This window comes from Domibacillus sp. A3M-37 (assembly GCF_024213455.1).
Classification (GTDB): domain Bacteria; phylum Bacillota; class Bacilli; order Bacillales; family Domibacillaceae; genus Domibacillus; species Domibacillus tundrae.
Genome location: NZ_JANAVL010000003.1, coordinates 171,826 through 287,168, shown reverse-complemented (window position 1 = coordinate 287,168; position 115,343 = coordinate 171,826). Strand labels below are relative to the sequence as shown.

Genomic DNA, 115,343 nt, shown 5'->3' with positions numbered 1-115,343 from the left:
AGAGTGCTAATAAAACTTATTTAACCATTTTTGAGGAGGGTTTCACTTGTTAAAACCACTAGGTGACCGCGTAGTAATTGAACTGGTAGAATCTGAAGAAAAAACAGCCAGCGGAATTGTACTTCCTGATTCTGCAAAAGAAAAACCACAGGAAGGCAAAGTTGTGGCAGTTGGAACAGGACGTGTTCTTGACAGCGGTGAGCGTGTAGCACTAGAAGTTGCTGAAGGCGATCGCATCATCTTCTCAAAATACGCAGGAACAGAAGTGAAATACGAAGGCGTAGATTACTTGCTGCTCCGTGAAAACGACATTTTAGCTATTATCGGCTAAGACCCACACGATGTGGGTTAAAAAGGTGCTGCCGCAGGACGCGGCGTAGTTAGCCTTTGATCCCCTATACATGAAACGAAACGACTAATAGAATCATTAATTTAAAGGAGGCACTTTTAAAATGGCTAAAGATATTAAATTCAGTGAAGACGCACGCCGCGCAATGCTTGCTGGTGTAGACAAGCTTGCAGATGCCGTAAAAGTAACGCTTGGACCAAAAGGACGCAACGTCGTATTGGAGAAAAAATTCGGTTCGCCGCTTATTACAAATGACGGTGTGACAATTGCGAAAGAAATCGAGCTTGAAGACGCATTTGAAAACATGGGTGCAAAGCTTGTAGCAGAAGTAGCAAGCAAAACAAACGATGTAGCCGGTGACGGTACAACAACTGCAACGGTTTTGGCGCAGGCGATGATTCGTGAAGGTCTTAAAAACGTAACAGCAGGTGCAAACCCTGTCGGCATCCGTAAAGGTATGGATAAAGCAGTTGCAGCAGCTGTTACAGAGCTAAAAGCTATTTCAAAACAAATCGAAGGCAAAGAATCGATTGCACAAGTTGCGGCGATTTCATCTGCTGACGAAGAAGTTGGCCAATTGATCGCAGAAGCAATGGAGCGCGTTGGTAACGATGGCGTTATTACAATCGAAGAATCAAAAGGCTTCACAACAGAGCTTGACGTTGTAGAAGGTATGCAATTTGATCGCGGCTACGCATCTCCATACATGATCTCAGATTCTGACAAAATGGAAGCGGTCCTTGAAAATCCGTATATTTTGATTACGGATAAAAAGATTACAAGCATCCAGGAAATCCTGCCAGTGCTTGAGCAGGTTGTTCAGCAAAGCAAACCGCTTTTATTGATCTCTGAAGATGTAGAAGGCGAAGCGCTTGCAACACTTGTTGTAAACAAATTACGCGGCACATTCAACGCAGTAGCTGTTAAAGCACCTGGCTTCGGTGACCGCCGTAAAGCAATGCTTGAAGATATCGCAGTCTTAACAGGCGGCGAAGTGATCACAGAAGAGCTTGGTCTTGAACTGAAAACAACAGATATCACACAGCTTGGCCGCGCTTCTAAAGTCGTTGTGACAAAAGAAAACACAACGATCGTTGAGGGCGCTGGCGATTCACAAAACATCGGCGGCCGCGTCAGCCAAATCCGCGCGCAGCTTGAAGAAACAACATCTGAATTCGACCGTGAAAAACTGCAGGAACGCCTTGCAAAACTAGCGGGTGGCGTAGCGGTAATCAAAGTCGGCGCAGCAACAGAAACAGAACTAAAAGAACGCAAACTACGCATTGAAGATGCCTTGAACGCAACACGCGCAGCGGTTGAAGAAGGTATCGTATCCGGTGGTGGTACAGCGCTCGTGAACGTATACAACAAAGTAGCCGCAGTAGAAGGCGAAGGCGACGTCGCAACAGGCGTGAAAATTGTCCTTCGTGCCCTTGAAGAGCCAGTCCGTCAAATCGCGTACAACGCAGGTCTTGAAGGCTCGGTAATCATCGACCGTCTGAAACGCGAAGAAATCGGCATCGGTTTCAACGCAGCAACAAGCGAATGGGTCAACATGATCGATACAGGTATCGTCGACCCAACGAAAGTAACACGCTACGCTCTTCAAAACGCAGCATCTGTCGCAGCACTGTTCTTAACAACAGAAGCTGTTGTAGCAGACAAGCCAGAACCAGCTGGAGCTGGCGGAATGGGCATGCCGGATATGGGCGGCATGGGTGGAATGGGCGGCATGATGTAATATCATCCCCCGAAAAAGCGTCAAACCTTGATTTATAAGGGTTTGACGCTTTTTTATTTTCTTTAAATTTAAAAAAACTCATAGTTAGAAAATGAATTGCTTCTTATTCTTCTTAAAATTGATCCCCCGATTGAAATTCATGTAGAAAACAGCCTTGATGTACATTGTAGCCGGTGATGAGCATAAAAAGAGCAAAAACATAAAAGCACAGCTTATATTGCGATTGTTGCTTACCTGATTTTGCTGGTATTGCAGCCACTATTGGGATGGCTGGATGGATTGATTTAATAACGACAAAAAAGCGCTCTTTGATTTCAGAGAGTGCTTTCTTTATAAGAACAGGAGTTGAGATTGTGAGGAAATCCAGTGAGATATCATCCTTTTTTAATGATATCATGTTGAAATTTCAAAATTTTATTCAACAGTACGTCCAGCATGTAAAGTAAGAAGAATGAACTAACCGTTCCTTTCTTCTTATTGATTATCATTTATCCTATTGCAGGATTTTTAGTGTAAAAAAGCAGTCAGGCAAGGACCTGCCTGCTAAATTGAGGTGGACATTTTAAAAGTGCCATTTTGTAATGCCGAAATCATTATGCGCCATTTAAGAATCGCTTATGCAAATAAAATGAAAAAGTTGAGCTAAAACATGTAGTAGAGAGGGGATTAACAGAGTCATTTATGAATAAAAACCCTAGTACCAATTGGAACGCTAGATGACAATTCTAGAACATCATGATTAAACATCCTAATACATCCATGTGAGACATTCTTGCCAATTGAAGCTGGGTTATTTGTTCCGTGTATCCCATAATGAGGTTTTGACAATCCCATCCAAAGAACGCCAAATGGTCCGCCCGGATTAAGCTGTTTATTGATAATTGTGTATGTTCCAGAAGGTGTGGGGGACAAGATTTTACCAACTGCAATCGGATACGTTTTTATGAGTCTGTTTCCATTAAAAAGTTTTAATTGATGTTGTGATGTTGATACGTCAATCAACATCGCCATAAAAACCACCTCCATTTTAAAAAATCACCTGAAGAGGCGCTCGGGCGGAATATGAAATAGACCCGAGCGAAGTGGAAAAATCAATAAAATGAGTGAAGCAGCTAAATGTTTACTGTCTTTTAGAGATTTCTTTCGTTAAATAATCAATTTGTTTTTTCATTGCTGCTAACTGCTTTTGGAGTGGTTCGGAATTGGATTGATCTTGAGAGTCGCTGTTTGTTACGGCAACTAGAGCCGTTAGCGCGGAGAGTGCTGCGATAGCATCAGCAAAGGTTACAAGTCCTGAAGCAACAACATCGAGTTTAGATGCATTTACTGCAGAAGACAGCGAAGAATCTTCCTGTTGAACAACCCTTAGATGGCGTTTGCTCAATGCACTCCCTCCTGAAATGTAATGGGTACGATCTCCTTATAATATTATGTGGAAAATGCTGCGTTGTGATAAAGAAAAGGATTTTTAGAGATTTACAGTTAATACGTTAAACCTAGGCTGTTAATATACCTGAAGTTTAATTAAGAGGATGTCCCAGTTAGTTATTCGCGGCGAACTTTCTTTAAATACGACACAATGATTTTAATTTTTTATTCAATAGTCCGTCCAAATTGCTAACTATCACAAAAAGGACGTTCAAAAACTGAATAAGGGGTGACAGCCTTGCAGTTTTCAGAGGGAGATTGGGTCATTGTCGATGTTAGAGGCGGACCAGCTTCAAGGGATTTTCGCTCCGTCGGAAATTGCTTGAACAGACGATCGGGCAGGGAGTAACGGTAATAGAATATAAACAGGGGGAGTGGGGGGAGGAAGCGGTGATCTTAGGTTTACACGAACAGTAATGGGAATTTGCAAGATAGAATAGTAAAGGTTTGAGGGGGAATTTTGGAAAAAAAGTAACTATTCCAGCCGAGAATAGTTACTTCGAAAATTTCTGAATAAGAGCAATGGAGGTATCCGGCTAAATTCATCATATGAAGCAACGATTGAGAAAATGACATTTGGTTCGCTGAATAGTGAACTTTCGCATATTATTTATGTCTTACTTTTTTTAGATAAGACAGGATCGTTGTTTTTAAAGAAGCTTAGGAACTGATGGCTGCATAACCATAAAACCATCCCATAACTAAGCCGGCAACTAAATGATCTATGTGGCTTATAAATATTGAAATTAATAAGCCGATTACCAGCACTATTGTTGGAATGAATGGTTTAGGAGGTTTAAAAAAGATTTTTATCAGCTGTGTTAGTACTAAGACAGCAGGAACCGCAATGACAGAGTTTACAGGAAAATCTATGAATTTACCGCCTTTTTATCCCTAATAAGGTTTGTGTTTTGCTTATTCAAAAAAGAGGTGACAGCCTTGGAGATCGGAGCGTGGAAGAAAGTCAAAATCGGGGACGTTACAGTCATCGGATATGTCAGTCACATCGGTTATTCCGGCATTCAAATTGAAATAGTGAGAGTCGCCAGAATCAAAAACGGCGAAGTGAAATGGACAAAGCCAACAAGGCTGCTATTTGAGAAGCATCGTCTTGAACCCCTTGGCAGATTGTTGGATGAAAAGCAGGATAAAACAGCGCTTATTGATCTGGCGCTTCTTACGAAGGACAAAGAGTGGTTTGAGGAACTTACAGGAAAGAGAATGGGAGAGAGACAATGAGATGGCTTATCGATCAGTAGTGGTTGAGCAGCAATGGACACAAGAAGAAGTCAAAGCCTAATGTGCGAAAAAATTCGAATCTAAACTTCCAGCCTATTTGCGGAAAACGAAACAGAAAGATCAGTCAAAACGAACAGTCAATTCAAATGGGAATCTCAGCAAAGCACAGTATATCCTTTATGCGAGTTGATCGCTCAATCGTGTTACAGGCTCTAGGAATAAATTATAGTATATCAAAATAATAGGAGGTGGTAGAGTTGCTAGGAGCTGAAAACTTGATTAGAAGAATCGATTATAGCCTGCCTGAAAAAAATACTTGAATTTTTGGGGCTTAGGTTTCCATGTGGAGTGAATTGGATTGATCATACAGTGGGAATTTATGCGGGTTTTGATTATCCGAATGTAACGCCTGAAAAGCAGGCAGTAATTTACGAGTGTGCGTATCTCGCTGGAGTGGCCGCTACGACTCCTTTAGCTTTAAGGTTGCAACACCTCGACTGCATATATATAAACACTTTCACGATTACTTTCTACTCTAACGCCTATTTCTTTTTTTATTAATTCCTCCGGTGCTTTACCTATACTGGAATTTATTTCTACAATTTCATATCGATCTGGTCCAACAGGCATATACAAACTTCCCACTCGTTTTGATGTTTGATACGTCACTCCAAATCTCATTTTCAACATCTCCAGTCCTTTTCTTTTGAATAAACTTATCATCTCCTTTCTCTTAATTTTTAGATAAAAAAAGATGTTTTATTTTTTTCGGTAAGTCATTCAAAAATTAATTTATTTTGACTTTGTGCTTATTCATCCTTTTAATGATACCGGGATGAATGAGAGGTTGAATTCAATTGATTTTACTTCTAAGTTATTTCTCCCAGCCATGCGCATAAATTAAATCATCTTTTTAAAATTGGCATCTGTTCTTTTATACGCCTTAGACAATAAAGACTTAAAATAATCTTATTTTTTGAAAAGGAAATGTCTTTCGAAGAAGAATGTTTAAGCATAAAAGAGGTAATGAAATGACGGGGAACGTTCGATGTCGAATCTGTAATGAACTCATTAAGAAAAACGATATTATTGCAATCACCAAGATTTATAATATTGCTCATATTACATGTAATCCGACTGATTTAGGAGAGGGGATTGAAAAAGAAGGGGTTTTTCAAGTGCTAATGGATCAATACAAATTATCCAAGTGATTTTTTCTAAACACGTTTTTTCTTCCAATCGTCATCATGAGCATAGTAACTCAAAGAAAGATCACTTCATTTTTAGAATTGCCAGGTTTCAAATAACCAGCACTATGCATCGTATGATTTCTTTCATTACTTAATGAAGATTGCTTAACTTTTCCAAAAAAGTTACCAACAATAGAGGAAAGTAGTTTTTTCTTTTACTAAATTATATTTTTCGCAGCAAGCTTAGTCTACAATCTATTGCGCCCATATTCATGAATAGCATATAAAACAGTATCAGCCTGCTAGAGAGTGATCGCAAGGTTGTTAACAAAAAATTTATTCATGCGATTGGGATGTTCATACAGTCCATGTTGTCCATTCATGAATATCTTAATTATTAAGAAGAAAGGAGGTTAAAAGATGAAAAGTGGATGGAGACACTTTGATGCAGACGGAAACGAGAGATCTAATAATAGTCGTTCTGAATCGGATTCCCGCTCTGATGCAAATGTTGACTTTGAGAATGAGGTCGATTTCAGAAGCGATGTGGATACTGACAACGAAAATGAAGTGACTAACTTAGATCGCAATACAAATATTGCACGACTCGTTAATAGTGGAAACACTAGACTGAATATCAATGTTGATTCTGATTCGGATGCACGGGTTCGTTCACGTGCAGATGCAGACCAAGATCAGAATCAAGAACAGGAACAAGAACAAGATTAAAACAGTCAGTAGAAGGCACAGAACAAGATGACTTAGGGCAGTCTTTATATAGAAAACGAGAGGAGGGTAAATATGTCTGAAATGAGAAGAAAATCAAATATGAGAAGAAACAACCAATCTGCTGGCCGTAATCGATCTAATTCTCGTTCAAATGCAGAAGTTGATTTTGAGAACGATGTAGATGTAAGAAGTGATGTAGATGTCGATAATGAGAATGATGTTAGAAACGTAGACCGCAACACGAATATTGCGAAAATTATGAACAGCGGGAATTCTAGAGTGGATGTAGATGTCGATTCTGATTCAAATACACGAGTTCGTTCTGAAGCAGACGCCGACCAAGAACAAGATCAGGAACAAGATCAAGAACAAGAAAGTAACAACAGAAGACGTAGGTAACGTTCTTCAAGAGTAGCTGCGTAAGAAAAGGAACTTTTAAGATATTTATATGGTGGGATATCACAATATCCCACCTTTTATTTGAAAGGGGGTTACATAATGGCCTCAAGACGATCATCAATTTCTAACTCCGATAAGTTTTCCTCCCGTGAGGATCTTCGGAACCGATTATCCATTGGAGATAGCGGAAACTCTGATGTAGATGTGAATGTCATTGTTAAAGTGGATACAATACCTATTGCTTTCGCTATGCTATGTTCGATGTGGGCATCTAAGCAAATGTCAGATGAAGACTTTGAACTGGCAGTCCGAAAGTTAGAAAAAATAACTGGACAGCAAGTTAATAGAAGTTTCTTTAGCGAGAACGATATAACTAACGCAAAGATCTTCGAAAAGGAACAGAGGAGGAGATAAAGATCTTTTTGAACGGGGTTGACTCATGATTTTCTATGGATGCAGCATACCCGATCAGCAAAAATGGGAAGGGAACTAAACTTCGTCAGTTGTTTATTAGCAACTGTTCTTTTTTTAGTTGATCGGCTTCATGTTCTCGAGAACTGTCATTCAAGATATAAATAATGATAGAATGCTTTTCAGCCTCTACTCGTAGATTAGCAGAACTTATTTAACATAATTCAAGTATTAGTGCTGCCACCTTATTTATGGGAATGGGAAGGAGATTCGTTAATCGTCATTATTCCCCGAAAAGTACAAAAGAAAAAGTAAGGGGAATAAAGGAATATGATGTCTTTGAAGTCCATGTGCATGTAGAACCAAATTAAATTGTTTACGACACTTAATCTAATCCATTTAGGGAAAGTATTTTTATTAAAAGGAGAAGATTAATTTCTTTAAAGGTATGGGCAAAAATGTAAAAAAATAATTTTTTTATGCTTTATTTGGCTTGTAAAATGAATTAATAAAGGCAGAGAAGCCCCAAAAATTTTTTTGAAGATTTCAGTTAGCATCAGTGCCTGATGCTTATTTTTCACAGTGATTTTTATCTATTTTTTTAAACTAGTAGTTAATATTCAAACACTGAAGTACGATTTATGTACCTTTCCGATTTTCCATATGTATATAATGACTGTCACCGACAGTCATTTTTTTATTTAAATCGCTTTATAATCTGTGTTAATTTGCTTTTTTAAGACTGGCCTCAAACATATCAATGATATGCAAGAACCTTTCGGCTTCACGGAAAACATGATCGGCCAGCAGAGGATGAATATTGCTTTTAATTTTACATTCCTCGATTAAATCCCGGGCTGTTTTCTTGAAATTTCGTAAAGAGACTACGGAAACCCGATTCTCATCCAGGAATTGGTTTAAGATTGGTCTTGTTTCGGATTGTGGACTCATCGAATCTAAATCAATCGCCTGGTAAAGCAGTTGGTCAAAATCATAACTAAACTCTCGTGCCTGCTCAACTAATTTTCTTTCGGAAGGATCAAGTAAATGCCCAATAAACTTGGCATGATCAGCCATAATTTTAAGGAAAAATACATTTTCCTTAATAATCGCTTCAGGTAAAGGTTTTAATTTACCTTCGTTTAATTCTTTTAAGCGCTTAGCAAAATAGGCAGCTTCACGACTTGTATGATCCACTAATAGTGCGTAGTTGTTTGACCTGATTTTACAACGTAAAATCAATCCCAGTACCTTACGTTTAAATGCCCAAATGGACGCAGCGGCTTGATAAACTTGACTGTTAAATTTTTTAATTAGTTGGGGATCTGTATGAATCGTGTATGTGCTCAATTGTTGTTCAATCTGTTCAAATACTCTAATAAATTGTTTTGCTTCCTCGATCAGTTCTTTGTCCTCATACGTAAACCCGAGACTTAAAAATAAAGCATGCTCTTTCATGATTCTGGACCAAAACCGTATTTCGTCTAAAGATCTGCTTACGAAAAGAGCATCCATCACTTATCCCCCTTAAATAATAAATGAAATTTACTTTAAGGTTATTCAGTGACCACATTAAACATGCGCTGGCTTACATTATGCATGTGTTCGTCAAGAAAGCTAAATAAGAATGACCAGAGGAGTGTATAAATCTTTATAGAGCAAATCCAAGGGAAATAGGACAAAAGAACCATTCAGTAAACTTTGCCTCAATTTTTTTTCCCTTTTTCCTTTACACCACATTAGGAGAAATCGAATAAGATGATGGAGAAGCGAAAAACGTAAGGGGAGGCTTTTACTTTGAAGGATTTTCACCCTGAAGAACAGTTCTCGTCATTAAGTGACAGTGATCATGTAGATGATGCAATGGAAGTACAAATGCCATATTCTTATCCAAGACCAAGACAGCCATATTATCCATATCCGCCGTATTATCAGCCATATCCACCATACTATTACCCATATCCGCCGTATTATCGGCCATATCCACGTTACCCCCATTATCCTGGGCGCGGAGGATATCCTCACGGAGGGCAGTCAGGCAGATACTGATGATGGCGCAATTATAGTGAAATACACCCCTTAGTGAAAGGCTGTCGGTCGGACTATCCGACAGCTTTTTCGGAGTTTCAAACGCTAGTGTTGCCGCTATATTTGTGGGAATGGGGATGAGAGCCGTTAACAGTCGTTATTCCCTGAAAGGTATGATAATGTCTGCCATCAGGTAGGGGGATAGCAGGACCAGTCACCCCACGGATTTCGTGTTCGTGTCCATCATCAAAGGAAGTAACCGTAAAGTATCGATGAGTATGGGGTACTCCCGTAGGAGCAGGTTCCGTTGTGCCAGCATAGTGATGATGGTGTCCGGCATTAAAAGAAGTCACTCCTGAAAAATGATGGATATGGACGGGCCGGCCATTCCATGTCGTAATATACAAGTGGTGAGAATGGTCAGAATTTGAATCGTCTAAATCAATAATGAATCCAGTTATCGGTATTTCCATATGCATTTTCACCACCTTTCCTATCGCTTCTTACACGTTATGAAAGTGAAGCCTATAAATTCCTGGATTTTAAAAAGGGATGAGGGAGGTGCAGATAATTTCTCTTACTAATATGCGGTAAAAAGGGATACTCCATAAACAGCAGCATATAGAGCATAGTCGAATCGCATTGTACATCACGGCAAGAAGTCTTAAAGAAAGCAATCCTGATTTCAGTATGGCTCTGGTTATAGAAAGGGCTCTCCGTATTTTTCGGCAGCTCTCTTTGCCTGTCATAACGATCAATTTCTTAGTGTGAAAAGTAAAATTTATTTTGCTATTAACTTATTTCTCATAGCTGCTAGACATAAATTAATAAACCTCTGTTTTCCTAGTAAATAACTTAAAAAATTCATTTTTTTGAAAGGAATATCTCCTTTGAGAAAGAATCTTTAAGTTATGAAAGACTAATTAACGGGAGAGTTTTTGGTGTCGCATCTGCAATAAAATTATTAATGAAGAAAATAGACATTTTTCCGCATTTAAGGGGGCTAATCATGATAACCATTACAGATGAAGACAGAAAAATCGTTCACGACTATATCATAAACAATCTAACAATACGAAGCCTGCAGAGTGAAAGAAAAGAGGCTGAAAAATCGAATATAAAAATGAAAAAAGTCTATTCATCAGCTAATCAGTATCAGGAGATTCAAGCCCTAAAACAGTTGAAAGAATTGAGAAAAGAAATGAACCGGCGAGGGTTAAGAATCGTTGGGGAACACATGATAGATCACGATATTATTGAATTCCGTTATTTATGCCAAGGTGTTCCCGCACATATATGCATACAAGAGAAGGAACTTCAAAAGCTTATCAAAGAAAAGCAATTCGAATTGCTGCGCTGAGCAACCTGTATAAAATTATTCAACAAGGAAAAATAAACCTTCAGAAAACCAACAAGCATCTTGATCCTGTACAGAATCAAGATGCTTTTTATTTAAGAAACTACCTATCTTACGGATCCTGCCGCCGTTACATAACTGATCTCACCCTTCTTCCAGGCAATGAACCCAATCCTGGAATCGGTTTTTAACTTTGATGAAATAGCAGAGAGCTTAATCGTTTCATCTTGTAGATAAATGTACGCCATACGTTCATTGACAGCTAAAGCAAGCTGCTTGTCAAATAATTCATCCGGTTGCCAAAACGTGTATTCATCCAATAACATATTTACATCGATCAGCGCCTTGCTGCGGTCATTTATAACAGCAGATTGCCCGCTGTCACCATGTACAATCCAGACGGCCTTTTGAATCGCTTCCTCCCATGAAGGATAGGTGTTCAAGATCATCTGTAGCTGCTTATCCATTTCTTCAATTCCTTTACGCTCCTTTGGCCCATTTTTATGAAGCTGGTGGTCCATATCGGGGAAGTAGGCCAGTGTAAAGGGCGGTAATTGATCCTTTTGAATAAAGTACTTCAATTCATTTGCCGCAAATTGATTGTTTAATCCGATTGCTTTCCACATACGATTAGACCAATCATTTTCATGGTTGAATTGTGACAAGCTTCCCAAGGATAGAAGCGTCGGACTTTGTAGGCGTAATTAAAAAATACCAGCATAGACCAGCGATCATGAATATGAAAAGAATAACGGATATAACAATTTTGCGTATCATGACTTCACCCTTCTCTTTATATTGTGATTAGTATGGATAAAAAGAGAAAGGTGAATACTTAACTAAAAAAATAAAAAAGCTTATAGAACGGCCTTGATACAGGCCATATCTATAAGCTAAGCTGCTTTAATTTGATTTATTATTGCTCGGATTGGTTATACTTTGTTTCATATTGTTCGGTTTTTGGTTGGATGACTGCTGTTGGGAACCTTGGTTATTCATTATCCCTTGGAGGGGCTGTGCCATGTTTTGCGCGGCCTGCCCATTCATCATTCCCTGCACAGCCTGTGGAATTTGTTGGGCTGCAGATCCACTCATGAAACTCCGAATGGTTTGCAGGAACGGCTGGAAGGTTCCATTGCGCATTCCTCTTGCGAGTCCCAAAATAGCCGCCGCCGTTGTTACCCAAGTAAATAATGAAGAAAGCATCCCATTACGATTATTCATGAAAATAACTCCCCTTCCTTTTATTTGATTTCGGTAACACTGTTTTGAAAAGACTGACCAAACGTTTTTAGTATGTTGACACAGAAGGCTGGTTATTCGGGGTATTATTTTCCATGCTCTAATTTATTATCCCGTTGTTTTTTATTTCTGTAATTGCTGGAAGCCTGCTTCATTAAACTAATACGAGGATTTATGTGAGAAATTAACATCTGTATGATAATAAGGCGTTTTGAATAAGTTAACAGGAAGGATAATGTTATTACAGAAGAGATGACGGTGCTTTCCGCCCTCGCTCTTTGGCCGTTCTTAGAACATGGTTCTTTTATTTAATGAGCATCAGGAAATACTCTTCGAACCATATCGCTAAATTCATCAACTAAGCCTCCGACTGGATCGCCTTCCCGAATCCGTTGACCATAGTCCTTCATTTGGTCTACAAAATCCGGATTGGCGGATACATATACCGTTTGAATAGCTGAATCTGAAGACTTTACTTGTTCGGCAATCTTGTTCTCTACATCCTCTGTTACTTCTTCATTTTTCCCATCACTCATAACGACAGCTACATATGCCGTTTGGTCTGCAACAATTACGTTTGCACTGTCTATTTCGTCTAATTTAGCTACGCGATCGGCAGCTTCTTCAGCAGCTTCAAACCGTGTTTGATCGTTATTATCCAGGTCAGTATCGTTTGTGTCATTATTCTCTTCATGGACGACATTTTCTGCTCCATTATTGTTATCCTTGTTCGTTGCTTCTTCATCTTGATTATTATTACATCCCATTAACGAGAAAATGGCCAGGGAAGCTGCCGCTAATATGCTTATTTTTTTCACTGTTATTCCTCCTCAAAGTAATGACCATTTTTAAATTAACCAATGAAAAGTTTTTTATCCATAGGAAGCTGGATAGTGAAAAAAGCAGCACCCGCTAAGAGTCCAGGTGCCATTTTGGATGGAGTAACATAGGTGTTTCCTTTTTGCTGCAAAAATATAGACATGAAACAGCTTTACATGGATCAAAAAGAGTAAAGATGTGTATGGAGCCTTTTTCACAATCTGGATAAATTTAAAAAACATAAAAAAGGTCCATTCTCGTCATCCTAAAACCGTTCTAAAAAAAACACAAGGAGGAATAAGCGATGACCGTTATCAGTGACGTAAAACAAACAATGGCTGGACTCAAAACCGTTCAGGCGAGTTTCGAAACATTTGCGCTTGGCACCGAAAATCAACAGGCAAAAACACTTTATCAGGATGCTGCTCAAAAAACACAGACGATTATTGATAATTTCTCTCCGCGCATCGAGCAAATCTTGCAAGAAGAACCTCAATATAAACAACAATAATCACCAAAAAAGGCTGGCTAAGGTAACCAGCCTTTTTTGTCTGTTGTTAATGCTATCTAATAATGACCCATTGCTGACGTCCTTGCCTGTCCAGCGATTGACGGATATAATGTCCTCGATAAAGCTGGGAAAGGAAAAGGACGTCTTCCATTATGTATAATCATGGCTGTGATTATACGGAAGACGTCCCCCAAAAAACCTATGATTATCATATCAAAATATAGGCTGGTGGAAAAGTAAAACGGATGATTGAGCACAGCACCTCGGCTGAAGAAGGGTATGGCTGTGAAACCTGCTGGGATACCCGGATCTTGAAAGAGGTCCTGGAAGGAACATTCTCGATTAAGATGACCCGGATGGGCATTGGCAAGATGCTGAAACGCTGGGGCTTCAGCTATACACGCCCGACGTATACATGGAAACGGGCAGACCCCAGGAAACAGGAAGCCTTTCAAAAAGAGCTCAACATGATAAAAAAAACGCCACAGACGAGTTAGTCTTTCTATATGAAGACGAAAGCCATATCCGGGATTACCAGGCTTTGCACTCAATATGGAGTCTTAAAGGCAGACAAAAACAGATCCCCACTTACGGCCACCACGCGTCTGTCAGCTTGTTTGGCTGTGTGAACGTCCAAAATGGCGAGTTCTTCTGCATGGAGAAAGAGCCGTGCAGTGCGCAGACGTTTCTGGCGTTTCTCCGTTATATTCTAGGGATGCATAAAGACCGGCATATCGTCATGATCCCAGGCAATGCCCGGATTCATCATGCCAGGCTCTTAAAACCCTTTTTAGAGGAGAACAAACACTGCCTCACGCTGCTTTTTCTGCCTCCATATTCTCTGCAGCTTAACGCCGTTGAGCGTATGTGGGACTGGCTGAAAGGAAGTGTCATCGTCAACCGGTTCCATGCCACCCAGAAAGATATCCGTGCATCCGTCCGTTCGTTCATGGAATAGTTGGACACTTGCCCGGAGAACGTCCTCCAGCGAATTGGTTCGTTAGCTATGTTGAAAGATTGAGTTGTAATTATATTATAAATTCTATCAGACGCCACAGTTTGTATATATAGGAAGCCTTCAGTTTCTGTCTAGATAAACCTAGAAAATTCAATGAAAAACTATAGTATTTAGTAAACATAACTTAATTATGGAAGAAAATTCACTTTTTTTTAAATAATTTTAATAAATATATTGATTATAACCGTTATTTTTGATATATTCTAAATATAAATTTAGTAAACATAACTAAATTTAAAGTAAAGGTGGATAGGAAATGGCAACTATTAAAGAGATTGCATTGAAAGCAAACGTATCAACAGCAACGGTTTCTCGTATTTTAAGCAACGATCAAACGCTTTCTGTTACAGAAGATACAAGAAAACGGGTGTTTGAAGTGGCTGCAGAGCTAGATTATAAGCCGCCGAGGAAAAAAAACTCAAAATCAACAAATGGGCTAAACTCATCGGAATACACAATCGGCGTTATTTTAACTACTTCTGAAGAAGACGAATTTAACGACCCTTATTTTCAACAAATCCGACTCGGCATTGAAATGACATGTCAGCAATTTGGTTTAAAGATCGGCACTTTGCTGAGAGTAGAGAGAGATCAAATTTTTTCAGGTTTGAACGGTCTTGATGGACTTATCGTTGTTGGCGCAATCGATACAGAAGAGGTAGTCAGCCAGTATTATGAAAATAAAAACATTGTGTTTGTGGACAACTTTCCGGCAAACAAAAAGTACGATCTTGTGCGCAGTGACCTTAAAGGAGCAACTATTGAAGTGATTCACACACTTCTTGAATCAGGTCATCAGATGATTGGCTATATGGGCGGAAGTCATTCTATCAAATCCATTACCGGTGAAGCTGTTACAGAGGTAGATGAGATCCGCAAAGCAACATTTCAACAAGTGATGCAGGAAAAAGGTCTTTACAATCCGCAATACGTTTTAAAAGATCATTGGAATCCAAACGGAGGCTACCAATTGATGAAGGGGTTAATAGAAAAAGGAAACATGCCGGATGCCATGATTATTGGGAGTGACCCGATGGCTATCGGAGCGCTCCGTGCGCTAAATGAGGCAGGTATTCAGGTGCCTGAGGATCTTTCAGTGATTAGCTTTGATGACATTGAGAGCGCTGCCTTTTTAAATCCGCCGCTCTCTACTGTAAAAATTCATCCGGATGAACTGGGAAAAGCCGCTGTAAAGCTGCTTGCGGACCGTTTGATAACTAAACGAACTGTGCCAGTGGAAATGACACTGGGGACGGAACTTATTCTACGGAAAAGCAGCCGTAATAAGCAAAGTCAAAATGAAAGCGAGCAGATAAACGGAGATCTGTCAGAAAACTTCTAATCCTTTAAGTATTGTCCAACCATATTAATCATTTACTAATAAACTAACAGGAGAGTGGATCAGATGAAGAAAAAAACAGCTTTATTCATGACAGGAATTCTCGCTTTCTCAGGACTTGCGGCATGTTCAAATGGAGAAGGTGCTTCAGAAGACGGAAAAGTAGAAATTGAATTCTTTCAATATAAGACAGAAGCAAAAGGAACGTTTGATGAATTAATTACTCAGTTTGAAGAAGAAAACCCTACCATTGATGTTGTGCAATCTAACCCGCCTGATGCGATGACAGTTTTGAAAACAAGAATCGCTAAGCGGGACATGCCCGATGTCATTGGTATGGGTGCAGATGTGACCTTTAAAGAATTAGTTGACGCGAAAGCGGTTGCAGATATGTCAGACAGTCCTGCTCTTGAAGGCATTCAACCAGCTTATGTGCAAATGTTAAAAGATGTATCGGGTGCCAAAGAAGTCTATGGTGTGCCATATGCCGCAAATGCAGTAGGCGTTATTTACAATAAAGCTATTTTTAAAGAGTTGGGTCTTGAAATACCGCAAACGTGGGATGAATTTATTGCGGCAGCGGAAAAAGTAAAAGCTTCTGGAAAAATTCCATTTTACTTTACGTTTAAAGATGCCTGGACTACCCTTCCTTCTTACAATGTACTCGCTGCAAACACACAAGGGGAAGATTTCTTTAAACAGCTGAATGCTGGTGAAACGACGTTTGCTGAAGGACATAAAGAAGCAACAGAAAAATACTTGAAATTACTCGAAAATAGTCATCCAAATCAAGATGGAAAAGCTTATACAGATGGAAATACAGCGTTTGCAAATGGTGAATCAGCGATGTACCTGCAAGGCGTCTGGGCTATTCCTGAAATCAAAAAAGCAAACCCGGATATTGACCTTGGTGTTTTCCCGTTCCCTGTAACTAACACGCCGGGTGAATCAAAAGTGGTGTCAGGCGTTGATTTGCTTCTTGCAACGGCAGCAACAACGGAACATCCCGAAGAAGCCCAAAAATTTATTGAGTTTTTAACTTCTGATGAAGTAGCGAAAGAGTACATTGCCCAGCAAAATGCGTTTTCTGCTAAAGAAGGCATTGTACAGGAAGATCCGACGGTAGAAGGATTAAAAGAAAGCTTCGAAAAAGGAGCAGTGGTTGATTTTCCAGACCATTACATCCCATCAGCAGTAGGACTAGACAGACAGCTTCAAGTATTTGTAAAAGATCAAGATCCAGCAGCATACTTGAAAACATTAGATGCTGAATGGGCAAAGGTTGCAGACCGCAAATAATTATGGCCGGATAGGGGCCGGCAAGAAACCGGTTCCTATTTTCTAACAAAAGGAGATGACCTAAATGGCCCAGAAGCCTCTTTCACTTAGCCAGTCTGCTATTCCAGCTACTGCAAAGAAAAAACGATTTAATAAAAAGGACATTCCTTTTTACTTAATGACTCTTCCTGCCGTTCTTCTATTCGCTTTGTTCCACACATTCCCAGCTCTTCAAGGTGTTTATTATTCTTTCACAAACTGGGACGGCATTAGCTTTGTTTATGATTTTGTCGGATTTAAAAATTACATTAATTTGTTTAAAGACGGAAATATTTTAAACTCTTATCTATTTACATTTAAATTTGCGGTTCTCTCAACCATTCTGGTTAATGTGTTGAGTCTCGTGATTGCGCTAGGATTAAATTCGAAAATTAGAGGAAAGAACTTTTTCCGTGGCATTTACTTTTTGCCAAACGTTCTAGGTGTATTAATTGTCGGCTATATCTTTAATTACATTTTCGCTAACGTTATTCCGAAAATGGGGGAAACGTTAAATATCGGATTTTTATCAGTCAATATCTTGGGAAGTGAAAGTACAGCATGGATTGGAATTGTCATTGTGGCAGTCTGGCAGGCTTGTGCGTTTAATGTCATTTTATATTTGGCGGGGCTCCAAACCGTGCCAGCTGAATTGTATGAAGCGTCAAGCCTCGATGGTGCAAACAAATGGCAGGAATTCTGGAAAATTACGTTCCCGATGATTGCCCCGTTTTTCACGATTAATATGGTTCTGGCAATGAAAAGCTTTTTAATGGTATTTGACCAAGTGCTTGCTCTGACAGGAGGCGGCCCGGGACGCGCCACTGAATCGATTTCAGTTTTAATTTACAAAGGCGGTTTTGGTGGAGAATTCGCTTATCAGTCCGCAAACTCGGTCATGTACTTTATTGTTATTCTCGTTATTTCAGTTTTACAAATTAAAGTGCTGCAAAAAAGGGAGATGGATATGTAATGGCAAAGAAAACAAACTGGACAATTACATCACTGATTGCCATAGGGTCATTATTTATTTTGTTTCCTCTTTATATAGCAGTTTCCATTGCCTTAAAAACACCGCAGGAACTGGCGAAATCGCCTTTTTCACTGCCGACAGGCTTTCACTTTGAAAACTTTGCCAAAGCAATTGAAGCCACCAACTTTTTTAGCGCCTTTACCAACAGTGCGCTCATTACAGTTGTAACGGTTGTCTTTACGATTCTGACAAATTCACTGGTTGCTTATGCCATTGCCCGCAATATGCACCGCCGCGTATTCAAAGTAATGTATTATTATTTTGTTTCCGCTCTTTTTATTCCATTTCCAATTATTATGTTGCCGCTTGTTAAACAAGTATCGCTGTTTGGAATGGATAATCCAGGTGGTCTGATCTTTTTATACATTGTATACGGGGCGGCGCTGAATATCTTTATTTATGTTGGGTACATTCGTTCTATTCCGCTTGAGCTTGAAGAAGCAGCGATTATGGATGGATGCAGCACGTGGGGTGTATTTTGGAAAGTTATTTTCCCGCTGCTTTCGCCGATCAATGCCACAATCGGCATTTTAACATGCTTGTGGGCGTGGAATGATTTCCTTCTTCCGCTTATTATCTTAAGTGATCCAGCTGATTCTACGCTTCCGCTGGCACAGTACATTTTCCAATCGGAATTTGGCGCGGATTACAACTTGGCTTTTGCTTCTTATTTGTTGGCGTTGTCTCCAATGGTCATTGTGTATATTTTTGCTCAAAAATGGGTTATTGGTGGCGTTGTTCGAGGCGCAATCAAATAAAAAGTGTGATAGCTGCGGGACAAGCGTATACCTGCAGCTTTTTTACTCGATCAAATTAAACAGAGGTGAAAAACATGACAAACAACACATTAAAAAACGAAAAAAAAATGAGTATTCACTATATCGAATCAACTAAAACGTTTCACTTGCAGGCAGGTAACACAAGTTATGTGATGCAAGTAGTCAACGACGGTTTTTTAGCACACTTGTACTGGGGACGAAAAGTAAGTGACTATCGTTTTGCCAATTATCTGCAGTATGCCGACCGCGGATTTTCCGGAAATCCATATCCGTCAGAAGACCGGACCTTCTCGCTCGACACACTGCCGCAGGAATTTCCGGTATACGGCACAACGGATTACCGGGCACCGATTGTACAGGTGCAGTTAGAAAACGGCACGACAATTACCGATTTCCGCTATGATTCTCACCAAATTGTGAACGGAAAGCCGTCACTCGAAGGACTCCCGGCTACATATGTAGAGTCAGATGAAGAAGCAGCTACGTTAGAAATCACTTTAAAAGATAAACTGTCAGGCATGAAAGCGATTCTTTCATATACGGTCTTTGAAGGCCGCAACGTAATGACGCGATCAGTCCGGTATATTAATGAGGGTACTGAATCGCTTCGCTTGCTGCGTGCCATGAGTGCAAGCCTTGATTTCCGTGATGATGATTTTGACTTTCTGCAGCTGAGCGGCGCCCATGTCCGGGAGCGCCATATTGAACGGCAGCCGCTTCGCTCCGGCACGCAGTCGGTGGAAAGCCGCCGTGGCGCGAGCAGCCATCAGCTCCATCCGTTTATCGCGCTGCTCCGCAAAAATGCCGATGAGCAGCATGGGGACGTATACGGCTTCAGTTTTGTGTACAGTGGCAACTTTTTAGCACAGGCAGAAGTGGATCCGTTCGATAATACGCGTGTGACAATGGGCATCAATCCGTTTGATTTTGCATGGAAGCTTGAAGCAGGAGAATCATTCCAGGCACCGGAAGTCGTCATGGTGTATTCGCATGAAGGGATTGGCGGAATGTCGAGAGCGTATCATGACCTATACCGGACCCGACTGGCCCGCGGCGAATTCCGTGACAAGGAACGGCCTATTCTCATTAATAACTGGGAAGCCACGTACTTTAATTTCGATGCGGAGAAAATCGAAGCAATCGCTAAGGCGGGGAGCGAACTCGGCATTGAATTGTTTGTTTTGGATGACGGCTGGTTCGGCCAGCGGGATGATGATAAAACATCGCTCGGCGACTGGTTTGTAAATAAACAAAAGCTGCCGAACGGGCTGGAGGATTTAGCAGACCGGGTCCGGAAGATGGAGATGGAATTCGGCCTTTGGTTTGAGCCGGAAATGATTTCGGTGGACAGTGCGCTGTACCGCCAGCATCCAGACTGGTGCCTGCACGTACCGGGCGCGTCCCGGTCGGAAAGCCGCAACCAGCTGATTCTAGATTTTTCGCGTGAAGATGTGTGCGAGTATATTATCAAATCGGTCTCAGCTATTTTAGCCAGTGCACCGATTACATATGTGAAATGGGATATGAACCGCCACATGACGGAAATCGGGTCGGCACTGTTGCCAGCGGACCGTCAGCGTGAAACCGCTCACCGCTATATACTGGGATTATATAACGTGATGGAAAAAATCACTACGTCTTTTCCGCATATTCTATTTGAAAGCTGCTCGGGTGGCGGAGGACGTTTTGATCCGGGCATGCTGTATTACATGCCGCAAACATGGACAAGCGATAATACCGATGCGGTGTCCCGCTTGAAAATTCAGTACGGAACAAGCTTAATTTATCCAATCAGTTCAATGGGTGCCCATGTATCTGCTGTTCCAAATCATCAGGTAAACCGGACGACTTCATTAAAAATGAGAGGAGACGTAGCGGCATCGGGCAACCTGGGCTATGAACTGGATTTAACGAAGCTGAGCGCAGAAGAAAAAGAAGAAGTAAAGCAGCAAGTGAATGATTATAAGCAAATTCGTTCACTCGTACAGTTTGGCGACTTTTACCGCCTGCTCAGCCCGTTTGAAGGCAATGAAACGGCTTGGCTGTTTGTCAATAAAGAAAAAACGGAAGCCGTTGTCTCTTATTTCCGCGTACTTGATGCGCCAAATGCACCATTCAGGTCCTTTACTATGGAAGGTCTTGATCCGAACAAAAAATATCATATTCAAGAAACTGACGAGGTCGTTGGAGGAGATGAATTGATGTATGCAGGTATAGCGATTCCTGCAAACTTAAGTGGAGACTTCCAAAGTCTTGTCTGGCATTTAAGGGAGGCAAAGTAAATGAATGAAGTAAGAGACAAAAACAATGAGTTATTCCAGAAGGATATCGAAAAAGCAGCAAACAGCCCGTACCGACTCGGATATCATATTATGGCGCCGGCACGCTGGATCAATGACCCGAACGGGCTGATCCAGTGGAATGGGGAATATCATGTGTTTTATCAGCATCATCCGTTTGATGTAAAGCCGGGTTCAATCCACTGGGGCCATATGAAAAGTAAAGACCTTGTTCATTGGGAGCATTTGCCGATTGCGATTGCACCAGATGAAGAATACGACAAAAGCGGCTGCTTTTCCGGCAGTGCAGTGGACAATAATGGCGTGCTGACGCTTGTATACACTGGCCATGTGGACGAAGACGGTGTTATTACCGAAACGCAGTGTATTGCGGAAAGCAAAGATGGCATTCATTTCACGAAGCATCCGCAGAACCCGGTCATTGCCCATCCTCCGGAAGGCGCGTCCCATGATTTTCGTGACCCGAAAGTATGGCAGCATAACGACAAGTGGTATATGGTGATTGGCAGTCAGAAAAACAAGCTTGGCAACGTTCATTTGTACGAGTCAGACAATTTGCTTTCCTGGACAGACCGCGGTGCTATTGTGAAAAGTGACGGAAAGCTCGGTTTTATGCTCGAATGCCCCGATTTTTTTGAACTAGAAGGAAGACACGTGCTGGTCTTCTCACCGCAGGGTGTGGCAGCAGAAGGAGATCGTTATCAAAACTTATATCAAACAGGTACGTTGATTGGCGCATTTGATTACGAAACAGCTGAGTTTAAGCACGGTGAATTTACAGAGCTTGACGCGGGGTTTGATTTTTACGCCGCTCAGACATTTAAAGACGATAATGGACGCCGTATCCTCTTTGGCTGGATGAATATGTGGGAAGCAGATATGCCTGAGCGGGTGCATGGCTGGGCGGGTGCGCTGACAGTTCCGCGCGAATTAACATTTAATGAAGCCGGCAAGCTACTGATGAAGCCGATGGAAGAATTGAAATTGCTTCGCGGCGAAAAATCCGCTTTCGGACCGAAAATGGTATCAGAAACTGAAAAACTAGACGTCGCGGGAGACCGCCTGGAATTGATCGCTGAGTTTACAAAGGGAACAGCCGCTTCATTTGGCTTGAATGTCCGCTGCTCAGCTGATAGCGAAGAAAAAACAGTCATTCGCTTTGATACAGCAGAAGAAAAAATCATCGTAGACCGCAATCAGTCAGGCACAGGAGAAGGCGGCATCCGTAAAGCTAAAGCGGACAGCGGCGGTATGATTACATTGCATATCTTTATTGACCGCTCATCAATTGAACTGTTTGTAAATAACGGCGAAACTGTGATGACAAGCCGCATTTATCCGAAATCGAGTAGCAATGGCATTGAATTGTTTGCGAACGGCGGAGAAGCAAAATTGCTTTCTTTGCAGGCATGGACACTTAAGGATGTTTGGCACAACCAGTAAGGAGATTTTGTCCAAAGCCGCGTTTTTATTTCAAAAAAAGGGGATGACCATGATACAAAAACAAATTGTTATTGGATTAATTCCAGGTCTTGAGTCAAGGATCGCTTCTTAGTTTGTTAAAAAAGCTTCCTCATTCGGCAATGAAATTTTTTGATCAAAAAGGTAGATGGTGCACGCCCAATTTCATTGGCGATCGCTCGAATCGAATAACCCAGCCCACCCAGTCCTAGCATGGTTTTTTTAAAAGGAATCATAACATCTAAAAAGACTGTTTCTTTAAGAAAATAAGGGAAATTATTAGATTAAAGTAGTGGAATCTGTGTACATGAGCGAATGTGATTTTAGGGAAGTGAAAAAATGAAGAACAAAGCAAAGTTTAATGTCGGTCATTGGGTACAGGGCGAAACATGGGATAAACAGAGAATTTGCGGTTACGTTATAAATATAGAAAACCCTGAAGACATTGCAAAAGTATATATTGTTGACTCTATTAATAAAGAACTGCCAGGGCGTATGATTCGTGTTCTGTCCAAATCACTCCAAAAAGTGCCGGAGCAGGCACCTGCTAAAGCAGCACTTGAACAGCTGATTGACATAGCCCTTTTAACAAAAGACGAAGAATGGTTTAAGCAGCTGTCAAAGCAACTTTGTGAAATGGGAGTATAGTATTTCTAAATGTATCTATTTTTGTTTTGTGAAAAAAATGGTTTTAAAAGAGACGCTTTTTGATGAAATTAACCCACATTCCTTTATTTGAGCACGCAAGGTATCGATTTGAAAAACTGAATAGTGGTTGAAAAAACACTGAATTAATTGTAAGGTCAAGCATATCACGCTCCGCTTACTGTGTTTGTATATTGAGGGGCTTCCATTGCTTAGTTTCGAAATCACCAATCTATATCCCTATAAATTTCCGAAAGAAACTGCCCCTCAATTGTGCCCTTTTCGAAAGGCTCTGTTAAAGGCCATTGTTGATATTTGATGCCTATCCGAGTTGTTGTTATAATCCCTATAAAAACAAGTGTTCGGGTGGGTGAGCAAAGCGTTTAGTAACTTGTTAAAGCATATCGGCAAGCAAATTGTCACATACAGATAAAGAACGCCTGATGTTGTGCTGGAAAGGTTAAAAGCTTACTCAAAGAGTAAGCTTAACTATAAACATTATCACATGTTCCAGGTGCTGGTTCATAATAACAATGATTTTTATATTGACCAGCAAAAGGTTGACCGTACCATGTTGGAGGGCATGGAGCATATGGATTAAAATACCAAAGAGCATATTTCGCTGGGTGATTTCTCCAATAATCCAAATTCTGTTTGGCTAATCTTCTTTCGGCTTCTCTTGACTTCTGATAAAACAAAGTCCCTTTTTGAACAGCTTCAAAGGAATAATTACTTCCTTGTATTTGATAAATAACCTGGGGAATTGTTCTTAAATTTTCAAAGTCTGAACAATCTGCTTTAAGACGATTCACAATGACATTTCCAACGTATAACATTCCCTGTTTTCCTTCGCCTTCAGCTTCTGCTCTCATCATCCTTGCCATTAAGTCAACGTCCGAACTTCGGTAACCTACTCTTGGCATTTTTTCACCCCCAAAATATAGTATGAAAAAAAGCCTGCATTGGTCTAGACTTTTTTCAAATAAAATCACCTTTCATCTTACGTCTCCAAATATAGTTAGGATGACCTTCTTTTTTATGAAATGATATAATATTCCCTTACATAAATAAAAAATTGTGAAGTAGTCTATACCTTCCTATAAACTAATGAAACGTGATTATACCAACGAAAGTACCACGCTATGCTCTTCAAAACGCAGCATCTGTCGCAGCTCTGTTCTTAACAACAGAAGCTGTTGTAGCAGACAAGCCAGAACCAGCTGGTGCAGGCATGATGTAATACATCCCCCGAAAAAGCGTCAAACCTTGATTTATCAGGGTTTGGCGCTTTTTTAATTTCTTCCTAATCAAAAAAACTCATAGCAAGAAAATATATTGTTTTTCGACCCTTCTAAATCTAAACCGCCGTATGGGAAATTATGAAGCAAACAATAAATTTATTGAGGTGCAAGATGGTACACAAAACCTTCTCTATTGCGGATAAAGCAGGAATTCATGCCCATCTTGCTTCAATGCTTGTACCAACCGCTTCAAAATTTAATTCTGAAATTTCATCTCCTTACTTATTCTCAAGGTAGATAAAGGAGGTGCTCCTTATGAAAGTGCTATTTGCCATTGATTCGTTTAAAGGAAGTATTTCTTCTTTAGAAGGCAGCAAGACCATTTCTCAAGGCATAAAGATGGTAAAAAAAAAACTACTGCCGTTTCCTCCTGGCGGATAACTGCATACATTGATATGAAGTGAATATCAAGAAAGGGAGTGGTATAGATGAGTGATTCACCTAAAAGTCCAAAAGTACTTTCCGACAAAGTCATTGATTTGCTTGTAAGTAATACCTTTCAAAAAAACGGGGTCAATATAGAGAAAGCCAAACAAAAGTTATCAGACGAACAGAAACAAGTGTTTAAAGAATTAGTAGAAGATCTGGCTAAGCAAGTGGACTCGTTTGTTAAACAGCCGTCCTCCAAACAAAAGGATTCAAAATAAATATTTTGTTTTCTAAAATCGCCTGTTTATAGGCGGTTTTTTATTTTTTTTTGAAACAGTTACATACGCCGTTACCTAAAGACTGATGACCTCATACGGTATTGTATAACATGAAAAAGGAGGTTTATTAGGACTATGTCAAAATATCAGGACGAGAACGAGTCCACTGAGAAGAAGTGCAACTGTAAGAAGTGTCAGAACAAAAATCGGCAGGGTGCACAAGATGACGAGAATATGCGCGATGATGCAGAGGTTTTGCAGGATGGGAATCAGAATTCCTTCATCGACCAAGAATCCGATGAACTAGTATGGATTAAAGATTCATGCAATATTGAAGTTCATTCAACAGACACGCAAGCAGCCGTTTCTCTTCAAGTGGGCTTGCAGCTAGCCATTGCTTTAGTGATCAGCATCACTGTTGGCGATTCAGATGAAGGCCAAACTGTAGCGCAAGAACTTCTCCAACAACTTGATGTTGAGCAAGTGAACAAACAGAAAATTATTATTGAAAATTCAAAAGACGTCACTATCACAACGACTGACACAGACTTGGCTGTCAACATTCAGGCACTCCTAGAAGTGCTGCTTGCATTAGTGGCTACATTAGACGTTTTGTAATCAAAAGCCCTTTTTTTATTAAAAAATCGAGAGAGGTGAATAACATGAGTGAGAAAAAGTGGAGAGCATTGGATCATTGGGATAACAACAGTAATGAAAACGATGCAGACGTTATGCAGGAAGCGGATCAGTCAGCTGCTACTGAACAGAAGTCCTTCGAATGGATCATCGTTAAAGATTCTGAAGATGTGGAGGTCCAAACAACAGATACGCAAGCAGCGTTATCCTTGCAATTAGGAATCCAGGCAGCCATCGCCGTCGTCATCAGCATCACTATTGGTGATACGGATCAAAGCGAAGCCGTGCTTCAGGAACTCAAGCAATTCATGAAGACGAACCAACAAAATACTCAAAAAACGGTCATTGAAGGGTCAAAGCATGTAAAAGTTACAACAACTGACACAGACTTGGCCGTAAATATCCAAGCATTACTTCAAATCCTCGTGGCCATTGTGGCCAAACTAGATGTTTTGTAATAGTTAGACGAGTTCAGAAAGAGAGGATATAGGTCAGTACATGGTCGAATAGTTAAGCAAGATAAACAAGAGAGCCATGGAGGCTGCTTAGAATCCTTGCACTTTCATATATTCACGTATTTTGTTAGATGCTTGTCCGAAATATTTGCAATTTTTTGTGTGCCATATTCTCTGGCCAAAAATCTGCAAAATCTATTTATTCCATCAAAATATCGTTCGTACATTTTAAAGCTGCCCTGCCAGCTATGGCGGGCATTTTTCTATTTCTGCTAATTTCCATTTAAAATGAAAGTAGAAATCTTGATTTAAAGCCGTTTTTTAAACGCATTTCTTCCTGTTTTATAGGCAGCATGATGTAATATTTCATCCATCAAAAAAAGCGTTAAACCTTGATATAAAAAGGGTTTAACGCTCTTTTATTTTTTGGCTGCGAAAGAGGCAACTTTCATATAGGCGCTACATAAAAGTTTGTACGTTCAAGCCTTGTGAATAAGCCGTTATTTCTTACGCCAGACGAAATCAAAAGTCAGTATATTTCTAGGGAGAATAGCATTATATAACCAACTGATCACTCTCGTGGAGATCCATTGACAGATGATGGCTTGAACAACAATTTCCCACGCTATCACATACGCTGTTATGCAAAAAATAACACCATTGATCCAAAACAATGGTTTGCCGGGACTGACTTTCTTATATTTGGAAATGATTAAGGCGATGACCCCGACCCCTCCGTTTGAAACTCCCTGCCTGAGGAGAACAGCAACGCCCGTGCCAAAGAAGACAGAACCGAATAGCAGATCAATCCATACATTTGCAAGAGGCGTGTCCACATAAACGGTAAAGATGTTGACAGAAATTGAAGTGAATGTAATGCCGAGAAGAGTACCGAGCGCACTGATGCCCCCTAAATAATGGACGGCAAATAACAGCATGGAAGAGTTAACCATCCACAATGCAATACTCAGCGGAATATGAAACCAATAATTCAGCAGCACGGAGAAGCCGGCTCCCCCGCCGGAAGGAATAAAATGTGGAAATAAAAATACACCCATTGCGAATCCCTGCATAACCGCTCCCACAATAACCAGGAAGTACTTTCTGAATAAAAAAAGGAAGGCTGGTGCGGCATATAAACTGCCATTGATTTTCACAAGAAATCATCCTCAATTAAATATGGAATGGCCTGCTAATCCCGCTCTTCTAGTGTATGCTTCCCTGTATAAAAAGAATACATAAGGAAATCATACATTTAATTAGCGAAAAAAGGTCAAGTGATGATTGGGGTGCAGATGTGGAAAAAGATGCAGCAAAAGTAAGCAGATGGTGTGTTATAAGTATGGCCTCTATTCCCCTCGTAATGACGCTCGGAAATTCCATGCTTATACCGGTATTGCCTATATTGGAAAGAAAGGTTGGGATTTCTTCCTTTCAATCGAGCATGATCATTACCAGCTATTCCGTTGCAGCTATTTTTCTTATCCCTATAGCGGGGTATTTATCAGACCGGCTCGGCCGGAAAAAAGTCATTTTGCCGAGTTTGGTCCTTGCATTAATTGGGGGACTGATTGCCGGGTTTGCTTCGTGGAAAATGGAAGATCCGTACACGTGGATTATTATCGGCAGGATTCTGCAGGGAATTGGGGCCTCAGGGGCAATGCCGATCATACTGCCTTTAGTGGGCGATCTGTATAAGGATGACGCTGAAAAAACAAGCTCGTGTTTAGGAACCATCGAAACGTCAAATACGTTTGGAAAAGTATTAAGTCCCATCCTAGGTTCAGTATTTGCCGCTTTTTTATGGTTTCTGCCGTTTTTCGCTATTTCTATTTTCAGCTTAATTTCTATAGCATTAGTTTTTTTCTTTATTAAAGCACCGAAAGAAAAAGAGAAGCCAAAAAAGTTCAAGGAATTTTTAAACAATACGAAAAAGACACTCAAAAAAGAAGGGAAATGGCTTTTTACTGTATTCCTTCTTGGATTTTTTACGATGCTGGTGCTATTTAGCGTTTTGTTTTTTTTATCTGATAACCTGGAAAAAGTGCAGGATATTAAAGGGATAAAGAAAGGGTTCGTGTTAGCCATTCCGCTTTTTATACTTTGTATCGTTGCTTTTGTTACGGGCCGCAAAATTAAAGGGAATTTACCGACGATGAGAAAAATCATCATCATTTGTTTAATTCTTTTATCGATCAGTGTTGTTTTTGTCGGCTTTGTCAGTAAGCAGCTTATTCTCCTCTTAATTGTTACCAGTATCCTGGGAGTGGCCATGGGTGCGTTAATGCCCGTACTTGATGCCATTATTACAGAAAATATCAAAAAAGAGGAAAGAGGCACGATCACTTCTTTTTACAGCGCGGCCCGATTTGCCGGAGTGGCAGCAGGTCCGCCGATTATGTCTCTTATCATGAAAGATTATCTCAATATTGGTTATATTACGGCAGGTGTACTAGGACTGGTCCTTTTATTTATTGTGATCAAGTTTATTAAAGTCGAGGAAATCGAAAATTAATGTACCCGTTTACTAAAAAGGACCGAACAGCTGATTGGGCTGTACAGGTCTTTTTTTAGTTTGGTTTACTTTATTCCCTTCCTTAAACAAAACAGGTCTTGTAAGCCCGATTGGTTTGATTAAACTGATCGATTTTCTAACCTCCATGTAAATGAATGAGAAACTAGGTAAAGTCCTAAATACAGTGTATTCAGCCCAAGGAAAATAGTTCAAATAAACGGGTGTGTGACATACCAGTCAAAATAAAAAATCAAGAACCATCTGAAAAACACGAGAATAAATTAGGTATATGCTGATAAATAGAGATGGGAGGCCGGTTCAAATCCGAGCTTAGCAGTAGAGGCAAGAACATGTAAAGAGGAGAGGAGCAAATGATGGCAGTTAAGATTTATCAGGGCCACTCTCACCATTTGACCCGCGCCGATGTAAATGTTGTTATTGATGTGATACGCGCTTTTACTTTTGCCCACTATGCTTTTATAAGGGGGGCAAAAGAAATTTTGCTTGCAGAGACAATCGATTCAGCCTTCCATTTGAAGGAAAAACATCCTGAATACATGCTGGCCGGTGAAGAGAAGGGGCTGCCTATTACCGGGTTTGACCTTGACAATTCCCCTCAGAGCCTTCTTGAAGCGGATTTGGCAGGGAAGACGCTTGTCCAGAAAACAACGAATGGAGTGAGGGCTGCATTGAATGCTTTAAATGCAAGGCATGTATTTGTAACTGGTTTTTCTAATGCAAGAACAACAGCAGAATACATTAAAAAAACGTATGGGGCGGATCAAAAAATCCAAATCATCGCTTCTCATCCTACTGGAGATGAAGATCTTGCCTGTGCGGAGTATATGAAGGATATCATTGAGGACCGGGAATGCCAGCTTGTGACGTGGCCCGCTCCCAGAATAAAAGGATCAGAAGCGGCCCAAAAATTTTATGATGACAGCAGGCCGGAATTTAAAAGCGGAGATATTGATTTGTGTGTGGAAGAGCTGGAATTGGATTTTTTAATGAAAGTGAATCAGGAAAATGATTTATCAAAAATTGTGGGGGTGGCGGTATGATCTATACGGGGCTCAATCTGCCGGAAAGAACCAGTAAACCGAGGATGGATGGAATTACCGTACTGATTGATAATGGGGTTCCCTTGCGCTTTTTTGAAGATACCATCAACAGTTCAGGCCAATATATAGATTTTGTAAAATTCGGCTGGGGAACATCGGTTGTGACCAAACATTTAGAAAAGAAAATTGCCTGTCTTCATGAAAATGGCGTGAATTTCTTTTTCGGCGGGACGTTATTTGAGAAGTTTATCAGCCAGAATAAAGTGAGTGAATTCGAAAGGTTTATTCGGAAATTCAACTGCAAATATATTGAAATATCAAATGGAACAATGGACATGGCCAACAGTGAGAAAGCCTTATACATTAAAAATTTTTCAAAGGATTTTATTGTTTTTAGTGAAGTTGGCGCAAAGGACAGTATGAAAGCTATGAGCCAGAATGCATCCGAATGGGTTGAATGGATTTTGGAGGATCTGGAGGCTGGCTCCGCAAAGGTCATAACCGAAGCCAGGGAAAGCGGCACCAGCGGGATTTGCCGGGGTAATGGAGAGATGAGGCTGGAAATTATAGATAAAATCATAGAAGCCAGGATCGATTTGAAAAAAATGATTTTTGAAGCACCATCAAAAAAAATGCAGACCACTTTTATTAACATTGCTGGACCGAATGTCAACCTCGCCAATATTTCGTTCGCGGACCCGATTCCGCTGGAAACGTTGAGACTTGGACTCAGATCTGACACGTTTTATTTAAGTGAAGAGTATGCACTAAGTGAAGAGTATACAGTAAGTGAGAAATATGAAGTCAAATAAGGGAGGGGCAATAAAGTTTTCCATCTTGTGACTAAGCATTATTCAACGTTAACCAGTTGGGGTGTGCAGACGGAAAAATTCCGGCTCAGGCTGTTGACAAACGCCCGCTTTCGGCATCACTTGCCATGCGTGAATGCTCATGATCCCCAAACGGTCACTCCGCTTCCCGCCCGGAGGCGTTCCTGGAAAGACAACCGTTTTCAATCAGCCTGCTTTCTTGCTTTGTCCACGCTTTGAGCCGGGAAAATTCCGGCTTTTTTCTTTTCCTCCATTTAATAAGAATCCCTCTTAATATTGAAAGCAGCAGCAGGAAGGAATTTAAAAAAGGCGGAGATTAGCAGCTGTCAGGTATTGTAGGAATTTGATGAACGATTCATGTAGGTTTATCCCTTTTTATCTAGAAATATGTAGAGGAAAGGGGGAGTTGGATGGAAGAGTGGAAACCATTATTGGTGGAACGAGTAAGCAACATTATTACAAGCAAACGAACGACTAACTTTGAAGAAGCTGCGTTGTTGTTTGAGATGCGGTTTAACATGTTAACCCAAGAAATTGTAGAGAAAGATGCTTCTGTAGTTAAGATTGATAGATATGAGGGAAAAGGCGCTTTTTTCTCCATTCTCAATTACCAATTAGATTTACTGAAAACGGATAAGGCTATTGAAGTTAGAATAGGCACTGAAAGCAATTTGGAGCCGATAGCCGAGATAAGATTCGAAAATGGCTTTGCAGTTGTTGAAGTGAATACGGTTAATAAGAAGCATTATCTGAGTGAAAAAAGCATTGATTCTTTATTTAAAAAAGCTTTTTCAGTACTAATTAAGGAATAAAAAGCACCTCATGAAGGTGCTTTTTATTTGGTTTAATGGATATTAAATGATAAATTGGTAAACTTATATTAATAAGGAAAGTACCATAACCTAGATTATCACCAGTTACGAAGAAATCTAAACAACACGAAAAAAAAGCCACAGGGACGCCGCAGCAAAAAGAAATCGCATGAGTTAGGTTGCAATGAGTGATGAGGTGTCCGAGGTGTCTACACCGTCGCATATTAATCGGTACCTGCTGCGGAGGAAATATAAACTATATAAAAAAAGCGGCCCGTCAGTAGCCACTTGAATTAGATATCCGTATTAGAAACGTAAAAGAGCGCAGCTACCCGTTATGGTAGTGACGCTTTCAAAATAATGCCTATTAGGAGAAGTTAAATCAATATATGTGTGGCTTGGCCGCTTTAGTACATCCTAACTCCGAATCGCAACGGTAATGATTTCGTATGCAGGACGCGAATACGCACGATATGGCCGCTGCGATGTGTTGGAAGCAAATATTCTTTATATAACGTAATGTACAGGAGGATTGCGATGCGTGGCGATCCCTAGCGCGGAATTCTAAAAACCTACGATACATCTTCTTTCGTCTACTGTAGGTAACCGCCCAGCTGCTCTTAAGAACATTCGGTTAAATTCGTAAACTCTTCTTAGTTCACACGCTGTAAACACGTTTCTAACTTGTGTCGTTTCAAATCCAGTATGACAGTAACATTGATGACGACGCTGCCAACAACTTGAACCCATATTTCCTCCCTCCCTTTCTTTGAATTACATTATATTATTCAGAAAAAAAGCAAACTGGAAGGACTAACAACATAGTTTAGATAATTGTTTTCTATTAAATAAACCAACTCCCGCGGCAATTCTCCGTAAATAAGCACAATGTAGCCTCCGCGTTGTACTATATTGCACATTTCACCGGCTGCAGGGTCCTGGCGCGGACCGGCTGCGGAAAACTCAGGGGGTTGATTTATTTCCGAACGTTTCCGTTTTATGGCTATTTCCGAGGGGTTAACATTAGGCATGGCGCAAGGGCTATCGTCTATACATAAACGCTGTACCAGTCGCCGATGATGACACCTTACAAACGTTGATGTAGCGTGGATGTATAAGAAATGAATAATGCGTAGTTAGTACGTAGTTAAAGAACGTTGATGTGGCAAGGGTTGAGACGATATGATGTTTACGTAATGTTAAATGTCAGATACAACAAAGGCGGATCAAAAGCCTTAACTGAATACACTAATTTTGTGAAGGAGTTGATCGAGCGTGTCGAAAAAAGCTAAATTTGCGGGACTATTAAATGAAGAAGAAACACCAATTACAAAAAAGAAAGAAGATGTTTTAAATTCAATATCAAGCAATACAGAAATACAGAAAACTGTAAATACACCAGAAAAGAAAAAAGTAACTTATGAATTGAATATAGAGCTTCATAAAAAGCTAAAGTTATTTGCTGCTATGAATGACAAAACGATGACCCAAGTAGTTGAATCGGCAGTAAAAAAGTACATTGAAGATCACAAAATTCAAGAGATATATTATAAATTTGAAATAAAGGAGTACAGGAATATAGGGATAGGGAATTTGTAAATATAATAAAGTGATTTGATTCTGGAGCATTTTGCGGATCAGATTGAGGAAGCTTAAATGAAGACAACTTAAAAATCCCGCTGAAGGAATAATAAATTCAGCGAGGTTTTTGTTTTGGTTACTGCTATTTGTGATATGGCCCTCCTTAACGGTTATATCAGTGTTTATTCTTTTTCAAAACAAAATCGGGCTCTTCACGAGCACTTCTGAAGTGGCATTTCATTTATTCTAGAGACTGTCATACCTGGCAGTTCAAGAGCTAAAGAATTATTCACTGCAAGACATGTGGCTTGCTCTGAAGGGGCTTTGAAATTGATTGCTATTAAGTTACTTAAGAAGTTCAATAAATTAGATATTTAAAGGAAGAACTCATGTTACAACCACAGGAATAGTTATTTTTCCTCCAGCAGTCGATAGAATCGTAACATTCGCTGGAACGCTAATGAGATTTAGTGTCAACACACCGTCAACTGGAATAGGTAATTCGCCTTTTCCCAAGTCTGCTACCGTTAAGATGATTGGATTAATGGAATCGCTTGAGGATGCTTCAATTGTGAGAATTTGAGCGTCGTTATCATAATTTGCAGAAGCTGATATAAAGTCGACTGGGACTGATTCTTTGATGCTTGCAGGGTTATTATCACTAACATTTGTAACTGTCACCGTGCTAGGCGGGTTTTCACTTATATAAGAAACACGAACAAAATAAAGTCCGTTTTCACCTTCCAATCTTGTAGGATTAACCCCCCTTCCAGCTACTTCAATTTCTTGCGGCGTAACATCTGATATAGCAAACACATCCAATAAGCCGCCAGAACTTTCACTCTGCGTGTAAGATGTTCTTACCACATCAACACCCGAAATAGTAGAGAGTTTTCCTAATAAGGCAAAGTCTCTTGTTTCAATACAGTTATTAGGATTAATTCCTCGTGTAGTTGAACGGTCTGGTGATCCAATGCCAATTCCAGGCCCTTCAATTCTAAATATATTTTGAGGTTCACCAAAACGATCAACAAGCAAACTTCCAATAACGGGATGCAGTACATTGGGGTCACCAATATACCCTTCTGGAGCTAGCGGCAGCACACGGGGATCCCATTGTAAAAACGGATGGACACGACTGGTCAACGCAAGTTCAAAATTCCCGCCATTTAATCCACCTATATCTTCTGTAAAATTGATTTCACCAAATCCTTCTCCATCTGGCTCAGCAATGAAAGTATCTACTCCATACGGGTGTGTTACCGTATATTCCTCATTGGGCTGTAATCCTGACACACGAATTCGCACACGTCCGAATACGATTTGTTCCCCTGCCCTAGGTATTCCACTAACAAATGTTGATTCTAATGCTAAAACAAGTCTTGCCCTTTCCCCTGTGCCAGTTTCCATTTCGGCTTCGGTTAAAAAATAAAAGGCTTCACCTGGGTAATTATCTGGAAAAGAAACAGGCTGTCCAGGGTTAGGTAAATCAGCACGGCTAAGGCCGGAAAACGGATCATCTGGATCTATGTTCATTTGTAGACTTAATCCATTCTCATCTTTATACCATACAGGAAATCCATCTAACGCATTAACTGGACCTTTCTTCATATAATTCCTCCTTAAAACAAAATTTATAGAATAATAAAACCTGGAATCGAATAACAAAAAGCTATTTACAACTCTTTCCTACTATTATTAAATGAGAAACGGAAAGAAAAGGTGCTGAAAAAAACGAATATTTTTGGTCGGGGAGTATGGAACAGGTTAGTCGAGAAAGCAGCAAAAACTTCGTTATTAAAAAAGAGTCTATTAAAAAACATTCCCTTTATATGAAGGAAATGTTTATCTGTTACTTATTTATTATAAAGACTATATCTATTTATCACATGGTTCATTCCTATTTATCTTAAATGTCCGATGTATTTGCTCCAGCAAAACCAGCTTCATGAACTGATGTGGAAAGGTTATTTTGGAAAAAGGAAAGGCAAGTCATTTCTTGAAACAACTTTATCTTTGAGGGTAAATGACAATGTGGTCTTTAAACAATTCGATTTATTTGTTATTAAATTTTCCCTCACTTCAGTATAGATTATTTCAAGACCTTGTTAGAAAATATAAAAAAACCATCTTAGATCATCAGACGGTTTTTACAATCAAAATTTTTACTTTCTGGATTTGAGTCAATAATTTGGATACAAAAAAGTTAAGTCTTAAGCTGCTCTTCTAATCTGGTCTTCATAGCCTGAGGTGTTTGATAGATGGTACTGCTGAGGCTGTTTAAACAGTCAGTGAAAACTGAATAGGGACAGCTCCGTTCTTTTGCAAACGGTGTATTTGGCTTGAAGCTGGCTGAAGATATTAAGCGATGATAGAATGGATCGAATGTAAAGGAATGATTTTTCTTTCTTTATTTGCCATGACAATTGTTAATGTTTCCTTGTTAATTTCATGAACGAGACCGTGGATTTCTTTTGTCGAAATCATAATCTTTACTTTTTTATCTAAAAGATGCAATAAAAAAATAGGCATGGTCATCTTGAAAAAAAGTTGCGTTAATTCAGGAGAAGATGCAACGGTTTCTCCGAATTTGAAGGTGATAGATCTTCGCAGGCAGGGATCAATATTCAATAACGCCGGTTCTTTTATGGCTTGGGGATACCGGTTAAAAGATTTTATGGAATGTACCTTTGAAAGGGGGATAATGATGTCTTTTTCTTTTTTCTTTAATAAAACGAAATCACGGCCAACAACGTAAACACGTCCCGAATGTTTTCTAAAAAGAACGCTGCTTTTAAGCATCCTCTTCTTGGAAGGAACTTTTTTGCTGATCTCTGCTTTAGGCCAAACATCTCTCACTCTTTTTACCTTCGTCATGGCCTTTTTCTTTCTAACAGAAATGTTTATGGCCTTTTTTCTATTAGCAAAAGCATTCTCTCTTTTTTTCCTTCTCTTTTTTACTGGCTTTTCTTCTGCTGTCTTTTCCAATGAAGTTTTTTCTTTGTTTAAGTGTGAATCCGCCTTGGCTTCATCATATATGATGACTTCTGCCCATTGGCCGATTAAGCCCTCAAATGATTTTGCCCGTCCTTCTTCTGGACGCTTATTAGATAAAGCAAGATTAAGAAGTAATTCGTTTGCAGCTTCAATCTTAGCCTCCAGTTCCATCTGTTGTTCTTTAGGGAGGCAGGAAGAGGGGGAAGGGTATTTTGGTGTTTGTAAATAATGTGGACAGCCGTTTTCCGGGCTGCAAAAATCATCGGGTGTACCAGCCTCAATATATTCAGGACAACAAAAATCTTTAGCCTTCTTTTTTTTATGCATTTCATCACTTCCATTCCAATCGTGTTATTTTTTTCTTTTACATTTATGATTAAGCAGCTCCTGCTGGATATTACTATTTTATGTGAACAATTTGTGGTTGTGACCTAAAGGAAGCGGTTCGATTTCCACTTATATTTTTAGTGTAAAAGGGCTGTAGCTTATCCACATTTATCGGCCAAACATAAAATGATAACAGGCTTGTAAAAGAAAATTGATGTAGTAAAGATTTTCAAAAGGAAGGGGGGAAGTCAATGAGTACACAGCATTGTCGTTGTGGGGAGTACAAAAAGCATTATTCACATCATAGTCATTGTGATGAGTGCAAAAAAAATCATCCGTATCACAGTCCGTATGGCTGCAAATCTAGTTTTAAAGCTGATGATTTCCGCACGCGCGACCAACGCTTCTTTTCTTTTCAGCATGATCACCATATGGATTTTCATAGTGGATGTCAAAGCTGTTTTAAAGGACGGTTTGAGGATCATTTTGAAAACCGGTCTCTGTGCGATGACCGATTCAGCGTTCGGTTAGGAGGGTTAAAAAGCAGTATGGCTTTTCGGATGCGCCAGCTAATGGATAGCAACGTCAAAATAACGTTAGAAGAAGGGGGCGATTTTCAGGGGGAAATCACCTTTGTTGGAACAGATTTTGTTGAGATTGCTTGTTTAGATAAGAAAAGCAAGAATAAAAGTGATTGGAAGAAGAAGTATTTCCTCATTCAATTTGATAAGATTAAATGGGTGGAAATGATAGGGATACATTAAATGTACTTCATAATAAACTTCATCAAAAAACGATGTTCAGTTTAATGAACATCGTTTTGCCCTTATTTAGTGGGAATTTTAAAACCAGAATCTCCTGATTTTGCCGAATGTCAACTGTCTAAAATGGGCAGATGGGGTTTTATTTTATCATGGACCCGGATAATTCCCCACATTCCCTGCTCGATATCCCAGCGGATATTGCCAGACCGATACAGATAGTCACCTGGATAGTTGAAAAATCCGCCTGCACCGCCGATTAAAAGCAAATCTTCCGTTACGCCCGGAACCATATGGCCGATATAGGAGTCAATCCGGGAATCAATGTCTCTGGGGTCGAACTTCCAGTTATGGCCGTGAAGGTGAAAGGTGTGCGCTCTTCTGCGTTCCGATGGATTGGTAAGGCGGACGATGACAGGATCACCCGGATACGCTTCAAAAACGGGTGTGGCTGGATCTCCAAACACTTTTGAACTAAATAAATCACTTAAAACAGGATGTTTCCGGTAACGGTTAATCAGTCTTTCCGATCGATAATTAAAACCGCGCGAGCCGTTATCATACGTATCTACTACTTCGTATGGATCTAGTTCTGGAATCACACCCGCAAGCGGATCGACAATTAACTGGTCCTGCTTATCTACGAGACGGACACCATCATGCATAATTAGAACAAATTCTCTAAAACCACCATATAACGGGTGTCTGAGAATGACATTTGTGCCGGTTTGGACAGGTTCAAGCGTATGTGGATCATGATAAGTCGTAAAGCGCGGTTCCGTAATAAAGGCCCCGAAAGCCCCAAATGAACGATGGCTCCGTAAATCCGCCATATCCCACATTGCGCACGTTCCTATATTTTCTTGTACATGCCAGCGATACGTGATGGTTTCTCCGGGTCCAACCGTTTGATCGGGATTAAATCCTACCGTGTCACCGCTCGAAGTAGTGACATCATAATCAAGCATGTTGACGTGCAGCGAGATTCTTAGGGACGGCGGGTAAAACACCTGTTCCTTTACCGGCGGATACGGGTGAATACCGTCTGGAAATGGAAACAATTCAAGTTTCAGCCGGCTGGTCAAAGTAACCTCAACCAGATCACCGGAATTTCCTCTCAACACGAGCGGATCTGGATTTTTTTTGCCGCAAAGGATATCATCCACGTCTTCTTCCAGGGCAAAAACGATACCGAATGGATCATGATCGCCAAAGGAATTATAAACAATTGGCGTTTGAAACGCGACAACCCGGTACCTTCTGATCAATGCATTATGTGTCACTTCAGGCGGCAGTGTAGATTGTGGATTGGCGAGCGCCGGCGGATTTCCGGTCGCTTTAGGCAATGGCTTTGTCCGCGGCGGGGGCAGCGGCCGGTCCGGCAGCGGAATTAAATTATTTACTTCTTGATCAAATGCACGGATCAGTCCCCACGTACCATTCCAGACATCTTCTTCCGTCTCAAAGGCCCACAAATAATCTCCTGCCCTCGGAATGTCCATTTCAAGTGTGAACGACTCTGAAATCCCAATATGCTGTTGGGAGCGAACTTGTGAATCATTGCTGGGACGCTCCGCTTTCCACCTTAATCCATGTACATTAAAACTGTGGGATTCTTCATGGGCACCCTGCAACAGCCGGATACGAATCGGATCTCCTTCATACGCCTGCAATATAGGGGTGAAGGGGTCTCCATTCACATAGGAGCTGAAGGAATAGGCCGGATCGCAGTCCTTCCCAAGCCGGAACTGCAGCGGTTCATTTTTGTAGTTGACCGCAAAAATGCCCGGATCATCCAAAGAACCTGGGAATTGTGGCGGCTGAATCGGACAGCGGTCTTTGTCAAACAGAAGAGCGAAATCCTGGACAAATAACGCAAAGTCGCGATAATCCGGAATAATCGGATGGACAACGGTAATTTCTGTTCCATGATCGACTTCCTCACCGGTTCTTGAATCGAAAAATTTAGAAAACCGGGGCTGAACCACACAAGTGCCAAAAATGCCATGCTGCTGGTGGGAAACCGGAAATAAGTGGTCATGAAAGAAAAAGGCTTTTAATTCGGTATCGGCATACCACTCATAACGCATGGTTTCACCGGGCAGGACCGAACTGTCATAATTCCATCCAACATTTGCCCCGTCAGAAACCAGAACATCAAACTTCACGAAATGGACGTGAAAGCCCACCTCATAGGTTCGTGTAACCAGCTGAAAGGCGTCTCCATCGAGCACATGGGGCAGCCGGTTTGTGAAATTTAGTCGAATGCACGAACCGAACGGCGCATGCAAAGCGAGTGGTTCTGGCTCTTTTTTTCCGGACAGCACATCTTCAAGATCTTCATCCATCACATAAATTCTTCCTTTTGGGTCATGCCAGCCCTGTTTGTTGTAAACGATCGGAAGCTCAATAACCGACACGTTCCATTCCAATACAACGGGATTTCCTAAGCAGGAATCGGTAAAAACCGCTCCTGGTCTTGCATTCGGCACAGCCGCATTTCTTTCGAGTTTCGTCATATCCCTGCCGCCGACAATGCCAAGAGGAGGTCTTGGTGCCTTGCAGCCGACTTTACCAGGGATAAAGTTAGGGAATCCCGGTTTTTCTTTGGTCGGCAGCGGCGGGCAGGGACGGCCTGGCAGCGGCTGGAGCGGAGCAATCGGCATGCCGTTTGGATAACATTGACTGCCATCCTGCAGGGTGTCAAAGATGCGATTCATTCCCCACATTCCGGCCTCAAAGTGAGGATAGAGATGGCAATGGATGACCACATCACCGATGGCGCCCTGGAGGCTGCCAAGACCGTATAACGGCTGGACATTGTAGTGCGACTGAGGGCTGATCGACTGGGCATCCACAATTTCTGAATAAACATTACCTGAATCTCTCAGCCATTGGTGGACATGATAGTGAAATACGTGAGTTTCTTTTGAGCCTCCATGAATAAGGCGAATAATCGCGGGGTCGTCCCGGTATCCGCGTAAAATTGGAGTAGCAGGATCGCCGAATACCCATGAGTCATGGTGTACTTCCTCGCCTTCGCTCTCAGGGGCCACTACGCCTTCTTCAATCAGTTTCATACGATTATGCAGCGGTTCGTACCGGTAATTCACACCGTGGAACGATTCGCCTTCCTGATTGGTGACAGGGTTGATCGGGCGGTTGCCGGTTAAATCATCCACTTCCATTTCATCGTTGAAAAACCAGGCATATTCCCGAAATGAAGGGAGGAAAGGGTTATGAATATCCGCAAAAACGCCGCAGTTTAACGGCCCGCCTGTCACGGGGTCAGTCCACCAGGAACCTCTTTTTTCAACGAGCAATGTACCGAAAAGGCCTTGAATGCTGGAGCCTTCTTCTGTACTGGAGACATTGCCAAGGTCAGTGAAAAAACAAATTCCTTCATGTGTCGCATGGACCCGGTAAAGAATAGTTTCCCCGTACTCCACCAAAGAGGTTGGGTTAAAGCCGACATTGGCGCCGTCTGAGGTTAACACATTATAATCAAGATCCTGAAAATGCATGCCTGTCGCAAAGGGAAGCTGATTTTCAAACAGAATCTCAACAGTGTCTCCTTCATTGGCTCTAATCGTCAGCGGCTGCACGAGTTCCACAGGAGTAAAAGGATTTTTGCGGACAAGCTCTTTTACTGTTGATTCATTTTCTTTCAGGACATACATTCTTCCGTCCGGGTTGTGGTCGCCAAAGTTGTTAACGACGATGCGAATCGGAATGGCCACCACATGATAACGCCTTGTCATCCATTTTCCTCCTTATTATGCCATATCGTTTAATTCTGGAATACACGGCTCACCAGGAAACTCGATATAAAACACTTCGATGTTATCAATGTGGATCAGCCAGGTTCGATTTTCTAATGGGGCAAAATGGGTTGTTTCCACCAGGAGCCTTACTTGATCTTCCATTAGCGAGACGATTTCACCGATAAACATAAATGGATAAGAAGGCGTCAGTATAAATGCCCTATGTCCGATCCCTGCCCGAAAATAATCCACAAGTGCCATATCATGATTAACGTTATGGGAGTTGGAATCATAAAATCTGTGGGGCATCTGTTACACTTCCTTTCTTCCTTGTCTTATGCGAGCGGGATTCTGGCGTTGCAATCAAAGCATGGTGTGAACTGGGCGATTTTTTCTAAGGGAATGGACAGCGGTGTTGGAAACTGAAAGAAAGGAGCATTCAAGATTTTAATGGTGACCGGATAAATCGTTAGATGGCTTGCTTCTACTTCGATGATTGGACCGCAAAAAATCGGCCTGAATGTCTGGCCTAACAAATTTAACTGTGCTGTCTGGGTAATAATCAATACGTTTTCTCCAATTAATTTTGTTAACTCTATTAGGAAGACATCCTCAACTTCACTGTCATTATTATCATCACCGTCTTCCTCATTATCACCTTTATCTTGATCATGATCTTTTTTGGCGTTACTATCATCCAGGTTATCCTGAACCTCATTACCATTAGGTTCCACGGTTTTTTCCGGATCCAAGCCATCCTCTATTTTTTCATTTTCTTCAGGAACTGAGGCATCTATTTGTGCTCGCTCATCCTTCGGTTCCCCGCTTAGTGATTGTTTCATCCTATCGCTCCTTTACCAGGAAAATATTGAATGAAATTCCTGTTATAGTTAAAAGAATTTAAAAACAAACTGTCATTTAAAAAACCGCCGAAGAATTTTCCTGCTAAGTATGGGAAGGAGACTAAGGAAACGTATGCTGTGAATGGATTTAATATTCTTAAGTTCAATTGTGTTTTTCTCTTTGAAGAGCGCCAAGTGAAGTTTTTGGTTCTCAACATTTTGGATTTTGCCGAACACAATCTCGTTATCCGTCCGGATTTTCATCCATAGTGATTTCCACGAATGTAAGTTAGTCGATAACGTTTCCTCGTAAAACTGCTGAATTAAGACATCTCGTTTGGCTACTGTTTCACCAAAGTTGGAAAGTAAATTTTGTTTTAAATGATTGTCATAAATAAAATTCTGATGAGTGGTTGAATAAACAGGGACTCCCACTGGAATGTTAGCGGAGTCAATGGCTTGAAAAGGAATCCAAATCCGTTCTTTCAAGTTCGTCAGCATAACAAAATCGCGGCCAACTGCACTCACTTTCCCAACTGTTTGAAAGGTTTCATCACCACTTTTAAAAAAGACCGTGACTTGTTGATTTCGTTTCATTTTAAAAAACTTTTTCAACATTAAGGACTTTCTTTTTTCAGGGGCAGCTTTTGTGATCTGCAATAAATTTGCCTGGTCCTTGTATTCATTAAATAGACGTATTTCTTCTGTGGGAGTGGCCCCAGAAGGAGATGTTATACCGTCGCTTGTTTCGTAGATCACATTTTTACTTCTTTGTTCACGCCTCCTTTTCTCTAGCAATACGGGAATATACTGATCAAGCCTCATGCGGGTTTTCATTGTATTTCCCCCCTCGCGTAAAACTACTCAAAATTATATGTAAATAAGGCTTAATTATTCTTATATAAAGAAGACTGAATCACAGAATTCTCTTAACTTATATCAGTGCAAAAAGCGATGATTGCTCACTTTAATTTAATAAACTTTTTCGGAATTGATTGGATGACTTATACCACCTTCTTCATGAATTTATACGATGTATAACCAAGTAAAGAGCAGCTTGGGGCCTAAAGACAAGGAGGCAAAAAGAACTCATGCGCAGTTGGGTGTGTTACTACTGTAAGTACACGAACGATCCTTATGTGAAAAATTGCAAAAGATGTAATGCACATCACTATTGTGAGGAGGAAAAACAAGTGGATTACGAAAATAAAAAGTATAAGAAAGTTTATACATCGGGTCCTATTGTAATTGTTAACAGAGAAGGAGCCAAGGCTGCACAGGATTTATGGGTATCTGTTACAAACTTCAGCAAGCAGCCCGTTACTGTCAAAATAGAAGTGTTTAACTGGGGTGATCCTGCTGTATCTGCCGGATTAACAACTGTGCCACTTGGAATGTCTGTTCCAATGAAGGCAATGTCTGTACCGGTTATGCCCGCAGAAAACGCTGAAATTCATGGATCTCAAACAAAGCACTTTTTTGCTGACTTATTAGCAACGGGCCCTTTAGCTATCCCTGTATTTTCATATGAAATCCGTGTAACCGTCATCAGTCATGATTCCGAAGACAAAGTCATTTTTAACGCTGCTTTCTACAGCACTGAACTAGAAGAGCAGGAAGAAGAAGATGTTTTAGATCTGGAAGAACCGGTTGAGGAAGAGGAAGAGGAAATGCCGCCTCGTATGGAGGCTTTACTGTTGCTCAGAGACTTTATGCTTCTAGAAGAATCAGACTACTGAATCAAAATATTATGTCAGGACCCCGGGGTTTCCCGGGGTCTTATTTTTGATCATGGAAGAATACTGTAAAAGCAGCTGTATATCCAGAGGAGCAAAAAAACAGTCTCACTTTATCAGCTTGTTCATATGTTAAGGTGGGGTGTTAATATGGAGATGTTTACACTGTCTTGCCTTATCTGCCTGGATATATTCTTATACGTTGGTTTTTTTATTTATTTATCTCGAAAAAGAAAGCTTATTGGGATCCAGCTGGGGATGAATATCAGCCAGGTGATGGGAGGGGTAGCGGCTCTGTTGTCCGGCATCGTTCTTATTTTAGCATTTCCATTTCATTTTACTTTGATTACCATCGTTTCTGCGATGATAGGCGTCTTTACAGGGGCACTCTTTGGCTTGCTCTTTGATTATCAAACATTTATGACGGGTTTAACAAATGGAATGATGGTTGGGCTGATGGCTCCTATGATTGGATCGGTGTTAGATATTCCTGGCCAAATTATTTGGTTAGTCCACGGGTTGTTTTTTACTTGCCTGATTTTGGTTATGATATCCATTCAAAGGTCGTGAAGTGAATGATACTGATCACTCTGTTATTTATTTGGAGTGTAATGGTTTTTTTGAGAACATACCATACTTTTAAGCAAAAACAGGTGATCTTTGATGATCATTTTACAATGACCATTTGTATGATGACAACAATGGCCTCATCATTTGTTTTTGGTCTTTACGTTACATTCCTTCTTCCTGACTTTCAGATGGTGTCTATTTTATTTGGTGTATGGATTGGCTGGAAAATCGGATCTGAATTGAGGAATCCGGCTAAGCTGAACGGTCTATACAATGGAACTATGGGCGGAATTATGGGAACGATGCTTGGTGCTGTCATACAAAATCCGGATTTGTGCAATATTCCCATTGAATCAGAGACAATGATTGCGGGCAATATGTATGGCATTGCTTTTTTTGCTGCCTGTCTATATACCTTGATACTGATTTTCATTCAGTATTCATTTCGAGTGTAGAGAGGAGAAGAGGCAGATGAAACGAGTTGGAATTGTTGCATTGATCGGTGTAGGATGTATCGTTATCTATATGTTTTGGTCCTCTTTTTTGGAATTGCCAAAGCTCGGAACAGTGGAAGAAGCTTCGCTGGAAGAAGTTAGCGGAAAGGAATTTTCCGTGAAAGGCAAGCCAATGCTCGTGACGTTTTTTTACACAAAATGTCCGGATGTTTGTCCGTTTACGATACAGGACTTGAAAAAGCTCCAGCACGTTTTAAAAGAAAAAGGCATAACAGAAAATCAGTATTCGATTCTATCCGTCACACTTGATCCGAAACATGACACGGCGAAAACCATTTTGCAGTATAAAGCAGCATTTGATATAACCTCTTCTAACTGGCTGTTTCTCCGGGGTTCTGAACAAGAAATAAAAAGTTATGCGAAGCAATTTAACATGTTTTATGAAAAAAGTGGGGAGGGAGGTATCACACATTCAACGTCTATGTATGTAGTGGATTCAAGTTACCATATAAGAGCCCGGCATGATATGGCCACTGGCACTGAAAGAGTAGATATCGAAAAAGTAGCGGATCACCTGATTCAACTAACAAAGTAATATATTATCAATACTTAGTTAGGATTGGGAAAAATGAAATTACATCACGAAGTCTTAAAGTGATTGTTAATGATTGTTCTGCAACAAAATTAGTGGAAATTCAAGGCGTTCTTTCTCATGCGATTGATAATAAAACAACGCTTATAAATTTCAGTTACTTGGACAGTCAAATTCACTCAAAAAACCTGACAGATAAAAGCAGACTTTAGCAATTTTCAGGCTGTAGACAAATTCCTTTCATTCCGGGAGACAGGTGTACGTGTTGCTTAAATGGAGCCGAAAAGGCGGCGTTCGCAGAGTTTCGCGCATCAAGGGGCAGGCGCAGAGATCCTCTCCACCGCTCTGCGGTTCCGGCGATCTCCGCTTCCGCTGTCTGCTAGTCCCACAGAAGTCTTCACGCCGCGCCCGCCGCCCATGCGTTTTTGACAAGTGAGTGCAAAAGAAGCAAGTCTCAGTCTTGCAGAAGCAGCTTCCATCCTTTTGCTCATCTGAAACGTAAAAAACAGACTAGCCGGCCCACTCATTGCTGGTCAAAAAACACGTGGTGAAGCCTGCCGGACGGAGACTCCTGCGGGACGTACAGTGAGCCGGGAGATCCCCCTGCAGGCGCCAGACGAGGAAAAGCTCCCGCACTGCCCGTGGAAAGCGCAGTCCGGCCGGCTTTACCTTTCGGCTCCAGGTAAAAAAGCAAGGCGGGTTATCTGGGAGGTTACGCCTTTTTTCGGCAATAGACGTTTTTGCTGAAAAGAGGCTGTTGACTTTGTCTACAAACTGAAACCTTGATATATAAAGGTTTTACTCTTTTTTATTTTTGTTAAATCAACTTTATAATTTTAAAAAACGATTTATTAAGTAGGCCAAAAGGTTAAAAGCCCTTTTTAATGAGGAAAAGCCTATTATGTCCTCTTATTTAGTCTTTTACCTTCCGCACATAGTCCATCAAATAGCAGACAAATACCTCATCACGGACCAGCCATGCGGCATATTGCCGTTTTAAGAAGGTTTCCCCTTCCTGAAAGCTCGTAAAGGTTTCCGGCAGGTTTATATAATTGTGTTCAATTTTCCATTCCTGTTCATGAAGCGGATAAAGAAGAAAGAGTTCTTCCTGCCGGTTTTCATACAAAGCACCAAACGAATTGTTTTTCATATTATACCGATTTCGTTTCGCATCTTCTTTTAACGGCTCAAGGTCAAACGTCTCTGTGACAAATTGACGGAAAGCATCAGCTGTTAATGAACAGCCGGCAGCTTTTGCATGTCCGCCGCCGCCAAAAAAGCCCGCTGTGCGAGAGACATCCACCGAATCGTGTATGGTCCGGAAGCTGATTCGTTTGCTGCCGACATTGACAATGGCAATGTAATCAAGGTGGGAACAGTCTTTACTTAATTCATTCCCGAGCTCAGAATGATACGATTCGGCAAACACGATACCAGCAAACTGATTTTCAATAGGTGCCTGCACAAGCTCCCGCCTTTTCCGACGAATGTACCGCTCTGTTTTGTTTTCTTCCATGCTCAGTATTTTTTCTTCAAACTCATCAAAGAAAAAGTGGCCGCTCGTTTTCAGCCGGGTTATCATTTTTTCTTCAAAATCATCGATGGAAACTAAAAAGAAAAGGGCATTCAATCTTTTCGCATTTTGATTATCATATTTCTCCCATTCCCACGTATCATACTGTCTGACGAGTTCAACGAATTCGGCAATAGCGGCAGAAGGAATTAAATGTTCATGCGTCAGCAAGTACTCGTAGAACAAAGAAGTGGCCGAGGCTAAACGCCCTTCTTTTTCCTCCACCACTACATGTCCCCATCCATAGTTATTCAAATGAAGAGCGGTTTTATGGTGGTCAAGCAGCTGGACTTTTCCGCCCGCTTGATAAAAGTCATTGAGCTTTTGTTCATTTTCTTCGTTAACAGATAAATCAGTAATGAACAGAAAAGTGCTTGGATCACCATTTTCCAAGAACCATTCGACTTCCTGATTTAACCCGGAAATGGAGTTGTAGCGGACACTGACGTCTGAGCCGAAAGCAAGCTTAGCTAAAATCCCGCAGGAAACCCCATCCAGATCATTATGGGACAACAATTTGTACATGTTTTTCACCTCAGAACGTAGTATGGGGCCAAAAGGCGAAAAATATTGAAAAGTGGATCGTCTTTCTTTAGGGTATGCCGCTTTTTATTCTGGGCAAAATAAAAAGAAAAGGGGTGAAGAGATGACATTAATCCGTCTTGGATATGCGGCGATGAGCATGAACGTGAAAAATGGTTCACCTTCTCAAACGATGACGCATGCCCAGTTTTTAAAAATTAAAGATAGAGAAGCGGCGATCCGCAAACTAGAGCGCATTGCTGCATCGAATTTGGCCAATTGTCTGCGTCTGCTTCGGCACAATGCTGCTCACGATATCACGTTCTTCCGGCTGAGTTCGAAAATCATCCCGATGGCCAACCATCCGGATCTTCCCGAATGGAATTACATAAGACCGCTTCAAGAAAGTCTTGGGATGATCCGCTCTTATTTAATGGAGCATTCTAAGATGCGGATTGACTTTCATCCGGACCACTTTGTTGTGTTAAACACCGGCAAAACAGATGTTTTGAAGACGGCTGTCCAGACGCTGAACATGCATAAATTACTATTAAAAGGAATGGGCATTGACCCGGAACACCGGTGTGTGATTCATGTGGGCGGAGGATACAAAGACAAGGAAAAAGCGCTGGAGCAGTTTGTGACGAATTGGGGCAGCATTCCTGTTTCGCTGCAAAGAATGATTATGCTTGAAAACGATGATAAAACCTTCACGATAAACGATACGCTGTATCTTTGTGAAAAGCTTGGCATCCCTGCCGTTTTCGATTATCAACATCATATGGTGAATCACGAGAAAAAGGAGTGGTGGGAAGAGGGGTGGCCACGTGTTGTGAAGACGTGGGAGAGTTCCAAGCTGCCTGTTAAGGTGCATATGTCCAGTCCGAAATCCGAAAAAGAATTCAGAGCACATGCCGACTTTATTGACGTAAACGAATTTCTATCCTTTCTTCATCATGTTAAAGGCAGTGTTCCGCAAATCGATGTAATGATTGAAGCAAAACGAAAAGACGACGCGCTTTTTGCTTTAGCAAGGGCTCTGAAAAAAGCAGGGATTGAGCAGGTGGACGAAGCAAGTTTTTCGGCAGGATGAAGATGAACGAAAGCAGCTTAAATGGTCTATTTAAGCTGCTTCGGCTAAAACTTTAAGCTTTCACCCATTCGGTTTCTAATTCAATTCCAGAGGCTTTCATCATTGTTAAAACAGGGCATCGGGCATCGGTTTTTTCCTTTAATTCAGCGAGCCGCTCCGGCGATTCACTTGTAGAAACGATTGCTTTAAACCATACTTTTTCAAAAAAGACTTGTACCCCTGCTTCTCCCCGCATCCCGAGTGGATCAAGCTGGCCTTTTACATCAATGTTCATGGACTGCAGGTCAAAGTTCATTTCCTGCGCCACCATATTGGCGACAATATTTTCGCATCCTGCCAAAGAAGCCAACAGGGAAGAAAGCGGATCAGGTCCTTCGTTGTTACCGCCGACAACCGGCGGTTCATCAATAATGATTTCGTGCTGTTTTGCTTTTACAGTGGTTTTCATTTTGTCCGTTATGCCGGTAACGTGAAACGTCATTTTATCCTTCAGGTCCATTCATATATCCTCCTGTTTTATAATGACTGCTTTTGTAGCTTGCCGCAGTTTGAAAAAATTAAACGTTATACAGACAGCAAGCAAGGCCGCTTCGTTTAACTTTGTCAAGCCATTCTGTAACAAAGAAATCGCGTGGAGGAAATGATGATTAATTATTTCAGGCCGTCTTCCCAATTCTCTGCAGCAAAGTCACCATTTATTTTTACGGCTGCTTCATATCCCTGACTCGCTGCTCCGATTAAACTCGTAAATGTATTTTTGGCATCGCCAATAATAAACAAACCTTTAAGATTTGTTTGTCCGTGTTCACTCGTTATGTATTCATTTTTATCATTAATTGGAACGCCGAGACGGGCAGGAATCATAGAGCTTTGCCTTTCACCGGTTGATGAGATAAATCCGCCGGTTCGATTGAAAAATTCTCCATTTTGTAAAATGACTTTTTCCAGGTTCCCATTGTTTGACTGCAGTTCAGAAATGGGGGCTTCAATCAGATTAATCTGGTGATGTGCTAGCTGCCGTTTTTCTTCTTCCTCGATGAGGGCAGGACCGTTTGTAAAAACGACTAAATCCTTGCTCCAGTTAAAAATAAGCTTCACAAATGGAAGAAGGGCCGCCCCATTGCTAAATAGGGCGAGTGGCTCATTTTTTCGTTCCCAGCCGTCACAGTATGGGCAATGAAAAACCGTTTTCCCGTACACAGATTGTAATCCGGGAATCACCGGTAAATGATCTTTCATACCAGTGGCAAAAATTATTTTTTTGCTGATCACGGTTTGCCCGTTTCTCGTTTTTATAATAAAAAGATCGTTGTTTCGTTCTACATCGTCAATTACATCTTTTATGATCGTCACATTTTTATACGCTTTGAGTTGTTCTCTGGCAATTTCTCTAATAACAGTTGGACTTATTCCATCTCTTGTCAAAAAGCCATGCGATTTTAACGTTACATCATTTCTTGGCTTGGCTTCATCAATCAATATCACCTTTTTTAAAGACCTTCCTAAAACAAGCGCTGCATTCAATCCGCCTGGTCCACCGCCTGCAATGACAACATCCAATAAATCATTATCCATTATCTTTTGCCCCCCCCCCCCAATTAATGGTGTTATCGTTTCGCACCTTCCCGGAACAGCTAAATGTCAAACATTTAATAAAATAAAAAGTATCAATAGCCTTCATTTTGTTCATGATAATATGAAGGAGGTGAAGGATGATGGCGAAAGATGTTCTTTGTGAAGTGAACAACTGTAAGTATTGGGGGTCAGGTAATAAATGCAGTGCAGATTCCATCTATGTAGTCAGTCATAAAGGTAAACACGCCTCTAATAATGAAGAAACAGATTGTAAAACGTTTGTACCGGAAGTGTGATTTTTTGAAGGGCGGCCATTTTTTGGCTGTCCTTTATTTTTTGTTAGTATTGATAATAATTTCATTTTCATACGCGTTTGCGGAATTATCTTTTAAAAATGAAGGATAAGGAATAGAATGGCTGATGAAAAACCCGTGCTTTTGTTGGTTCATTCACATACAGAAGTGGTATGATACAAGAAAGAGCTAAAATGAAAGGGGACTTCTTGTATTATGCGTGAATTGCAAAAAGTGATTATTGAAGAGCTTCAAGTAAAACCACAAATTGATCCGCAAAAAGAGACTCGCCGGAGTATTGATTTTCTAAAAGACTATCTCCGTCACCATTCATTTTTAAAAGGGTTTGTTCTTGGCATTTCCGGCGGACAGGATTCGTCGCTTGCCGGTCGACTTGCTCAATTGGCGGTAGAAGAGCTTCGGGAAGAAACAGGGAAAGAATATACATTTTATGCGGTACGCCTTCCATATGGTATGCAAAAAGATGAGCACGATGCTCAGGATGCGCTTGATTTTATTCAGCCGGATGAAAGGCTTACAGTGAATATTAAAGAAGCAGTGGACGCCAGTGAAAAAGCGCTAGAAGATATCGGCATTGATATTTCTGATTTCGTCAAAGGGAACGATAAAGCGCGTGAACGGATGAAAGTGCAGTTTGCGATTGCAGCAGCAAAAAGTGCGGTCGTTATCGGCACGGATCATTCAGCTGAAGCAGTTACCGGCTTTTATACAAAATTCGGCGACGGGGCAGCGGATATCGTACCTTTATTCCGATTAAACAAACGGCAGGGACGGTCTATGCTGAAATTGCTCGGCGCGCCGGAGCATTTGTATTTGAAAGTACCGACAGCCGATCTTGAGGATGATAAGCCGCTTATTCCGGATGAGGCTGCACTCGGCGTTACATATGAACAAATTGACGACTACCTTGAAGGCAAAGAAATTCCGGCAGAAGCTGCAGAAAAAATTGAAGGTCATTATGTAAAGTCAAGACATAAAAGGCACCTTCCTATTACTGTTTTTGATGATTTTTGGAAAAAATAACGCTTTCCGGCTTCTGCCGGGAAGCGTTTTTAAATCTGAATTTTCAATAAACAGGGCAACGCCTTGACCGTCTCCTGCGAACCATATAAAATGAGGTCAAAATGTGTGAACACGAACAAAAAATTGATGAGTGTTTCCGATAATACGGAATTGAAGGGAAGAGAGTGGAACCATGACAGGAAAATCAGAATTGCAGCACCAGGAAATGATTCTTGTACTTGACTTTGGAAGCCAGTACAATCAGTTGATTACGCGCCGTATCCGTGAATTTGGCGTATACAGCGAGCTTCATCCGCACACAATTACAGTAGATGAAATTAAAAAAATCAATCCAAAAGGGATTATTTTCTCCGGCGGTCCGAACAGTGTATATGCAGACAATGCATTTAGCTGTGACGAGCGTATTTTTGATTTGAACGTTCCGATTTTTGGGATTTGCTATGGCATGCAGCTTATGACAAAGCATTTTGGCGGAACAGTATCAAAAGCGTCTCACCGTGAGTATGGAAAAGCGGCAATCAACGTTCAAAATGAATCAGCTCTTTTTTCAGACCTTCCAAACGAACAGGTTGTCTGGATGAGCCACAGCGATCTTGTGACAGAAGCGCCGGCTGGTTTTACAGTTGATGCGATCAGCCCATCATGCCCAATTGCTTCGATGAGTAACAAAGAGGAAAACCTATACGCAGTTCAATTCCACCCTGAGGTAAAACATTCTGTTTATGGAAACGACATTCTGAAGAACTTTGTTTTCGGCGTATGTGATTGCACGGGTGACTGGTCAATGGAAAATTACATCGAGGTTGAAGTGGAAAAAATCCGCCAAACAGTTGGGGATAAAAAAGTGCTTTGCGCAATGTCAGGCGGCGTTGATTCATCGGTTGTAGCTGTATTGATCCACAAAGCAATCGGCGACCAATTAACGTGTATTTTCGTTGACCACGGTCTTCTGCGCAAAGGTGAAGCAGAGCAGGTAATGGATACATTTGCGAATGGCTTTAACATTAATATCATTAAAGTAGACGCAAAAGAACGTTTCATGAAAAAATTGGCAGGTGTGTCTGATCCCGAGCAAAAACGGAAAATCATCGGCAACGAGTTTATCTATTTATTTGATGATGAAGCATCGAAACTAAAAGGCATTGAGTTTTTGGCGCAAGGAACACTTTATACTGACATTATTGAAAGCGGTACGGCAACGGCGCAAACGATCAAATCGCATCACAACGTAGGCGGACTGCCGGAAGACATGCAGTTTAAGCTAATTGAGCCGCTTAATACATTATTTAAGGATGAAGTGCGTGCGCTCGGTTCGGAGCTCGGCATTCCAGATCATATTGTTTGGCGCCAGCCGTTCCCGGGACCAGGTCTTGGCATTCGTGTGCTGGGAGCAATTTCAGAGGAAAAATTGGAAATTGTTCGTGAATCCGATGCCATTTTGCGTGAAGAAGTGGCGAATCACGGTCTTGAGCGTGAAATTTGGCAGTACTTCACTGTGCTTCCAGATATTCGCAGTGTAGGTGTTATGGGCGATGCGCGGACGTATGATTACACGATCGGCATTCGTGCCGTTACATCGATTGACGGGATGACATCAGATTGGGCTCGTATTCCATGGGATGTGCTCGAAGTGATTTCAACGCGTATTGTCAATGAAGTGGCACACGTAAACCGAGTCGTGTATGACATTACAAGCAAGCCGCCAGCAACGATCGAATGGGAATAAAGGCGAACGAATAACGAAGAAAAAATAAATTTGTTCGTGTTTTGTATTGACGGATTAATATTATATGAGTAAAATGAAAGAGAACTTTATTACTTTTACATGCATCGTATATCGTCGAGAATAAGGCTTGACAGTATCTACCGGACTGCCGTAAATGGTCCGACTACGAATGAATGGAAAGAGTTGGTCTCTTTCTACATTCTTTTGTTAGTCGTACCCGGAGCAGCCGCTGCTCCGGGTATTTTTCGTTCGAATATAAGATCGAAGGGAGAAAAAAGAATGAAAAAGTTTTTCCGTATGGATGAACTCGAAACGACGTACCGCCGGGAATTTATTGGCGGCTTGACGACGTTTTTATCAATGGCATACATCTTAGTCGTCAATCCGCTGACGCTGTCTTTGCAGTCTGTGCCGGATCTGCCGGATGCTATGCGAATGGATTATGGGGCAGTCTTTACAGCAACAGCATTGGCTGCTGCGATTGGGTCCATTATTATGGGGCTGCTAGCTAAATACCCTATTGGTCTTGCGCCGGGAATGGGCTTAAATGCCTTTTTCGCATACACGGTTATTTTAACGTACGGCATTCCATGGCAAACTGCTTTAACGGGTGTTTTATTTTCAGGTATTATTTTTATTATCCTGACCTTAACTGGATTGCGGGAAACGATTATTAACTCGATTCCAACTGAACTGAAATACGCAGTTGGTGCAGGGATTGGCTTGTTTATTACGTTTGTTGGCTTTCAAAATGCCGGCATTATTGTCAATAATGACGCAGTGCTTGTCGGCCTTGGTGACTTAAGCGCCGGTCCAACGCTGTTAACAATTTTTGGATTAATTATCACTGTTGTTATGATGGCAAGAGGAATCAGCGGAGGCATTTTTTACGGCATGCTGATTACAGCAGTAGCGGGCATGATTTTTGGTCTTGTCGATTTTCCAGAAAAAATCGTTTCCGGTGTTCCCAGCATAGCTCCAACATTTGGTGTAGCACTCGAAAATATTTTCCAAACACCAGGCGAAGTATTTACACTGCAAATGCTTGTCATTGTGTTAACGTTTTTGTTCGTTGACTTTTTCGATACAGCTGGTACGCTAGTGGGTGTTGCGAGCCAGGCGGGCTTAATGAAAGATAATAAGCTGCCGCGTGCAGGAAAAGCGTTATTCGCGGATTCTTGTGCGACAGTAGCCGGTGCGCTTCTTGGTACATCAACAACAACATCATACATTGAATCATCCGCTGGTGTTGCAGCAGGAGCACGTACAGGACTTGCGGCTGTTGTCACAGGTGTTTTGTTCCTATTGTCGTTATTTTTCTTCCCGCTTTTGTCTGTCATCACATCTCATGTGACGGCGCCGGCGATTATTATCGTTGGGGTGCTGATGGTCTCAGCACTTGGCAAAATTGACTGGACGAAGTTTGAAATTGCGGTTCCTGCATTTTTAACGATTATTGCAATGCCGCTTTCATACAGTATTGCGACAGGGATTGCAATGGGCTTTATCTTCTATCCGATCACTATGATCGTGAAAGGCCGGGCAAAAGAAATCCATCCTATAATGTATTTCTTGTTCGTCGTGTTCATTCTCTATTTTATTTTCTTACACTAAACCAGGGCACCTCTCTCACAAACAGAGAGGTGTTTTTTTTATCTGGCCTCGTGCTATACTGTAAAAAAAGAAGAGCAATGGGGATATGCCATGGAGAAATTTTGTGTGAAAAAAGTATTGAATAATAATGTGCTCATCGCAGCCTCAAGTGATGAAACGGAAGTCGTTCTTATCGGGAGAGGAATTGGCTTTGGGCGTCAGCAGGGGGACAGCATTGTTCGCAGTTCTGTTGAAAAATTGTTTGTTTTAACCGATCGGAGCGAACAGGAGCAATATAAAAAATTGCTGCCCCACTTGGATGACGAAACATTGAAAGTGATCATTGCGGCTGTTGAATTAATTCGTGAGCGGGTCGGGGAAACGCTGAACGAGCATATCCACGTAGGCTTAACAGATCACTTGCTGTTTGCGGTGAATCGAATGATGCGTGGAATGGGCATTCGTAATCCATTTTTACTTGAAACGAAAGCGCTCTATCCGTTTGAATATGAAGTAGCGTCAGACGTGACAAAGCTGATTAACAGCAAGCTGACGATCAGCCTGCCTGAAGGGGAGACAGGATTTATTGCGCTGCACATCCATAGTGCAATCGCCAATAAAGATGTCCGGGACTTAAGCCGTCATTCAGAATTAATTGCGACGCTTATTCGAATGATTGAGACTCAGCTTGATGTAGAACTGGATAAGGAGAGTATTGATTACATGCGGCTGGTACGCCACATCAGATATACGATTGAACGGGTTGTCCGCGGAGAGAAAGTGGATGAGCCAGAAAAAATTGCAAACCTATTGAAAACGGAATATCCGGTGTGCTATAATTTGTCATGGAAGCTGATCAAAGTGATGCAGCAGACATTAAGAAATCCTGTGTATGATGCGGAAGCGGTTTATTTAACGATGCACCTGCAGCGGATTCAGACAAAAATGAAATAATTAATTTGTTCTTTACGTGTTACTGATACGATCAGGCATGAGTAAAGGAGATACAGAGAAAATGGGGGTTTCAGGACTTCTGTTTTCTAATGTCTTCTTTTCTCATGCCTTTTTTCGTTTCTGTCTGTCTGATTCATCTTTGAGATGCGCATACTAATAAAATAGAGGAGGAAATACACATGTTTAAAAAGCTTTTCGGCTCGCTTCAAAAAATCGGTAAAGCACTTATGCTGCCGGTTGCGATTTTGCCTGCTGCCGGTCTTTTGCTTGCAATTGGTAACGCACTGCAAAATCCGACACTGACGGATTTAGCACCTTTTTTAACAGCGGACTGGCTCGTTATGGTTGCTTCTGTTATGGAAGAATCCGGATCGATTATTTTTGGCAACCTGCCCATTCTTTTTGCTATTGGGGTAGCAATTGGTCTCGCCGGAGGAGACGGCGTTGCCGGACTCGCGGCACTTGTTGGTTATTTAATTATGAATGCCACAATGGGTACGGCCCTTGGGCTTGAAGCTATTTCAGTTCTTGAAGGCGGAGATCCTGCTTACGCACTTATTCTCGGGATTCCAACGCTTCAAACCGGTGTATTCGGCGGGATTATTATGGGGGCTATTGCTGCCTACATGTACAATAAGTTCTTTAACATTGAATTGCCGTCCTATCTAGGTTTCTTCGCGGGTAAACGGTTTGTTCCAATTGCAACAGCCGCATCGGCGGTTATTCTTGGACTGGTATTGATTTTTGTTTGGCCGCCAATTCAAAACGGCTTAGATGCATTCTCACATTTCCTATTAGGCGGCAATCTTGCAGTTTCGGCATTTATTTTTGGAGTTATTGAACGAAGCTTAATTCCATTTGGTTTGCATCATATTTTCTATTCACCGTTCTGGTTTGAGTTTGGCCAGTACACAAATGCGGCGGGTGAACTTGTCCGCGGTGACCAGGCGATTTTCATGGAGCAAATTAAAGATGGTGTACAAAACTTAACAGCGGGTACGTTTATGACGGGTAAATATCCGTTTATGATGTTCGGTCTTCCGGCAGCGGCGCTTGCAATTTACCATGAAGCGCGTCCGGAGCGCAAAAAAGTTGTTGCGGGAATCATGGGTTCTGCAGCACTAACTTCTTTCTTAACAGGGATTACAGAGCCGCTTGAGTTCTCATTCTTGTTTGTAGCCCCTGTATTATTTGCGGTTCACGCAGTCTTTGCGGGACTTTCGTTTATGACGATGAGTCTTCTTGATGTAAAAATTGGGATGACGTTTTCGGGCGGTTTGATCGACTACACGTTATTTGGTCTTTTAAATCCGCAGACGAATGCATGGATCGTTATTCCGGTTGGTCTTGTGTTTGCGGTTATTTACTACTTCGGTTTCCGTTTTGCGATCCGCAAGTTCAACCTTGCAACGCCAGGACGTGAGCTGGAAGATGATAATGAAGATGCGCCGGCTGTTGTAGCAGGCGAACTTCCATATGAAATTTTAGAAGCGATGGGCGGCAAAGAAAACATTGATAACCTGGATGCGTGTATTACACGTCTTCGTGTATCGGTTAATGACATCGGCAATGTTGATAAAAAACGCTTGAAACAGCTTGGAGCAGCAGGGGTTCTTGAAGTCGGTAATAACATTCAAGCCATCTTTGGTCCGCGCTCAGACAGTCTTCGCCACCAAATGGCGGACATTATGAAAGGCAATTCGCCTCGTCCAGTTGCTGTTAAATCGGACAAGGAAGTACAAAAAGAAGTTGAAAATGCGGCACCAGCTGCAATTCGCAACGATGTGGAAAGCAAGTTTGTCGCACCAATTTCAGGAGAACTTTTGCCAATTACGGAAGTGCCTGATCCTGTTTTCTCTGGCAAAATGATGGGTGACGGTTTTGCGATCAAGCCGAGTGACGGCACAGTAGTATCACCTGTAGATGGTAAAATCATTAACGTCTTCCCAACGAAACATGCGATTGGCATTACAGCAGACAATGGCCATGAAATATTGATTCACTTCGGTATCGATACGGTTAAATTGAAGGGTGAAGGCTTTGAAGCGCTTGTATCAGAAGGCGACAGCATCACAGCAGGCCAGCCGCTTCTGAAAGTGGATTTAGACTATATCGCAAAAAATGCAACATCAACAATTACACCGATTATTTTCACAAACCTTGCAGAAGGCCAGTCTGTGACGGTTGAAAAGCCAGGAACTGTGAAAAATGGGGATAAAAACGTAATTACTATTAAATAAGAAACAACACGCCTCAGCTGATCCTTAAGCTGAGGCTTTTTTAATTCGTGTTGATATGGTAAACTGCCGTCAAAGAGGGGTGAAGAAATATGATGGACAACGCCTTGTTTATGGTCGTTATTATTTTGCTGATCAATATTGTGTACGTATCGTTTTTTACGATCCGCATGATTTTGACGCTAAAAGGTTATCGGTACACGGCAGCATTCGTCAGCACCATTGAAGTAGTCATTTATGTGGTCGGGCTTGGTCTTGTACTTGATAACTTGAATGAAATCCAAAATTTAATTGCCTATGCGGCTGGATATGGCATCGGTGTCGTGGTCGGCATGAAAATCGAAGAAAAGCTGGCACTCGGTTATATTACTGTGAATGTTATTACGAAAGAATACGATAAAGACTTGCCAAAAGCGCTTCGTGATGAAGGGTACGGTGTGACGAACTGGACAGCAAACGGCCTTGAAGGAGAACGAATGGCCATGCAAATTTTAACCCCGCGCAAATATGAGTTAAAGCTGTATGGAAGAATTAAAGATCTGGATCCGAAAGCGTTTATTATCGTCTATGAACCGAAGTCGATTCATGGCGGCTTCTGGGTAAAACAAGTGAGAAAAGGAAAATTAATGCGATGAGCAAAAAGAAGAATTTTCGTGTGGAAGAAAATGAAACGATTGATGACTGCCTGGAGAGGATGAAGCGGAAAGGCTACATGCCCGTCCGGCGCATCGAAAAGCCGCTGTTTGAAGAGCGAAAAGAAAATGGAGAGACAATTCATGTCCCGATTGGCCGCGAAATCGTCTTTGAAGGAAGAATAATGGCTTAAATACGAACATTAAAATATAAGTGATAAATATCGTTCGATTTTTTGTTGACAACCCCTTCTGTGGATTGTTAATATGTAGATGACAATAAAGCACCTCATATAATAGCGGGAATATGGCTCGCAAGTTTCTACCGGCTGCCGTAAACGGCCGACTATGGGGAAAGCATTCGGAATCTCGATCGACTGCGGACGAATCGCTTTCTCCTATTTACCGGAGGAAGCGGTCTGTCCGTTTTTTTATGTCTAGCTCCAGACGCCATCAGCTCGAGGGCTCACAGGATGTGAGTCACAAAGGCGTTGCGGCACGATGCCGCGCTCTTAGCCTTTGCTCTAAGACAAATTGTCTTATGCTTGTCGCTGATAGGCAGGCGTCTGCCACTTTTCTTTTGTAAAAAAATCTCACACTGGAGGATCAAGATGACGATTGAAGTTGGCGTTATTATGGGTAGCACATCAGACTGGGAGACGATGAAACACGCATGCGACGTGCTCGACGAACTTGAAATTCCGTATGAAAAAAAAGTCGTTTCAGCACATCGCACACCGGATTTAATGTTCGAATACGCGGAAACGGCACGCGAGCGCGGCCTTAAAGTCATTATTGCCGGCGCAGGCGGGGCGGCTCACTTGCCAGGCATGACAGCAGCGAAAACAACGCTGCCGGTCATCGGTATACCGGTTCAGTCAAAAGCGTTAAACGGGCTTGATTCTCTCCTGTCCATCGTTCAAATGCCAGGTGGTGTTCCGGTTGCAACAACGGCTATTGGGAAAGCAGGAGCCACCAATGCCGGCCTGCTCGCTGCGCAAATTTTGTCGATTGCAGACACTGAGGTAGCGGAGCGGTTAGACAAGCGCCGAAAAGAAACCGAAAAAACCGTATTGGAAAGCAGTGATCAGCTTGGCTAGAACGATCATTGAACCAGGAAAAACAATTGGCATTATCGGCGGAGGGCAGCTGGGGCGGATGATGGCGTTGGCCGCAAAAGAAGCGGGCTTCCGCATCGCCGTGCTCGAGCCGGCAGAAGGTGCACCTTGCACACAAACAGCTGATATCGTCATTCAAGCCCCTTACAACGACAAAGACGCGCTGAACCGGCTTGCTGAAGTGAGCGACGTGATTACGTACGAATTTGAAAACATTGACTATGAAGGCTTAAAAGAGCTGATGAAAACGGCATATATTCCACAGGGCGCGGAATTGATCCGCATTACACAAAACCGCATTTTTGAAAAAGAAGCGATTGCGGATGCCGGTGTCCCGGTTGCTCCATATCGGGTGATTAAAACAGAAAATGATCTTGAACAGTCCATTGCCGAGCTCGGATTGCCAGCTGTATTAAAAACGGCGACAGGCGGCTACGATGGAAAAGGGCAGTTTGTTTTAAGAGAGACGTCACAAGCTTCGGAAGCAGCTGCATTGCTCGGACATGGTGACTGTGTACTCGAACAATGGATTCCGTTTGAGAAAGAAATTTCTGTTATTATTACACGCAATTCAGAGGGCGAAACAACGTACTTTCCGGCAGCAGAAAACATTCACGTCGACAATATTTTGCATGAATCAATTGTGCCGGCGCGTATCTCAGAACAAACGGAGCGGGCTGCACGTGAAGCAGCTGAAAAAATTGCAGCTGCTTTGTCACTTGTCGGCACACTGGCGGTGGAAATGTTCGTCACGCGTGAAGGCAGCATTTACATTAATGAAGTAGCACCACGGCCGCATAATTCTGGTCATTACACAATTGAAGCATGCGGTATTTCCCAATTTGGCCAGCACATCCGCGCTGTCTGTAACTGGCCGCTTAAAAGCACCTCGCTTCTGAAGCAGGCTGTGATGGTCAACGTGCTTGGTGAACATGTGGAAGGCGTTGTGCAAGCGATTGTGCACAAGCCAGAATGGTCCGTTCATTTATATGGAAAAGACGAAGCAAAAGAAAAGCGCAAAATGGGGCATGTGACCATCTTGACCGACAATCTTGAAGAAACGTTAAATGACATTGAAAACAGTCGTATTTGGACAAAATAATCGAATTATCAATCGGAGGATGACAAACAATGATCGAACGCTATACACGACCTGAAATGGGCAGTATTTGGACAGAAGAAAATAAATTCAAAGCATGGCTTGAAGTGGAAATTTTAGCTTGTGAAGCATGGTCAGAGCTTGGCGACATTCCAAAAGAAGATGTGGAAAAACTACGCGCAAATGCAAGCTTCGATATTGACCGCATTAATGAAATTGAACTGGAAACACGCCATGATGTTGTTGCCTTTACACGTGCTGTATCTGAAACACTTGGTGAAGAACGCAAATGGGTACATTACGGATTAACGTCAACAGATGTTGTTGATACGGCCCTTTCTTATTTATTAAAACAAGCGAACGACATTTTGCGTAAAGACATTGAAAACTTCATTGACATCCTCCGCAATAAAGCGATTGAACATAAACATACAGTCATGATGGGCCGTACACACGGAGTTCATGCGGAGCCGACGACATTCGGATTGAAAATGGCGCTTTGGTACGAAGAAATGAAACGGAACCTGGAGCGTTTTAATGACGCAGCAGACGGCGTTCAATACGGAAAAATTTCCGGCGCAGTCGGCACATATGCAAACATTGATCCATTTGTTGAAAAATATGTGTGTGAAAAGCTTGGCACAAAACCGGCTCCTGTTTCAACACAAACATTGCAGCGTGACCGCCACGCGCACTACATGGCGACATTAGCGCTTGTCGCTGCTTCAATTGAAAAGTTTGCAACAGAAGTACGCGGCCTGCAAAAATCAGAAACACGTGAAGTGGAAGAAGCATTTGCAAAAGGACAAAAAGGATCGTCAGCAATGCCGCACAAACGGAATCCAATCGGATCTGAAAATATGGTTGGCCTTGCACGCGTGATTCGCGGCCATATGGTAACAGCGTATGAAAATGTAGCACTTTGGCACGAGCGCGACATTTCGCACTCATCTGCAGAGCGCGTAATTTTGCCGGATGCAACAATTGCGTTGAATTACATGCTGAACCGTTTCGGCAATATTATCAAAAATTTAACAGTATTCCCGGATAACATGAAACGCAACATGGACCGGACGCTCGGCCTTATTTATTCACAGCGTATTCTTCTTGCATTGATTGATAAAGGCATGGCGCGTGAAGCGGCCTATGATACAGTGCAGCCGCGGGCGATGGAAGCATGGGACAAGCAAGTTCATTTCCGTTCATTAGTAGAAGCGGACGAAACAATCACATCAAAATTGTCGCCGGAAGAAATCGCTGACTGCTTTGATTACAACTACCACATTAAACATGTCGACACGATTTTTGACCGTATTGGATTGAACTAAGAAGAAAAGCGCAAGGCGGCCGTTCAGGCCCGGCAGACGTAAGACGGACCAGCGAAGTGGTGCTCTTTGCCACATAGCAGAGACGGCTTACGACCAAGGGGCTGGCCGCTTGGAGCTGGACAGAGAAAAGCGCAAGGCGGCCGTTCAGGCCCGGCAGACGTAAGACGGACCAGCGAAGTGGCGCTCTTTGCCACACAGCTGTGACGGCTTATGACCGAGGGACTGGCCGCTTGGAGCTGGACAAAGAAAAGCGCAAGGCGGCCGTTTAGACCGCCTGAAGTTGGACAAAAAAAGCCGGAACCCGGGAGGATCACATCATGCAAAAAGGCAAGCAGCTGTACGAAGGAAAAGCGAAACGCATTTATGCGACAGACCAGGAAGACATCGTCTGGATTGAATACAAAAATTCGGCTACCGCATTTAACGGTGAAAAAAAAGCCGAAATTGACGGCAAAGGCCGCTTAAACAATTTAATCACAGGGCTTTTGTTCGAAAAGCTCGCCCAAAAAGGCATTGAGTCTCATTTTGTAGAGCAGCTGTCTGAAAACGAGCAGCTCGTTAAGCATGTAAATATCATCCCGCTTGAAGTCGTTGTCCGCAATGTTGCTGCCGGCAGCATTGCGAAGCGGCTCGGCTTTGAAGAAGGCGTCCGGTTCAATGAGCCAATTGTTGAATTTTATTACAAAGACGACGAGCTTGGCGATCCGCTGCTAACAGATGATCACATTCGTTTGTTAAACGTCGCGGCACCTGAAGAAGTGCAGATTTTGAAAAAGGAAGCATTGCGTGTCAATGAAGTACTTATCCCGTTGTTTGATGAAATGGGCGTTGATCTTGTGGACTTTAAAATTGAATTTGGCCGCCAAAAAGACGGCAGCATCCTGCTTGCCGACGAAATCTCACCAGATACGTGCCGGTTATGGGAAAAAGGCACAAATCGTAAACTTGATAAAGACTTGTTCCGCCGCGATCTTGGCGGGCTGACAGAAGCATATACCGAAATCTACAATCGACTTGGAGGAACTCTATAATGTATAAAGTAAAAGTTTACGTAACACTTCGTGAAAGTGTATTAGACCCGCAAGGAAAAGCTGTGCAGCAATCACTATCAAGCCTTGGCTACCAAGGTGTAGAAGATGTGCGTATCGGCAAATACATGGAGCTTCAATTCGATGATTCTGTGACAGATGTAGAAGGCACAGTAAAAGAAGTATGCGAAAAGCTTTTGTCCAACCCGGTTATTGAAGATTACCGATATGAAATCGAGGAGAGTGCGAACCAGTGAAATTTGCAGTCATCGTATTTCCAGGGTCCAACTGTGATGTGGACATGTACCATGCGGTAAAAGACGAATTAGGGGAACAAGTTGATCTTGTCTGGCACGATGCGGACAATCTTGATCAATATGACGGCATTTTACTTCCAGGCGGCTTTTCATATGGCGACTACTTGCGTTCCGGCGCGATCGCACATATGTCAAACGTTATGGCAGCCGTAAAAAAAGCAGCAGAAGCGGGCAAGCCGGTTCTTGGTGTCTGCAACGGGTTTCAAATTTTGCTTGAGTCAGGTCTTCTTCCAGGCGCTATGCTCCGCAATAAAAACTTGAAATTCATTTGCCGCACAGTTGAACTGTCGATTGAAAACAATGAAACAATGTTCACGTCTTTATATGAAAAAGGCGAGAAAATCAGCATTCCGGTCGCGCACGGTGAAGGTAACTACTACTGTGACGACGCAACGCTTGCGAAATTAAAAGAAAACAATCAAATTGTATTCTCTTATGCGAGTGATGTAAACGGAAGTCTTTCTGACATCGCCGGCATTACAAACGAAAAAGGCAACGTACTCGGCATGATGCCGCATCCGGAGCGGGCTGTAGATGAACTTCTCGGCAGCGCAGACGGACTTAAACTTTTCCAATCAATTGTGAAACACTGGAGGGACTCTCATGTCGTTAACGCTTGAACCAAATCCACAGCAAATTAAAGATGAAAAGCTGTACCGTACGATGGGCTTGACAGACGAAGAATTCGATAAAGCAGCAGAAATTATTGGACGTTTACCAAACTACACGGAAACAGGTCTTTTCTCCGTTATGTGGTCCGAGCACTGCAGCTACAAAAACTCAAAACCAGTCTTAAGCCGCTTCCCGACAAAAGGCGATCACGTCTTGCAGGGGCCAGGCGAAGGTGCCGGCATCGTGGACATCGGCGACAATCAAGCGGTCGTATTTAAAATCGAGAGCCATAATCACCCATCTGCTATTGAGCCTTATCAAGGCGCGGCAACAGGCGTCGGCGGTATTATTCGTGACGTATTTTCTATGGGCGCGCGTCCGGTGGCGATTTTAAACTCGCTTCGTTTCGGTGAATTGGAAACATCCCGTGTGAAATACTTGTTTGAAGAAGTTGTGGCAGGCATCGCCGGTTACGGAAACTGCATCGGCATCCCGACAGTTGGCGGCGAAATCGGCTTTGACCCGTCGTATGACGGCAACCCGCTCGTTAACGCAATGTGTGTCGGTTTAATCGACCATCAAGACATTCAAAAAGGCCAGGCAAAAGGTGTCGGCAACACCGTTATGTACGTAGGGGCAAAAACAGGCCGCGACGGCATTCACGGTGCGACATTTGCATCAGAAGAACTGAGCGAAAGTTCTGAAGAAAAACGCCCGGCGGTTCAAGTAGGCGATCCATTTATGGAAAAATTGCTGCTCGAAGCGTGCCTTGAGTTAATTCATAACGATGCCCTTGTCGGCATTCAAGATATGGGTGCGGCAGGTTTAACAAGTTCATCTGCTGAAATGGCGTCTAAATCTGGTTCAGGTATGGAAATGAATCTGGATTTAATCCCGCAGCGTGAAACAGGTATGACACCGTACGAAATGATGCTGTCTGAATCACAGGAGCGTATGCTCATCGTTGTCGAAAAAGGACGCGAAAAAGAAATCGAAGACTTGTTTTCAAAATACGGTCTTGAAGCAGCATCTGTCGGCGTCGTGACAGATGACAAAATGCTCCGCCTTCTTCATAAAGGAGAAGTGGCTGCAGAAGTGCCAGTTGACGCGCTTGCAGAAGATGCGCCGGTTTACCATAAGCCTTCAGCAGAACCGCAATATTTCCGTGACTTCCAGGCAATGGAGCAAAAAACACCAGAAGTGTCTGATTATAAAGAAACACTTGTAAATCTTTTGAAACAGCCGACTGTGGCAAGCAAAGAGTGGGTATATGATCAATATGATTACCAAGTTCGTACAAACACAGTTGTCGCACCAGGTTCTGATGCAGCGGTTATCCGCCTGCGCGGCACGAACAAAGCACTGGCGATGACGACAGACTGCAACGCACGCTACATTTACTTAGACCCGAAAACAGGCGGTAAAATTGCAGTAGCCGAAGCAGCGCGTAACATCGTTTGCTCGGGTGCACGTCCACTTGCGATTACAGACGGATTAAACTACGGAAGCCCTGAAAATCCGGGTGTATTCTGGCAGCTTGAGCAGTCAGCAGACGGCATCAGTGAAGCGTGCCTTGCACTTCAATCACCGGTTATCGGTGGAAATGTCTCTTTATATAATGAAACAAACGGTACAGCGATTTATCCGACACCAATTATCGGCATGGTCGGTTTAATCGAAGACGTGAACCATATTACAACACAAGCGGCCAAAGCAGCCGGCGACCTCGTTTACGTCATTGGCGATGCAGCTAATGAATTCGGCGGAAGCGAATTGCAAAAAATGATGAATGATGGCAAAATTTCTGGAAAATCACCAGCTATCGATTTATCCGTAGAAAAAACGCGTCAGGATGCTCTTCTTGCAGCGATTCACTCGGGTCTTGTTCAGTCAGCCCACGATATTTCAGAAGGCGGCTTTGCAGTGGCTCTTGTTGAGAAGTTATTTGGGACAAGCTTTGGTGCAAACGTATCGCTTGAAGGCGAAGCTACAGCAGCTTTATTTGCTGAAACACAGTCACGTTTTGTTGTCACAGTAAAAGCAGAATACAAAGAAGCATTTGAAGCAACTGTACAGGATGCAAAACAAATTGGTGAAGTCACTGCTCAGCCAGTCGTATCAATTTTAATTAACGGAGAAGAAGTGGTACAGGCACCGGTCAACGAACTGGAGGATGCCTGGAAAGGAGCTATTCCATGCTTGCTGAACTCAGAGGCTTAAATGAAGAGTGTGGCGTATTCGGTGTCTTTGGCCACGAAAACGCATCACAAATCACCTACTATGGCCTTCAAAGCTTACAACACCGTGGACAAGAAGGTGCCGGCGTCGTCATGAGCGACGGCGAGCGCCTCCGTGGTCATAAAGGCGAAGGACTTGTCACGGAAATTTTCAATCAGGATATCGTCAACGGATTGACAGGATCAGCAGCAATTGGACACGTCCGCTATCAGACAGCAGGAGGCGGCGGCTATCAAAACGTACAGCCGCTTCTTTTCCACTTTCAAACTGGGAGCCTTGCGCTTGCGCATAATGGCAACCTTGTAAATGCAACATCTCTCAAGCGTGAGCTTGAAGCACAGGGAAGTATTTTTCAAACGACATCTGACACGGAAGTGCTGGCGCATTTAATTCGCCGCAGCAGCTACGGATCGATGAAAGACCGTTTGAAAACAGCCCTGTCAATGGTCAAAGGGGCATACGCATTTTTGATCATGACTGAAAATGAAATGCACGTGGCACTTGATCCACAGGGGCTTCGTCCACTTTCAATTGGCAAGCTTGGCAATGCCTATGTGGTCGCGTCAGAAACGTGCGCCTTTGACATTATCGGAGCTGAATTTTTACGCGACGTAGAACCGGGCGAATTGATTACGATTAATGACAGCGGTCTTCATTCAGAGCAATTTGCGGCTGGTGTCAGCGACGCGATGTGCACAATGGAGTATGTTTATTTTTCCCGTCCGGACAGTGACATTCATGGCATTAACGTTCACAGCGCCCGTAAGCGTCTCGGCAAAATGCTCGCAAAAGAAGTGGATTCGGCTGTTTTGGAAGCAGACGTTGTCACAGGTGTACCGGATTCGAGTATTTCTGCTGCGATCGGTTTTGCGGAAGCAACGGGTATTCCGTACGAATTAGGCTTAATTAAAAATCGGTATGTCGGCCGGACCTTTATTCAGCCATCCCAGTCGCTTCGTGAACAAGGGGTGAAGATGAAGCTTTCTCCTGTCCGGGGTGTTATTGAAGGGAAAAAAGTAGTGATGGTGGACGATTCAATCGTTCGCGGCACGACGAGCAGACGAATTGTTACGATGCTAAAAGAAGCCGGAGCGAAGGAAGTCCATGTTGTGATCAGTTCGCCGGCGATTAAGCATCCGTGTTTTTACGGCATTGATACATCTGAAAAAGGTGAATTGATTGCCGCTCACCATACAAATGAAGAATTGCGTGAATTAATTGGTGCTGACTCATTAACGTATTTGAGCGCAGAAGGCACGATCGAAGCCATTAACCACCGCAAAGGCGCCCTCGGCGAATGCGGACAATGCATGGCTTGTTTTACAGGAGAATATCCAACGGAAATATTCCCGGATACACAGCATCCGCATGACAAAGAAATCATGTGCTAACGTTGAGGAGGAACTAAAATGGCAAAGTCGTATGAAGCAGCCGGTGTCAACATCGAAGCGGGATACGAAGCGGTTGAACGAATGAAAAAACATGTAGAACGGACGAAGCGGGCCGGTGTGATGGGAGCGCTTGGCAGCTTCGGAGGCATGTTTGATCTGTCCTCTTTAAATTTAAAAGAACCAGTTCTTGTGTCGGGAACAGACGGCGTCGGCACAAAGCTGAAGCTTGCATTTATGATGGACAAGCATGACACAATTGGCGTTGACTGTGTGGCAATGTGTGTGAATGATGTAGTCGTCCAAGGAGCAGAACCGCTGTTTTTCCTTGATTACATTGCATGCGGAAAAGCGGTGCCGGAAAAAATCGAGCAAATCGTCAAAGGTGTGGCGGACGGCTGCGAGCAGGCAGGCTGCGCCTTAATCGGCGGCGAGACAGCTGAAATGCCAGGCCTCTATGACGAAGAAGAATACGACATGGCCGGTTTCACTGTTGGCGCTGTTGAAAAAAGCGCAGTTGTGACAGGTGATGATGTGAAAGAAGGCGACGTGCTGATCGGTCTTGCGTCAAGCGGCATTCACAGCAACGGCTATTCACTCGTCCGCAAGATTTTCTTTGAAAAGCATAATCTCGCTGTTGATGCACAAGTAGAGGGCCTTTCTGTTCCACTTGGTGAGGCATTAATTGAACCGACGCGTATTTATGTGAAGCCGGTTCTCTCTGCTTTGAAAAAAGCGAAGGTCAATGGCATGGCACACATTACAGGCGGCGGCTTTGTTGAAAATATTCCACGCGCATTGCCAGCAGGACTTGGTGCAACGATTGAAGAAGGGTCGTGGCCTGTTCCGGACATTTTCAATGTACTTGAAACATACGGTGAACTGGATCGTCAGGAAATGTACAACATTTTCAACATGGGCATCGGATTCGTATTGATCGTGCCACAAGAAGAAGAAGCAAATGTAAAAGCAGCACTCCAAGAAGCTGGCGAAAAAGCGTACACAATCGGACGCGTATCGAACGGCGAAGGAGTTACAGTTCAATGACGAAAATTGCCTTGTTTGCATCCGGCAGCGGAAGCAACGTGCAGGCAATTGCTGAGGCGGTGGCAGCAGGACAGGTTCCTGCTGAAATCGCCTTGCTCGTCTGCGATAAACCGGATGCGTACGTGCTGCAGCGGGCAGAAGCATTCGACATCCCGGCATTTTCTTTCCAGCCGAAGCAATATGAATCGAAAGAAGCATTCGAAAGTGAAATTGTGGACCGTTTGCAGGCGGCCGGAGTAGAATTTATTTTTCTAGCCGGCTATATGCGTTTAATAGGTCCAGTTTTATTAAGTGCGTACCGGAACCGGATCGTAAACATTCACCCGTCGCTACTCCCGGCTTTCCCGGGAAAAGATGCAATTGGACAAGCATTTGACGCTGGGGTGAAAATTTCCGGTGTGACCGTTCATTTCGTTGATGAGGGCATGGATACCGGTACGATCATGGACCAGGAATGTGTGCGGATTGAAGAAGGCATGACACGCGAAGGTCTGCAAGAAGCCATACAGCACATTGAGCATAGTCTTTACCCGAACATGATTACAAAACTTTTGAACGGAAACAGGGAGGAACAGAACTGATGACTAAACGCGCATTGATCAGCGTATCAGACAAAAACGGCGTCACGGATTTTGCAAGAGAAATCGCGGCGCTTGGCTACGAAATTGTCTCAACAGGCGGAACGAAAAAAATGCTTTCAGAAGCCGGTGTGCCGGTAAAAGGCGTAACGGATGTAACGGGATTCCCGGAAATTTTGGAAGGCCGCGTTAAAACATTAAACCCGTACATTCATGGCGGCTTGCTTGCAAAGCACGGAGAACCGGATCATCAAAAACAGTTGGACGAGCATAACATTCAGCCGATCGATATCGTTTGTGTAAACCTGTATCCGTTCCAGCAGACGATTGCAAAGCCGGATGTCACTACAGAAGACGCGATTGAAAACATTGATATTGGCGGACCGGCGATGCTTCGGGCGTCAGCGAAAAATCATGAATATGTTACTGTAATCGTCGATGCAGGCGACTACGATCAAGTGCTTTCGGAATTAAAAGGCGATGGCAAAACGACACTTGAAACACGCCGCAAGCTTGCTGCAAAAGTATTCCGTCATACAGCAGCGTATGATGCGATGATCGCCGGCTTTATGACCGATCTTACAGGTGAAGAAAATCCGGAAAAACTAACGGTCACATATGAATTGAAGCAAAGCTTGCGCTACGGTGAGAACCCTCATCAAAAAGCAGCTTTTTACGCACAGCCGCTTGGTTCCACGTTCTCTGTGGCACAGGCTGAGCAGCTTCACGGAAAAGAGCTTTCATACAATAACATTCGCGACACAGATGCAGCCCTTCAAATCGTCAAAGAATTTGAAGAGCCGGCTGCAGTTGCCGTTAAACATATGAATCCTTGCGGTGTGGGTGCAGGAGCAACGATCGAAGAAGCTTATGCACGGGCATATGAAGCGGATCCAACGTCGATTTTTGGCGGCATTGTTGCGTTGAACCGTCCTGTTTCAAAAGAGCTTGCTGAAAAACTGCATGAAATTTTCCTTGAAATCATTGTGGCGCCTTCTTTTGATGAAGAAGCAATTGACGTTCTTTCTAAAAAGAAAAACATTCGTCTATTAACGCTTGATTTTGCTAACGGCAAAAAAGGTGAAAAAGTATTTACATCGGTTGAAGGTGGGCTTCTTTCACAGGATCTTGATGAATTGTCTTTAGCGGATGCTGACGTGAAAGTAGCGACAAAGCGCGAACCAACTGAAGAAGAGTGGACAGCGCTTAAACTTGGCTGGAAAGTGGTAAAACACGTTAAATCAAATGCAATTGTTGTAACAGATGATAAAATGACACTTGGTGTTGGGGCCGGCCAAATGAATCGCGTTGGTGCGGCAAAAATTGCGCTTGAGCAAGCGGGTGAAAAAGCAAAAGGAGCAGCACTTGCATCTGATGCATTCTTCCCGATGGATGATACGGTTGAAGCGGCAGCGAAAGCGGGCATTACAGCGATCATTCAGCCAGGCGGATCGATTAAAGATGAAGATTCGATTAAAAAAGCCGATGAATACGGCATTGCGATGGTCTTAACCGGCATCAGACATTTTAAACATTAAGAGGGGGGCTTATCCATGAACGTACTAGTTGTTGGACGCGGTGGACGCGAACACGCAATTTGCAAAAAAGTGGCGGAAAGCCCGCTCGTTGAAAACGTCTTTTGCGCGCCGGGAAATGCCGGCATCGGCCGCGATGCAAGCATTGTGAACATTGATGAAATGAACTTTGCGGACATTGCCTCTTTTGCGAAAGAGCAAAACGTTGGTCTTGTGATCATCGGTCCTGAAAATCCACTTTCTGCCGGTATCACGGATTATCTGGAGCAAGAAGGCTTAAAAGTATTTGGTCCGAAACAAAACGCAGCTATTTTAGAAGGCAGCAAATCTTTCTCAAAAATGATGATGGAAAAGTACAACATTCCAACAGCCCGCTACCAGTCGTTTGAAGACTATGATGCAGCGAAAGCATACATTGAGCAAGAAGGCGCGCCGATCGTATTGAAAGCGGACGGTCTGGCAGCTGGAAAAGGCGTTACCGTTGCGATGACGCTTGAAGAAGCACTTGCGTCTCTTGATGACATGATGCTCGATAAAAAATTCGGTGATGCATCTGCCCGTGTGGTCGTGGAGCAATATTTGCAGGGAGAAGAATATTCTCTTATGGCATTTGTACATGGTGAAAACGTCTATCCGATGGAAGCGGCGCAGGATCATAAGCGCGCGTTTGACAACGATGAAGGCCCGAACACTGGCGGTATGGGTGCGTATTCACCGGTGCCGCACATTTCGCAGGCGATTAACAACCAATCCGTTGAAGACATTATCCGTCCAATCGCAAAAGGCATGGTTGCGGAAGGACGTTCGTTTACAGGGATCGTTTTCGCTGGTTTAATGCTGACAGAAGAAGGACCAAAAACGATCGAATTTAATGCCCGTTTTGGTGATCCAGAAACGCAGGTTGTCCTGCCACGGTTGGAAAATGATCTCGTTCAAGTGATGCTGGACGTGCTTGACGGCAAAGATCCAGAACTGACATGGAAAGACGAGTCGGTTCTTGGCATCGTTTTGGCAGCAAAAGGCTACCCGGAAGCATATGAAAAAGGCCATGAACTAAAAGGGCTTGATGCGATTGATGCCGGGTCTGTTATTCATGCGGGCACGTATTCAGACACGGATGTGATTCGCGCAAATGGCGGTCGTGTTCTGCTTGTAACAGGAAGCGGATCAAATCCAACAGAAGCGCAGAAGCATGCGTACGAAAAGATGCAGCATGTCGATACGGAACACTTCTTTTTCCGCAGCGATATCGGCAGCCGTGCGATTGCGAAAGCTGGTTTGTAAGAAGGAAGAGGCTGTCTCATCATGAGGCAGCCTCTTTGGTTATAACGGCTCAAGCTGTGCAAGTTACGTTATTTGTTTTGTTTTAATTGGGACATGAATAAATTCCTATTTTTCAAGTTGTCCCGAAAATCAGACTAATGCAAGTTTCTCGCCAAAAGTTCGAACTTTTTTCACAAAATCAACTATTCTTTAGTGCGTTATTAGTACGATATATGTTACGATGAATAAAATTACATAACTTGAAAGCGATATCATTTTGAGAGGAACGATTGTAATGTCTGATATAAAACATAAATGGAAAAATAAACAAATACGCGATCAGATTGCTGTTATTGACCGAAAAAAATCACCCACGCTTGTTTTGAAAAATGCCCGCTATCTTCATTCAGCACTGAAGCGGTGGCTGACAGGGAACATTTGGATATATGAAAACCGCATCGTGTACATTGGCAGTGCAATGCCTCGATCAGCTGATGAAATTTATGATTGCACCGGTAAAACAGTTGTACCCGGGTACATAGAGCCGCACGTCCACCCGTTTATGCTGTATAATCCTAAGACGTTTGCGGAATATGCTGCAAAACGCGGAACAACTACCCTGGTTAATGATAACTTAATGATGTTGCTGGCACTCGAAAAAAAGAAAGCGTTTTCCTTAATAGAAGAATTAAACAAGCAGCCAGTATCGATGTACTGGTGGTGCCGGTACGATGCTCAGACAGAACTGGACAATGAAGATGAGATATTAGGGAACGGCACAATAAATTCTTGGCTGGAAAATGAAAATGTCCTTCAGGGCGGTGAATTAACAAGCTGGCCAAAGCTGTTGGACGGTGACGATATGATACTGTACTGGATGCAGGAAACGAGAGGAATGAAAAAACGGATTGAAGGGCACTTTCCTGGAGCTTCTGAAAGAACATTGGCAAAAATGGTTTTATTCGGGGCGGATGGCGATCATGAGTCTATGACAGGAGAAGATGTTAGAAGACGGCTTATGAATGGAATGATGGTGACGCTCCGACATTCATCAATTCGTCCGGATTTAGAAAAACTTCTGACAGAGATGAAAGAGATGGATCTTGATCAATATGACATGATGATGTTTACAACAGACGGATCATCTCCGGCTTTTTATGTAGATGGCATTATTGATAAAATGATCCAGATAGCCATTAATCATGGCGTTCCGCCGATTGATGCGTATCATATGGCTTCTTATAATGCGGCCCGCTACTATCGTATGGAACATTTGCATGGTATGATCGCACCGGGGCGCATAGCCAGTGTTAATATTTTAACGGATGAATTTCATCCGAATCCGGAAGCTGTCGTCTCTAATGGCATCTGGGTTAAAAAGAATGAAATGGATACGGATCCTTTTCCTGATGTAAATTGGCAGATGTTTGGTCATTCGAAAATGCAATTTAATTGGAATTTGATTGAAGATGATTTACAATTTTCGATGCCATTCGGAATTGAGATGGTGAATAATGTCATTACAAAACCGTGTAAAGTCATAAAAGATGTAGCGGGCGAGCATTTCTACATGGATGACGACCAAAATTATCTTGTGCTTCTTGATTATGAAGGAGAATGGCGTGTTAATACAACGATTAAAGGATTTGCGAACGATATACAAGGGTTTGCGTCTTCGTTTTCCAGCACGGAGGACATTCTTTTGATCGGCTCATCTAAAATAGAAATGCGCCGTGCATTTGAGCGAATGCAGGAACTTGGCGGCGGGATTGTGCTTGCGGAAAATGGGAAAATTATCCACGAAATTCCACTTCCGTTATCGGGAATTATGTCCGATCAGCCCTTCGAGGTTGTTGTCGAACAGGAGTTAAAACTAAGAGAATTGCTGTCGGAGCGCGGTTATCGATACGAGGACCCTATTTATTCTTTGCTGTTTTTAACATCTACCCATTTGCCTTATATCAGGATTACATCGCGAGGGATGTATGACGTCATGAAGAAAACGGTACTCTTTCCGACGATAATGCGTTAAAATAGTAAAGTAAAACTATTTTCGGAGTGTCGATATGAGAAAAAAATGGATGGCAATGGCCACAGCGGCCATTTTGATCAGCGGCTGTGCAAGTGCTGAGCCTGCCAATACAAATGTACAAAGAAACGAAATCAACCCTTTAACTGGTGTGGAGTCATCTGATACAGAACATCGGACCGTGGCAGTTGTCGTCAGCAATCATCCTTTCGCCCGTCCGCAAACGGCTCTTGATGAAGCAGACATGGTCTATGAAGTTTTAACAGAAGGCGGGATTACCCGCTTTTTAGCGCTTTATCAAAGCGAATATCCGGACAAAATTGGACCGGTCCGCAGTGCACGTGATTATTTTATTGATCTTGCAGAAGGGTATAATGCGCTATTTTTAGCTCACGGCTACAGTCCGGAGGCGCAGGAAATTCTTTTGTCTGGCGACATCGATCAGCTAAATGGCATCCAGTATGACGGAGATGTCTTTAAGCGGGACAGCTCACGGAAAGCGCCTCATAACTCGTATGTGGATGTTGAAGAAGCGTTGGATATGGCGGAACAAAAAGGCTACAGCCTGGACACAGCACCATCGCGTCTTTCATTTTTATCAAATAAAGAAAAAATGTCACTGACCGGTGAGCCCGCTGCCGCGGTTTCGATTCGTCCGTCTTCAAATGACTTGTTTGAATCGGCGTATGAGTTTGATGGCGATTCCTATCATCGATCCATTGGCGGCACAGATATAGAGGCGGACAATATTTTTATTATCGAAGCGGACCATCGCGTTGTCGATGCTAAAGGGCGTCTGGATATTGATTTGAAGTCCGGTGGTGACGCATTTCTTATTCAGGACGGCGTGTTGAATTTGGTGAGGTGGCGTAATCAAAACGGTCGAATTATTCCATACACAGAAAATGGTGCAGCATTTGTGCCAGGCAAAACGTGGATTCATGTCGTGCCGGCATCAAGAGGGTTAAACAAAGCAGTTAATGTGGAAATAGACGGTGAAGGGAATGGAAGCTGATTATGCAAATAGATAAATTGCGCGGAAAAGGGCTGGACCAGCTTTTTCAGGCAGTCCTCTCATTAAAAGACATGGAAGAATGCTATCGGTTTTTCGATGATTTATGCACCGTGAATGAAATTCAGTCACTGGCCCAGCGGCTTGAAGTGGCACGTATGCTTCAAGACGGCAAAACGTATCATAAAATTGAAACAGAAACCGGCGCGTCGACCGCCACAATCTCCCGCGTTAAACGATGCTTAAATTACGGAAACGACGGCTACGAATTTGTGCTGAAGCGTGTTCATAATAAAGAAGAATAAGAAAAAAGCAGTCTCTTTAGCAGAGCTGCTTTTTCTTTGTTTTCACAAGCTGCTGTTTACGTTCAGAATGGAATGATCACATGCACGCTGAACGAATGAACCAGGGTCGGTTTCGTGATATAATACGAAGTTGTAATTGAATGATTGGAGGCATCCTGCATGTATGATGTTCGCGAATGGCGGCATGTGTTTAAATTAGATCCGAATAAAGAAATAGATGATGAATTGCTTGAGCGTGTGTGCGAGTCTGGAACAGATGCAATTGTGGTAGGCGGTTCAGACGGTGTGACGCTTGATAATGTGCTGGAATTAATGGTTCGCGTACGGCGGTTTCCGCTTCCGTGTGTGTTGGAAGTCTCTTCTCTTGAGATGGTGACACCGGGTTTTGATTTATATTTTATCCCGGCCGTTCTGAATACAACAGAAGCAGACTGGATTACCGGTCTTCATTTTGAAGCAATGAAAGAATATGGGGAGCTTATGAATCCGGATGAACTGGTTGTGGAAGGGTATTGTATCGCAAACCCTGAATGCAAGGCGGCGAAACTGACCGGTGCTTTGAAAAAACCGGATGCGGAGGATATCTCAGCTTATGCACGATTGGCCGGTCACTTATGGAAGCTGCCAATTTTTTATTTAGAGTACAGCGGCATGTATGGCGACGTAAAAGCTGTCCAAAAAGCAGCGGATATATTATCGGAAACAAAGACGACGTTTTTCTATGGAGGCGGCATTAAAACGGCTGAACAGGCGAAAGAGATGGGGCAGTACGCCAATGTCGTTGTGGTTGGCAATGCCATATATGATTTTCCAGAAGAAGCATTAAAAACCGTTACAGCGGTAAAAAATAGTGTATAATAAAGAACAAATGTTCCGAATGGTGGTGGCAGAATGCAATTTTTAACAGATCGACTATTAAACGGCTTAAATCCGGAGCAGCAGGAAGCCGTCAAGACGACAGAAGGACCGCTTCTCATTATGGCCGGTGCAGGCTCCGGCAAAACGCGTGTCCTGACGCACCGAATTGCGTATTTAATTGTCGAAAAAGAAGTGAACCCGTACAACATTTTGGCGCTCACGTTCACAAATAAAGCGTCACGTGAAATGAAAGATCGGATTGGCGCCCTGCTTGGCGGCGCGTCGGAAGAAATCTGGATGTCGACGTTTCACTCAATGTGTGTGCGTATTTTGCGCCGCGACATTGACCGAATCGGCTACAGCCGCAATTTTACGATTTTAGATACAGCAGATCAATTGTCGGTTTTGAAAAGCATTTTAAAAGACCAAAACATTGACCCGAAAAAATTTGATCCGCGTGCGCTGCTTGGCGCCATCAGCTCATCTAAAAATATCTTAGTTGATGCGGCGGCATTTGCACGTCAGCAAGGCGGCTATACGGATAAGGTGACGTCAGATGTGTACACCGAATATGAGAGGCGCTTAAAGAAAAACAACGCGCTTGATTTTGATGATTTGATTATGCTGACGATCCGCTTGTTTGAACGCGTACCGGAAGTGCTTGAATTTTACCAGCGTAAATTCCAATATATTCATGTGGATGAGTATCAGGATACAAATAAATCACAGTACACACTTGTCAAGCAATTGGCGAGCCGTTTTCAAAATCTGTGTGTTGTCGGGGACAGCGATCAGTCGATTTATCGCTGGCGCGGAGCGGATATCGCTAACATTCTATCGTTTGAAAAAGATTATCCGCATGCAAAAGCAATCTTCCTGGAGCAAAATTACCGTTCCACGAAGCGGATTTTGCAGGCGGCGAATGAAGTCATTGAAAAAAATTCGAACCGCAAGCCGAAAAAGCTTTGGACGGAAAATGCCGATGGGAAAAAAATCGCTTATTTCCGAGCGGACAGTGAACGGACCGAAGCGGAGTTTGTTGCCGGGAAAGTAAAAGAGCTTTCTGCCATAGGAAGAAAACAGTCCGATTTTGCGGTGCTGTACCGTACCAATGCCCAGTCGCGTTTGATTGAGGAAACACTCATGAAATCAAACATTGACTACACAATCGTTGGCGGCATTAAGTTCTATGACCGAAAAGAAATTAAAGATTTGCTCGCGTATTTACGGCTTATTGCTAATCCGGACGATGACATCAGCTTATCGCGGGTCATCAATGTGCCAAAACGAGGTCTTGGCTCCACATCGCTTGATAAAATTGCCCGCTACGCGCAGGAGCACGACATTTCCATGTACCAGGCGCTTGCCGAAGTAGACTTTATCGGCTTGAGCGGAAAAGCAGCTAATGCGGCAGCGGATTTTCGGGATATCATTCATATTTACACGCAGCAGCAGGAATACCTTTCCGTTTCAGAGCTTGTTGAACAAGTGATTGACCGGACCGGATATGTCGATATGCTGGCAGCGGAAAAAACAATTGAATCACAGACGCGGATTGAAAATATTGAAGAGTTTTTGTCCGTTACGAAATCATTTGAAGAGTCAAGTGAAGACAAAACGCTGATCGCGTTTTTAACCGATCTTGCTCTTGTTGCCGATATCGATCAGCTTGGCAAAGAAGAGGAATCGACAGAGTCTGTTGTTCTAATGACACTTCACTCCGCCAAAGGACTTGAATTCCCAGTCGTCTTTTTGATCGGCATGGAAGAAGGAGTCTTTCCGCACAGCCGCTCACTTATGGACGAAGAAGAAATGGAAGAAGAACGCCGTCTCGCCTACGTCGGCATCACACGTGCGGAGAATGAGCTGTATATAACCAATGCGGAAATGCGGACTCTGTATGGGAGAACGAATATGAACCCGGTGTCTCGTTTTATTAGTGAAATTCCCGAAGATTTGCTGGAATCCGAAAATCCGAAGCAGCAGTCAAGAAAACAAATGCCATTTGGCCAGAAAACGCGTCCAGCCGTGACAAGACCGCAAAACAATGCAGCTGCACAGCTGAACTGGCGTGTGGGCGACAAAGCGGTACACAAAAAATGGGGCACAGGAACGGTTGTGGCAGTAAAGGGAAGCGGAGACAGCACCGAACTGGATATTGCGTTTCCGAGCCCGACAGGCATCAAAAGGCTTCTCGCGCAATTTGCACCGATTGAAAAGATTTAAGGATCATTTGGGCCCGAGATCGGTTTGCAATTCTTAGAAAGGAGAGTGTATAAATGGATATAAACATGGCGGAACAGCGTGTCAAAGAATTACATGACACGCTAAATAAATACAGCTACGAATATTATGTAATGGATCAGCCGTCTGTGCCGGACTCAGAATACGACCGGCTGTTAAAAGAGCTGAACGAAATAGAAGAGAAGTTTCCTGGATTGCGGACTCCAGATTCACCGACGCAGCGTGTTGGCGGCGCAGTGCTTGATGCGTTTCAGAAAGTACGCCATGACACTCCGATGCTTAGTCTGGGCAATGCGTTTAATGAAGCTGATTTGCGTGATTTTGACCGGCGGGTGGAACAGCTTGTCGGCCATTCCTCCTATTCATACGTATGTGAGCTGAAGATCGACGGACTCGCGGTGGCGCTTAAATATAAAGACGGGTTATTTGTGCAGGGCGCGACCCGCGGCGATGGAACGACGGGTGAAGACATTACCGCCAATTTAAAAACAATCCATTCGATTCCGCTTCGGCTGAAAAAACCGCTCACGATGGAAGTGCGCGGCGAAGCGTTTATGCCGAAGCAGTCGTTTATTGCGTTGAACGCGATCCGGGATGAAAAAGGTGAAGAACCATTTGCCAATCCGCGTAACGCAGCAGCTGGATCACTTCGTCAGCTTGATCCGCGTATTGCTGCCTCAAGAAATTTGGACATTTTTTTATACGGCATTGCGAATCCAGGTCCGCTCGGCATCGAGGCACATAGTGAAGGACTTAATCTGCTTGATTCACTTGGGTTTAAAACAAATAAAGAACGGCGTGTATGCAAGACAATTGATGACGTTATTTCTTATGTGAAAGAGCAGTCGGACAAACGGACAACGCTGCCGTACGAAATCGATGGCATCGTCATTAAGGTCGACTCGCTTGACCAGCAGGATGAGCTCGGCTTTACGGCGAAAAGTCCACGCTGGGCGACCGCGTTCAAATTTCCGGCGGAGGAAGTCGTAACAAAACTGACTGGCATTACACTGAGTGTCGGACGGACAGGTGTCGTCACACCAACCGCCCTGCTGCAGCCAGTTCGTGTCGCTGGTACAACAGTCGGACGTGCTTCGCTTCACAATGAAGACTTAATTCGCGAAAAAGACATTCGGATCGGTGACATGGTCGTTGTGAAAAAAGCGGGCGATATTATTCCGGAAGTGGTCAGTGTGTTGGTTGACCGCCGCACAGGGGCAGAAGAAGAATTTCATATGCCGGATCATTGCCCGGAATGTGAAAGTGAGCTTGTCCGCTTGGAAGAAGAAGTAGCGCTTCGGTGCATTAATCCGCAATGCCCGGCACAAATACGCGAAGGCATGACGCATTTTGTATCCCGTAACGCAATGAATATTGAAGGGCTCGGAGAAAAAGTCATCGCGCAATTATACCGTGAAAAGCTGATTACAGACGTTGCCGATTTATACACGCTTAGCAAGGAAGAACTGGTGAAGCTCGAACGGATGGGTGAAAAATCGGCTGATAACTTGCTGGCAGCCATTGAAACGTCTAAACAAAATTCGCTTGAACGTCTTTTATTTGGCCTTGGCATTCGCCATGTCGGAGCAAAAGCGGCTAAAACGCTGGCTATGGAGTTTGGCACGATGGATCGCTTAAAAGAAACGTCTGCAGAAGAGCTGACCGCCATTCACGAAATTGGCGGCAAGATGGCGGATGCTGTTGTTCTTTATTTTGACCAGCCTGAAGTAGCGGAATTGATTGGAAAATTAAAAGCATCAGGTGTGAAAATGGCATATGAAGGACCAATTCGAACGATTTTAGCAGAAGGAGAATCACCTTTTGCCGGTAAAATAGTTGTGTTGACAGGGAAGCTCTCCCAGCTGACCCGCACAGAAGCAAAAGACCGGATTGAAGCGCTTGGCGGCAATGTAACAGGCAGTGTCAGCAAAAAAACGGATCTTGTCGTCGCTGGAGAAGAAGCGGGCTCCAAGCTTGAAAAAGCAGAAAAGCTCGGCATCGATATATGGGACGAACAGCGATTAATGGATGAACTTACAAAATAAGAGGTGGCTTTTTTGAAAAAGAAATGGGTTCTGGCGGCAATATCCGCCATGATGCTTGCAAGCGGATGTGCACCGGCACTGCAGAACGATGACGAAGTAATACAGGGAAATGGAGACGAAACAACGGCGGTTATACCAACATATCAAATTTCTGAGAACTTTTATCGGACGATTGTGCCGTTTGAGCCAGGCAAAGCACGTGGCCTCGTCGTCTCTAATTTAAATACGCGCTATGATATTGTAGAATTTGAAACTGGCTTAATGCGGATTGCACAGGAAAACTTTTCGCCGGATAATTTCTTTTTTCAGGAAGGACAAGCGCTTGAAGAAGATGTCGTCCGGTCGTGGCTGCGCAGAAAATATACAGATGCGCAGTTGAAAGAAAATGAATTGAAAGCGGAAGAAAACCTTGGCCTTAATCCGATTGATACAGGAGAAGGATCGGTGGAAGAACGTAACGAGCGGGCACCGATTTATTTGGCGCATATTATGGAGCAGGATTATTTAACGAAAAAAGAAGATAATTCACTGCAGCTTGATGGAATGGTCATCGGGCTCGCTCTCAATTCTGTTCATTATTATCAAAAAGAACAATACGGCGCACAGTATGAATTTACGATTCCTGACGAAAAAATCGAAGAAGAAGGCAAAAAAATAGCTGCACAGGTCGCTTCACGCCTTCGTGCCATGGATAAAACGAAAAATATTCCGATTACGATCGCCTTGTTCCAACAGGCTCCGCAAAATTCAGTGACAGCGGGTAATTTTATCGCGTATACGCATCTTGATGCAGGCGATGCAGACACCTCGGATTGGAAAGCGATAGAAGAGGAATATGTTCTGTTCCCGTCCAATGCCGCAGAAGAAGATCACCGTGAAGACTCAACGTATTTTGCCAACTTCAAACAGGACATTGAAACGTATTTCGATAACTTTAATGGGGTAATCGGCCGTGGATTATACAGTGGAGAAGAGCTGACGAGCTTAAAAATTGATATTCCGATTCAATTTTACGGAAAAGCGGAAGCGATTGGCTTTACACAATATGTGACCGGTCTTGTAATGGAGCACTTCCCAGCATATATCCCCGTACAAGTGAGCATTACGTCTACGAGCGGCCCAGAAGCGCTTATTGTTAAAGAAGCTAATGTGGAAGAACCGTATGTCCATATTTACGAATAACTAAAAACCTGATTTGATAAATTTATCAAATCAGGTTTTTTTATTTGCCGGAACAAAAATTGTTGCACCATAGCAACAATTAGCATACACTAATAAAAAAATGAAGAGGGGGGCGAATATGGACGGTAATGTATTATTCGCGCTTAGCCTGACGTTATTTGCTGGTCTTGCTACGGGTATTGGCAGCGCGCTGGCGTTTTTTACGTCCCGCACGAATACAAGGTTTCTTGCCTGGGCGCTTGGCTTTTCGGCCGGGGTAATGATTTATGTATCGATGATTGAAATTTTTGTGAAAGCAAAAGATGCACTCGTTACAGAACACGGTGATAAAACGGGCTATTGGCTGACAGTTATCGGCTTCTTCGCCGGTATTGTAGTGATTGCGATCATTGATAAATTTATCCCATCAGCTGGGAATCCACATGAAACAAAAACGGTAGAAGAATTTCATAAGGAACCGGAACACGACGAATATGCAAGGCTGAGAAAAATGGGTGTTTTCACTGCGATTGCCATTGCCATTCATAATTTTCCAGAAGGAATCGCAACCTTCGCATCGGCCATTCAAGATCCGAACCTGGGCATTGCGATCGCCGTTGCCGTGGCGATTCATAATATCCCAGAGGGCATTGCTGTTGCTGTACCTCTTTATTTTGCAACAGGGGACCGAAAAAAAGCCTTCAAATGGTCGTTTTTATCTGGCTTATCAGAGCCAGTCGGTGCGATTGTCGCCTGGCTCATTTTGATGCCGTATTTAACAGACACAATGTTTGGCATGATTTTCGCTGGTGTGGCTGGAATTATGGTGTTTATATCGCTTGATGAACTGCTGCCGGCCGCGCAAAAGTATGACCAAACCCATTTAGCCATTTACGGTGTTGTATCTGGAATGGCTGTGATGGCGATCAGCTTGCTGCTTCTTTTATAAAAATAAAAAAGCTGAAAGAGGCCATTCTTCCGGCTTCAGGCTGTCGACAAAGTCGTCAGTCTTTTTTTGAAGGGGCCGATAGGTGAAGCAAAAAGAACTTCGCTTTCCGCGGGCAGTGCGTGAGCCTCCTCGTCGCTCCCGCTCCTGTGGGGTCTCACGTCCACCGCTGTTCCCGCAGGAGTCTGCGTCCTTTTTGCTTCACCCCGTTTTTCGGCTGGCTTTTATTCGCGAAAAACGAATGGGGCATCCGTAACGGTCCCGTTTCGGCGCTGTCGCCAGCGGAGCATGTCCCCATGAACCGGCTCTTTTATGGGCTGCTTTTATAGAAACAGCCGCGGCGGGCTTGCGGCAAAGACTCCAGCGGGACTAGCAGGCCAGGTGAGACCGGTGGAGGCGCGCAGCGACGGAAACGAGCTCAGTGCCTGCCCGCGGAACGCGAAGTCGCGAGTCCGCCGCATTTCGGCTCCAATCAGAAAGCTATACACCGCCATCACCAAAGAACAAGGATGAAGAAGAAAAATCAAATGTGCTGACAAAAGGTTTTATTTGTCTACACTCTGAAGCGGGAAGAGGCCATTTTTCCGGCTTTTTTATTTTTTTGAATTTTTTTCAAAAAAGGGTTGGCAAATAAAATAAACTGTTATACAATACAAATTGTAAACAACAAACTGTTTTATAACAAGGGGGATGTTTTAAAATGGGAAATACAACTCAACAGCGGGTAGATCAGCTTCAACAAGCGTGGGGAAATGATGCACGATGGAAAGGAATTGAACGTCCTTACTCGGCCGAAGAAGTGATTAAGCTTCGTGGTTCAATCGATATTGAACACACACTGGCTAAGCGCGGCGCTGACAAACTATGGAGTTTGGTTAATCAGGAAAATTTCGTTAATGCCCTTGGAGCATTGACAGGCAACCAGGCCGTACAGCAAGTAAAAGCAGGATTGAAAGCGATTTATTTAAGCGGCTGGCAAGTAGCGGCAGATGCGAACCTTTCAGGCAACATGTACCCGGATCAAAGTCTTTATCCGGCTAACAGCGTTCCGAATGTTGTAAAGCGCATTAACCAGGCACTTCAGCGTGCAGATCAAATTGCACATATGGAAGGCGACGAGTCGATCGATTATTTCGCGCCAATCGTAGCCGATGCGGAAGCTGGATTTGGAGGACAGCTGAACGTATTTGAGCTAATGAAAGGCATGATCGAATCAGGCGCATCTGGGGTCCACTTTGAAGACCAGCTTTCTTCTGAGAAAAAATGCGGCCATTTGGGCGGGAAAGTTTTGCTTCCTACTCAAGTAGCAGTAAAAAACTTGGTTGCAGCACGTCTTGCGGCTGACGTAATGGGTGCTTCGACTGTCCTAATCGCTCGTACAGATGCCGATGCAGCTGACTTGATCACAAGTGATATCGATCCGGCAGATGCTGAGTTCCTAACTGGCGAACGCACATCAGAAGGTTTCTTCCGGACGAAAGCGGGTCTTGACCAGGCGATCGCACGTGGTCTTGCATACGCACCGTACGCGGATATGATCTGGTGCGAAACATCTGAACCGAATTTAGAGGATGCACAGCGTTTTGCGGATGCGATTCATGAAAAATTCCCGGGCAAATTACTTGCCTATAACTGCTCACCTTCATTTAACTGGAAAGCGAAACTTGATGATAAAACAATCGAGAAATATCAAGTGGAACTTGGAAAGATGGGCTACAAATTCCAATTCGTTACACTTGCCGGCTTCCATACATTGAATTACAGCATGTTCCAGCTTGCGAACGGATACAAAACACGCGGCATGGGTGCATACTCTGAATTGCAGCAGGCCGAATTCGCAGCGGAAAAAGATGGCTACACAGCAACGCGCCATCAGCGTGAAGTTGGAACGGGCTACTTTGACGCCGTGGCTATGACTGTAACAGGCGGCCAGTCTTCAACGACTGCACTGAAAGGGTCAACAGAAGAGGAACAATTCCAGACAAACTAATTTGATACGAACAAAGGGATCTGTCTTACATTGGGGGATGTAAAATAGATGGAGGACCGTCTTCGAAATTGAAGACGGTCCTTCTTTTTGTTTACGGAGGCGCAAATCATGGTAAAATAGACTTTGTGCAATTACTAGCGTACAAATTTTTTACGGAGGTGGATTCCATTGACGCGAATTTCAGAAGAACAAGTACGGCATGTGGCCCATTTGGCTCGCCTTGCTGTCACAGATGAAGAAGTGCATACATTTACGGAACAGCTCGATGCGATCATTACATTCGCCGAGCAGCTGAATGAACTTGATACATCAAACGTGAAGCCCACTTCACACGTTTTAAATATGAAAAATGTATTGCGTGCAGACGAATCGGCACCAGGACTTGACCGGGAAGACGTATTGAAAAATGCGCCGGATCAGCAGGACGGCCAAATTCGGGTGCCGTCGATTATTGAGTAAGGGGGAAAAACTGTGTCATTATTTGATCATAAACTGACGGAGATTCAATCGATGCTTGAAAAAAAAGAAGTGTCAATTCCAGATCTCGTCGATGAATCGTTTAAACGCATCGCCGCAGTGGACAGCGATGTAAAAGCGTTTATTACATTAGATGAAGAAAATGCCCGTAAGCAGGCGGATGAAGCACAAAGCGCCGGCAAAACAGGTATTTTAACAGGCATTCCAATTGGTGTAAAAGATAATATCGTGACAAAAGGTCTTCGCACGACCGCAGCCAGCCAGATTCTTCATAATTTTGACCCGATCTATGATGCAACGGTTGTAAATAAGCTTCGCGAAGCCGGAACAATCACGGTCGGCAAATTAAACATGGATGAATTTGCGATGGGATCTTCAACAGAAAATTCAAGCTTCCAAAAAACACGTAATCCGTGGAACCTCGATCATGTGCCTGGCGGTTCATCCGGAGGTTCGGCTGCATCGGTTGCGGCTGGAGAAGTACCTTTTTCACTCGGCTCCGATACAGGGGGATCCATCCGTCAGCCAGCATCATTTTGCGGCGTCGTTGGCATGAAACCTACATATGGCCGTGTCTCGCGTTTTGGCTTAATCGCTTTTGCGTCATCGCTTGACCAAATTGGCCCGATTACACGCAATGTAGAAGATAATGCTCATCTCTTGGAAGCGATTGTCGGCATCGACTCATATGATTCAACATCTGCGAACGTTCCAGGAGAGAATTTTGCGGCGAGTTTAACAGGCGATATTAAAGGCCTGCGTATTGCCGTGCCGAAAGAATACCTCGGAGAAGGGGTTACGGAAGAAGTAAAACAATCTATTCTTGCCGCGCTGAAAGTGTTAGAAGGACTCGGCGCGACGTGGGAAGAAGTATCGCTGCCGCATTCAAAATATGGCGTAGCGACTTATTATTTGCTTGCCTCATCTGAAGCATCGTCCAACCTGGCCCGTTTTGACGGCATCCGTTACGGCTATCGGGCTGAAAATGCGGATAACTTAATTGATTTGTACAAAAAAACACGTGCAGAAGGCTTCGGTGATGAAGTGAAACGCCGCATTATGCTCGGTACATTCGCGCTCAGCTCCGGCTACTATGATGCTTATTACAAAAAAGCGCAGCAAGTCCGTACGCTTATTAAAAAAGATTTTGAAGACGTGCTGGAAAGCTATGATGTCATCATTGGCCCGACAACACCAACGCCAGCCTTTAAGATCGGTGAAATCATCGACGATCCATTGACAATGTATGCAAACGATATTTTGACGATTCCAGTCAATCTTGCCGGCGTACCAGGCATCTCCGTTCCGTGTGGATTTGCGGAAAATGGACTGCCACTCGGCCTGCAAATTATTGGTCATCACTTTGACGAAAAAACCGTTTATCGTGTTGCTCATGCGTACGAGCAGGCAACTGATTTTCATAAACAAAAACCTGGGCTGTAAGGAGGGGACCAAGCTATGCAATTTGAAACTGTCATCGGACTTGAAGTCCATATTGAATTAAAAACAAACTCAAAAATCTTTTCATCGGCCCCAGCCCATTTCGGCGCGGAGCCAAACACAAATACAACGGTTATTGACCTCGGCTATCCGGGCGTGCTGCCGGTCATGAATGAAAAAGCCGTTGAATTTGCGATGAAAGCGGCAATGGCGATCAACTGTGAAATCGCCGAAGAATCTATCTGGGACCGGAAAAATTATTTCTATCCAGATAACCCGAAAGCATATCAGGTGTCTCAAAATGATAAGCCGATCGGTGAGCACGGATGGGTAGAAATTGAAGTAAACGGCGAAACGAAACGGATCGGTATTACGCGTCTTCATTTAGAAGAAGATGCGGGCAAGCTGACGCATGCCGGCAAGCATTCTCTTTGCGACTACAACCGCCAGGGAACACCGCTTGTCGAAATCGTCTCCGAGCCGGACATCCGTACACCGGAAGAAGCATACGCTTTTTTAGAAAAATTAAAAGCGATTATTCAATACACAGAAGTATCCGATTGCAAAATGGAAGAAGGATCGCTTCGCTGTGATGCGAACATTTCGATCCGCCCATTTGGACAGGATGAATTTGGTACAAGAACGGAACTAAAAAACTTAAACTCATTTAACTTTGTCCGTAAAGGGCTTGAGTATGAAGAAAAACGTCAGGCGGAAGTTGTGTCTTCCGGTGGAAAAGTAGAACAGGAAACACGCCGATTTGACGAATCAACAGGCAAAACCATTTTGATGCGTGTAAAAGAAGGATCAGATGACTACCGTTACTTCCCAGAACCGGATCTTCTGCCTGTTTACATTGACGACGAATGGAAAGAACGTGTCCGTTCATCTATTCCAGAGCTTCCGGACGCACGTAAAAAGCGCTACATGGAAGAGCTTGGACTTCCGGCGCATGACGCGAAAATTTTGACGATGTCAAAAGACATTGCTGACTTCTTTGAAGCGACAGTCGCGGCCGGTGCAGGCGCAAAACAGGCGTCTAACTGGCTTATGGGCGAAGTGCCGGCGTATTTGAATGCGGAAGGCAAAGAGCTGTCGGAAACAAAATTAACGCCAGAAAACCTGGCTGGCATGATTGCCCTGCTCGAAAAAGGGACAATTTCATCGAAGATTGCCAAAACAGTCTTTAAAGAAATCATCGAAAACGGCGGCGATGCAGAAGCAATCGTGAAAGAAAAAGGACTCGTTCAAATTTCGGACGAATCTGCCCTTCTAAAGTTCGTCAACGACGCACTGGACGCAAACCCGCAATCGATTGCCGACTTTAAAGAAGGCAAGAAAAAAGCGATCGGCTTCCTCGTCGGTCAAATTATGAAAGCATCAAAAGGCCAGGCTAATCCGCAGGCCATCAACAAATTGCTTGCGGAAGAAATTCAAAAGCGATAATACTCATGCTGCTTCCTTTCTGAGGAAGCAGTTTTTTTGTTTAATTCCAACTTGACGTGTCGGATAAGATGCGTTAAAGTATACATATCTTATAAAAATAATCGGAATTAAAATGGAGGGCCGCAAAATGAGAGAAGAATATGCTGTAATGCCGGGTGCAGAGTCATTTTATTTAGAAGGAAATGAGATTGGGATTGTTCTGTCTCATGGATTTATCGGTACGCCGCAAAGTATTCGGGACGTGGCGGAAGCACTGAACAAACAAGGGTTTTCCGTGATTGCACCGCGTTTAAAAGGACATGGCACGCACCAGGCCGATATGGAAAAATGCACACATGATGACTGGTATGACAGCTATTTGCGCGCGTACCGCTTTTTAAAAAAACGCGGCAAGCGCATCTTTTTAATGGGGCAGTCAATGGGCGGTACCCTTACGTTAAAATTTGCGGCAGCTCATCAGGATGTTGAGGGCATCATCACGATTAACGCTGCACTCACATTGCCTTCACTTGATCATTTAGGAAACGACCCTGCTCCACGTTTTATTCCAGAAGGGTCTCCTGATATAAAAAAAGAAAATGTTCATGAAATTACTTATGAGGAAGCGCCAGTTGCTTCTATTCGTGAACTGCAAAAATTGATGAAAGAAGTATCGTCTGTCTTAAGCCGAATTCGAGTCCCGGCGCTTTGCATAAAGTCAGCGGTGGATCATGTTGTGCCGCCGGAAAATACGTCGTTTATTTACCAGTCCATTTCATCAACTCAAAAACAACTCATCACGCTAGCGGATTCGTATCATGTGGCAACGATGGATCATGATGCAGACCGCATCGTCGAAGCAGCAGCAGGCTTTATTAAATCTATTGCGCTTAAGCAGGACCAATTGAAAAAAGTTCTTTAAAATAAAGGAAGGCTGTCCGAAATGGACAGCCTTCCTTTGCTTGCAAATAGTGCCTTACTTCTTCAAAATATTCACAATAACATTAACTGCTTTTTCGATTTCTTCCTCTGTGACATTCAAAGGCGGGAGGAGGCGAATGACGTGTGTGCCCGCTGTTAAAATGAGTAGATTTTGTTCTCGCGCTTTCGCTAGAAACGGTCCTGCTTCTTCATTCAGCTCAATGCCGACCATTAATCCTTTTCCTTTGAGCTTTTTAAAAATCGTTTCTTCTTTTAACACTTCATTTAATAAATAACGAAGCTTATCACCTTTTTTCTTCACATCTGTTAAAAAAGAGTCATCGAAAATCGTTGACATTGTTTCTTTCGCCGCGGCGAGCGCGACAGGATTTCCGCCGAAAGTTGATCCGTGTGAGCCGGCTGAAAATGCGTCAGAAAGAGAGGCTTTGCCGATGATGGCGCCGAGAGGGAAGCCGCTTGCGATCCCTTTTGCGACAGATATGATGTCCGGGTTCAAGCCAATATGCTGAAATGCGAACGGCTTGCCGGTCCGGCCGATTCCCGTTTGAATTTCATCAATAATCACGAGAGATCGGTTTTCATGGGCGAGCTTTTCCACTTCTCTTAAGAAATCCACATCGCCTTCATTAATGCCGCCTTCACCTTGAATGACTTCAAACATGACCGCAGCCGTGTTGTCATCAATCGCCGCTTTCAGTGAATCAATATCATTCATCGTCACATATTCAAATGATTCCAGCATTGGTCCGAAGCCCGTTTTAATTTTATCCTGTCCGGTCGCCGCCATTGTCGCAAACGTGCGTCCGTGGAATGAGTCAATAAATGTAATGACTTTTGAGCGTCCGGTTGATTTGCGTGCGAGCTTAATGGCCGCTTCATTCGCTTCTGCCCCGCTGTTTCCAAAAAAGACGAGGTCCAGTCCGGACGCATCAGTCAGCTGTTTAGCCACGTCTTCCTGCAGCTCGATCTGAAATAAATTCGACGTATGCCAAAATTGATTCAGCTGTTCCTCGACTGCTTTTTTCACGTTTTCCGGTGCGTGTCCGAGGTTGCATACGCTGATACCTGACGTGAAATCAAGGTATTCTTTACCATCTTTTGCTGTTAGATAGGCACCTTTTGCTTTAATCGGTGTCACGTCCCATCTTGCATACGTAGGGAATAAATAGCTCAATTTGTTTCCTCCTTATTAAATAAAGTACCGTACCACTTTCCGTCTTCATAAAATGGTTTTTTGCCGGAAACGATATGAACGTGTCCGCAGCTTTCAAGTGCTTTCAGCGCTGTGTTTACTTTTGGGATCATGCCGCCGCTGATCACGCCTGAATTGATCAGCTCGTTTGTTTTAGTGGCGGTTAACGCGGGAATCAACTCTCCATCTTTGAGTACGCCGGGTACGTCTGTCACCATAAGCAGATGATCAGCAGCTAATGCGTAAGCAGCCGCTCCCGCCGCATGATCCGCGTTGACGTTTAAGACGGTTCCATTCGGTCCTTTTGCGATTGGTGTCAATACAGGAAGAAGCCCCGCCTGCAGGAAAAGTTCAAGTACTTGTTTATTTACAGTCGTCACATCGCCGACAAAACCGAGTTCTTCTTTATTAATAAAGTCGGCCTGCAAGATGCCTTGGTCGCTTGATTGAACGCCAATCGCCGGAATGCCCTGATCTTCTAAAAGACGGACGAGCTTCCGGTTCATGCTGCCGGACAGCACAAGTTCTGCTGCTTCTAACACTTCTTTTGACGTCACACGAAGACCATTTTTAAATTCGCTTTTCACATTCATTTTCTCAAGCATCGCATTAATCTCTGGTCCGCCGCCATGAACGAATACGATTTGGTATCCGTCCGCTATGAGCGATTTCATGCTGGAAAAAAAGCTGTCCGATAGTTCTTTTAAGACGCTGCCGCCACATTTTACGACTACTGTTTTCATGTGTGTTCCTCCTTATGGATACATCGGGAAGCCTTTTAGCCCTGCTGTCTCGTCAAACCCAAACATAATATTCGCGTTTTGAATGGCTTGTCCTGCCGCGCCCTTTACAAGGTTGTCGATAACAGAAACGATCACAAGGCGGTTCGTGCGTGTATCGACATCAACTGAAATATCACAGAAGTTCGAGCCGGCTACTTCTTTAATGCCTGGGAATTGCTTCACGGGACGGATGCGGACGAACGGATCGTTTTTGTATGTGTCCACGTAAAGAGCATGAACCTCTTCGGTTGTCATCTCGTTTACAAGTGGCGCGTACATCGTTGCCATAATACCGCGTGAAACCGGCAAAAGGTGCGTTGAAAACGTGATTGGCGCGACCTCTTCATTCCACCAGGAAAGCTGCTGTTCAATTTCCGGAATGTGCTGATGCTCATTTACTTTATAAATACGGAAATTGTCGTTCATTTCTGCAAAGTGAACGAGCGGAGACAGGCCGCGTCCAGCTCCGGACACACCTGATTTCGCGTCGATAATAATGTTTTTCACATCAATGACACCGTTTTTCACAGCGGGTGCGAGTCCTAAAAGTGCAGCTGTAGGGTAGCAGCCCGGGTTGGACAATACTTTGGCTGATTTTATATTTTCCCGGTTCCATTCAGTCAGTCCGTATACCGCATCTGCAATAAACTCTTTTGGAGCGGGCTCTTTTTTATACCACTTTTTATAATCTTCTGTTTCTTTCAGACGGAGATCGCCGGACAAGTCCACCACTTTGGCGTGGCCGCCGGCAAGCTGTGGCGCAAGAGCAGCGGCTGCGCCAGAAGGAACGGCCAAAAAGACAATATCTGATTCTTGTTTGATCACTTCTGTATCAATTTTAGTAAGTGGAAGCGGACAAATGTCTGCCAAGTGGGGATATTCATCTGTGACAGGAACACCGTCTTTGCTTGATGAATATACAGCGTGCAGATCAAAGTCAGGATGATTGGATAAAAGACGTATAAGTTCAATACCCCCGTAGCCGGAAGCACCGATTACTGATGCTTTCATTAGAAAACTCCTTTGTATTTTTATTTATATTTATTAATAATTATTAAGTTGTATTCTCTCATTATAAAATTGTCCTCACTTTAAATCAACCGATTTTGTCAAATGCTTTGTTTTTGTGCATAATGGTGGAAGGGGATGTTTTGAAAATCCGTAACGGAGGAACAAAAAATGAATTTGCAGGAATGGTTTGAAAAAGGACTGACACCTGAGGAGTATATACATGATATGTCGGATCATAAGGAAAATCTTCTCCATGTACTGAAGAATTTTCATTTGTCCGGTGAAGAAGCTTCGCTCATCACCAAGCTGAGGGAAGCGAATTGGCGTGTCGTTGTATTAACGGAAGACTGGTGTGGTGACGCGATGGTGAATGTGCCGATCTTGCTTGCGATAGCGAAAGCAGCAGATATGGATGTCCGGCTTTTGCACCGGGATGAAAATCTTGAGTTGATGGATCAATATTTGACAAATGGCACATCACGGGCCATTCCGATTTTTATTTTTATAGATAAAGAGGGACATGAGCAGGCCGTCTGGGGACCACGTGCGCCGGCTGTACAAGAAATGGTAACGAATTACCGCTCCTCGCTTCCGCCGCGTGATCATGAAAAATTTGAAGAAAAAAGCCGTGAGATGATTGAAAAGCTGACGGAAACATATCGGACGGACGAATCGATCTGGCAGGAAATCTACCAGAGCATCAAAACAACGATGGCGGAACGATTATATTAATAGCAGAAAGACTGGGATAAAGATGACGAAACGAGCACGAATTATTTATAATCCAACATCTGGGCGTGAACTATTCCGCAAGCATTTACCGGAAGCGCTCGAAAAACTTGAAAAAGCCGGTTATGAAACGTCTGCGCATGCGACAACGGGTGAAGGCGATGCAACATATGCCGCACGGATCGCAGCGGAACGAAAATTTGACGTTGTGATTGCAGCGGGCGGTGACGGGACATTAAATGAAGTTGTAAATGGTCTTGCCGGACAAGAGCACCGGCCGAAATTCGGTGTGATTCCAATGGGCACAACGAATGACTTTGCCCGTGCGCTGCACATCCCGCGAGACATTCAAGGCGCGATTGATGTCATTACAGCTGGCGAAACGATTCCGGTTGATGTCGGACGGATGAATGACCGTTATTTCATTAACATTGCTGGCGGCGGCCGGTTGACCGAGTTGACGTATGAAGTGCCGAGTAAGCTGAAAACGATGCTGGGCCAGCTGGCGTATTATTTAAAAGGAATTGAAATGCTGCCGTCGATCAAGCCGACAGATGTGAGGATTGAATATGACGACCATGTGTTTGAAGGTGAATCGCTTTTGTTTTTAATTGGTTTGACGAACTCCGTGGGCGGTTTTGAAAAACTTGCACCGGATTCATCGGTTAATGACGGGCTGTTTACGCTCATCATCTTGAAAAAAACGAACCTGGCTGAATTTATCCGGATTGCCGGCCTTGCGCTGCGAGGGGATCATTTAAACGATCCACACGTTATTTATACGAAAGCAAGACGGATTCACGTTCAGTCCAGTCACCCAATGCTCATTAATCTCGATGGTGAACTTGGCGGGGAAATACCGGCTGATTTTGAAAACTTGTACCGCCATATTGACGTTTTTGCGCCAATAGAAAAGCTTCGTCCACAAGATCGAATTTATTAACACTCAGGCTGCTTCGGATTCACCGAAGCGGTTTTTTTATTGAAAAAGTATTTCGGAAGGCGAAAAATATGCTACAATAGTTACCTAGGAAACTAATGGGGGGGACAGGATGGAGACTCATACATTATTTCATACTATTCATCAGCTATCGCGCCAGCTGACAAAACAAGTTAACGATACGCTGCAGCCATTCGGATTATACAGTGCGCAGTGGGCTGTGTTATTCGTTTTGAAGACAAAAGGGCAAATGTCACAATCGGCATTATGTGAGTATCTTGCTGTTGAGGCACCGCCAATGACGCGGACGATTCAGAGGCTGGCGAAGCAAGGCTACGTCGGGCAAACGCCGGGTGAAGATAAACGGGTGAAAGTGATTCATTTAACAGAAAAAGCGCAGCAGGCTTATCCAGAATGGGAACGAGCTGTTTTGTCAATGAACGACCGGCTGTTAGAGTGTGTGCCTGAAGAGCAGCGTGCTTTCATGCAGTCGCTGCTTAATGAGTGGCTTGGAAAGATGAAAGGGGATTTACATGAATAAACCAGCGTTATGGACGAAAGACTTTATCGGAATTTCACTGACAAACTTTTTCTTATTTATGACATTTTATTTTTTACTCGTGACATTGCCAGTTTACGTTTTGAATGAATTGAACGGAACAGAGACTGAAGCGGGACTAGCGACGACGGTCTTTTTAATTTCTGCGATTTTAATTCGGTTTATTTCTGGACAGTGGGTGGAGCATTTTGGTAAAAAAAATGTGTTAATCGCTTCACTTGCTTTATTTCTTGTGGCAGCCATTATTTATCCGTTTGTGAGCGGACTAAGTACGCTTTTAGTGCTCCGCTTTTTCCATGGTATCGGGTTCGGAATGGCAACAACGGCTGCCGGCGCGATTGTAGCAGATATTATTCCGAATTCACGCCGTGGAGAAGGAATGGGTTATTACGTTATGTCCATGAATTTGGCGATGGCGATCGGACCATTTGCGGGTCTTGCGATTATGAACGAATGGGGAATCCATGCAGGTTTTATTGTCTGCATGCTCGTCGCCTTGATCGCGCTCCTCGTTAGCTTTTCGCTGAAAAAAGACATAATAGCATTGGGAGAACCGGTCGTTCCGTTCAAGCTGGATTTGTCACCGGGCAATTTAATTGAAAAATCCGCTTTGCCGATCGCGCTGACCGGCACATTTTTTGCGATTGTATATGCAGCGATTTTGTCGTTTGTGTCTGTGTATGCTGAGGAGTTGCATATTGGCGCAGCGGCAGGGTTCTTTTTTGTCGTGTATGCCGTTGTCATTGTGTTGTCACGTCCGTTTACCGGCCGCTGGTTTGACCAGTACGGAGCGAATGTGATCGTCTATCCGTCCATTGTATTATTTGCGGCAGGGCTTCTTCTGTTAAGCCAGGCTGGCGGTGCGGGACTCTTTTTAATTGCGGCAGGTGTAATCGGGCTCGGCTGGGGTACCTTGTTTCCAGGTTTTCAAACGATTGCGATCTCTAAAGCAAGGCCTGAGAAAAAAGCACTTGCCACGGCGACGTTTTTATCGCTGTTTGACCTTGGAATCGGCTTCGGCTCCTTTGTGATGGGCGCTGTCGCTGCCGGTCTCGGCTTTAAAATGCTTTATGCGGCGTGCGCTGTTTACGTTCTCGCTGGTGTGATTGTTTATTATTTTGTACAGAAAAATAAAACAGAACCCGGGCATTCTTCTCAATAATTAAACGAATACAGCCTGGGGGCATCGTCTATATTGATAAGTCGATGTCCCCAGGCTTTTTTGATTTTTTCATAGAACAGACGCCTACGTCACTGAATCTTTCATTTTCTTTCGGTTTTCTACGATTTGTTTCCACATTTTCCTATCGATCCGTGCGAAATCTTCCATACCTGGAGTGGTGTTCACTTCAAAAATATAAGGCTTCAGGTTTTCATCCAATCCAAGATCAACGCCGCATTCCCGGCAAGGATAATTCTTTACAATGGTTTCTGCAGCAGCAATTGAGACCTCCATCAGTTTATTTAATATGTCCTGCTGCTCTTCTTTTTTCACTTTGAGAAAAATGAAAAATAAAAGCCGCATCGGCATCGCGAAAGCACCGCGGCATATATTTGTTATGGCATTTTCCTCATAGGCAATAGATCCATATACGCCTCCTACAACAGGTGTACCATTTACATGCTGAACATGAACACGAATGTTAATATGCTGTCCTCGAACCGAAACACTGTTAATGCCTTCTTGAATAATATAAGGACGTGTTCGGCCAAATCTTTCAAAAGGCTGCAATGTTTTATGAATGTCATCGATTTCCATTACCTGATCTACTTCTTTGCCTTGGAGAGAATAACCGCTCAAAGAATAAAGGTGATCTCTTTCTTTAACGAGTCTATACACCCCTCTTCCTTGCCCGGACGTATCGTGTTTAATGAATACAACAGGATAACGATTTGCAAAATTAACTAGATTTTCTTTTGTGTATTCAACTGTGTCCGGAAGGTGTTCGTGAACAAGAGGATTGCTCTGAAGTAAACGGTACTGCTCTAGCTTGCCTAACGCGTTTTTCATATTCTTCACCTCCTTTTATCTAGTTTACTGTTAGATTATGCATTTCCAGCTTAACCGTGTGGGTTAAGAGGCAATGGTGAGTGAAGTAAAACTAGATTTATGTACAATCAACAACCTGCCGCGAATCATATAATAAATGAAAAAAGGAGGGCAATAATGGAACCAGTCCTGTTAAAAGACATCCGCAATGTACTAGAAGGAGAGTTAATTTGTGGAAGAGAAGATTGGCACATAAAAAATGCCATTGTGTATAATCGTCATACATTAGAGGCGCCGTATACACTTATTTTCTTAAACAAAAGAGAGTCCATTTACTGGGGGCATTTGGCACAAATGACTCCTTGTGTTGTTGTAACCGATAAACCAGTAGAAGATATACGGCATTTGCTGAACAAAACAACCGTTATTCGTGTAAAAAGTGTGATCCAGTCTTATTGGACGTTTATTCACTATTACCGTTCTCTTTTCACGATTCCAGTTACGGCCATTACAGGGACATGTGGCAAAACAACAGTCAAAGAAATGATCAAGCACATATTGAGTCAGTCTTATACTGTACAGGCATCGGAAAGCAGCAAAAATGAACCGAGACGGTCTTTTCATTATCTGCTGGGCATTAATCGCCAGACCGATATGGCTGTGTTTGAAACTGGATTGGGAAACATAGGTAATATCAAGCACCAATGTCTTATTTATCAGCCGACCATTGGCATCATTACGACCATTGGTGCCCATCATTTGGATGGGTGCAAGACATTAGAAGGGTATATTGAAGCAAAGGGTGAAATCATTGAAGGGGTTGCAGAAGACGGAGCGCTGATTTTAAATGCAGATGATGAGAACATTAAGAAACTATCATTGGATTCATTCAAAGGCAGCGTGATTTATTTTAGTTTGATCAATCCGTCTGAATTTCAGGCAGCCAATGTTTGTTACACTCAGAACGGGATGACATTTGATCTTATGCATAATGAGAAAACGTATGCTGTGTTTATCCCTGGATATGGTGAACATCAAGTATACAATGCGTTAGCTGCAATTGCCGCTGTTCACCATATGGGAATGGACATTGGCGAAGCTTCAGGGAGACTGGCGTCATTTCAAAACATGGAACGGCATCTGGAAGTGTCAGCCGGGATGAATGGATCCACAATTATTGATGACACATGGACAATCAATCCAACCTCTGTTGAAGCAGCATTAAAAGTGGTGGATGAACTTGGAAAGAATAAAAAAACAATTGTGTTACTAGGCGATATTAACCGTCTTGGCGATTACGAAATAGAGTACCACCAGAAAGTAGGCAGTATGGTGGCGGAAAGAACGTTTGATACGTTAGTGACAATCGGTGAGAAAGCAAAAGAAATTGGCCGTCAGGCGTTAAGAGATGGATTTACTGGTGATGTGCACGCGTTTCAAACGGTAGAAGGCATTCTGGAAATGTTGAAAGATAAAGTAGATGAACATACGCTGCTACTCATTAAAGGGCCTATGAAAAGCCGTTCGATGATCCAATTAGCGCAGCAATTAAAAATGCTTTAATCCCGGGTGTTTAGTATGCCTTATTTTAAAAAAAAGAAAAAAGATGAAATGAATGGGAAACCTAGAAACAACTACTAAGGGTTTCCCATTCTTGTGGATGTTAGAATAAACGGTGTTCACCAGAACAAAAACGTTTTAGGAGGCACCAATGAAAAAACAAATCGTCACAGCCGCTCTTGCCTCAATGGTTGCTTTATCAAGCATGACTGTCGCGGGTATTGAAGAACCAAAAGTGTATGCCGCAACTAATGTACAGAATAATCAAGCAGCCGTTGAAGCAAAAGCAGATCAGTTAATCAGCAGAGCAAAAGGATTAATCGGAAAAGCCACATACAGCAATACTGTCTATCAAAAAACGGCTCCTTATAAATTTTCATGCGCTTCGTTCTTAAACTTTATATTTGAGAAAGAAGGCGTGGATCTGGCTACGTATAATGAAAATTATATGTTGAAGCAAGGAACAGCCGTATCAAAAGCAAACTTGCAAAAAGGAGACCTTGTTTTCTTTGACAGCACTCCCGGTAATAGTGATCCGGCAAACCACATCGGCTTGTACATAGGAAATAATAAAATTATCCACATGGCCGATTCTAAACAAAATATTGTCATCTCGGATATGAGCAAAGCGTATTACCGGGACAATTATGCAGGGGCAAGAAGAGTACTGCCAACACTGATGTCAGCAAATCCGGCCACAAAAGGGGACAAGGTTGTCGCTTCTGCCTATAGCTTGATGAACAGCTCACAGTCATCCTCTTTAACGAATGCTAGTTTTGTAAACCGTGTATTCCAAAACAATGGGGTTCAGCTGGGGGCAGCGACTGTAAGTGAACAAATGAAGAAGGGGACCTACGTTTCCAGAAGCCAGCTGAAAAAAGGCGATATTGTCTTTTTTAATAGCACGAAAGGATCAACCAAACCCACTATGGCAGCCATTTATGCCGGCGACCATCGACTGGTGATGAAGACGTCAGAAGGCGTGATTTCGCGGGTTATATTCGTGGATTGGTATGATCAGCATTATTTAACGGCCAGACGCGTCCTAGCCGGAAACTAAGAGATAAAGACTTGCGGCGCTTTGCCAAAACAGTATAGTCACGTAAATGATTTATAAAGCAGCCCTGTGCTGCTTTTTTTTTTGCCTGAAATGGTTAAGGCAGGGCGAATGACCATTCAAAATTCCAGGCAGGTCATACCTTATATAGAAACTTGAATGCCGCTTAAAAATAGGGAGGGTACGTTTCGTGAAAACCATAGTATTTATCGGATTAAATAAATCAGGTTCCAGCAGAGAAGCAGTGAAAGCAGCCGAAAAATCAGGGTATTTCACGGTGGTTTTTACAAACAGAGAACGGCAGCTGGAGCAGCGAGAAGAATATCCGGATGTGCATGAACTCGTTTTATTGGATATAAAAGATATCCCCGCATTAAAAGAACAAATTAAGTCATTGCAGCATAGAGGACATGACATTAAAGCCATCACCAGTTTTGTTGATCAGCATGTTCATACAGCTTCCGTGTTAGCAGATGAATTTTGCCACAACTATTTATCGACGGATGCCATTTTTATTATGGAAAATAAAGAAGAAACACGAAGCTATCTTTCGCATCAGCCGTATACGCCAGCATTTTTACTCGTAGAAAAAAACACCTCCACTTCATCCATCACCTTCCCGGATCACTTAACGTATCCTGTTATGGTCAAATGTCCTAAATCAACCGGCTCAAAAGATGTTATTTTTGCAGAAGAAGAAGAAGAGTTAAAAAGAAGCATAGTAAAATTAAAAGACAAATATCCCGAAGAAACGCTGATTGTTGAAGAATACATTGATGGGGAACAATATTTAGTTGAAGTAATTGTATTTAAAGGACAAATAATGATCGCAGCCATTATCGAGCAGGAAATTACGAAAGGGAAGCGGTTTATTGTGACGGGGTACGGGGTGCTGGCCAATGTTGCGCCAGAAATAGAAGAAAGTATTCAAGAGATCATCCACTCCATCGTTACTTCTTTAAACATTCAAAACGGGGCTTTTCATCTTGAATTAAGACGCACAGATACTGGATGGAAGCTGATCGAGATCAATCCGAGGATTTCCGGCGGTGCGATGAATAAAATGATTCAAGCGGCCTTTGGCTACAGCTTAGTAGAGGAAACACTCAAAATTTTGACAGGAGAAACGCCTTCTTTAGAAAAGAAAACCAATTATTTTGTGTTTACACAGCATGTGATTGTCGGCCAAAAAGGCATATTAGAAAAAGTAACAGGGAAAAACAGAGCAGCAAAATGTCCGAACGTCGCGGAAGTGTATGTAAAACCGAAAAAAGGCACACTGCTTATCCCGCCGTTGTCAATGGGGCATCGATATGCGTATGTCATCGCGACAGGCAAAACGATGCAGGAAGCAGCAATGTTCGCAAAAAAAGCAGCTCGGGAAATTCAATTTTATTTAAGAGAAGAACAATAACGACAAGCCCATTTTATATGGGCTTGTCGTTTCAGAGTGTAGACAAATAAACCCTTTTGTCAGCGCATTTGATTTCTTATTCATCATTGATCTTTGGTGATGGCAGTTTAGGGCTTTCTGATTGGAGCCGAAAAGCGAAGTCCTTTTTGCTTCACCTATCGGCCCTTTCAAAAAAAGACTGGCGACTTTGTCGACAGCCTGTAACGACAAGCCCATTTTATACGGGCTTGTCGTTTTTATATGGAAAAAGAACGATCAAAAAAAGAAACTCCTCCCCAAAAAACATAGAGTTCTAAGAAGGACAAAGAACTCTATGTGCTGCCTGCATCGGAGGGCGTCGTTTTATTTTAAAGCATACGTGGTATCTAAAAAGGCAACGGTATCAAACATATTCGTTTTGCTTGCGCCTTTTATAAGAATTGTATCTTTTTCTTGAAGGATCTCCTGCAAGTATTCGTGCATTTTGTCTTTGTCTAGAAAGTGCTTTACAGATTCCTCTGGGAAGGAAGCACCTATAGCTCCTGCTCCAATCGCATCTGCTCTATAGCCGTAGGTGATAATAAGGTCAATGCTCTGCTCAGCGAGGTATTCTCCGACTTTTTTATATTGCTCATCGCGCAAGTCACCGAGTTCACGCATCTGCCCTAATATCGCAATTTTTCTGCCCTTTGCTATATTTTTCAGCACATCAATCGCCGCGATGACGGCTTGCGGATGGGAGTGGACGGTATCATCAATCATGGTCATGGATTCTTTTAACTGATAAATGGTCATCCGGCGGGGCGGTTTTCGGAAAAGAAGACCCGATTTTATTTCAAGTGGTGAAAAGCCCAAGTAATCAGCTATGGCAATTGCATTCAAGGCATTGTATACGTGATGCTCACCAAAAATCGGAATAAAGAATTGATGCTCATCGTTATGAAGGACGAGTTTGAATGTCATTCCGCTTTCTGCATATGCCACATCGTATGCCCGGTAATCGGCGGTTTTTCGGATCCCGGTTGTAATGATTTTCCCTTGAAATTTCTCTGTTTCAAGATAGCCAGAATTTTCATCATCGGCATTCAGAAACAATACGCCATCCTGCTTCATGCCATGAATTAATTCTGATTTTGCATGGGCGATTCCTCGAATATCACCGTCAAAATTGCCGATATGCGCCATACCAATATTTGTGACAATGCTCATGTTTGGCTGGATAATCCCGCAATGTTCCGTAATGACACCAGGGTAAGCCATTCCATATTCAAGAACAATCGCTTCGTGAGTGGAATCAATTTCATCAGCGTGCTTTTTCGTGTGCTCCGTTGTATTCCAATAATCTTTTGATTCGAAAATATTCATTCTCGTTTTAAAAATAGAGGAAACAAAAGCCTTTGTGGTTGTTTTGCCGGCACTTCCCGTTATGGCGACAATCGGAATTTTATTTATATTCAGCTCCTTTTTCTTTTTTTCCTGAATTTTCTTTTTTATTTTATCCTGATTTTTCGCTAAGTAGATCGCATAATGAATCGTATTTTTTACGACGTCCATTTCTAAATAAAAGGCAGGCGGGCAGCCAGGACGCCAATTCACTTCATAAATCCAGATTTTCTGATCTTGATCCAGCCCGACATCCACACCGATTTCATCAATCACTTCCTGATATTCACGCATTTGAAGGTCATCAAGATGACGAGCCAATGAAAGAGAAAAATGCTCAAGCTTTCGTTTAATGTTAAATGCCTCTTCTTTACTAAACTCTTGCTTTAAAAAAGGATCGAGATAATTTGTGTAGCCGCCGTTGTTAATATTGGTCACAATCGTACCTTCAGGTGCAACGCGGGGATAAATCGTCGTGATGCCCCATTTTCCGTCTCCATCTTTTTGGACATGGAGACGGAAATCATACGCAAGACCAGCCTTTGTTTTGCTGCATATGTAAGGCTGGATAATAAATGTATTCAGTTTAAGAAGCGGATCGAAAAAAGAGGCCAGCTGTGCCCGGCTGTACTGGATGTCTGTTGAATCCTTGTTCACTACATATTCGCTGCCGTCCATTTGAATAAAATAAATTCCCTGGCCTTTTCGACCATCAATTGGTTTTACGATGACATCGCGAAAAGCATTCATAAAGTGAAGGATATCATTTGAACTTTTTATTGTTTTTGTCGGAATTAAATAGCTGGCAAACTCTTTTCCTTCTTTTAGCCTTTCAGCTACGTTCCATTTGTTGCCTATTGAATGGGTGGTGAAAGGGATGGTCTCTTTCAGCTTTTGAATCACACTTTTTGCTTTCGCTAACTTTTCAGGGCTGCCGGCATTATAGATGACATCTGGAAACGGGACCGTACGTTCTTCCCAAGCACCCTTTTCATAAACGTAGCCTTTAATGCGCTTCGTGATAAAATTTACACAATTAGGTGAGAAATAAACAAAATCAGCGCCTTCTGCCTTTGCCACAATGGCATAAGCATAGGACTTAATCACAGTTCCTGGGTCTTTTCTATGATGGAGCATACCGATTAGTGTCAAATGAATTCCCCTCTCCTTAAATAAAACCCTATCTTAGTAAATGCAGCTCAAAGATGTTATGTGAAAAGCGAATTGAAAAGAACAGGTTCGTACTAAAAAAATAATAAAGCGGGCTTTTTCACCTCTTTAAGAAAACGGAAATAAACTATAAATAAAAGCAGATAAGGAAGGGGGAGATGTCATGCGGCACAGTCGTCCCGGCAGGAGTGGTGTAGGCTATTTTTTCACCGTTTTAAAGCAGCAGCAGGATCAATTAAAAGGAATGAAAACAGACATTTGCAGCAGTCTTTTGGCAAAACTTTTTGATGGGGATACGATTCCCATTATGCTGAAGACCGATAGTGAATACTTTGAGGCAGCTGGATTAAAAGACAATTGCCCGTTTATGACGAAATATTTCCGTATCGAAAACATCGATGAAGGTAAAAATGTTGTAACACTTTCATTGCTTCAGCCTTTTGATATATGCCAGGGTGTCACGACTTGTTTTAACGAGCTGTATCATTTGGAGAGAACCGATACTTATGCCACATTACGTATAGATAGTATCAGTGCCATTCAATGTCTGGACATTGATCTTATGACCAAAAAAGTGATCATCGAACCGAAATGGTAATTTTTCTCTCTAGCTGGGGAAAGAGCTGGAGAATTCTTTTTTTTCTGATTCAAAAAAAGACAAGCCCTGCTAAAGCAACCATCAAGGGTAAGCCTGCCTCTTTAAACAGGCGAATTTTTTTCATGTTTGCTACACTGTTGACAAGAAGAAGCGGAAGAAGGAATGGGTATGAATCGTGTTTTGTCTATATTAATGCCGTATCGTCTTCAAATGGCATTTGCCTGGGGGCTTATGCTGTTGGAGCTTGCGGTAGAACTTGTGCTGCCGATTTTAATGGCAAAAACGGTGGATGAGGGCATTATCGCCAGAGATATGGATGCTATTTTATATTGGGGGGGCATTATGATCTTGCTGTCACTGTTTTCATTTGTAGCAGGGATCACGAATTCGTTTATTGCTGCCCGGATCGGACAAAATTACGGATTTGATATACGAAAAGAGCTCATTGAGAAAGTGCAGTCATTTTCGTTTGGGCAGTACGGTCGTTTTGATACATCCACGCTCATTACGCGGATGACCAATGACGTCACCCAGCTGCAGAATGCGGTTTTTATGAGCCTGCGGATTATGCTGCGCGCACCGTTAATGATTATTTTCGGCACCGCGATGGCGCTGTTTGTTCATTTTAAATTATCGCTTGTGCTGCTTGTGACCGTGCCGGTGATGACGTTTTTTATGCTGTTTATGATGAGAAAAGGAGCGGGTATGTTCCGCCGCGTGCAGCTGAAGCTCGACAAAGTAAACAGTGTCATGCATGAAAATTTAACCGGCATCCGGCTCATTAAAGCGTTCGTACGAAGCGGACATGAAACGTCACGGTTTGAGCAGGCAGGAAAAGCGCTTATGAATGAAACAATCCGCGTGATCCGCACATTTGAAAGCATCGTCCCGGTTTTGATGCTCGCCATGAACGGCGGACTCATTTTTATTTTATGGTTTGGGTTTGTTGAGATGCAAAACGGCACGGCAACAACGGGTGAAATTGTTGCGATTATTAACTATGCAGCGCGAATTATCATTTCACTGTCGATTTTCACCTTTATTACGATTGCGTTTGCCCGCGGTAAAGCGTCCGCTGTCCGCATTGATGAAGTGTTGATGATTGAGCAGGAACAGCTCAAGAAAGTAACAGAAAAGTATCCGGAAAACGGTGATATTGTCTTTGAGAATGTCACGTTTACGTATCCGGGTGGAAAGGTTCCGGTGCTTGATTCTTTTTCAATGAAGGTGAAGCGCGGAAGTATGGCTGCCATTTTAGGGGAAACGGGTTCCGGCAAATCGGCGCTGCTGTCGCTTATTCCGCGTCTATATGAACCCGATAATGGACGTCTCATGATCGGCGGGTGTGACGTGAGCCGGATGGACATTCGCATGCTGCGCCGCCAGATCGGCTTTGTCCCGCAGGAATCGCATTTATTTACAGGGTCTATCATTGAAAACATTCGATGGGGCAAAAAAGACGCGACGGAAGAGGAAGTTATAAAAGCGGCGAAAAAAGCGCAAATTCATGAAACGGTTGCGGCCCTGCCGGATGGATATGACACGATGATTGGACAAAAAGGGGTCACGCTATCGGGCGGCCAAAAGCAGCGGTTATCCATTGCGCGGGCACTCATTCGCCAGCCGGATATTTTGCTGCTCGATGACAGCACCAGCGCGCTTGATGTGGAAACGGAAGCTGCGCTTATTGAAGCCATTACGTCCGAGCCATGTACGATTTTTATTGTGACACAAAAAATTTCAACCGCAGAGCAGGCGGATTGTATTTTTATGATTGAAGATGGCGAAGCGGCGGTTTCTGGCACACACGACGAGCTGGCCAGTGAAAATGGCTTATATAAGCGGCTAATGGATTCGCAAGTGAGAAAGGGTGGGGCATATGAAGCATCCGGGCAGTAATCCGGGATCAAAACCAAAAATCAGCAATATGTCTGTCACGCTGAAGCGAATTGGACGCTATTTGCTTAAGCGAAAAGGAAAGCTGGTTTTGACCATGATGATGGTCACGCTCAGTTCCGCACTGGCGCTCGCTGGTCCATTTTTAACCGGTGTGGCAATTGATGATTATATAACATCCGGTGATGAACAGGGGCTTCTTTTGCTGCTCGCCGGTCTGGCACTTGTGTATATAAGCTATTCGCTTGTGACTTTCTTGCAAAACTATTGGATGGCGGAGATTGCGCAAAAAACAGTGTATGAACTGCGCGATGACTTGTTCCGTCATTTTCATAAATTGCCGGTTTCTTTTTTCGACAAGCGCCGTCATGGCGAATTGATGAGCCGGGTGACAAACGACATTGACAACATTAGCAGCACGTTAAACAGTTCCATTATCCAAGTAGCATCAGGCCTTTTAACGCTTACAGGCTCCATTGTCGTCATGCTTTATTTAAGCCCGCTTTTAACGGTTGTGACGCTGCTTATCATTCCGCTTATGTTTGGCGGAATGAAATGGATCACGAGCCGGACGGGACCGAGATTTAAAGAGCAGCAGCGCCATCTTGGCGACTTGAATGGTTTTATTGAAGAAGCGATTTCAAGCAGGCACATTGTCAAAATGTTTTCCCGCGAGGACGAAATGATCGATGAATTTATGGGGAAAAATGAGCGGCTGCGGGAAGCAGGGTTTCTGGCACAGGCGTATTCGGGATTTATTCCGAAGCTGATGAATCTGCTAAACAATGCGGGTTTTGCGTTCATTGCGCTCGCTGGCGGTATTTTGGCGCTGAATGGACAGGCGACGGTCGGTACTATTGTGATTTTTACCGAATATGCCCGTCAGTTTACACGACCGCTCAATGACCTTGCCAATCAATACAATACGATGCTGTCGGCTGTGGCCGGTGCGGAACGTGTTTTTGACATTATGGATACAGATGAAGCCGTTGATGGGAAGACAGGCAGTCAGCACAAACTGTCCGGTCATGTCGTTTTTGACCATGTATCTTTTTCGTACGAAAAAGGGAAAGAAACCCTGTCTAACGTGTCATTTGAAGCAGCGATTGGTGAAACAATTGCATTGATCGGGCCGACAGGATCAGGTAAAACGACGATTATGAATTTGCTCGCCCGGTTTTATGAGCCGGATGGCGGTGCGATTTTATTTGACGGTGTGGACAGCCGGGCAATAGCAGGTTCTGCGCTGCGCGGCCAAATGGGATTTGTTCTGCAGGATACGGTGTTATTTGAAGAAACAGTGATGGAAAACATCCGCTACGGCAGGCTGGATGCGACGGACGATGAAGTAATCGAAGCGGCATGCAAAGCGAATGCCCATTCATTTATTATGCGGATGCCGGATGGCTACGCGTCAAAATTAAGCCAGGACGGATCGGGCATCAGCCAAGGACAGAGGCAGCTTCTATCCATTGCGCGGGCGATTTTGGCCGATCCGGTTGTTCTTATTTTAGACGAAGCGACGAGCAGCATCGACACGATTACAGAGCTCCATATTCAAGATGCGCTTGCTCTCTTAATGGAAGGACGGACGAGTTTCGTGATCGCTCACCGGCTGAACACGATCCGGCGCGCCGATCAGGTAATCCGTTTGCAAAATGGCGGCATCGAAGCGATTGGAACATATGAAGAAGTAGTAGCGTCTGCACAATAAGAAAAAGCACGCAAAATTAGTTGAGTGGTAAATGGCGATAAGTGGACACAACTATAGGCAATTGGACATAAATCATGATACATGAATACAAAAAAGCATCGCGCAGTAAGCGTCGATGCTTTTTAACATTACAGTTCCAGTGTTTGTGGAGGCTGTCCTTTTTTGTTCATTAAACGAATTTGATCCGGATTAATTTGCAAAATAAGCAATTTCGGATCTTCCGGGCCGTCAAACCAAGGTTCCAAGTGTTCATTCCATACTTTTTCTTTCAAGCTCTCGTCATCCGATTCAATGACTTTCCCTTCGATCTCCACATACATATCCCCGAAGCCTTCACCTTCATATCCAAGTAAAATGTGCGTGTACGGATTTTGCTCAACATCTTCGGTTTTGTGCGTATCTTTACTTGTAACTGTATAAAGGGTCAAGTCATCGTTGAAAAATGTCATGTAGCGTGAACGCGGCTTATTATCATGAATGGTCGCCATCGTTCCGACACGGCTTTCTTTTAAAATAGATAAAATTTGCTCTTTTACTGAACTCATTGATTGATCACTCCTTATGTTCTATCCTGTACTATTCCACTTTTCTCTTGAATTAAACACGTGAATTAAACAAATAAAAAACACTCACAGCGAGTGGTTTTTATTTGAACCATTATTCCGGCTGCGATTTTACTAAAATCTTCACCTGGTTTTTTGCTTTCATTAAATGCCGGTCTATTCTACTTTGATTTTTACTTTTCCAGGCACGATGACCGGTTCGTAAAGCGTCTCCACATAGTGGTAGCTTACTTCTTCATTTTATCATATGCTTAAAGAAGCACCTATATTGATGGAGGGGAAAAAGATGGTTTTTCTCAGCTTTTGTGCCGCTCTTATTTGTGTAATCGGCAGTATTGTCGGCTTAACCTCGAATCCAGACAGCGGTGAGCGAATCATCCTGTTCATTTAGCTTGGATTTGGCGTGATGTTATTTGTTTACACGGTGTATTGGTACAATAAGCGGCGAAAAAAAGGAAAAGATGATGACTGTTCAGGCTTGGACTGTCCAACACCAACGATCAACAAACGAACATTTGACTGCGATCGGGACGGAGACTGCGACTGTGGTCCGGATTGTTCGTTATGAAAGATTTTTTAACACTTCAATTTATGCCGTGCCTTCGCCAATCGGAGCGTTCTTTAATTGTAAAAGGAAAGAAGTTTCTAGTCTGTTATCGCTGTATGTTTATCTTAATCGGCCTTTTTATGTCGATTCCAATGGTCTTTTTTTACACCGCTTTTTTCCGTTATTCCGTCTTTTTTTGCTGCCGTTTTGATGAATGTGCCGATGCTGATCGATGGGTTTACACAAAAGAAAGAATGCCGCACGAGCCTAAAATCCTCTTCAATTGGCACAGGTTTTTTAGCAGGTTTTGGACTGGCACAGTTCGTCGTGGCATCTGCAAAAGCAGGGGCCTTTTTTATTGTGAACTGAAAAAGTCATATACATTTTTACTGATCAATAAAACTGTGACGATGATAAATAGAAGCCGAACGTACGTCGTTCCTTTTCGAATCGCGAACTTTGATCCGGTCAGAGCACCGAGAATCATCGCCACGCCCATTACCAGCCCATATGAAATGTGAACCATATCCATCGTCAAAAACAGAATCAATGCGGCGATGTTGCTTCCGAAGTTCAACAGTTTTGCATTGCCGGCAGACTGCATGAAATCAAAACCGAGCAATAGGAAGGCAAACAAAATAAATGAGCCGGTCCCAGCGCCAAGAAAACCGTCATAAAAGCCAATAACCAAAATAGCCGTCATAAACAGCACGGCTTTTTTCCAATTCAGTTTTTTATAGGTAGACACGCTTCCCCAATTTTTTTTAAAGATTGTATAAACTGCAACGGCGATCAGCAAAACGAGAATAAGCGGCTTTAAAATATCTGGAGAAACGTAACGAACTGTTATTGCGCCGAGAAGAGAACCGATAAACGCGATTGGAAACAGCTTGCCTGTCAGACGGAAATCAACTTTTCCGGCTTTAATAAAAGCAATCGTACTCGTCAGTGCACCCATTGTGCTGGACAACTTATTAGTCGCGACAGCAGTAGCTGGTGGAAGTCCTGTTGAAAGAAGAGCGGGAATGGAAATTAGTCCTCCGCCCCCTACTACCGCATCGATAAAAGCTGCTAAAAAACCGAAAAAAAATAACGTAAGAATGATCGTTTCGTCCAAATAAACACCTCTCGTATAATAGTTACTACTTTAATAGTAACTATTATTTTTCGTTTTGTAAACATGATATGATAAGAAAAAGAAACGTTCTGGAGGGCAAAATGGACGAACTTATTCAAAAAATACAATCGGTTGGCTTTAATCAATACGAATCAAAAGCGTATGTTACACTTGTGAAAATCGGAACATCAACAGCGTATCAAGTCAGCAAAGAATCCGGCATACCGCGGGCGCGCGTATATGATGTACTGAAAAGTTTGTCTGCCCAAGGAGTGGTGATTCAAGAAGAAATAAACGACAGTGTTTATTATTCACCCCTGCCGGTGGATGTTTTTTTGTCCTCTATTCAATCCGAGTGGGAAACGACATTTTCATCTATCCACGAATCATTAAAAATGTTAGAGGCGGTTCAGCCGGTTCCGGATAACCGGGTTGCGTCCATTCAAGGACAGGAATCAATTCTTGCATTTTGTGAAACACTTCTAAAAAAAGCCAAACGAAAAGTGATTATTTCTTTATGGAGCGAGATGTATGAAATGCTAGAACCGCTCTTGAAAGAAGCAGCGCATCGTTGTAAGATGAAGGGTATTGTTTTTCAAGTAATCAATCCAATCACTGGACTTGATTTGCATCGCCAGACAAGTTTTGTTGAGCAGATTGGGCATAAAAAGTGGTTTATTTTATCCGTTGATGGCAGCGAAATGTTATATGGTCCATCTGTAGAACAGCGCGATAACGCTTTTTATACGGATGATCCGGTTCATATTTATTTGCTTGAAAATTATGTATGGCACGATATATTAGTCAATCGCCTTGTGAAGGAAAAAGAAATGGAAAACTGGATTTCCGCCGAGAGGGATGCATTTTTTAATTAGAAAGAGGAGATGTAATTGTGGCAAAGACTCAAACTCCGGTCAAAAAAGGAGATACCGTTCACGTATCGGTTACTGATTTAACACATGAAGGAAAAGGGGTAGCGAAAGTTGACGGCTACCCGTTATTTATAGAAGGCATTCTGCCGGGTGAAACAGGAGAGATTGAAGTAACAAAATTAAACAAAGGCTACGGCTTTGCGAGACTCATCCGCCTGGACCAGGCATCGCCGGAGCGGGTGGAGCCGCCTTGTCCGGTCTACGACGAATGCGGCGGCTGCCAGCTTCAGCACTTGTCTTATGCGGGACAGATGGAGATGAAATACAATCAGGTCCGCAGCGTGATCGACCGGATCGCCAAACTGCCGGACGTGCCCGTTCATCCGGTGCTCGGCATGAACGATCCGTGGCGCTACCGGAATAAAGCACAGGTGCCAGTCGGTTTGTCCGGCGGCCGGATTGTCGCCGGATTTTATAAAAAACGCTCGCATGAGATCATTGATATGACCGAATGCTTGATTCAGCACGAAGAAAGTGACACGATCATTCAAAAAGTGAAAGACGTCTGCTCGGCGAATGGGGTTATGCCATACGATGAACAGCGTCATAAAGGCGTGATTCGCCACGTCATGGCACGGATTGGCTACCAAACCGGCGAGAAAATGGCTGTGCTTATTACGCGCACAAACGAGCTGCCGAATGAAGCCGCAATCGTGGAAGGCATCCGTGCCGCTGTCCCCGGGATTACATCTATCGTTCAAAATGTGAATCCTGACAAAACGAACGTCATTTTCGGCAGCCGGACAAGGACGCTGTACGGAGAAGACGTCATTTATGACACGATCGGCAGCGTGAAATTCGCGATTTCCGCCCGTTCGTTTTACCAGGTCAATCCGGTTCAGACGGAAGTACTTTATAACAAAGCGCTGGAGTATGCCGGGCTGACTGGGGAAGAAACGGTTATCGACGCTTACTGTGGGATTGGCACCATTTCACTCTTTCTGGCGCAAAAAGCAAAACAGGTTTACGGAGTCGAGATCGTCCCGCAGGCCATTGAAGATGCCGAGCAAAACGCGGAACTAAACGGTATCACCAATGCTTATTTTGAAGCGGGAAAAGCGGAAGAAGTCATTCCAGCCTGGTACAAGCAGGGCATTCGACCGGACGTCATCGTCGTTGATCCGCCACGCAAAGGCTGCGATGAAGCGCTTCTGGAGACGATTTTAAAAATGAAACCGAAAAAAGTTGTTTATGTATCATGCAATCCGGGGACACTCGCACGTGATTTGCGGGTATTAGAAGATGGAGGCTACAAGACGCGTGAAGTGCAGCCGGTGGATATGTTTCCCCAAACGGTGCATGTAGAGGCAGTAGCTGTTTTAGATTTGATTTAATAAGGTTTTGAAGCAGGGAAGGAGTCAGTTGACCACATTCCCTGCATTTTTTGTTTCGCTAACTCTCTTTTTTAAAACTCAATATGAAGCTGTTTATTCTAGAAAACAAGGTAAAATGGAGTTGCAAAAATTAATAATCCGTTAAAAGAAAAGAGAACTTTATAAAGTCCTCTCTTTCTTTTTATACCTCGAAAATGTATTCCTCAAATAAATTGTGTTGATTTTTCTTTCATGTTATCAGTAACATGAGCAATTCAGACTTTTTCCATAAGCTTTTTAGGGATGAGCAATAAAAAACCTTTACTGCTTGGCGCTACAATATCAATTTATCTAATCAATTATCTCAAACCATAGTGAAGATTTATCTTCAGGATCGCAGTTGTAATTTATAGTGATTTCTTCGTTCTCGTTAATGTTAGCTATTGCGTAAAAGTCTATCGATAGAGCGTCTAGATTATAAACAAATACAGCGTTTGGAGTATATGAATGATTAAATAGAGATCCATATCCTAGAGCAATCGCTGTATGCTCATAATTTTCACCCCAAGTGAAGCAGTAATCAAAAAGTATCGTCTTTTCTAAATACTTCCACTCAGTTTGGGGTGATATTAAAACAGGCGATACTTCAATAAGTTCACCTGTTTTAATATCACGCGCAGCATATATCCCTCTACCGTAATTATCAGTGTTTTTTATACATATTGGTTTCACAGTATTTGCCCCTTTCTGCCATTCTAAAGCACATTTTTGATGATCAGGACAATTTCTTCAGTCAAGATCCACCAAATGTTTTTTCAAATAGCTGCGGCGTTCGCGAATAAATTGAAAAATAAACTCGGGCTCTCCATCGAATGTATCAATCGTTTTCTTTTTATAAGGATCGGAAAGGATGTGTGGTCTTAAAGCTTGATGCAGAGAAATTATTTTATTTTCCAAATGTTCGACTGTAAATTTGGTTTCCAAAATTTTCTCCAATATGTTTCGGTAAAGTTTGCGGAATTCTGGTATCTGCAGGAGGAGATAGCAAAGGTTGTTGGCTTTCTTTCCTTTAATAGGTACGTAATCGTAACGCATGACTCCACCGTCGACTTTTCGTCCCCAAGTTGCGTCATAGTCCCAGGGAATGATTTCGAACAAACCTGTCTCACTGTTTCGGTACAGTGCATAGTTGTGAGTGAACCCGTCATTGTTCATGGTACAAACGGCTCCAGCAAACCAGCATAAAAAAGTATTAATATTGAGGTGGCGGGGAATTTCATCAGAAAAATCAGATAGGGGAATCGTATTGATTTTGTTTATAAATTCATGAAGGAAAGCATCGTCTGATTCGGTTCCTAAAACTCGTCTATAACCCGAAAGAAGTGATTCTTTTCTCTTTTCATCTCTCATCAACGAAAAATTAGCATTATTATTGACAGCATAAAAAATTGGACCCGAAGGAAGGCCTCTCTTTTCCAAGAACAGATCATCCACGGATTCCAATTGCAAATAGACACCTTTAAAAGAGCCATTTCGCGTTAAATTTATATGCTGACTCTGTGGGGATAGAACACCAAGGTCCTGGAAAAAATCGAAAGAAAGTTTATTACGCATAAGGGATGGGTCTCTATATTCCGCATTGAGATGAATGACGCGGGCCCCCGAGAATCTATTTGGATCGACGAACTCGATCCAGAAAGATCTTTTTCGAAATTTCCGCGTATAGGATCCCCGGTAAGCGATGTCGATATCATAGAGGGTGTTCTCCACCTTTAAATAGGCGGGAACAGGATGATCGCTCCATATATCACTCCGTAAATCATTTAGATCATTTTCTTCCATTATCAAAAAATAAGATGGAATTAGATAAGGCATAGACTCTCTGTCCTTTCCCTGATAAAACCGATATGCTCACGTTTATCTTTATTCGCCGTTACTATCATCATTGTACGCAGCTAGTGAATAAATTGATTTTAAAGGAAACAAATTTTATTTTTGTACAATCTTTAATTGTTGACTCATTGAAGAGGTTTTCTATGGAACTGATCTCAAATTCAAGTTCTTTAACGTGCACTTACTCTTTTGAGATGCTCTTTGGAGTTGGTAATAGTACTCTTTAAGCAGCAAATGCTTCCGTTTGATCAATGAGTAATTGATCAAACGGAAGCATTTTTTACTATCTTCGTCTTCGTGGACCTTTTTTTGGTCCTTTACCTGGACCCGTTGATGTGTGGCCGGTTGATGTGTGACCGGTTGATGTGTGGCCGGTTGATGTGTGACCGGTTGATGTGTGGCCGGTTGATGTGTGGCCGGTTGATGTGTGGCCGGTTGATGTGTGGCCGGTTGATGTGTGGCCGGTTGATGTGCGGCCGGTTGATGTGTGGCCGGTTGATGTGCGGCCCGTTGATGTCTGATCCTTTTTCTTCTTTTTAGGCACTACCATCTCTCCTTTATATTAATGCTTAGAATACATTATATTCAAAAAGCCATTAAAATGAACCAACGGATCTCCTACTCAGTAATCTTATTTTGAATTTATTTTTTCAGCATATTATGATGTGTTAAATGACGGGGATTTTCCATTTAAGAGGTATAGAAGCTGTTCATGCGGTTTCAGTCGGAGGTTTTTAAGAAGTAAAATAATGATGATTTTTCTACATATCCAAGAACGTGCAAAGTATATGTTGTCAAGAAACTCTGCATTTTAGTGGTTCTATCAACACGAATTAAAAAATAAGATTTCCAATTAATGAATCAGTACCATCTTTTCCTTTCTGCATATAATTACAAGGAATTACCTAAACAGGAGGAGAAGATCAATGAATAATGAAATTTTGAGGTCATCAGTTGGCAAAGTAGTCAAAGTTAATCGTGGCGGACCTGACTCCCGGATCGGACAATTGCTGGCAGTACAAGACGATTACTTTGTACTTCTTACCAAAGAAGACGGTGTTCTTTACTATAAAGGTCAGCACGTTAAAAGCATAACGGACAATACAAAGAACGGACTCGAATTTAATCTCCTCGTCCCTAGAAATTTTACGTACATCAGCGGAAAAGTATTTACAGAAGTCATGAACAATTTAAAGTACAAATGGGTGATAATCAACCGTGGCGGACCTGAGAAATATGAAGGGATCCTTGATGATTGTAATGACGATTATGTCACAATTATTTGTAATGAAGAAGTTATTCGTGTATCGACGTTCCATATTAAAAACATCAGCTATGATTTGAAAATTGAAGCTCCAGAGAAAGGGAACAAAGAAAAAAATAATGAAGGGAAAAATGATGAAAAAGACAAAAAAGGATCAGATAAGAAAGGAAAAGGGGAAGAACCTCAAAAAACGGAAAGCGAATAATTGCTTTCAGTTATGTTAAATAGGAAAGAAATCGGAGTCTCTTTGAATGGAGGAATGGGATAAGTGATTATGCATATTCTCCTCTTTCAAAGGGGCCCTTATTTGATGAAAAAGGTTTCAACCGGTGAGGGGGATAGAAATGTCGAACCTTTTTTTTTCAGATGCACTTAAATCGCTTATCGGCTATTCAGTAGGCGTCTTTTCAAGCGATGGGACATTAATGAAAGGAACAATAGTCGATGTTAAGAAAGATTATTTAATTTTACAGAACACAGAAGAAAAATACATTTACCATCAACTTGCGCAAATAAAGTCAGTTTCAAAAAATGCGAAAGATTTGCAGGCCAACCCGATTAGACAGGATTATTTACAGGCAGAGCAGCTTCATGAAATTTTGGAGCAGTGTAAGTACAGCTGGGTAACGGTCAATTGTTATAATGATCAATTTGTTGCAGGCTTTCTAAGCAAAGTCTTTGATGATCACCTTATTTTAATTAGTGAAGAAGAAAAAATTATTATGCAAAATGCCTGCATTATTAATATATTCCCAGGTGTTTGTGAACCTGCTGATGTTGAAGCAAAGGATGAGAGAAGTGAAAATGAATCATCTTTGAAAGGTACAGAAGAAACGGATGAGCAGGATAAAAAAGA

General features: G+C 42.9%; 115 protein-coding genes, 4 pseudogenes and 2 riboswitches. Of the genes and pseudogenes, 86 read left to right on the top strand and 33 right to left on the bottom strand.

Going from position 1 to position 115,343, the window contains the following annotated elements; genetic code table 11:
• Positions 1-46: 46 nt before the first annotated feature.
• Together groES and groL are read left to right on the top strand one after the other, a co-directional pair.
• The gene (gene groES / locus NLX67_RS08315) at positions 47-331 is read left to right on the top strand and encodes a co-chaperone GroES (RefSeq protein WP_046181251.1); all 285 of its coding nucleotides are present in this window, start codon (positions 47-49) and stop codon (positions 329-331) included.
• Between the two features lie 121 nt (positions 332-452).
• Entirely contained in the window at positions 453-2,090 is a 1,638-nt protein-coding gene (gene groL, locus NLX67_RS08310) for a chaperonin GroEL (RefSeq protein ID WP_046181252.1), read from the top strand.
• Between the two features lie 112 nt (positions 2,091-2,202).
• Here the strand turns inward: groL and NLX67_RS08305 are convergent, their stop codons facing one another.
• From NLX67_RS08305 to NLX67_RS08295, 3 genes are all read right to left on the bottom strand, one after another.
• Positions 2,203-2,487 carry a hypothetical protein gene (locus NLX67_RS08305; protein WP_254311308.1) on the bottom strand — a complete coding sequence of 95 codons (285 nt, stop codon included), beginning with the start codon at positions 2,485-2,487 and terminating at the stop codon, positions 2,203-2,205.
• Positions 2,488-2,765: 278 nt separating this feature from the next.
• Positions 2,766-3,101, bottom strand: a complete 336-nt coding sequence (locus tag NLX67_RS08300) for a L,D-transpeptidase (protein ID WP_254311306.1) — start codon at positions 3,099-3,101, stop codon at positions 2,766-2,768.
• 109 nt (positions 3,102-3,210) lie between these two features.
• Positions 3,211-3,474, bottom strand: a complete 264-nt coding sequence (locus NLX67_RS08295) for a hypothetical protein (protein ID WP_254311304.1) — start codon at positions 3,472-3,474, stop codon at positions 3,211-3,213.
• A 983-nt stretch (positions 3,475-4,457) separates the two neighbouring features.
• Here NLX67_RS08295 and NLX67_RS08285 point away from each other — a divergent pair.
• Positions 4,458-4,757: an IDEAL domain-containing protein gene (locus tag NLX67_RS08285; protein ID WP_254311302.1), complete on the top strand. Its 300-nt coding sequence runs from the start codon at positions 4,458-4,460 to the stop codon at positions 4,755-4,757.
• Between the two features lie 477 nt (positions 4,758-5,234).
• Here NLX67_RS08285 and NLX67_RS08280 read toward each other — a convergent pair whose 3' ends face one another.
• Entirely contained in the window at positions 5,235-5,438 is a 204-nt protein-coding gene (locus NLX67_RS08280) for a hypothetical protein (RefSeq protein WP_254311299.1), read from the bottom strand.
• Positions 5,439-5,788: 350 nt separating this feature from the next.
• Here NLX67_RS08280 and NLX67_RS08275 point away from each other — a divergent pair, with 350 nt between their 5' ends.
• From NLX67_RS08275 to NLX67_RS08260, 4 genes are all read left to right on the top strand, one after another.
• The gene (locus NLX67_RS08275; protein WP_254311297.1) at positions 5,789-5,968 is read left to right on the top strand and encodes a hypothetical protein; all 180 of its coding nucleotides are present in this window, start codon (positions 5,789-5,791) and stop codon (positions 5,966-5,968) included.
• A 399-nt stretch (positions 5,969-6,367) separates the two neighbouring features.
• A complete protein-coding gene (locus NLX67_RS08270; protein WP_254311294.1) occupies positions 6,368-6,676 on the top strand; it encodes a hypothetical protein in 309 nt (102 codons plus the stop codon).
• 72 nt (positions 6,677-6,748) lie between these two features.
• Positions 6,749-7,075, top strand: coding sequence for a hypothetical protein (locus NLX67_RS08265; RefSeq protein WP_254311292.1), 327 nt, complete (start codon positions 6,749-6,751; stop codon positions 7,073-7,075).
• A gap of 99 nt (positions 7,076-7,174) precedes the next feature.
• Positions 7,175-7,489: a hypothetical protein gene (locus tag NLX67_RS08260; protein ID WP_254311290.1), complete on the top strand. Its 315-nt coding sequence runs from the start codon at positions 7,175-7,177 to the stop codon at positions 7,487-7,489.
• A gap of 720 nt (positions 7,490-8,209) precedes the next feature.
• Here NLX67_RS08260 and NLX67_RS08255 read toward each other — a convergent pair.
• The 3 genes from NLX67_RS08255 to NLX67_RS08245 all read right to left on the bottom strand — a co-directional run bounded on the left by NLX67_RS08255 (position 8,210) and on the right by NLX67_RS08245 (position 9,987).
• Positions 8,210-9,001, bottom strand: coding sequence for a DUF2935 domain-containing protein (locus NLX67_RS08255; RefSeq protein ID WP_254311287.1), 792 nt, complete (start codon positions 8,999-9,001; stop codon positions 8,210-8,212).
• Positions 9,002-9,278: 277 nt separating this feature from the next.
• Positions 9,279-9,467, bottom strand: coding sequence for a hypothetical protein (locus NLX67_RS08250; RefSeq protein ID WP_254311285.1), 189 nt, complete (start codon positions 9,465-9,467; stop codon positions 9,279-9,281).
• Between the two features lie 145 nt (positions 9,468-9,612).
• Positions 9,613-9,987 (bottom strand): YmaF family protein, encoded by a 375-nt coding sequence (locus NLX67_RS08245; RefSeq protein ID WP_254311351.1) that lies wholly within the window; start codon positions 9,985-9,987, stop codon positions 9,613-9,615.
• A gap of 536 nt (positions 9,988-10,523) precedes the next feature.
• Between NLX67_RS08245 and NLX67_RS08240 the strand changes: the two genes are divergently transcribed.
• The gene (locus NLX67_RS08240; protein ID WP_046181260.1) at positions 10,524-10,874 is read left to right on the top strand and encodes a YhjD family protein; all 351 of its coding nucleotides are present in this window, start codon (positions 10,524-10,526) and stop codon (positions 10,872-10,874) included.
• Positions 10,875-10,978: 104 nt separating this feature from the next.
• On the opposite strand, the gene NLX67_RS08235 is transcribed toward NLX67_RS08240, so the two are convergent.
• The 3 genes from NLX67_RS08235 to NLX67_RS08225 all read right to left on the bottom strand — a co-directional run bounded on the left by NLX67_RS08235 (position 10,979) and on the right by NLX67_RS08225 (position 12,931).
• Positions 10,979-11,536 (bottom strand): alkaline phosphatase family protein, encoded by a 558-nt coding sequence (locus NLX67_RS08235; protein ID WP_254311283.1) that lies wholly within the window; start codon positions 11,534-11,536, stop codon positions 10,979-10,981.
• 238 nt (positions 11,537-11,774) lie between these two features.
• Positions 11,775-12,095: a hypothetical protein gene (locus NLX67_RS08230; protein WP_254311280.1), complete on the bottom strand. Its 321-nt coding sequence runs from the start codon at positions 12,093-12,095 to the stop codon at positions 11,775-11,777.
• Positions 12,096-12,421: 326 nt separating this feature from the next.
• On the bottom strand, positions 12,422-12,931 hold the full coding sequence (locus NLX67_RS08225; RefSeq protein WP_254311278.1) for a YhcN/YlaJ family sporulation lipoprotein: 510 nt from the start codon (positions 12,929-12,931) through the stop codon (positions 12,422-12,424).
• A 305-nt stretch (positions 12,932-13,236) separates the two neighbouring features.
• Between NLX67_RS08225 and NLX67_RS08220 the strand changes: the two genes are divergently transcribed.
• The 10 genes from NLX67_RS08220 to NLX67_RS08175 all read left to right on the top strand — a co-directional run bounded on the left by NLX67_RS08220 (position 13,237) and on the right by NLX67_RS08175 (position 23,338).
• Positions 13,237-13,443 (top strand): DUF1657 domain-containing protein, encoded by a 207-nt coding sequence (locus NLX67_RS08220; protein WP_046181263.1) that lies wholly within the window; start codon positions 13,237-13,239, stop codon positions 13,441-13,443.
• A 245-nt stretch (positions 13,444-13,688) separates the two neighbouring features.
• Entirely contained in the window at positions 13,689-13,940 is a 252-nt protein-coding gene (locus NLX67_RS08215) for a helix-turn-helix domain-containing protein (protein ID WP_254311277.1), read from the top strand.
• On the top strand, positions 13,859-14,401 hold the full coding sequence (locus NLX67_RS08210) for an IS630 family transposase (protein ID WP_254311275.1): 543 nt from the start codon (positions 13,859-13,861) through the stop codon (positions 14,399-14,401). The genes NLX67_RS08215 and NLX67_RS08210 overlap by 82 nt, the downstream gene beginning before the upstream one ends.
• Before the next feature lie 316 nt (positions 14,402-14,717).
• A complete protein-coding gene (locus NLX67_RS08205) occupies positions 14,718-15,803 on the top strand; it encodes a LacI family DNA-binding transcriptional regulator (protein WP_254311273.1) in 1,086 nt (361 codons plus the stop codon).
• A gap of 63 nt (positions 15,804-15,866) precedes the next feature.
• Complete coding sequence (locus NLX67_RS08200) at positions 15,867-17,099, top strand: ABC transporter substrate-binding protein (RefSeq protein ID WP_254311271.1); 1,233 nt, start codon at positions 15,867-15,869, stop codon at positions 17,097-17,099.
• Between the two features lie 157 nt (positions 17,100-17,256).
• Complete coding sequence (locus NLX67_RS08195) at positions 17,257-18,090, top strand: carbohydrate ABC transporter permease (RefSeq protein WP_254311350.1); 834 nt, start codon at positions 17,257-17,259, stop codon at positions 18,088-18,090.
• Positions 18,090-18,908: a carbohydrate ABC transporter permease gene (locus NLX67_RS08190; RefSeq protein ID WP_254311268.1), complete on the top strand. Its 819-nt coding sequence runs from the start codon at positions 18,090-18,092 to the stop codon at positions 18,906-18,908. The genes NLX67_RS08195 and NLX67_RS08190 overlap by 1 nt, the downstream gene beginning before the upstream one ends.
• A 107-nt stretch (positions 18,909-19,015) precedes the next feature.
• Positions 19,016-21,211 carry an alpha-galactosidase gene (locus NLX67_RS08185; protein WP_254311348.1) on the top strand — a complete coding sequence of 732 codons (2,196 nt, stop codon included), beginning with the start codon at positions 19,016-19,018 and terminating at the stop codon, positions 21,209-21,211.
• The gene (locus NLX67_RS08180; RefSeq protein ID WP_254311258.1) at positions 21,212-22,672 is read left to right on the top strand and encodes a glycoside hydrolase family 32 protein; all 1,461 of its coding nucleotides are present in this window, start codon (positions 21,212-21,214) and stop codon (positions 22,670-22,672) included.
• A 357-nt stretch (positions 22,673-23,029) separates the two neighbouring features.
• Positions 23,030-23,338, top strand: coding sequence for an IDEAL domain-containing protein (locus NLX67_RS08175; protein WP_254311256.1), 309 nt, complete (start codon positions 23,030-23,032; stop codon positions 23,336-23,338).
• Between the two features lie 482 nt (positions 23,339-23,820).
• Here NLX67_RS08175 and NLX67_RS08170 read toward each other — a convergent pair whose 3' ends face one another.
• On the bottom strand, positions 23,821-24,258 hold the full coding sequence (locus NLX67_RS08170) for a cell wall hydrolase (RefSeq protein ID WP_254311253.1): 438 nt from the start codon (positions 24,256-24,258) through the stop codon (positions 23,821-23,823).
• A 191-nt stretch (positions 24,259-24,449) separates the two neighbouring features.
• On the opposite strand from NLX67_RS08170, the pseudogene NLX67_RS22760 reads away from it, so the two are divergent.
• The 6 genes and pseudogenes from NLX67_RS22760 to NLX67_RS08145 form a co-directional block, all read left to right on the top strand.
• Positions 24,450-24,575: pseudogene (locus tag NLX67_RS22760) on the top strand (hypothetical protein); the annotation flags it as partial.
• Between the two features lie 139 nt (positions 24,576-24,714).
• The gene (locus tag NLX67_RS08165; RefSeq protein WP_309143119.1) at positions 24,715-24,873 is read left to right on the top strand and encodes an HPr family phosphocarrier protein; all 159 of its coding nucleotides are present in this window, start codon (positions 24,715-24,717) and stop codon (positions 24,871-24,873) included.
• An 18-nt stretch (positions 24,874-24,891) separates the two neighbouring features.
• Positions 24,892-25,017 (top strand): glycerate kinase, encoded by a 126-nt coding sequence (locus NLX67_RS08160; RefSeq protein WP_245618144.1) that lies wholly within the window; start codon positions 24,892-24,894, stop codon positions 25,015-25,017.
• Between the two features lie 47 nt (positions 25,018-25,064).
• The gene (locus NLX67_RS08155) at positions 25,065-25,283 is read left to right on the top strand and encodes a hypothetical protein (RefSeq protein ID WP_046181266.1); all 219 of its coding nucleotides are present in this window, start codon (positions 25,065-25,067) and stop codon (positions 25,281-25,283) included.
• A 234-nt stretch (positions 25,284-25,517) separates the two neighbouring features.
• Positions 25,518-25,901, top strand: coding sequence for a spore coat protein (locus tag NLX67_RS08150; protein WP_254311247.1), 384 nt, complete (start codon positions 25,518-25,520; stop codon positions 25,899-25,901).
• A 44-nt stretch (positions 25,902-25,945) separates the two neighbouring features.
• Positions 25,946-26,377, top strand: coding sequence for a spore coat protein (locus tag NLX67_RS08145; RefSeq protein WP_254311245.1), 432 nt, complete (start codon positions 25,946-25,948; stop codon positions 26,375-26,377).
• A gap of 497 nt (positions 26,378-26,874) precedes the next feature.
• Here the strand turns inward: NLX67_RS08145 and NLX67_RS08140 are convergent, their stop codons facing one another.
• Positions 26,875-27,525, bottom strand: coding sequence for a YitT family protein (locus tag NLX67_RS08140; RefSeq protein WP_375143362.1), 651 nt, complete (start codon positions 27,523-27,525; stop codon positions 26,875-26,877).
• Between the two features lie 191 nt (positions 27,526-27,716).
• On the opposite strand from NLX67_RS08140, the gene NLX67_RS08135 reads away from it, so the two are divergent.
• The 5 genes and pseudogenes from NLX67_RS08135 (at position 27,717) to NLX67_RS08115 (ending at position 33,191) form a co-directional block, all read left to right on the top strand.
• Positions 27,717-28,889 (top strand): MFS transporter, encoded by a 1,173-nt coding sequence (locus NLX67_RS08135; RefSeq protein ID WP_256519727.1) that lies wholly within the window; start codon positions 27,717-27,719, stop codon positions 28,887-28,889.
• Positions 28,890-29,260: 371 nt separating this feature from the next.
• Positions 29,261-29,698 (top strand): annotated as a pseudogene (locus NLX67_RS23195) (2-phosphosulfolactate phosphatase); the annotation flags it as partial.
• Between the two features lie 248 nt (positions 29,699-29,946).
• Positions 29,947-30,762 (top strand): phosphosulfolactate synthase, encoded by an 816-nt coding sequence (locus NLX67_RS08125; protein WP_254311240.1) that lies wholly within the window; start codon positions 29,947-29,949, stop codon positions 30,760-30,762.
• Positions 30,763-31,190: 428 nt separating this feature from the next.
• Positions 31,191-31,592, top strand: coding sequence for a hypothetical protein (locus NLX67_RS08120; RefSeq protein ID WP_254311238.1), 402 nt, complete (start codon positions 31,191-31,193; stop codon positions 31,590-31,592).
• Between the two features lie 1,275 nt (positions 31,593-32,867).
• Complete coding sequence (locus tag NLX67_RS08115; protein ID WP_254311237.1) at positions 32,868-33,191, top strand: hypothetical protein; 324 nt, start codon at positions 32,868-32,870, stop codon at positions 33,189-33,191.
• A 369-nt stretch (positions 33,192-33,560) separates the two neighbouring features.
• Here NLX67_RS08115 and NLX67_RS08110 read toward each other — a convergent pair whose 3' ends face one another.
• The 3 genes and pseudogenes from NLX67_RS08110 to NLX67_RS08100 all read right to left on the bottom strand — a co-directional run bounded on the left by NLX67_RS08110 (position 33,561) and on the right by NLX67_RS08100 (position 36,497).
• Positions 33,561-34,784: a hypothetical protein gene (locus tag NLX67_RS08110; RefSeq protein ID WP_254311234.1), complete on the bottom strand. Its 1,224-nt coding sequence runs from the start codon at positions 34,782-34,784 to the stop codon at positions 33,561-33,563.
• Positions 34,785-35,051: 267 nt separating this feature from the next.
• Positions 35,052-35,153 (bottom strand): annotated as a pseudogene (locus NLX67_RS08105) (23S rRNA (pseudouridine(1915)-N(3))-methyltransferase RlmH); the annotation flags it as partial.
• Between the two features lie 381 nt (positions 35,154-35,534).
• A complete protein-coding gene (locus NLX67_RS08100) occupies positions 35,535-36,497 on the bottom strand; it encodes a hypothetical protein (RefSeq protein WP_254311232.1) in 963 nt (320 codons plus the stop codon).
• Positions 36,498-36,748: 251 nt separating this feature from the next.
• Here NLX67_RS08100 and NLX67_RS08095 point away from each other — a divergent pair, with 251 nt between their 5' ends.
• Positions 36,749-37,261, top strand: a complete 513-nt coding sequence (locus NLX67_RS08095; protein ID WP_254311229.1) for a hypothetical protein — start codon at positions 36,749-36,751, stop codon at positions 37,259-37,261.
• 110 nt (positions 37,262-37,371) lie between these two features.
• Here NLX67_RS08095 and NLX67_RS08090 read toward each other — a convergent pair whose 3' ends face one another.
• From NLX67_RS08090 to NLX67_RS08075, 4 genes are all read right to left on the bottom strand, one after another.
• Positions 37,372-41,019 (bottom strand): multicopper oxidase domain-containing protein, encoded by a 3,648-nt coding sequence (locus NLX67_RS08090; protein ID WP_254311226.1) that lies wholly within the window; start codon positions 41,017-41,019, stop codon positions 37,372-37,374.
• A 15-nt stretch (positions 41,020-41,034) separates the two neighbouring features.
• Entirely contained in the window at positions 41,035-41,331 is a 297-nt protein-coding gene (locus tag NLX67_RS08085) for a hypothetical protein (protein WP_254311224.1), read from the bottom strand.
• 26 nt (positions 41,332-41,357) lie between these two features.
• Positions 41,358-41,864, bottom strand: coding sequence for a hypothetical protein (locus tag NLX67_RS23010; protein WP_309143117.1), 507 nt, complete (start codon positions 41,862-41,864; stop codon positions 41,358-41,360).
• Between the two features lie 72 nt (positions 41,865-41,936).
• Positions 41,937-42,701, bottom strand: a complete 765-nt coding sequence (locus NLX67_RS08075) for a hypothetical protein (protein ID WP_254311222.1) — start codon at positions 42,699-42,701, stop codon at positions 41,937-41,939.
• A gap of 356 nt (positions 42,702-43,057) precedes the next feature.
• Here NLX67_RS08075 and NLX67_RS08070 point away from each other — a divergent pair, with 356 nt between their 5' ends.
• The 4 genes from NLX67_RS08070 (at position 43,058) to NLX67_RS08055 (ending at position 45,220) form a co-directional block, all read left to right on the top strand.
• Complete coding sequence (locus tag NLX67_RS08070) at positions 43,058-43,603, top strand: hypothetical protein (RefSeq protein WP_254311221.1); 546 nt, start codon at positions 43,058-43,060, stop codon at positions 43,601-43,603.
• Between the two features lie 147 nt (positions 43,604-43,750).
• On the top strand, positions 43,751-44,170 hold the full coding sequence (locus NLX67_RS08065) for a hypothetical protein (protein ID WP_254311218.1): 420 nt from the start codon (positions 43,751-43,753) through the stop codon (positions 44,168-44,170).
• A gap of 41 nt (positions 44,171-44,211) precedes the next feature.
• On the top strand, positions 44,212-44,625 hold the full coding sequence (locus NLX67_RS08060) for a hypothetical protein (RefSeq protein ID WP_254311340.1): 414 nt from the start codon (positions 44,212-44,214) through the stop codon (positions 44,623-44,625).
• A 16-nt stretch (positions 44,626-44,641) separates the two neighbouring features.
• On the top strand, positions 44,642-45,220 hold the full coding sequence (locus tag NLX67_RS08055; RefSeq protein WP_254311216.1) for an SCO family protein: 579 nt from the start codon (positions 44,642-44,644) through the stop codon (positions 45,218-45,220).
• Between the two features lie 910 nt (positions 45,221-46,130).
• Here NLX67_RS08055 and NLX67_RS08050 read toward each other — a convergent pair.
• Positions 46,131-47,315, bottom strand: a complete 1,185-nt coding sequence (locus NLX67_RS08050; RefSeq protein WP_254311214.1) for a DHH family phosphoesterase — start codon at positions 47,313-47,315, stop codon at positions 46,131-46,133.
• Positions 47,316-47,436: 121 nt separating this feature from the next.
• Here NLX67_RS08050 and uvsE point away from each other — a divergent pair, with 121 nt between their 5' ends.
• Positions 47,437-48,405 carry a UV DNA damage repair endonuclease UvsE gene (uvsE, locus tag NLX67_RS08045; RefSeq protein WP_254311212.1) on the top strand — a complete coding sequence of 323 codons (969 nt, stop codon included), beginning with the start codon at positions 47,437-47,439 and terminating at the stop codon, positions 48,403-48,405.
• A 52-nt stretch (positions 48,406-48,457) separates the two neighbouring features.
• Here uvsE and NLX67_RS08040 read toward each other — a convergent pair whose 3' ends face one another.
• Positions 48,458-48,904, bottom strand: coding sequence for an OsmC family protein (locus NLX67_RS08040; protein ID WP_309143116.1), 447 nt, complete (start codon positions 48,902-48,904; stop codon positions 48,458-48,460).
• Between the two features lie 152 nt (positions 48,905-49,056).
• A complete protein-coding gene (locus tag NLX67_RS08035; RefSeq protein ID WP_254311211.1) occupies positions 49,057-49,980 on the bottom strand; it encodes an NAD(P)/FAD-dependent oxidoreductase in 924 nt (307 codons plus the stop codon).
• A 140-nt stretch (positions 49,981-50,120) separates the two neighbouring features.
• On the opposite strand from NLX67_RS08035, the gene NLX67_RS08030 reads away from it, so the two are divergent.
• The 29 genes from NLX67_RS08030 (at position 50,121) to zupT (ending at position 82,613) form a co-directional block, all read left to right on the top strand.
• Entirely contained in the window at positions 50,121-50,276 is a 156-nt protein-coding gene (locus NLX67_RS08030) for a DUF1540 domain-containing protein (RefSeq protein WP_254311336.1), read from the top strand.
• A 213-nt stretch (positions 50,277-50,489) separates the two neighbouring features.
• Positions 50,490-51,317, top strand: coding sequence for an ammonia-dependent NAD(+) synthetase (gene nadE, locus NLX67_RS08025; RefSeq protein WP_254311209.1), 828 nt, complete (start codon positions 50,490-50,492; stop codon positions 51,315-51,317).
• A gap of 172 nt (positions 51,318-51,489) precedes the next feature.
• On the top strand, positions 51,490-53,043 hold the full coding sequence (gene guaA / locus NLX67_RS08020; RefSeq protein WP_254311207.1) for a glutamine-hydrolyzing GMP synthase: 1,554 nt from the start codon (positions 51,490-51,492) through the stop codon (positions 53,041-53,043).
• Positions 53,044-53,128: 85 nt separating this feature from the next.
• A riboswitch (purine riboswitch) is annotated at positions 53,129-53,229 on the top strand.
• 93 nt (positions 53,230-53,322) lie between these two features.
• Complete coding sequence (locus tag NLX67_RS08015; protein WP_254311205.1) at positions 53,323-54,657, top strand: NCS2 family permease; 1,335 nt, start codon at positions 53,323-53,325, stop codon at positions 54,655-54,657.
• 90 nt (positions 54,658-54,747) lie between these two features.
• On the top strand, positions 54,748-55,590 hold the full coding sequence (glcT, locus tag NLX67_RS08010) for a glucose PTS transporter transcription antiterminator GlcT (RefSeq protein ID WP_254311202.1): 843 nt from the start codon (positions 54,748-54,750) through the stop codon (positions 55,588-55,590).
• A gap of 179 nt (positions 55,591-55,769) precedes the next feature.
• A complete protein-coding gene (ptsG, locus tag NLX67_RS08005; RefSeq protein ID WP_254311200.1) occupies positions 55,770-57,830 on the top strand; it encodes a glucose-specific PTS transporter subunit IIBC in 2,061 nt (686 codons plus the stop codon).
• A gap of 89 nt (positions 57,831-57,919) precedes the next feature.
• Complete coding sequence (locus NLX67_RS08000) at positions 57,920-58,462, top strand: DUF2179 domain-containing protein (RefSeq protein ID WP_254311198.1); 543 nt, start codon at positions 57,920-57,922, stop codon at positions 58,460-58,462.
• A complete protein-coding gene (locus NLX67_RS07995) occupies positions 58,459-58,653 on the top strand; it encodes an NETI motif-containing protein (protein ID WP_254311196.1) in 195 nt (64 codons plus the stop codon). The genes NLX67_RS08000 and NLX67_RS07995 overlap by 4 nt, the downstream gene beginning before the upstream one ends.
• Before the next feature lie 75 nt (positions 58,654-58,728).
• Positions 58,729-58,828, top strand: a riboswitch (purine riboswitch).
• A gap of 242 nt (positions 58,829-59,070) precedes the next feature.
• Positions 59,071-59,559, top strand: coding sequence for a 5-(carboxyamino)imidazole ribonucleotide mutase (gene purE / locus NLX67_RS07990; RefSeq protein WP_046180187.1), 489 nt, complete (start codon positions 59,071-59,073; stop codon positions 59,557-59,559).
• The gene (gene purK / locus NLX67_RS07985; RefSeq protein ID WP_254311194.1) at positions 59,552-60,679 is read left to right on the top strand and encodes a 5-(carboxyamino)imidazole ribonucleotide synthase; all 1,128 of its coding nucleotides are present in this window, start codon (positions 59,552-59,554) and stop codon (positions 60,677-60,679) included. The genes purE and purK overlap by 8 nt, the downstream gene beginning before the upstream one ends.
• Positions 60,680-60,708: 29 nt before the next feature.
• Positions 60,709-62,004, top strand: coding sequence for an adenylosuccinate lyase (gene purB / locus NLX67_RS07980; RefSeq protein ID WP_254311191.1), 1,296 nt, complete (start codon positions 60,709-60,711; stop codon positions 62,002-62,004).
• Positions 62,005-62,070: 66 nt separating this feature from the next.
• Positions 62,071-62,208 (top strand): hypothetical protein, encoded by a 138-nt coding sequence (locus NLX67_RS07975; RefSeq protein WP_254311188.1) that lies wholly within the window; start codon positions 62,071-62,073, stop codon positions 62,206-62,208.
• Between the two features lie 113 nt (positions 62,209-62,321).
• Positions 62,322-63,035, top strand: coding sequence for a phosphoribosylaminoimidazolesuccinocarboxamide synthase (gene purC, locus NLX67_RS07970; RefSeq protein ID WP_254311178.1), 714 nt, complete (start codon positions 62,322-62,324; stop codon positions 63,033-63,035).
• The gene (purS, locus tag NLX67_RS07965) at positions 63,035-63,289 is read left to right on the top strand and encodes a phosphoribosylformylglycinamidine synthase subunit PurS (protein WP_045849142.1); all 255 of its coding nucleotides are present in this window, start codon (positions 63,035-63,037) and stop codon (positions 63,287-63,289) included. The genes purC and purS overlap by 1 nt, the downstream gene beginning before the upstream one ends.
• Positions 63,286-63,969 carry a phosphoribosylformylglycinamidine synthase subunit PurQ gene (gene purQ / locus NLX67_RS07960; protein WP_254311176.1) on the top strand — a complete coding sequence of 228 codons (684 nt, stop codon included), beginning with the start codon at positions 63,286-63,288 and terminating at the stop codon, positions 63,967-63,969. Before purS ends, purQ begins: the two co-directional genes overlap by 4 nt.
• Positions 63,953-66,181, top strand: coding sequence for a phosphoribosylformylglycinamidine synthase subunit PurL (gene purL, locus NLX67_RS07955; protein WP_254311174.1), 2,229 nt, complete (start codon positions 63,953-63,955; stop codon positions 66,179-66,181). Before purQ ends, purL begins: the two co-directional genes overlap by 17 nt.
• Complete coding sequence (gene purF, locus NLX67_RS07950) at positions 66,157-67,590, top strand: amidophosphoribosyltransferase (RefSeq protein ID WP_046180194.1); 1,434 nt, start codon at positions 66,157-66,159, stop codon at positions 67,588-67,590. The genes purL and purF overlap by 25 nt, the downstream gene beginning before the upstream one ends.
• A gap of 18 nt (positions 67,591-67,608) precedes the next feature.
• On the top strand, positions 67,609-68,634 hold the full coding sequence (gene purM / locus NLX67_RS07945) for a phosphoribosylformylglycinamidine cyclo-ligase (RefSeq protein WP_254311173.1): 1,026 nt from the start codon (positions 67,609-67,611) through the stop codon (positions 68,632-68,634).
• The gene (purN, locus tag NLX67_RS07940) at positions 68,631-69,215 is read left to right on the top strand and encodes a phosphoribosylglycinamide formyltransferase (protein ID WP_254311170.1); all 585 of its coding nucleotides are present in this window, start codon (positions 68,631-68,633) and stop codon (positions 69,213-69,215) included. Before purM ends, purN begins: the two co-directional genes overlap by 4 nt.
• The gene (purH, locus tag NLX67_RS07935) at positions 69,215-70,750 is read left to right on the top strand and encodes a bifunctional phosphoribosylaminoimidazolecarboxamide formyltransferase/IMP cyclohydrolase (RefSeq protein WP_254311167.1); all 1,536 of its coding nucleotides are present in this window, start codon (positions 69,215-69,217) and stop codon (positions 70,748-70,750) included. Before purN ends, purH begins: the two co-directional genes overlap by 1 nt.
• Before the next feature lie 15 nt (positions 70,751-70,765).
• The gene (purD, locus tag NLX67_RS07930; RefSeq protein WP_254311165.1) at positions 70,766-72,031 is read left to right on the top strand and encodes a phosphoribosylamine--glycine ligase; all 1,266 of its coding nucleotides are present in this window, start codon (positions 70,766-70,768) and stop codon (positions 72,029-72,031) included.
• Positions 72,032-72,305: 274 nt separating this feature from the next.
• Complete coding sequence (locus NLX67_RS07925) at positions 72,306-74,042, top strand: adenine deaminase C-terminal domain-containing protein (protein ID WP_254311163.1); 1,737 nt, start codon at positions 72,306-72,308, stop codon at positions 74,040-74,042.
• 34 nt (positions 74,043-74,076) lie between these two features.
• Positions 74,077-75,054 (top strand): DUF3048 domain-containing protein, encoded by a 978-nt coding sequence (locus tag NLX67_RS07920; protein WP_254311161.1) that lies wholly within the window; start codon positions 74,077-74,079, stop codon positions 75,052-75,054.
• A gap of 2 nt (positions 75,055-75,056) precedes the next feature.
• The gene (locus tag NLX67_RS07915) at positions 75,057-75,356 is read left to right on the top strand and encodes a YerC/YecD family TrpR-related protein (protein ID WP_046180201.1); all 300 of its coding nucleotides are present in this window, start codon (positions 75,057-75,059) and stop codon (positions 75,354-75,356) included.
• A 159-nt stretch (positions 75,357-75,515) separates the two neighbouring features.
• Positions 75,516-76,214, top strand: coding sequence for a heptaprenylglyceryl phosphate synthase (pcrB, locus tag NLX67_RS07910; RefSeq protein ID WP_254311160.1), 699 nt, complete (start codon positions 75,516-75,518; stop codon positions 76,212-76,214).
• A 33-nt stretch (positions 76,215-76,247) separates the two neighbouring features.
• Complete coding sequence (gene pcrA, locus NLX67_RS07905; RefSeq protein WP_046180203.1) at positions 76,248-78,440, top strand: DNA helicase PcrA; 2,193 nt, start codon at positions 76,248-76,250, stop codon at positions 78,438-78,440.
• 53 nt (positions 78,441-78,493) lie between these two features.
• Positions 78,494-80,503: an NAD-dependent DNA ligase LigA gene (ligA, locus tag NLX67_RS07900; protein ID WP_254311159.1), complete on the top strand. Its 2,010-nt coding sequence runs from the start codon at positions 78,494-78,496 to the stop codon at positions 80,501-80,503.
• A gap of 12 nt (positions 80,504-80,515) precedes the next feature.
• Positions 80,516-81,685: a CamS family sex pheromone protein gene (locus tag NLX67_RS07895; RefSeq protein WP_254311156.1), complete on the top strand. Its 1,170-nt coding sequence runs from the start codon at positions 80,516-80,518 to the stop codon at positions 81,683-81,685.
• Between the two features lie 118 nt (positions 81,686-81,803).
• Positions 81,804-82,613 carry a zinc transporter ZupT gene (zupT, locus tag NLX67_RS07890; protein ID WP_254311153.1) on the top strand — a complete coding sequence of 270 codons (810 nt, stop codon included), beginning with the start codon at positions 81,804-81,806 and terminating at the stop codon, positions 82,611-82,613.
• A 154-nt stretch (positions 82,614-82,767) separates the two neighbouring features.
• Here the strand turns inward: zupT and NLX67_RS07885 are convergent, their stop codons facing one another.
• Positions 82,768-82,908, bottom strand: a complete 141-nt coding sequence (locus NLX67_RS07885; RefSeq protein ID WP_254311150.1) for a hypothetical protein — start codon at positions 82,906-82,908, stop codon at positions 82,768-82,770.
• A gap of 402 nt (positions 82,909-83,310) precedes the next feature.
• Here NLX67_RS07885 and aceA point away from each other — a divergent pair, with 402 nt between their 5' ends.
• The 5 genes from aceA to NLX67_RS07860 all read left to right on the top strand — a co-directional run bounded on the left by aceA (position 83,311) and on the right by NLX67_RS07860 (position 88,864).
• Positions 83,311-84,600, top strand: coding sequence for an isocitrate lyase (gene aceA / locus NLX67_RS07880; protein WP_254311148.1), 1,290 nt, complete (start codon positions 83,311-83,313; stop codon positions 84,598-84,600).
• 168 nt (positions 84,601-84,768) lie between these two features.
• The gene (gene gatC / locus NLX67_RS07875; protein WP_046180208.1) at positions 84,769-85,059 is read left to right on the top strand and encodes an Asp-tRNA(Asn)/Glu-tRNA(Gln) amidotransferase subunit GatC; all 291 of its coding nucleotides are present in this window, start codon (positions 84,769-84,771) and stop codon (positions 85,057-85,059) included.
• 12 nt (positions 85,060-85,071) lie between these two features.
• Positions 85,072-86,520, top strand: a complete 1,449-nt coding sequence (gene gatA / locus NLX67_RS07870; protein WP_254311147.1) for an Asp-tRNA(Asn)/Glu-tRNA(Gln) amidotransferase subunit GatA — start codon at positions 85,072-85,074, stop codon at positions 86,518-86,520.
• A gap of 15 nt (positions 86,521-86,535) precedes the next feature.
• On the top strand, positions 86,536-87,963 hold the full coding sequence (gatB, locus tag NLX67_RS07865) for an Asp-tRNA(Asn)/Glu-tRNA(Gln) amidotransferase subunit GatB (RefSeq protein ID WP_254311144.1): 1,428 nt from the start codon (positions 86,536-86,538) through the stop codon (positions 87,961-87,963).
• A 127-nt stretch (positions 87,964-88,090) separates the two neighbouring features.
• A complete protein-coding gene (locus NLX67_RS07860; RefSeq protein WP_254311141.1) occupies positions 88,091-88,864 on the top strand; it encodes an alpha/beta hydrolase in 774 nt (257 codons plus the stop codon).
• Positions 88,865-88,918: 54 nt separating this feature from the next.
• Here NLX67_RS07860 and NLX67_RS07855 read toward each other — a convergent pair whose 3' ends face one another.
• From NLX67_RS07855 to argC, 3 genes are read right to left on the bottom strand one after another with little or no spacing between them, the layout of a single operon-like run.
• The gene (locus tag NLX67_RS07855; RefSeq protein ID WP_254311140.1) at positions 88,919-90,058 is read right to left on the bottom strand and encodes an acetylornithine transaminase; all 1,140 of its coding nucleotides are present in this window, start codon (positions 90,056-90,058) and stop codon (positions 88,919-88,921) included.
• The gene (gene argB / locus NLX67_RS07850) at positions 90,055-90,819 is read right to left on the bottom strand and encodes an acetylglutamate kinase (protein ID WP_254311138.1); all 765 of its coding nucleotides are present in this window, start codon (positions 90,817-90,819) and stop codon (positions 90,055-90,057) included. The genes NLX67_RS07855 and argB overlap by 4 nt, the downstream gene beginning before the upstream one ends.
• A 12-nt stretch (positions 90,820-90,831) precedes the next feature.
• On the bottom strand, positions 90,832-91,869 hold the full coding sequence (argC, locus tag NLX67_RS07845) for an N-acetyl-gamma-glutamyl-phosphate reductase (RefSeq protein ID WP_254311136.1): 1,038 nt from the start codon (positions 91,867-91,869) through the stop codon (positions 90,832-90,834).
• 168 nt (positions 91,870-92,037) lie between these two features.
• Here argC and NLX67_RS07840 point away from each other — a divergent pair, with 168 nt between their 5' ends.
• From NLX67_RS07840 to NLX67_RS07825, 4 genes are all read left to right on the top strand, one after another.
• Complete coding sequence (locus tag NLX67_RS07840; RefSeq protein ID WP_254311133.1) at positions 92,038-92,601, top strand: thioredoxin family protein; 564 nt, start codon at positions 92,038-92,040, stop codon at positions 92,599-92,601.
• 22 nt (positions 92,602-92,623) lie between these two features.
• On the top strand, positions 92,624-93,541 hold the full coding sequence (locus tag NLX67_RS07835; protein ID WP_254311130.1) for a diacylglycerol kinase: 918 nt from the start codon (positions 92,624-92,626) through the stop codon (positions 93,539-93,541).
• 109 nt (positions 93,542-93,650) lie between these two features.
• Positions 93,651-94,079, top strand: a complete 429-nt coding sequence (locus NLX67_RS07830; protein ID WP_254311129.1) for a MarR family winged helix-turn-helix transcriptional regulator — start codon at positions 93,651-93,653, stop codon at positions 94,077-94,079.
• Positions 94,072-95,259 carry an MFS transporter gene (locus NLX67_RS07825; RefSeq protein WP_254311126.1) on the top strand — a complete coding sequence of 396 codons (1,188 nt, stop codon included), beginning with the start codon at positions 94,072-94,074 and terminating at the stop codon, positions 95,257-95,259. Before NLX67_RS07830 ends, NLX67_RS07825 begins: the two co-directional genes overlap by 8 nt.
• An 84-nt stretch (positions 95,260-95,343) precedes the next feature.
• On the opposite strand, the gene NLX67_RS07820 is transcribed toward NLX67_RS07825, so the two are convergent.
• A complete protein-coding gene (locus NLX67_RS07820; RefSeq protein WP_254311124.1) occupies positions 95,344-96,108 on the bottom strand; it encodes a YheC/YheD family protein in 765 nt (254 codons plus the stop codon).
• 156 nt (positions 96,109-96,264) lie between these two features.
• Between NLX67_RS07820 and NLX67_RS07815 the strand changes: the two genes are divergently transcribed.
• The 3 genes from NLX67_RS07815 (at position 96,265) to NLX67_RS07805 (ending at position 100,118) form a co-directional block, all read left to right on the top strand.
• Positions 96,265-97,650 (top strand): UDP-N-acetylmuramoyl-tripeptide--D-alanyl-D-alanine ligase, encoded by a 1,386-nt coding sequence (locus NLX67_RS07815; RefSeq protein ID WP_254311121.1) that lies wholly within the window; start codon positions 96,265-96,267, stop codon positions 97,648-97,650.
• Positions 97,651-97,798: 148 nt separating this feature from the next.
• On the top strand, positions 97,799-98,707 hold the full coding sequence (locus NLX67_RS07810) for a C40 family peptidase (protein WP_254311119.1): 909 nt from the start codon (positions 97,799-97,801) through the stop codon (positions 98,705-98,707).
• Between the two features lie 187 nt (positions 98,708-98,894).
• Entirely contained in the window at positions 98,895-100,118 is a 1,224-nt protein-coding gene (locus tag NLX67_RS07805) for an ATP-grasp domain-containing protein (RefSeq protein ID WP_254311118.1), read from the top strand.
• Positions 100,119-100,460: 342 nt separating this feature from the next.
• Here NLX67_RS07805 and NLX67_RS07800 read toward each other — a convergent pair whose 3' ends face one another.
• Complete coding sequence (locus NLX67_RS07800) at positions 100,461-102,632, bottom strand: YheC/YheD family protein (RefSeq protein ID WP_254311115.1); 2,172 nt, start codon at positions 102,630-102,632, stop codon at positions 100,461-100,463.
• A gap of 181 nt (positions 102,633-102,813) precedes the next feature.
• Here NLX67_RS07800 and NLX67_RS07795 point away from each other — a divergent pair, with 181 nt between their 5' ends.
• The 3 genes from NLX67_RS07795 to NLX67_RS07785 all read left to right on the top strand — a co-directional run bounded on the left by NLX67_RS07795 (position 102,814) and on the right by NLX67_RS07785 (position 106,858).
• Positions 102,814-103,248 carry a CotY/CotZ family spore coat protein gene (locus tag NLX67_RS07795; RefSeq protein ID WP_254311113.1) on the top strand — a complete coding sequence of 145 codons (435 nt, stop codon included), beginning with the start codon at positions 102,814-102,816 and terminating at the stop codon, positions 103,246-103,248.
• 168 nt (positions 103,249-103,416) lie between these two features.
• Positions 103,417-105,147 (top strand): ABC transporter ATP-binding protein, encoded by a 1,731-nt coding sequence (locus tag NLX67_RS07790; RefSeq protein ID WP_254311106.1) that lies wholly within the window; start codon positions 103,417-103,419, stop codon positions 105,145-105,147.
• Positions 105,128-106,858, top strand: a complete 1,731-nt coding sequence (locus tag NLX67_RS07785) for an ABC transporter ATP-binding protein (RefSeq protein ID WP_254311105.1) — start codon at positions 105,128-105,130, stop codon at positions 106,856-106,858. Before NLX67_RS07790 ends, NLX67_RS07785 begins: the two co-directional genes overlap by 20 nt.
• A gap of 128 nt (positions 106,859-106,986) precedes the next feature.
• Here NLX67_RS07785 and NLX67_RS07780 read toward each other — a convergent pair whose 3' ends face one another.
• Complete coding sequence (locus NLX67_RS07780; RefSeq protein ID WP_254311103.1) at positions 106,987-107,403, bottom strand: pyridoxamine 5'-phosphate oxidase family protein; 417 nt, start codon at positions 107,401-107,403, stop codon at positions 106,987-106,989.
• Positions 107,404-107,827: 424 nt separating this feature from the next.
• On the opposite strand from NLX67_RS07780, the gene NLX67_RS07775 reads away from it, so the two are divergent.
• The 3 genes and pseudogenes from NLX67_RS07775 to NLX67_RS07770 all read left to right on the top strand — a co-directional run bounded on the left by NLX67_RS07775 (position 107,828) and on the right by NLX67_RS07770 (position 108,337).
• Complete coding sequence (locus tag NLX67_RS07775; protein WP_254311102.1) at positions 107,828-107,989, top strand: hypothetical protein; 162 nt, start codon at positions 107,828-107,830, stop codon at positions 107,987-107,989.
• A pseudogene (locus tag NLX67_RS23190) lies at positions 107,986-108,147 on the top strand (DUF2085 domain-containing protein); the annotation flags it as partial. The gene NLX67_RS07775 and the pseudogene NLX67_RS23190, both read left to right, overlap by 4 nt.
• Before the next feature lie 28 nt (positions 108,148-108,175).
• Positions 108,176-108,337 (top strand): hypothetical protein, encoded by a 162-nt coding sequence (locus NLX67_RS07770; protein ID WP_483863873.1) that lies wholly within the window; start codon positions 108,176-108,178, stop codon positions 108,335-108,337.
• Here NLX67_RS07770 and NLX67_RS07765 read toward each other — a convergent pair.
• The gene (locus NLX67_RS07765) at positions 108,324-109,085 is read right to left on the bottom strand and encodes a TSUP family transporter (protein WP_254311098.1); all 762 of its coding nucleotides are present in this window, start codon (positions 109,083-109,085) and stop codon (positions 108,324-108,326) included. The two genes, NLX67_RS07770 and NLX67_RS07765, sit on opposite strands and share 14 nt — an antisense overlap.
• A 101-nt stretch (positions 109,086-109,186) precedes the next feature.
• On the opposite strand from NLX67_RS07765, the gene NLX67_RS07760 reads away from it, so the two are divergent.
• Complete coding sequence (locus tag NLX67_RS07760) at positions 109,187-109,960, top strand: TrmB family transcriptional regulator (protein ID WP_254311097.1); 774 nt, start codon at positions 109,187-109,189, stop codon at positions 109,958-109,960.
• A gap of 17 nt (positions 109,961-109,977) precedes the next feature.
• Positions 109,978-111,351 carry a 23S rRNA (uracil(1939)-C(5))-methyltransferase RlmD gene (gene rlmD / locus NLX67_RS07755; protein WP_254311094.1) on the top strand — a complete coding sequence of 458 codons (1,374 nt, stop codon included), beginning with the start codon at positions 109,978-109,980 and terminating at the stop codon, positions 111,349-111,351.
• A 330-nt stretch (positions 111,352-111,681) separates the two neighbouring features.
• Here the strand turns inward: rlmD and NLX67_RS07750 are convergent, their stop codons facing one another.
• The 3 genes from NLX67_RS07750 to NLX67_RS07740 all read right to left on the bottom strand — a co-directional run bounded on the left by NLX67_RS07750 (position 111,682) and on the right by NLX67_RS07740 (position 113,767).
• Complete coding sequence (locus NLX67_RS07750) at positions 111,682-112,062, bottom strand: SET domain-containing protein (protein WP_254311091.1); 381 nt, start codon at positions 112,060-112,062, stop codon at positions 111,682-111,684.
• A 57-nt stretch (positions 112,063-112,119) separates the two neighbouring features.
• Positions 112,120-113,205: a CotH kinase family protein gene (locus NLX67_RS07745; RefSeq protein WP_254311089.1), complete on the bottom strand. Its 1,086-nt coding sequence runs from the start codon at positions 113,203-113,205 to the stop codon at positions 112,120-112,122.
• A gap of 301 nt (positions 113,206-113,506) precedes the next feature.
• Positions 113,507-113,767, bottom strand: a complete 261-nt coding sequence (locus NLX67_RS07740; RefSeq protein WP_254311086.1) for a hypothetical protein — start codon at positions 113,765-113,767, stop codon at positions 113,507-113,509.
• A gap of 382 nt (positions 113,768-114,149) precedes the next feature.
• On the opposite strand from NLX67_RS07740, the gene NLX67_RS07735 reads away from it, so the two are divergent.
• Entirely contained in the window at positions 114,150-114,692 is a 543-nt protein-coding gene (locus NLX67_RS07735; protein ID WP_254311085.1) for a hypothetical protein, read from the top strand.
• A 139-nt stretch (positions 114,693-114,831) separates the two neighbouring features.
• Positions 114,832-115,343: DUF2642 domain-containing protein (locus NLX67_RS07730; RefSeq protein WP_254311082.1), on the top strand; the 512-nt coding region annotated here is incomplete at its 3' end.

Bases quoted from the DNA above. Each gene is read 5' to 3' on its own strand.
- NLX67_RS08205 (WP_254311273.1), top strand. From the start codon at position 14,718: ATGGCAACTATTAAAGAGATTGCATTGAAAGCAAACGTATCAACAGCA.
- purD (WP_254311165.1), top strand. From the start codon at position 70,766: ATGAACGTACTAGTTGTTGGACGCGGTGGACGCGAACACGCAATTTGC.
- NLX67_RS07825 (WP_254311126.1), top strand. From the start codon at position 94,072: ATGAATAAACCAGCGTTATGGACGAAAGACTTTATCGGAATTTCACTG.
- NLX67_RS07735 (WP_254311085.1), top strand. From the start codon at position 114,150: ATGAATAATGAAATTTTGAGGTCATCAGTTGGCAAAGTAGTCAAAGTT.
- NLX67_RS08160 (WP_245618144.1), top strand. From the start codon at position 24,892: ATGAAAGTGCTATTTGCCATTGATTCGTTTAAAGGAAGTATTTCTTCT.
- NLX67_RS08095 (WP_254311229.1), top strand. From the start codon at position 36,749: ATGAGTACACAGCATTGTCGTTGTGGGGAGTACAAAAAGCATTATTCA.
- NLX67_RS07840 (WP_254311133.1), top strand. From the start codon at position 92,038: ATGAATTTGCAGGAATGGTTTGAAAAAGGACTGACACCTGAGGAGTAT.
- NLX67_RS08075 (WP_254311222.1), bottom strand. From the start codon at position 42,701: ATGAAAACCCGCATGAGGCTTGATCAGTATATTCCCGTATTGCTAGAG.
- NLX67_RS08110 (WP_254311234.1), bottom strand. From the start codon at position 34,784: ATGAAGAAAGGTCCAGTTAATGCGTTAGATGGATTTCCTGTATGGTAT.
- gatB (WP_254311144.1), top strand. From the start codon at position 86,536: ATGCAATTTGAAACTGTCATCGGACTTGAAGTCCATATTGAATTAAAA.
- NLX67_RS08150 (WP_254311247.1), top strand. From the start codon at position 25,518: ATGCGCGATGATGCAGAGGTTTTGCAGGATGGGAATCAGAATTCCTTC.
- NLX67_RS08090 (WP_254311226.1), bottom strand. From the start codon at position 41,019: ATGACAAGGCGTTATCATGTGGTGGCCATTCCGATTCGCATCGTCGTT.
- purM (WP_254311173.1), top strand. From the start codon at position 67,609: ATGGCAAAGTCGTATGAAGCAGCCGGTGTCAACATCGAAGCGGGATAC.
- NLX67_RS07775 (WP_254311102.1), top strand. From the start codon at position 107,828: ATGTTATTTGTTTACACGGTGTATTGGTACAATAAGCGGCGAAAAAAA.
- NLX67_RS08120 (WP_254311238.1), top strand. From the start codon at position 31,191: ATGGAAGAGTGGAAACCATTATTGGTGGAACGAGTAAGCAACATTATT.
- NLX67_RS08275 (WP_254311297.1), top strand. From the start codon at position 5,789: ATGACGGGGAACGTTCGATGTCGAATCTGTAATGAACTCATTAAGAAA.
- NLX67_RS08085 (WP_254311224.1), bottom strand. From the start codon at position 41,331: ATGCCCCACAGATTTTATGATTCCAACTCCCATAACGTTAATCATGAT.
- NLX67_RS08195 (WP_254311350.1), top strand. From the start codon at position 17,257: ATGACTCTTCCTGCCGTTCTTCTATTCGCTTTGTTCCACACATTCCCA.
- NLX67_RS08245 (WP_254311351.1), bottom strand. From the start codon at position 9,987: ATGGAAATACCGATAACTGGATTCATTATTGATTTAGACGATTCAAAT.
- NLX67_RS08210 (WP_254311275.1), top strand. From the start codon at position 13,859: ATGGAAACGGGCAGACCCCAGGAAACAGGAAGCCTTTCAAAAAGAGCT.
- purE (WP_046180187.1), top strand. From the start codon at position 59,071: ATGACGATTGAAGTTGGCGTTATTATGGGTAGCACATCAGACTGGGAG.
- NLX67_RS08280 (WP_254311299.1), bottom strand. From the start codon at position 5,438: ATGAGATTTGGAGTGACGTATCAAACATCAAAACGAGTGGGAAGTTTG.
- NLX67_RS08145 (WP_254311245.1), top strand. From the start codon at position 25,946: ATGAGTGAGAAAAAGTGGAGAGCATTGGATCATTGGGATAACAACAGT.
- uvsE (WP_254311212.1), top strand. From the start codon at position 47,437: ATGACATTAATCCGTCTTGGATATGCGGCGATGAGCATGAACGTGAAA.
- NLX67_RS07885 (WP_254311150.1), bottom strand. From the start codon at position 82,908: ATGGGGACATGCTCCGCTGGCGACAGCGCCGAAACGGGACCGTTACGG.
- NLX67_RS08255 (WP_254311287.1), bottom strand. From the start codon at position 9,001: ATGGATGCTCTTTTCGTAAGCAGATCTTTAGACGAAATACGGTTTTGG.
- NLX67_RS07820 (WP_254311124.1), bottom strand. From the start codon at position 96,108: ATGAAAAACGCGTTAGGCAAGCTAGAGCAGTACCGTTTACTTCAGAGC.
- zupT (WP_254311153.1), top strand. From the start codon at position 81,804: ATGGACGGTAATGTATTATTCGCGCTTAGCCTGACGTTATTTGCTGGT.
- NLX67_RS08185 (WP_254311348.1), top strand. From the start codon at position 19,016: ATGAGTATTCACTATATCGAATCAACTAAAACGTTTCACTTGCAGGCA.
- ptsG (WP_254311200.1), top strand. From the start codon at position 55,770: ATGTTTAAAAAGCTTTTCGGCTCGCTTCAAAAAATCGGTAAAGCACTT.
- NLX67_RS07860 (WP_254311141.1), top strand. From the start codon at position 88,091: ATGAGAGAAGAATATGCTGTAATGCCGGGTGCAGAGTCATTTTATTTA.
- NLX67_RS08265 (WP_254311292.1), top strand. From the start codon at position 6,749: ATGTCTGAAATGAGAAGAAAATCAAATATGAGAAGAAACAACCAATCT.
- NLX67_RS08260 (WP_254311290.1), top strand. From the start codon at position 7,175: ATGGCCTCAAGACGATCATCAATTTCTAACTCCGATAAGTTTTCCTCC.
- purL (WP_254311174.1), top strand. From the start codon at position 63,953: ATGTCGTTAACGCTTGAACCAAATCCACAGCAAATTAAAGATGAAAAG.
- nadE (WP_254311209.1), top strand. From the start codon at position 50,490: ATGCGTGAATTGCAAAAAGTGATTATTGAAGAGCTTCAAGTAAAACCA.
- NLX67_RS08035 (WP_254311211.1), bottom strand. From the start codon at position 49,980: ATGGATAATGATTTATTGGATGTTGTCATTGCAGGCGGTGGACCAGGC.
- purB (WP_254311191.1), top strand. From the start codon at position 60,709: ATGATCGAACGCTATACACGACCTGAAATGGGCAGTATTTGGACAGAA.
- argB (WP_254311138.1), bottom strand. From the start codon at position 90,819: ATGAAAACAGTAGTCGTAAAATGTGGCGGCAGCGTCTTAAAAGAACTA.
- NLX67_RS08305 (WP_254311308.1), bottom strand. From the start codon at position 2,487: ATGATATCATTAAAAAAGGATGATATCTCACTGGATTTCCTCACAATC.
- argC (WP_254311136.1), bottom strand. From the start codon at position 91,869: ATGAAAGCATCAGTAATCGGTGCTTCCGGCTACGGGGGTATTGAACTT.
- NLX67_RS23010 (WP_309143117.1), bottom strand. From the start codon at position 41,864: ATGAAACAATCACTAAGCGGGGAACCGAAGGATGAGCGAGCACAAATA.
- NLX67_RS07790 (WP_254311106.1), top strand. From the start codon at position 103,417: ATGAATCGTGTTTTGTCTATATTAATGCCGTATCGTCTTCAAATGGCA.
- glcT (WP_254311202.1), top strand. From the start codon at position 54,748: ATGGAGAAATTTTGTGTGAAAAAAGTATTGAATAATAATGTGCTCATC.
- pcrB (WP_254311160.1), top strand. From the start codon at position 75,516: ATGTATGATGTTCGCGAATGGCGGCATGTGTTTAAATTAGATCCGAAT.
- groL (WP_046181252.1), top strand. From the start codon at position 453: ATGGCTAAAGATATTAAATTCAGTGAAGACGCACGCCGCGCAATGCTT.
- NLX67_RS07915 (WP_046180201.1), top strand. From the start codon at position 75,057: ATGCAAATAGATAAATTGCGCGGAAAAGGGCTGGACCAGCTTTTTCAG.
- NLX67_RS07785 (WP_254311105.1), top strand. From the start codon at position 105,128: ATGAAGCATCCGGGCAGTAATCCGGGATCAAAACCAAAAATCAGCAAT.
- pcrA (WP_046180203.1), top strand. From the start codon at position 76,248: ATGCAATTTTTAACAGATCGACTATTAAACGGCTTAAATCCGGAGCAG.
- purS (WP_045849142.1), top strand. From the start codon at position 63,035: ATGTATAAAGTAAAAGTTTACGTAACACTTCGTGAAAGTGTATTAGAC.
- NLX67_RS07815 (WP_254311121.1), top strand. From the start codon at position 96,265: ATGGAACCAGTCCTGTTAAAAGACATCCGCAATGTACTAGAAGGAGAG.
- purF (WP_046180194.1), top strand. From the start codon at position 66,157: ATGCTTGCTGAACTCAGAGGCTTAAATGAAGAGTGTGGCGTATTCGGT.
- NLX67_RS08175 (WP_254311256.1), top strand. From the start codon at position 23,030: ATGAAGAACAAAGCAAAGTTTAATGTCGGTCATTGGGTACAGGGCGAA.
- NLX67_RS07835 (WP_254311130.1), top strand. From the start codon at position 92,624: ATGACGAAACGAGCACGAATTATTTATAATCCAACATCTGGGCGTGAA.
- NLX67_RS07780 (WP_254311103.1), bottom strand. From the start codon at position 107,403: ATGAGTTCAGTAAAAGAGCAAATTTTATCTATTTTAAAAGAAAGCCGT.
- NLX67_RS07795 (WP_254311113.1), top strand. From the start codon at position 102,814: ATGCGGCACAGTCGTCCCGGCAGGAGTGGTGTAGGCTATTTTTTCACC.
- NLX67_RS08060 (WP_254311340.1), top strand. From the start codon at position 44,212: ATGGTTTTTTTGAGAACATACCATACTTTTAAGCAAAAACAGGTGATC.
- NLX67_RS08200 (WP_254311271.1), top strand. From the start codon at position 15,867: ATGAAGAAAAAAACAGCTTTATTCATGACAGGAATTCTCGCTTTCTCA.
- NLX67_RS08240 (WP_046181260.1), top strand. From the start codon at position 10,524: ATGATAACCATTACAGATGAAGACAGAAAAATCGTTCACGACTATATC.
- guaA (WP_254311207.1), top strand. From the start codon at position 51,490: ATGACAGGAAAATCAGAATTGCAGCACCAGGAAATGATTCTTGTACTT.
- NLX67_RS08230 (WP_254311280.1), bottom strand. From the start codon at position 12,095: ATGAATAATCGTAATGGGATGCTTTCTTCATTATTTACTTGGGTAACA.
- aceA (WP_254311148.1), top strand. From the start codon at position 83,311: ATGGGAAATACAACTCAACAGCGGGTAGATCAGCTTCAACAAGCGTGG.
- NLX67_RS08000 (WP_254311198.1), top strand. From the start codon at position 57,920: ATGATGGACAACGCCTTGTTTATGGTCGTTATTATTTTGCTGATCAAT.
- NLX67_RS08015 (WP_254311205.1), top strand. From the start codon at position 53,323: ATGAAAAAGTTTTTCCGTATGGATGAACTCGAAACGACGTACCGCCGG.
- NLX67_RS07745 (WP_254311089.1), bottom strand. From the start codon at position 113,205: ATGCCTTATCTAATTCCATCTTATTTTTTGATAATGGAAGAAAATGAT.
- NLX67_RS07760 (WP_254311097.1), top strand. From the start codon at position 109,187: ATGGACGAACTTATTCAAAAAATACAATCGGTTGGCTTTAATCAATAC.
- NLX67_RS08250 (WP_254311285.1), bottom strand. From the start codon at position 9,467: ATGGCCGATAATACGGCGGATATGGGTAATAGTATGGTGGATATGGCT.
- NLX67_RS08100 (WP_254311232.1), bottom strand. From the start codon at position 36,497: ATGCATAAAAAAAAGAAGGCTAAAGATTTTTGTTGTCCTGAATATATT.
- NLX67_RS08300 (WP_254311306.1), bottom strand. From the start codon at position 3,101: ATGGCGATGTTGATTGACGTATCAACATCACAACATCAATTAAAACTT.
- NLX67_RS08135 (WP_256519727.1), top strand. From the start codon at position 27,717: ATGGCCTCTATTCCCCTCGTAATGACGCTCGGAAATTCCATGCTTATA.
- NLX67_RS08050 (WP_254311214.1), bottom strand. From the start codon at position 47,315: ATGTACAAATTGTTGTCCCATAATGATCTGGATGGGGTTTCCTGCGGG.
- NLX67_RS08190 (WP_254311268.1), top strand. From the start codon at position 18,090: ATGGCAAAGAAAACAAACTGGACAATTACATCACTGATTGCCATAGGG.
- NLX67_RS08125 (WP_254311240.1), top strand. From the start codon at position 29,947: ATGATCTATACGGGGCTCAATCTGCCGGAAAGAACCAGTAAACCGAGG.
- NLX67_RS08030 (WP_254311336.1), top strand. From the start codon at position 50,121: ATGGCGAAAGATGTTCTTTGTGAAGTGAACAACTGTAAGTATTGGGGG.
- NLX67_RS08170 (WP_254311253.1), bottom strand. From the start codon at position 24,258: ATGCCAAGAGTAGGTTACCGAAGTTCGGACGTTGACTTAATGGCAAGG.
- NLX67_RS07810 (WP_254311119.1), top strand. From the start codon at position 97,799: ATGAAAAAACAAATCGTCACAGCCGCTCTTGCCTCAATGGTTGCTTTA.
- purC (WP_254311178.1), top strand. From the start codon at position 62,322: ATGCAAAAAGGCAAGCAGCTGTACGAAGGAAAAGCGAAACGCATTTAT.
- purN (WP_254311170.1), top strand. From the start codon at position 68,631: ATGACGAAAATTGCCTTGTTTGCATCCGGCAGCGGAAGCAACGTGCAG.
- NLX67_RS08055 (WP_254311216.1), top strand. From the start codon at position 44,642: ATGAAACGAGTTGGAATTGTTGCATTGATCGGTGTAGGATGTATCGTT.
- NLX67_RS08270 (WP_254311294.1), top strand. From the start codon at position 6,368: ATGAAAAGTGGATGGAGACACTTTGATGCAGACGGAAACGAGAGATCT.
- NLX67_RS08215 (WP_254311277.1), top strand. From the start codon at position 13,689: ATGATTGAGCACAGCACCTCGGCTGAAGAAGGGTATGGCTGTGAAACC.
- NLX67_RS08180 (WP_254311258.1), top strand. From the start codon at position 21,212: ATGAATGAAGTAAGAGACAAAAACAATGAGTTATTCCAGAAGGATATC.
- NLX67_RS07925 (WP_254311163.1), top strand. From the start codon at position 72,306: ATGTCTGATATAAAACATAAATGGAAAAATAAACAAATACGCGATCAG.
- NLX67_RS08155 (WP_046181266.1), top strand. From the start codon at position 25,065: ATGAGTGATTCACCTAAAAGTCCAAAAGTACTTTCCGACAAAGTCATT.
- ligA (WP_254311159.1), top strand. From the start codon at position 78,494: ATGGATATAAACATGGCGGAACAGCGTGTCAAAGAATTACATGACACG.
- NLX67_RS07920 (WP_254311161.1), top strand. From the start codon at position 74,077: ATGAGAAAAAAATGGATGGCAATGGCCACAGCGGCCATTTTGATCAGC.
- NLX67_RS07830 (WP_254311129.1), top strand. From the start codon at position 93,651: ATGGAGACTCATACATTATTTCATACTATTCATCAGCTATCGCGCCAG.
- NLX67_RS08165 (WP_309143119.1), top strand. From the start codon at position 24,715: ATGAAGCAAACAATAAATTTATTGAGGTGCAAGATGGTACACAAAACC.
- purH (WP_254311167.1), top strand. From the start codon at position 69,215: ATGACTAAACGCGCATTGATCAGCGTATCAGACAAAAACGGCGTCACG.
- NLX67_RS08040 (WP_309143116.1), bottom strand. From the start codon at position 48,904: ATGGACCTGAAGGATAAAATGACGTTTCACGTTACCGGCATAACGGAC.
- NLX67_RS08220 (WP_046181263.1), top strand. From the start codon at position 13,237: ATGACCGTTATCAGTGACGTAAAACAAACAATGGCTGGACTCAAAACC.
- NLX67_RS08065 (WP_254311218.1), top strand. From the start codon at position 43,751: ATGGAGATGTTTACACTGTCTTGCCTTATCTGCCTGGATATATTCTTA.
- NLX67_RS07995 (WP_254311196.1), top strand. From the start codon at position 58,459: ATGAGCAAAAAGAAGAATTTTCGTGTGGAAGAAAATGAAACGATTGAT.